We start from the raw sequence: 115,343 nt of genomic DNA, 5'->3' as shown, positions 1-115,343 counted from the left end.
CCTGAGTTGCTGGAGGCGTGCCGTTTCCGGTTCGAATCGCCCTACGTGCATTTGAAAAGCAACTTTGTCGAATTCTCGGAAAGTTGCTTCCCGGCGGGTCAGCCCTTGTTGTTGGGCGTCCAGGCATTGATGGAAAAAATCTTCAGCGAATTCACCTTCGACGCCGAAGCCACTCAAGTGGCGACACCGCTGGTGGAAGTATTGGAGCGTCGGCGCGGGGTTTGCCAGGACTTCGCTCACCTGATGCTCGCGTGTGTGCGCTCCCGTGGGTTGGCGGCGCGTTACATCAGCGGCTACCTGCTGACCCAGCCACCGCCGGGCCAGCCGCGACTGATCGGCGCTGACGCGTCGCATGCCTGGGTTTCGGTGTTTTGTCCGGTGCTGGGGTGGGTGGATTTCGATCCGACCAACAACGTGCAGCCGGCACTGGAACACATCACCCTGGCCTGGGGGCGGGATTTTTCCGATGTTTCGCCATTGCGTGGGGTGATTCTGGGCGGCGGCAGCCATGATCCTGAAGTCCGCGTCACCGTGATGCCACTGGAGTAACAGAAATCAAATGTGGGAGCGGGCTTGCTCGCGAAAGCGATCACACAGTCACATAGATGTCGGATGTGCCGCCGCTTTCGCGAGCAAGCCCGCTCCCACAAGGGAATGTGCAATTCTTGAGAAGGGGTATTTCAGAGGGGACTGTGAGGGTCAGCAAAGTGACTGCTGACCCTGGACACAGATCCGGTGGGCCTGATCAGATCATCGGGCCCTGAGGGTCTCAGGCGTCGGGCGCCTGATCTTTCGGTGCTTCAGTTTCGTCTGTAGCCACTTCGCCTTCTGCATCCGGGTTCAGTGCTGCTGCTTCTTCTTCAGCTGTAGCTTTCTTGCGCTGAAGCTTTTCCTCTTTCTTCTGCTCCTTTGCCAAGTCTCTCTGACGTTTGGCGAAGGAATAATTAGGTTTAGCCATGGGCGATCCTCTGGGGTCGAAGGTGAGGTTGAGCGGCGCATATTCTGCCCTGTATCGGCACCAAGCCGTTAGCTGGGTTTTTGCTCGGCCCATTTTGGCGGGATCGAGGGTTGCCAGGCATCCAGTGCGTCGAGCAGGGTTTGCGGCGATTCGCTCACTTGCAGCATGTCACGGTGTGGTTCGCGAACGAAGCCTTCACCGACGATATGATCAAGAAAACCCGTCAATTTGCTGTAGAAACCGTTCACTTCCAGCAGGCCGAGCGGTTTGCCGTGGTAACCGAGTTGGCCCCAGGTCCAGACTTCGAACAGTTCTTCCAGGGTGCCGAGGCCGCCGGGCAGGGCGATGAATGCGTCGCTGAGCTCGGCCATTCGCGCCTTGCGTGCATGCATGCCGTCGACCACTTCAAGACGGGTCAGGCCGCTGTGGCCGATTTCCTTGTCCTTGAGACTTTGCGGAATGATGCCGATGACTTCACCGCCGGCTGCCAGCGCAGCATCGGCGACGATCCCCATCAGCCCGACGGCGCCCCCGCCATAGACCAGGGTCAGCTTGCGCGCGGCCAATGCCTGCCCGAGGGCGACAGCCGCTTCACGATAAGCCGGGTGGGTGCCGGTGCTGGCACCGCAAAATACACAAACGGACGCTAAAGACATGCCTTACTCCATGGTCAGGATGGCCACAGAGTAAAGGCAGGCAAGCGGCGATCCAAGGGCTAAACTTCGCGTTCAGGTGTTTCAAAGGTGCCGCTGGCGCCACAGGCGTAGGCGGCGAGCAAACTGCACAAAAAGCTGTTGATGGACATGACTGACGCTCCGGGTGAGAGATGACGACCTGATGATAGGGCCGACCTAGACGTCTGGCTGGTAGATTGTTTCGATAGGTGTCATAGCCCGAAAGTTGTATACAATTTTTGATTCAGGTCATAGGAACTTGCGAAGTTTTCAGGCAGTCTTCTGTCCATCAGCACTTCTGTTAACCCTGCCTTGGAGATTCACCATGTTTGCCAAACTTGTTGCGGTATCCCTGCTGACACTGGCCAGCAGTCAATTGATGGCTGCCGAGTGCAAGACCACTGTCGACTCCACCGATCAGATGTCCTTCAACACCAAGGCCATCGAAATCGACAAGAGCTGCAAGACCTTTACCGTAGAGCTGACTCACTCCGGCAGCTTGCCGAAAAACGTCATGGGCCATAACTGGGTGTTGAGTAAAGAGGCTGATGCGCAGCCGATCGCCACTGATGGCCTGTCCGCAGGTATCGACAAGAACTACTTGAAAGAAGGTGATGCGCGCATCATCGCTCACACCAAAGTCATTGGTGCCGGCGAGAAGGACTCGGTGACCTTCGACGTATCGAAACTGGCCGCTGGGGAAAGCTATGCTTTCTTCTGCTCGTTCCCAGGCCATATCTCGATGATGAAAGGCACTGTCACCCTGAAGTAATCGAATTGAGCGCATAAAAAAAGCGTCCGCTTGGGACGCTTTTTTTTGTGCCTGGCTCATCCCTGTAGGAGCTTGGCGTTTAGGGTGTAAACGGCATCACTCGCTTGTGATGAGTCTTCTTGTACGTGTCACAAATGATCTTGAACGCTTCCTCACGTACGGGCTGACCGTGCAGGAACGCATCGATCTCGGCGTACGTCACGCCATGGGACGCTTCATCCGGCTTGCCTGGCGACAAGTCTTCAAGGTCGGCTGTCGGGACTTTTTCCACCAGCGACTCGGGGGCGCCGAATTGGCGGGCGATCGCACGGACCTGGTTTTTCACCAGGCCGCTGAGCGGTGCGAGGTCGCAGGCACCGTCACCGAATTTGGTGAAGAACCCCATCACGGCTTCTGCTGCGTGGTCGGTACCAATGACCAGCCCGTGGGCTGCGCCGGCGATGGTGTATTGAGCGACCATGCGCATCCGCGCCTTGGTGTTGCCGAGCACGAAGTCCACGGAGACGGCGTGTTTGCCTTCAAACGCCGCGACTTCATTGGCCAGGGATTTGACTGCCGGGCCAATGTTCACCGTGTGACGTTCGTCCGGGGCGATGAAATCCACCGAAGCCTGAGCGTCGTGTTCGTCGAACTGAGTCTCGTACGGCAAGCGTACGGCGATGAATTTGTAACTTTTATCGCCGGTCGTCTCGCGTAATTCGCGCATGGCGCGCTGGGCCAGCAGGCCGGCGGTCAGCGAATCGACACCGCCGCTGATGCCCAGCACCAGCGTCTTGAGCCCGGAATTGACCAGGCAATCCTGAATGAAACGAATACGCCGGGCGATTTCCGCATCGAGGGCGGCATGGTCGGCGAACGGTGGTTGAACCTTGAGCTGCTCAGCAATCTCACGCTGTACGGCTTGCATGAATTCACTCCTTGCTAGATAGACTGGATGCGCTGGAAAGGGCGGCAGGTACTTGGAAAACATGTCGCAAGTAGGCGACGAAATTCGGGTCTTTGCAGTGAGTCTTGCCCGGCTCATCGGAAATCTTGGCCACGGGCTGATCGTTGCAGGCGGCCATTTTAAGCACGATGCTCATCGGTTCAACACCCGGAATGTCACACGTCAGGTTAGTCCCGATACCAAAGCTGACATTGATCCGACCACGCAGCGCGCGAAATATTTCCAGCGACTTTTGCAGCGTCAGGCTGTCGGAGAACGTCAGGGTCTTGCTCATCGGGTCGATGCCGAGCTTTTGATAGTGGGCGATCGCCTTTTCTGCCCAGATCACCGGATCCCCAGAGTCATGGCGCAGGCCGTCGAAGAGCTTGGCAAAGAACAGGTCGAAGTCGTTGAGGAAGGCATCCATGGTGATGCAGTCGGTCAGGGCGATCCCCAGCAGACCCCGATACTCGCGCACCCAGCAATCGAGGGCGGCGATCTGGCTGTCGATCAGCCGTGGCCCGAGTTGCTGGTGCGCCATGATCCACTCGTGGGCCATCGTACCCAGCGGCTTCATGTCCAGCTCTCGTGCCAGGTGCACGTTGCTGGTGCCGACGAAACGCCCGGGGAAATCGTGCTTGAGCACGTTCACCACTTCTTCCTGCACACGGAACGAAAAGCGCCGGCGTGTGCCGAAATCGGCGACCTGAAGTTCGGATAATTCGTCACTGCTGGCGTTGGCGGTCAGCCAGTCGAACTTGCGATAAAGCTGCTCGCGCACCTGTTCCATCGCCACTTGCGGGTAGCGATAGCGGTTGCGCACTTCGCTGACGATCGCCAGCAGCGGCACTTCGAACAGGATCACATGCAACCACGGCCCGCGTAGACGGATGAACAACTCGCCGTTTTCAATGCCGGTGTGGACGTAGCGCAGGTTGAAGCGAAACAGCCCGAGAAAGCGCAAAAAATCCGGTTTCATGAAGCTGATTCGCTCCATGAAGCTCAATTGATCGGCGCTCAGGCTCAACTCGGCCAGACGTTCAATCTGGAAGCGGATTTCGGCCAGGTAGGGACGCAAATCCTCACTGTTACGGCAACGGAACTCCCATTCGACGTCTACGTTCGGGTAGTTGTGCAGCACCGCCTGCATCATCGTCAGTTTGTAGAAGTCGGTGTCGAGCAGGTTCTGCACGATGCGATCGCCAAACACGCTCTCGCTCATAACGGGGGTTCTCCACTTGGAATAGGGATAGTGGCGCATATCGGTGATGGGTAATGCCAGCGATTTCTGCGTTGATCCTGTAGGAGCTGTCGAGTGAAACGAGGCTGCGATCTTTTGATTCTGGTTTTAAAGCAAGAATCAAAAGATCGCAGCCTCGTTTCACTCGACAGCTCCTACAGGGGCTTAATCATTGGCTGTAGGACTATCTATCTGCTCCAGCATCCACTTCACAAAGTCCCGAACCTTGGGCACTTCCGCCGAATGCTCCGGATACGCCAGGTAATAGGCATCGGTGCTGGGCATTGCGTGCTGCCAGGGTATGACCAGTTTGCCGTCGGCCAATTCCTCTTCCACCAGAAACCTCGGCAACAGCGCGACGCCGCAGCCGACTTGCGCGGCGCGGATGCACATGTAGAAGGTTTCGAAGCGCGGGCCGTGGTAGCTGTGTTCGGTGTGGTAGCCCTGACTGTCGAACCAGTCGTGCCAGGCCTGGGGCCGGGAGGCGTTTTGCAGCAGGACCAAGTCAGTGAGCTGCGTGGGATCGGTGAACGGTGTATCCGGCATGCTGCCCGGTGCGCAAACCGGCACCAGCTCTTCGCCGAAGAGCTTCAGGCATTCGGTGCCGGGACGTGAGCCCTGGCCGAAATAGAACGCCAGGTCGCTGCGACCTTGCAGCAAGTCGTCGGCTTCCTGTTCGCTGCACAGGTCCAGATGGATCGAGGGATGGCGCAGGCGCCAGCCTTTCAAGCGCGGCACCAGCCAGCGCGCGCCGAAGGTCGGCGGCGTCGAGACGCGCAAGACTTCGGTTTCGCCGCCGTAGGAACGCAGGTAATGGGTCGACATCTCGACCTGGGTGAGGATTTTTCGCACTTCCACCAGGTACAAATCACCGGCGGGCGTCATTTGCAGGCGTCGACGGACCCGGCGGAAGAGCAGGTGTTGCAGCAGCTCTTCAAGTTGCGCCACCTGCTTGCTGACAGCGCTTTGGGTCAGGTTCAGCTCTTCGGCGGCCCGGGTGAAGCTCAAATGCCGGGTGACGGCCTCGAAACACTGGAGGGCAGTGATCGACGGCAGGTAGCGTTTATTCAGCATGGACGGTCCTTTTTCTTGTTTCTTTTACTACCAGCAAATTCAAAGCATGAATAAACGGAATGATATCTCTCTTAAAGGTCGTTTGTTGGGTAACCTCGGGCGAGCTAAAACTACAGGTCTGATCAGTCGTGAAATTACGGCTGCACGTTTTCTGTTTTTTGCTTGAGGAGTGACCCATGGTTGCCGCATTGCTTGATCGTCTTGGTGTGAACCCGGCCCTGTACCAGAACGGCAAAGTGCCGGTGCATTCGCCGATCGATGGCAGCCAGATCGCCGCCGTGAACTGGGAAGGCGCTGCCGAAGTCGAGCAGCACATCAGTCGTGCAGATCATGCGTTCGAATTGTGGCGCAAGGTCCCGGCCCCGCGCCGTGGCGAACTGGTGCGTCAACTGGGCGATATCCTGCGTGAATACAAGGCCGACCTTGGCGAGCTGGTGTCTTGGGAAGCCGGCAAGATCACTCAGGAAGGCCTGGGCGAAGTTCAGGAAATGATCGACATCTGCGACTTCGCGGTCGGTCTGTCCCGTCAGTTGTACGGTTTGACCATCGCCTCCGAGCGTCCGGGCCACCACATGCGCGAAACCTGGCACCCGCTGGGCGTCGTCGGCGTGATCAGCGCCTTCAACTTCCCGGTCGCCGTCTGGGCCTGGAACACCACGCTGGCGCTGGTGTGCGGCAACCCGGTGATCTGGAAACCGTCCGAGAAAACCCCGTTGACCGCGCTGGCCTGCCAGGCACTGTTCGACCGCGTACTGAAGAACTTCAGCGACGCCCCGCCACACTTGAGCCAAGTGATCATCGGCGGTCGCGATGCCGGCGAAGCACTGGTCGATGACCCGCGTGTCGCGCTGATCAGCGCCACCGGCAGCACCCGCATGGGCCGTGAAGTGGCGCCGAAAATCGCCGCACGTTTCGCCCGCAGCATCCTCGAACTGGGCGGCAACAACGCGATGATCCTCGGCCCAAGCGCCGACCTGGACATGGCCGTTCGCGCCATTCTGTTCAGCGCCGTCGGCACCGCCGGTCAACGCTGCACCACGCTGCGTCGCCTGATCGCTCACGAGTCGGTGAAGGAAGAAATCGTCACCCGCCTGAAAGCCGCGTACTCCAAAGTGCGCATCGGCCATCCGCTGGAAGGCAATCTGATCGGCCCGCTGATCGACAAAAACAGTTTTGAAAACATGCAGGACGCGCTGGAGCAGGCCTTGAGCGAAGGCGGCCGGGTGTTCGGCGGCAAACGCCAGCTGGAAGATAAATTCCCGAACGCTTACTACGTCGCGCCGGCCATCGTTGAAATGCCGGAACAGAGCGATGTGGTCTGCCACGAAACGTTCGCACCGATTCTGTACGTGATCGGCTACAAGGATTTCGACGAAGCCCTGCGCCTGAACAACGCCGTACCGCAAGGCCTGTCCTCGTGCATCTTCACCACCGACGTGCGTGAAGCCGAGCAGTTCATGTCGGCGGTCGGCAGCGACTGCGGCATCGCCAACGTCAACATCGGCCCGAGCGGCGCGGAAATCGGTGGCGCGTTTGGTGGCGAGAAAGAAACCGGCGGTGGTCGTGAATCGGGCTCTGATGCATGGCGCGGCTACATGCGCCGCCAGACCAACACCGTGAACTACTCGCTGGAGTTGCCGTTGGCTCAGGGCATTACGTTCGACTAAGTACTGAGTCGAGCGGTGATTCCCTGTTGATCGTTCCCACGCTCTGCGTGGGAATGCAGCCCGGGACGCTCTGCGTCCCAAGAGCGGACGCAGAGCGTCCATTGAGGCATTCCCACGCAGAGCGTGGGAACGATCGGGTTAGTTAGGTTTCTGTTGGAGTCTGGCAATGCCGTTACGCGAAGAGTGTCTGTGGGAAAAACTGACGCCGCAAAGGCCTGACAATGCGGCGCTCAAGGGCGAAGTCAAAGTCGATGTCTGCGTCATCGGCGCCGGTTTCACCGGTCTGTCGGCGGCGGTACATTTGCTGGAGCAAGGCAAGACAGTGTGTGTGCTGGAAGCCCATCGCGCCGGTCATGGCGGTTCGGGACGCAATGTCGGGCTGGTCAACGCCGGCATGTGGATTCCGCCAGACGAGATCGAAGCCGGATTTGGCGAAGCGGTCGGCAGTCAGCTCAACCGCATGCTGGGGGCGGCACCTTCCCTGGTGTTCAGCCTGGTCGACAAATACAACATCGATTGCCAGTTACGCCGTGAAGGCACGCTGCACATGGCGCATAACGCCCGTGGCGAGGCCGATCTGCGCAGTCGTGAACAACAATGGAAACGTCGTGGCGCCCCGGTCGAACTGTTGACCGGGCAAGCGTGTGAGCAAGCGACGGGGACCAAAAAGATTGCTGCGGCGCTGCTTGATCGGCGTGCGGGCACGATCAACCCGATGGCGTATACGACCGGACTGGCCAAAGCGGCCATCGGCCTCGGCGGCCAGCTGTTCGATCATTCTGCGGTCACCCGGCTCGAACGTCAGGGTCAGCGCTGGTCGGTGCAAACTGCTCAGGGTTCGGTGCTCGCCGAGCAAGTGGTCATCGCTTCCAACGCCTACACCGAGGGCGACTGGACCGAACTTCGACGCAACTTCTTCCCTGGTTATTACTACCAAGTGGCCTCGGTCCCGCTGACCGAAGAGGCTGCACAGCAGATTCTGCCCGGCGGCCAGGGTTCCTGGGACACTCGGCAGGTCCTCAGCAGTATCCGTCGCGACAAGGACGGGCGATTGCTGCTGGGTAGCCTGGGCAATGGCAACCAGAAGCCGACCTGGTTCCTCAAGGCCTGGGCCGACCGGGTTCAGCAGCACTACTTTCCGTACCTCAAACCTGTGGAGTGGGAGTGCACGTGGACCGGTTGCATTGCGTTTACCCCTGACCACTTGATGCGTTTGTTCGAACCGGCGCCCGGTTTAGTGGCAGTCACTGGCTATAACGGCCGGGGTGTGACGACGGGGACGGTGGTCGGTAAGGCATTTGCCGACTATCTGTGTAACGGAAATCCTCAGGCGCTGCCGATTCCCTTCGCCCCCATGCAGCCGCTGGCGGGGGTGGGGTTGCGCAGCTGTTTGTACGAGGCCGGGTTCTCGCTGTATCACGCAGGCCAGTGCTTGCGGATCGTTATTTGATTGTTGAAATTTGTTGCTTGAAGCGGCGCTTTTTCGCGCAGCGACTAGCCTGTAAAAGGTGCGGGTTGTAGCAGTACCGCACCAGCAGTGTGCACTTCGGTGACGCTGGTTGTTACAGGCTGGTTGCACGTCGTTTGGCGCCGCGGTTGCAATGATGGCGCGCGTGGGTTGCGCCGTTAAAAATAAAAGGTTTCACCTTCCGCGGTTTAGACGGTTGCACGCCCAATGAAAATGGGATCGAAACAGTCGAAAAAACAATAAAGCAGCGACTTTTCTCAGAATAAAAAACCGATGGCACGGCCCTTGCTCTGAGCATTCAGTGAAGTCGCAGTGCCAACTAAAAAAAAACCTTGGAGCACCACCTCATGTCCCAGACGTTTTACAAGAAAGGCTTTCTGGCCCTCGCAGTGGCAACTGCTTTGGGTGTTTCTGCGTTTGCACAGGCTGATGTGAAAATCGGTGTGGCGGGTCCGATGACAGGTGCCAACGCGGCATTTGGCGAGCAGTACATGAAGGGTGCACAGGCTGCAGCCGACGCAGTGAACGCGGCGGGCGGCGTTAACGGGGAAAAAATCGTACTGGTGAAGGGCGATGACGCCTGCGAACCGAAACAGGCTGTGACGGTCGCCAAGGACCTGACCAACCAGAAAGTTGCCGGCGTGGTCGGTCACTTCTGCTCCTCGTCGACCATCCCGGCCTCCGAGATCTACGACGAAGCGGGCATCATCGCAATCACCCCAGGCTCTACTAACCCACAAGTGACCGAACGCGGCCTGAGCGCCATGTTCCGTATGTGCGGGCGTGACGACCAGCAAGGCATCGTCGCCGGCGACTACATCGTCGACGTGCTCAAGGGCAAGAAAGTTGCCGTACTGCACGACAAGGACACCTACGGCCAAGGCCTGGCAGACGCCACCAAGGCTCAACTGGTCAAGCGCGGCGTAACGCCGGTGCTGTATGAAGGCCTGACCCGTGGCGAGAAAGACTTCAGCGCCGTGGTCACCAAGATCCGTGCGGCCGGTGCCGACGTGGTCTACTTCGGCGGCTTGCACCCGGAAGCCGGTCCACTGGTTAAACAGCTGCGTACCGAAGGCCTCAAGGACGTGAAATTCATGTCCGACGACGGCATCGTGACCGACGAACTGGTCACCACTGCTGGCGGCCCGCAATACGTCGACGGCGTGCTGATGACCTTCGGCGCCGACCCTCGCCTGCTGCCAGACAGCAAGACAGTGGTGGACGATTTCCGCAAAAAAGGCACCGAGCCTGAAGGCTACACCCTGTATGCCTACGCTTCGGTCCAGACCCTCGCTGCAGCTTTCAACGGCGCCAAATCCAACAAGGGTGAAGACGCTGCCAAATGGCTGAAAGCACACCCGGTCAAAACCGTCATGGGCGAGAAGACCTGGGACAGCAAGGGCGACCTGAAAGTCTCCGACTACGTGGTTTACCAGTGGGACAAGGACGGCAAATACCACCAGCTGGAAAAACAGAAGTGATATGAGCTGATGCCCGGCGCCTTGTGCGCCGGGCAATCAAAGAACATGTCCGTGCAGTACCTGTCTTTTCTCGTAGAGCTGCACACAACCGTGTTGCGTCGGCGGCTGAACCCCGGTCCGTAGCAACCCGCTTCTGTGCAGTCTCTCAAATGCGTGAGATTGCGTTATGGATGGTATTTTCCTGCAGCAACTGGTCAACGGCCTGACCCTCGGGTCGGTCTATGGCCTGATCGCCATCGGCTACACAATGGTCTATGGCATCATCGGCATGATCAACTTCGCCCATGGCGAGGTTTACATGATCTCTGCGTACCTCGCGGCGATCAGTCTGGCTCTGCTGGCATACTTCGGTATTGAATCCTTCCCTCTGCTGATGCTCGGCACACTGGTCTTCACCATCGTCGTCACGGCGGTGTATGGCTGGGTCATCGAGCGTGTCGCCTACAAACCGCTGCGTAACTCCACACGACTGGCACCGCTGATCAGCGCCATCGGTATTTCCCTGATTCTGCAAAACTATGCACAGATCGCCCAAGGCGCCCGCCAACAAGGCGTGCCAACATTGTTGACCGGTGCATGGCGAGTTGAAGTCGGGACCGGCTTCGTCCAGCTCACCTACACCAAGATCTTCATCCTGGTCGCTGCGTTCGTCGGTATGGGCCTGCTGACCTATGTCATCAAGTACACCAAGCTCGGCCGCATGTGCCGCGCGACCCAACAAGACCGCAAGATGGCCTCGATCCTGGGGATCAACACCGATCGCGTGATTTCCTACGTGTTCATCATCGGTGCAGCGATGGCGGCCCTGGCCGGCGTACTGATCACCATGAACTACGGCACGTTCGACTTCTACGCAGGCTTCGTCATCGGGATCAAGGCGTTCACCGCGGCAGTACTCGGCGGGATCGGCTCGCTGCCTGGCGCGATGCTCGGCGGGATCATCCTCGGGATTTCCGAGTCGCTGTTCTCGGGCCTGGTGAACTCGGACTACAAAGACGTGTTCAGCTTCTCGCTGCTCGTTCTCGTTCTGGTCTTTCGGCCTCAAGGCCTGCTCGGCCGTCCTCTTGTGTCGAAGGTGTAAGCGATGTCTTCAACCACTAAAAAAACCATTGATATCAAAAGAAGCCTGGTTGACGCGATTCTTGCCGGCCTTGTAGCGCTCATAGTGTTCGGTCCGATTGTCGGCGTGGTCCTCGACGGCTACGGCTTCAACCTGGAACCGAAGCGAGTGGCGTGGATTGTCGCCATCGTCATGGCGGGCCGCTTTGCCCTGAGCCTGTTCCTGCAAACGCCCAAGGGCCTGAGAATCCTTGAAGGCTTTGAAACCACCGGCTCCGGGGTTCATGTACTGCCACCTGATTACAAATCCCGTTTGCGCTGGATCGTGCCGCTGGTGATTTTGATCGCCGTGGTGTTCCCGTTTTTCTCCAACTCCTACTTGCTGGGCGTGGTCATCCTCGGGCTGATCTACGTATTGCTCGGCCTGGGGCTGAACATCGTGGTCGGCCTGGCCGGTCTGCTCGACCTCGGTTACGTGGCGTTCTATGCGATCGGTGCCTACGGTCTGGCGCTCGGTTATCAATACCTGGGGCTGGGTTTCTGGACCGTGCTGCCACTGGCGGCGATCACGGCGGGGCTGGCTGGCTGCATCCTTGGCTTCCCGGTACTGCGACTGCACGGTGACTACCTGGCGATCGTGACCCTGGGCTTCGGTGAAATCATCCGGCTGATCCTCAACAACTGGCTGTCGCTGACTGGCGGTCCGAACGGCATGCCGGCACCGCTGCCGACGTTCTTCGGCCTTGAGTTCGGCAAAAGAGCGAAGGATGGCGGCATACCGTTTCATGAGTTCTTCGGCATCGCCTACAACCCTGACGTGAAGTACTACTTCATCTATACGGTGTTGTTCCTGGTCGTGCTGGCTGTGCTCTACATCAAGCATCGCTTGACCCGCATGCCGGTCGGTCGCGCCTGGGAAGCCTTGCGTGAAGACGAAATCGCCTGCCGCTCCATGGGCCTGAACCACGTGCTGGTCAAGCTCTCGGCGTTCACCATCGGGGCATCGACTGCCGGTTTGGCCGGTGTGTTCTTCGCCACCTATCAAGGCTTCGTCAACCCGACCTCGTTCACCTTCTTCGAATCCGCCCTGATCCTCGCCATCGTGGTACTCGGCGGCATGGGTTCGACCATTGGCGTGGTGATTGCGGCGTTCGTGCTGACCGTCGCCCCGGAACTGCTGCGTGGCTTCGCGGAATATCGCGTGTTGCTGTTCGGCGTGCTGATGGTGTTGATGATGATCTGGCGACCGCGCGGCCTGATTCGGATCAGCCGTACCGGTGTGACCCCGCGTAAAGGAGTAGCGCCATGAGCGAAGTCGTACTCTCGGTCGAGAAGCTGATGATGCACTTCGGCGGCATCAAGGCGTTGAGTGATGTCAGCCTGAAAGTCCACCGCAACTCGATCTTTGCCCTGATCGGCCCCAACGGTGCCGGCAAGACCACGGTGTTCAACTGCCTGACGGGGTTCTACAAGGCCTCCGGCGGCAAGATCGAACTCAATGTGCGTGGCGAACGGACCAACGTCATCCAGTTGCTGGGCGAGTCCTTCAAGCCAATCGATTTCGTCTCGCCGAAATCTTTCGCCACGCGCCTGTTCTACAAAATGTTCGGCGGCACCCACCTGGTCAACCGCGCCGGCTTGGCACGTACTTTCCAGAACATTCGCCTGTTCAAGGAAATGTCGGTGCTGGAAAACCTGTTGGTGGCCCAACACATGTGGGTCAACCGCAACATGCTGTCCGGCATCCTCAACACCAAGGCCTATCGCAAGGCCGAAAGCGATGCGCTGGACCATGCCTTCTACTGGCTGGAAGTGGTCGACCTGGTGGATTGCGCCAACCGCCTGGCCGGTGAACTGTCCTACGGCCAACAGCGCCGTCTGGAGATCGCCCGGGCCATGTGCACCCGGCCGCAGATCATCTGCCTCGACGAACCGGCTGCCGGTCTCAACCCTCAGGAAACCGAAGCGCTGAGCGCGATGATCCGTCTGCTGCGCGACGAGCATGATCTGACCGTGGTGCTGATCGAACACGACATGGGCATGGTAATGAGCATTTCCGACCACATCGTGGTGCTGGACCACGGCATCGTCATTGCCGAGGGCGGACCTGATGCGATCCGTAACGATCCGAAAGTGATTGCGGCCTACCTGGGCGCTGATGAAGAGGAAGTGGTGTTATGAGTCAGCCGATCCTCGAACTCAAGGACCTGGACGTGTTCTACGGGCCGATCCAGGCCCTGAAGAATGTCTCGCTGCACATCAATGAAGGTGAAACTGTCAGCCTGATCGGTTCCAACGGCGCCGGTAAATCGACCCTGCTGATGTCGATCTTCGGTCAGCCCCGGGCGGCTGACGGGCAGATCATCTATCAGGGCGTGGACATCACGCACAAATCCTCCCACTACATCGCGTCCAACGGCATCGCTCAATCGCCTGAAGGCCGGCGCGTGTTCCCCGACATGACCGTCGAGGAAAACCTGTTGATGGGCACCATCCCGATTGGCGACAAGTACGCCAAGGAAGACATGCAACGCATGTTCAAGTTGTTTCCGCGACTCGAAGAGCGGCGCAACCAGCGTGCGATGACCATGTCTGGCGGCGAGCAGCAAATGCTCGCCATCGCCCGTGCGTTGATGAGTCGGCCCAAGCTATTGTTGCTCGACGAACCGAGCCTGGGGTTGGCGCCCATCGTGGTGAAACAGATTTTCGCGACCCTGCGGGAGCTGGCGAGTACCGGCATGACCATCTTCCTGGTCGAGCAGAACGCCAACCATGCACTCAAGCTGTCGGACCGCGCTTACGTGATGGTCAACGGCGAGATCCGCATCACGGGCACCGGCAAGGAGCTGCTGGTGAACGAGGAGGTGCGTAACGCTTATCTCGGCGGGCACTAACCGTAAAACCCCAAAAACGCCCTGACGAACTCGGGGCGTTTTTTTATGCCCGTTTGTAGGAGCTGTCGAGTGAAACGAGGCTGCGATCTTTTGACTTTGCTTTTTAAAAAAACAGATCAAAAGATCGCGGCCTCGTTTCACTCGACAGCTCCTACAGGGGAATTGGAAAAGGGGTAAAGGGAAATTGTGGAAAACAATATTCACAAGCTCTCAAAGCGCGACATAAAGCCGCTGCAAATAGTTGTTTTGTCACGGTTTTGACTTGTCCCCGTTTGCTGTGGAGCTGGCTGTGAATAACGTGGGAGTAGCTGTCTGAGAGCCTTTGAATCCGTGGCTTGCAGCGATGTGGTTGTTTTTTGATCAGGCGTTTTTACTGGAGTCTGACTTGGCTTTGTCAACCTTTTTGTTGGCGGCTTAAAAGGCTTGAAAGGGGAGCATCAAGCCTGTGGATAAGTCTGTGGTTAAACTCTGGAAAGACTCGGCTGAGGGCCGTAGTTACTGGCTTGGCGCCATCGCCGCTTTTACCGCCAATCGTGCAAATTGCCATGGGGCTACACAGCCGACCGTTCAGGGTCAAGCAAAAAAATTTCCAAATTGCCCGCAAAGCCTTGTGGATAGCGGCCTTCAGCTTTTCGACTTGCCCCCGGAAACTGTGGACCGGCCTGTGGATAAGGTGCGCGTACATGGCTACAAGCCCCGGCCGACAAGGCGTAGCCATGGTTGGTTGTTTTTTATACAACAATACGAAGGTTGCCCGTAGAAGCCGGGGCGGGCATGCTGCCAGCTGATTTTCTATTCCAATGGCTGCCGATCAGCCGAAGCAAGGAGAACACGATGTCCAACACCCTGTTTATTACCGGCGCGACCTCCGGTTTTGGTGAAGCCTGTGCCCGTCGTTTTGCCGAGGCGGGTTGGAAGCTGGTGCTGACAGGTCGTCGTGAAGAGCGCCTCAATGCCCTGTGCGCCGAGTTGTCGAAGCAGACCGAAGTGCATGGCCTGGTGCTAGACGTGCGTGATCGCAAGGCTATGGAGGAGGCGATTGCCAACCTGCCGCCATCCTTTGCCAAGCTGCGCGGGCTGATCAACAACGCCGGCCTGGCGCTGGGTGTTGATCCGGCGCCCAAGTGCGACCTCGACGATTGGGACACCATGGTCGACACCAACATCAAAGGCCTGATGTACAGCACTCGTCTGCTGTTGCCGCGCCTGATCGCCCACGGTCGCGGCGCCGGTATCGTCAACCTGGGTTCTATCGCCGGCAACTACCCGTACCCGGGCAGCCACGTGTATGGCGCGAGCAAGGCGTTCGTCAAACAGTTCTCCTTGAACCTGCGCTGCGACTTGCAGGGCACTGGCGTGCGGGTCAGCAACATTGAGCCGGGCCTGTGCGAAAGCGAGTTCTCGCTGGTGCGATTTGCCGGTGACCAGGAGCGTTACAACGCGACCTATGCCGGTGCCGAACCGATCCAGCCGCAGGACATCGCCGAGACCATTTTCTGGGTGCTCAATGCGCCGGCGCACATCAACATCAATAGCCTGGAATTGATGCCGGTAAGCCAGACGTGGGCTGGTTTTTCGATTGAGCGTAATGCCAAGTCTTAAGACCGCGTAACGGCCATCGCGAGCAAGCCCGCTTCAACAGGTTCAGCGCAATCCCTGTGGGAGCGAGCTTGCTCGCGAAGGCGATCGGTCAGTCAACCGAGATAGTCAACCAGCCCTTGATAGCAGGTCGCCAAGTGATAAGGCGTCGTCGACGGCATGTCCTTACGGCTGACTTCACCGTTCTCATCCCGACACTCATGCCAACCGCCCGCATGCAAAAAACGCTGCTGCAACGCCTTTAACTGGCGCAGCACCGAGGCTTCGCTGTTCGGGCGCAAGGTCAGCGCGCGCAGGTATTCAGCCTGAGCCCAGATGCGTTGAGTGGCATCCTTCGCGCAGCCGTCCAGATCAAGCATGGCGGCCACCGCGCCTGTCTGTGGATCTACGCCCAATTGCTCGGTGAGCGCAAATGCACGATCCAGCGACGTGTGCAGTCTGCAACCGCGCAGCAATGGCGAAGACTCCAGCAGGAAATACCATTCGAACTGATGCCCCGGTTCAAACCAGTTATCCACAGCGCCCAGCGGTTTCTCCATCAACACATTCTGTTGTGGGTCAATGAAACGCTTGTGCATGGCTGTGCATAACTCGACGAGCGCACGCTGCACGGCGATGTCTTCACGCACCGACAAGGTCGCGAGGAAGGCTTCAGCCAGGTGCATCAATGGATTTTGCAGAGGGCCGGACGCAAGCGACGACCAGTTACGGTCGAGGCTGGCTTCATACAGGCCGTCGCCTGTCGCGAAGCGCTGGCCGATGACTTCCAGTGCCGCGTTGAGCACCGACTCCACCAGTGGCTCGCGCACCTTGGACCAGTAGTGGGCGCAGGCGAACAGGATGAAAGCGTGGGTGTAGAGGTCTTTGCGCAGATCCAGCGGAGCACCTTGCGGATCGATGCTGTAGAACCAGCCACCGTGTTCGGCGTCATGGAAATGCTGTTGCAAGGAACGGAATAACGCTGCGGCGCGCGCTTCGGCGGCCGGCACCTCGCCGATCAGGCTGGAGAAAAGGTAGAGCTGACGGGCGCAGGCCATGGCCCGATAGCGTTGGGGAGGCAGCGGTTGATGCCCGGCGTCCAGCGCTTCATAGGGCAGCGCCATGTCCGCATTCCAGCCTGGGCCCTGCCAGAGCGGCACGATCACTTCCTGGAAATGCTGTTGCACAGAAGCAAACAGAGCGGTCAATTCAGGCGCGGAGGCGGAGCGGGAAACAGGCGGCATTGGCTGGCGTCGTCACGGCAGGGTTAATTGCGCGACATGTTAGCAGAGTGAACGCATTGATCGTTCCCACGCTCCGCGTGGGAATGCCTCAACGGACGCTCCGCGTTCGGCTCCTGGGACGCAGAGCGTCCCGGGCTGCATTCCCACGCAGAGCGTGGGAACGATCTTTGGGACTTAGCCCGCCAGCAACCAAACCCCGGTCGCCGCCGAAGCCGCGCCCGCCAACCGAACCAGCGGAGCAGCCGCTTGCGGCAACACTCGCACCACCGCGTAACCCGCGGCATGCAATGCCGCCGTCGCTGCCACAAACCCTGCGGCATAGGCCCAAGGGCTCGACATGTCCGGCAGTTCCAGGCCATGGGCCACGCCGTGGAACAGTGCAAACAATGCCGTCGCCGCCACTGCCACACTCAACGGCGGACGCACCGCCAACGCAACCGCCAGGCCCAGCGCCAGCACCGACGCCGCGATCCCGCTTTCCAGCGCTGGCAGGTTCAGCCCTTCAAACCCGAGCAAGCCACCCATCAGCATGGTGCCGACGAATGTGCACGGCAGCGCCCAGCGCGCTGCGCCTTTTTGCTGCGCCGCCCACAGACCGACGGCAACCATTGCCAGCAAGTGATCGAGGCCGCCGATCGGGTGGCTGATGCCCGCGATCAGACCGTTATCACCATGACCCGGGTGGGCGAAGGCGATGGCTGGGGTCAGCAGCAGGGCGATGGCGCCCAGGATACGTTTGAGTGTCATGAATAAGCTTCCTTGTTGATAAGTTTCGATCAGGCGGCGGTCAGCAAACCCTGGCGTTCGATGAACGCAATGATTTCTTCCAGGCCAAGGCCGGTCTTTTGGTTACTGAAAACAAACGGCTTGCCGTTGCGCATGCGCTTGGTGTCGCTGTCCATCATTTCAAGCGAGGCGCCCACCAACGGCGCGAGGTCGACTTTGTTGATAACCAGCAAATCGGATTTGCAGATGCCAGGACCGCCCTTGCGCGGCAGCTTGTCGCCGGCCGAGACGTCGATCACGTAGATGGTCAGGTCCGACAGTTCCGGGCTGAAGGTCGCCGAGAGGTTGTCGCCACCTGACTCGACCAGAATCAGGTCCAGCCCGGGGAAGCGTCGATTCAGTTGATCCACGGCTTCAAGGTTGATCGACGCGTCTTCGCGGATCGCGGTGTGCGGGCAGCCGCCGGTTTCCACGCCGATGATGCGTTCGGGCGCCAGGGCTTCGTTGCGCACCAGGAAATCGGCGTCTTCGCGGGTATAGATGTCGTTGGTGACGACGGCCAGGTTGTAGCGCTCGCGCAGGGCCAGGCACAGCGCCAGAGTCAGCGCTGTTTTGCCGGAGCCAACCGGGCCGCCGATGCCGACACGCAGGGGTTGTGTGTTCATGTGGTTCTCCAAATTAAAAGGCCCTAGGACCGGAACAGACGGCTGTACTGGCGCTCGTGGGCCATGCACGCCAGGGACAGGCCGAAAGCGGCGCTGCCGTAGTGTTCGGGATTGATTCGGGTAGCGTCTTGCTGGGCTTGTTGCAGCAATGGCAGCAATTCACTGGTCAGGCGTTGCGCGGCTTGCTGGCCCAGCGGCAGGGTTTTCATCAACACCGCCAGTTGGTTTTCCAGCCAGCTCCAGAGCCACGCGGCCAGCGCGTCTTGCGGTCTGATCTGCCAGGCGCGAGCTGCCAGCGCCCAGCCGAGGGCCAGGTGAGGCTCGGGACGTTGTTCGAGAAAGGCGCGGGCCGGACCATCGAGTTCCGGCAAACCGTTGAGCAACTGCTGCAGGGAATAGCCCATTTGCCGACTTTCCTGATGCAGTTCACGGGTTTCCCGGCTGGTGCGATGTTCTTCGCAGCGTTGCAGCAACTCGTCCCAGTTCTCTTCTGCGGCGGCGGTGCAATGAGCAAGCAGCAGCGGCGCTTCGAAACGGGCGAGGTTGAGCAGCAGTTGATCGCTGATCCAGCGACGTGCGCTGGCCGCATCATTGACCCGGCCGTTATCCACCGCCATTTCCAGGCCCTGGGAATAGCTGTAGCCGCCAATCGGCAGCTGCGGGCTGGCCAGACGCAGCAGCGCCCAGGCTGGGTTCATGAACGCACGCCGAACTGGTGCAGTTTCGGCGGGTAGTTGAAGTCTTCGTCGCCGTGGCGGGAATGGTGATGGCCGCCGCCATAGGCGCCGTGTTCCGGCTGGAACGGGGCTTCGATGTTCTCGACCTTGGCTTCGAGCTGTTCGAGCATGGCTTTGAGCACGTAATCGTCGAGCAGTCGCAACCAGCCATCGCCGACTTGCAAGGCCACGTGGCGATTGCCCAGGTGATAGGCGGCGCGAGTCAGTTCGAAGGCGTTGGCACAGGTGACGTGCAGCAGTTGTTCGGGGCGGGCGCAGACGCGTACGACACGACCGTCTTCGGCTTGCAGGCATTCACCGTCATACAGCGGTGGCTGACCGCGCTCCAAAAACAACCCGACGTCTTCGCCCTCGGCACTGAAACAGCGCAAACGGCTTTTGCTCCGGGCTTCGAAGTTCAGGTACAACTCGGCGGCCCAGACGGGTTGAGGGTCGATTCTGCGATGAATCACCAGCATCGGAAGGCTTCCAGCAATGGACAATGCTCAGGCTAGAGCAAGGGGCTTGCCAATCAGACGATACGTAGGAAATACCCGTCGGAGCTTAGTGGGTGTTTCAGGATGTTGCAGGATTTTGAGCCAGAATGGTGCAGGGGTTTTTGAGTGGCACCAAATTGATGCCTTGAGGGTTTTTTGTGGGAGCGAGCCTGCTCCCTAAGTTTTACTCGGTGCTGCCGAGACCTTGCCAATGCTTGAGGCCGATGAAGATGAAGCGCAGTTGCTGAGTGATTTTTGCCTGTGGCGTCAGGTGCTCAGGCAAAGCCTCAGCCGGTGGATCTATGATATCCGGCAGGGTCGCAAACACACTTTTAACAATCAGATCTGCCATGACGCTGAGGCCGGCGATGTCCAGGTGCTGTAGTTTTGGCATCAAGGAAAGGTCTGCGGCCAGGTCGGAGCTGATGTCTTCGCGCAAACGTCCAATGGCCTGACGCACCGGCAGTGAGCCGCCATATTGCTCGCGGGCCAGAAACAGGAACTGCGAGCGATTGGCCGAGACCACGTCGAGGAAGATTCGTACCGAAGCGTCGATAATGCCGCCCATGACAAATTCGTTATGGCGCACCAGGCGAATGGTTTCACGGAAGGTCTGGCCGACTTCGCTCACCAGCACCAGGCCCAGTTCGTCCATATCGGCGAAATGCCGGTAGAAACCGGTGGGCACGATCCCGGCGGTTTTCGCCACTTCGCGCAGGCTCAGGCTGCCGAATCCGCGGCCACATTCCATCAGGTGACGGGCAGCGTCCATCAAGGCGTTGCGGGTTTGTTGTTTCTGTTCGGCGCGGGGCAGCATCGCAAAAGTGTTTTCTGGACAAGACAGCGACGCACTCTAGCAAATCGGCTTCGGTGGCGTCGAACGACTATCGGGGGCAACTATCGGAGGATCAGGCGGGGAAATGCAGCTTCTGTAAAAGTCAAAAGCCCAATCCGGTGATTGGGCTTTTTTTCAGGGCCGCCATGGGCTTAGCTCAAGGCGCTGTTGCGTTCGATTACACGGTCACCACCACCTTCGGCGAGGGTTTGGCCTTGTGGGGTGCGATCAGAACCACCTTCAGCAAGGGTTTGACCTTGTGGAGTGCGATCGGAACCGCCTTCAGCGAGGGTTTGGCCTTGTGGAGTGCGATCGGAACCGCCTTCAGCCAGGGTTTGACCTTGTGGAGTGCGCTCTGAACCGTCAGCAGCCAGGGTTTGGCCTTGTGGGGTGCGATCAGAACCGTCTTGAGTGATCAGGCCTTTTTCTTTCAGGCGATCGTTACCGCCTTCGGCCAGGGTTTGACCTTGTGGAGTGCGCTCGGAGCCATCGGCAGCGACGGTTTGGCTGAATACCGAGTAGCTGGTTTTGACTTGTGGGGTAGCTTGGTCAGCGGCTGGCAGGGCAAAAGCGGTGCTGGCTAGCAGTGAGAGTGACAGGCTAAGCAGTAATTGGCGTTTCATGATGGGGTGCTCCTTGGGAGGGCGATAAAGTGGGTACGAGGGCAATGCTACTCTCGATAAGTCGATATAAAAGTTCATAAACGCAATGGTAATAATCAACGGAATTGATTGTTCCACTGAAGCGCTCTAGAACGGGCGTTTCCGGCGACCGTTTTTGCACTGAGGTGGGTATTTTCGACTCACTCGTGCCGCACGAAAGTGCGGGGCGGTAACGCTGGATTCGGGCGCAGTCTCTCCCTGGCCGATTATTTGAGGATTAATCGACTTTTCTGTTAAACCTGCGGGCCGTTTTTCAGTCGTAGATTCCATGGCAGGCCGGTTCCGGCCTAACGTTTCACATACGCGTCGCAGTCAGGGCGCTCAGTCGTATCAGGAGCCCTGTGCAATGACGCGCACTCGTAAAATAGTTGCCTGGACCTTCGCCAGTCTGGTTGTGTTGCTGGCGGTCCTGGTTCTGATCATCGTGTTCTTTGATTGGAACCGCATCAAACCGTCCCTTAATGCCAAAGTCTCTGATGAGTTGCATCGTCCTTTCGCCATCAACGGCAACCTGGCGGTGGTCTGGCGGCGCGAACCCGACGAGGGCGGTTGGCGGTCCTGGGTGCCATGGCCGCATGTGGTGGCCGAAGACCTGAGCCTGGGCAACCCCGACTGGTCGAAGAAGCCGCAGATGGTCACGCTCAAACGCGTCGAACTGCGCATTTCACCCTTGGCACTGCTGGCGCAGCGGGTGGTGATCCCGCGCATTGACCTGACCGAACCCAGTGCGGACCTGCAGCGTCTGGCCGACGGACGTGCCAACTGGACGTTCAAATTCGACCCCAAAGACCCGAACGCCGCACCTTCAAGTTGGGTGGTGGATATCGGTGCTATCGGTTTCGACAAAGGCCACGTCACCCTCGACGACCAAAATCTCAAGACTCAGCTCGACTTGATCATTGATCCGCTGGGCAAACCCATTCCGTTCAGCGATATCGTCGGCGACAAAGCCGCGAAAGCCGCGCTGGAAAAAGGTGCGGCCCCGCAGGACTACGCATTTGCCCTCAAGGTCAAAGGCCAATACCACGACCAGAAACTCGCGGGCGAAGGCAAGATCGGCGGATTGCTGGCGTTGCAAGACGCCGCCAAGCCGTTCCCCCTACAGGCCCAGGTAAAAATTGCCGACACCAGCGTCGAACTGGCCGGCACGCTGACCGATCCGCTGAACCTCGGTGCCCTGGACCTGCGCCTGAAACTGGCCGGCGCCAGCCTGAGCACGCTCTACCCGCTGACCGGCGTAACCCTGCCGGCTACGCCGCCGTACGAGACCGACGGGCATTTGATTGCCAAGCTGCACGACGCGGGCGGCGCAGTGTTCCGTTATGAAGAGTTCAACGGCAAGATCGGCGGCAGCGACATTCATGGCAGCCTGGCCTATGTCGCCAGCCAGCCGCGACCCAAGCTCAGTGGCTCGTTGCTGTCCAATCAACTGCTGTTCGCCGACCTTGCGCCGCTGATCGGCGCCGATTCCAACGCCAAGCAAAAAGCCCGGGGTGGCGAAAGCAAACAGCCGGCGGACAAGGTGTTGCCGGTCGAGGAGTTCAAGACCGAACGCTGGCGCGACATGGACGCCGACGTTGAATTCACCGGCAAACGCATCGTCCACAGCGAAAAGCTGCCGTTCAACGATCTCTACACTCACCTGGTGCTCACTGACGGTGTCCTCAGCCTCGAACCCCTGCGTTTCGGAGTGGCGGGCGGCAACCTCGATGCGCAGATTCGCCTCAATGGCCGCACTGAGCCCCTGGAAGGCCGGGCCAAACTCACCGCGCGCAAGTTCAAGCTCAAGCAGTTGTTCCCCACCTTCGAACCGATGAAAACCAGCTTCGGTGAGCTGAATGGCGATGCCGACATCACCGGTCGTGGCAATTCGGTGGCCAAGCTGCTGGGCAGCGCCAACGGCACTCTGAAGATGCTGATCAACGATGGCGCCATCAGCCGTGAGCTGATGGAGCTGGCGGGGCTCAACGTCGGCAACTACGTGGTGGGCAAGATCTTTGGCGACAAGGAAGTGAAGATCAATTGCGCGGCGTCCGACTTCGACATCAAGTCCGGGTTGGCGACCACGCGGTTGTTCGTGTTCGATACCGAGAACGCGATCATCTATATCGACGGCACGGCGAACATGGCCACAGAGCAACTGGACCTGACCATCACCCCGGAGTCCAAGGGCTGGCGATTGATTTCACTGCGCTCGCCGCTGTATGTGCGGGGCAAGTTCATCAAGCCCGATGCCGGCGTGAAGGCGGTGCCGCTGATGTTGCGCGGGGCGGGGATGGTGGCGCTGGGCGTGATCGCGGCACCGGCGGCCGGGTTGTTGGCGTTGGTGGCGCCCAGTGGTGGAGAGCCGAACCAGTGTGCGCCGTTGCTGGAGCAGATGAAGGCGGGCAAGGCGCCTGTGACGGTTAAGCCTACCAAGTAATTTGCGGCGTCTATGAAGACGCCATCGCGGGCAAGCCCGCTCCCACATTGGTTCTGTAAACACAGTTCAATTGTGGGAGCGGGCTTGCCCGCGATGGCGATCTGACAGGCGCTACAGATCTTTCAGGATGTCGGCCATGTCATCGGCATGCTCTTCTTCCTGGGCCAGGATGTCTTCGAAGATGCGCCGGGTTGTCGGGTCTTTATCGCCAATGTACTGAATGATCTCGCGATAGCTGTCGATGGCGATGCGTTCGGCCACCAGGTCCTCGTACACCATTTCCTTGAGTGAATTACCGGCCACGTATTGAGCGTGGGAGTTTTTCGACAGAAGGTCAGGGTTGAATTCAGGCTCGCCACCCAGTTGCACGATGCGCTCGGCCAGTCGGTCGGCGTGCTCGGCTTCCTGTGTGGCGTGTTCGAGGAACTCGTCGGCGGCAACGTTGGCTTTCAAGCCGCTGGCCATGAAGTAGTGGCGCTTGTAGCGCAACACGCAGACCAGTTCGGTGGCCAGCGATTCATTGAGCAGGCGCAGGACTTCTTCGCGGTCGGCGCTGTAGCTTTCGGTCACCGCACCATTCTCGACGTTCTTGCGGGCACGTTCGCGAAGAGTGGTTACATCAGACAAATGCATGTCGCTCATCTCGTTCTCCTGAGGCTAATCCGGTTTGCGTCACCTTCTGGGGAAGTGATCGCTGCCTAAAGTGTGAGTGACGGGCGCGGCGAAAAGTTTTATGTAATTTGGCAATCGCAAGCCGTGACCGAGACGATCACGCCAGTGCCAGCCCCGACAGCAACGCCTCTTCGCGCAACCACGCAAAAAATGCCCGCACCGGCGGATGCCGTTCACGCCCGGGCACGCACAGCGCACTGTAGCCGGCGCCATCGACCTGGATCTCGCCGCGATAAGGCACCAGCAAACCACTGGCCACGCTTTGCGACACCAGAATATTGCTCGCCAGCACCAGCCCTTGCCCGGCGATCGCCGCTTGCAGGGCGTAATGCTCTTCGTCGTATTCACGGACCGCCGGTTGCCCCGTCAGCCAAGTCTCAGCGGATTGCGCGCACCAGGCCTCCCAACCGTGGGCGTACAGCTTGGAGTTGTGCCAGTGCACGCTGATCAGCGTCGGTGCCCGGCCAGCGGCCAGGGCCACCTGCTCGGGCGAGCCGTAAACGCCGAAGGACTCATCGAACAGGCACAACCCATACAGGTTCGGATAGTCATCCAGGCTGTAACGCACCACCAGATCGACGCTGGCGTCCTGATGCAAATCGATAACCTCGCAATGGGTATCGAGCCGAACGTTGATAGTCGGATGGCGTGCGTAAAACCGTCCCAGTCGTGGCACCAGCCACAGCGCCGCGAAGGCGGCGGTGGTGGAAATCGTCAGGCTCGTGCCGCTGCGTTGCGGACGCAGGGTGTCGACGCTTTGCGCCACTTCCAGCAACGCGCCGTGCAAGCTGCGAAATAGCCGTTCGCCGCCATCGGTTAGGCGCACTTGCCGTGGCAGCCGTTCGAATAGCGGCACGCCGAGCCAGTTCTCCAGCGAACGAATCTGGTGGGACACCGCCGTCGGCGTCACCGAGAGTTCTTCGGCGGCAGCCTTGAAGCTCAGCAGGCGCGAGGCGGATTCGAAGGCGCGCAGGGCGGTCAGCGGCAACGAGGCAAACATGGGAACACTCCACGGATGAAATTAATTCATCCAGACTGATTTCTGCTCATTTGAAGAGGTGCATTCACGAGCTTCAAGCTGCGAATCACACAGCAGTTCGAGTTTAGCCCTCAAGGAGATTCAGATGAGTAAGATTCTTGCTGTTCACGCCAGCCCTCGCGGTGAACGTTCCCACTCCCGGCGTCTGGCCGAGGTTTTTCTGGCTGCCTGGCAGGCACGTAATCCTCAATCGCAGCTGACGCGTCGCGAAGTCGGTCGGGCATTGATTCCACCGGTGAACGAAGCGTTTGTCGCCGCAGCGTTTTACCCCGAGCCCCATGCGCGACCGTTGTCGATGCAAGCCGACCTGGCGTTCAGTGATGAACTGGTCGCTGAGTTGCTGGGCCACGATCTGCTGGTGATCTCCACGCCGATGCACAATTTCAGCGTGCCCAGTGGCCTCAAGGCCTGGATCGATCAGATTGTGCGGCTCGGGTTGACCTTCAATCACACCCTGGACAACGGCGTCGCCCAGTACGAGCCGTTGGTGCAGGGCAAGAAAGCCCTGATCGTCACCAGCCGTGGCGGGTTCGGCTTCGGCCCGGGTGGCGAGCTGGAGGCGATGAACCATGCCGACCCGTTGCTGCGTACGGCATTGGGATTCATCGGCATCAGCGACATCACCGTGGTCGCCGCCGAGGGCGAGGAGTCCGCCGCGCGCACCTTCGAGCTTTCGGCGGCGGAGGCCGAACAGCGTTTGCTCGCGCTGGCCAGGGAGTTCTAGATGGCCTGGCTGTTTTTGCTGATCGCCGCCGGGTTTGAAGTCACCTTCGCCATGGGCATGAAGTACGCGGAAGGCTTCACCCGGCTGTGGCCGTCACTGATCACGGTGGTCGCCGCAGTGGGCGGGATTTACTTCCTGACCCTGGCCATGCGCGAGTTGCCGGTGAGCATCGCCTACCCGATCTGGACCGCCATCGGCTCACTGGGCACGGTGTTTCTGGGCTTTGCGCTGCTGGGCGAAAGCCTCACGGCGCTCAAACTGGTGTCGGTGGGGTTGATCGTGGCGGGCGTGGTGGGGCTGAAGTGAGGCGGGATGTCATAGACTGGTCGTCGAGTTGTCATCTTGGGTGACGATGCTTGGCTGACGTCTTGCATCGCGCCTTGCCTCATCTCTCCGATCACAAGGACGTTCACCCATGTCGCAAGGTTCCGCTACGCGCTACCCGTTGGTGTTGGTCCCGGGGATGCTCGGATTCATCCGCCTGGTGTTCTATCCGTATTGGTACGGGATCATTTCGGCATTGCGCCGGGGCGGAGCGATCGTGTTTGCGGTGCAGGTCTCGCCGCTCAATTCCAGTGAGGTGCGTGGCGAGCAGTTGCTGGCGCGGATCGAGGAGATCCTGCGCGAGACCGGGGCTGAAAAGGTCAACCTGATCGGGCATAGCCAAGGCTCGCTGACGGCGCGTTATGCGGCCGCCAAACGCCCGGATCGCGTGGCCTCCGTGACCTCGGTGGCCGGGCCGAATCATGGCTCCGAGCTTGCCGATTACCTGGAAAAACACTACCCGGAAAACAGCTTCAGGGGGCGTGTGCTCAGCGTCTTGCTGCGCTGGGTCGGTGCGTTGATGAGCCTGCTGGATACCGGATATCGCGGGCCGAAACTGCCTGTGGATATCCCGGCTTCGCATCAGGCGCTGACTAGTAAGGGCGTGGCGCTGTTCAACCAGCGTTATCCACAGGGCCTGCCTGAAACCTGGGGCGGGCAGGGGCCGGAAGAGGTCAATGGCGTGCGCTATTACTCATGGTCGGGGACGTTGCAGCCGGGCAAGACCGATCGCGGCGGTAACCTGTTCGACGGGACAAATCGCAGCTGTCGCTTGTTTGCCAGAACCTTTGTGCGCGAAACCGGGCATTGCGACGGAATGGTCGGGCGCTACAGCTCGCACCTGGGGACGGTGATTGGCGATGAATATCCGCTGGATCACTTCGACATCGTCAATCAGTCGCTGGGACTGGTGGGCAAAGGGGCTGATCCGGTGCGATTGTTTGTCGAGCATGCCGCCCGGCTGAAAGCGGCAGGGGTCTAGATCGCGTTATCGTTCATCGCGAGCAGGCTCGCTCCCGCAGTTGAGTGCATGTCCTGTGGGAGTGAGCCTGCTCGCGATGGCGTCAGGTCAGGCAACGCAAATCTTGCGGCCTAACACGGTGGTCCAACGCTCCGACAGTATCACCCCACCCAGCGTCAACACCCCGCCCACCAAGTGATACAGCGCCAGCTGCTCATGCAGCACCAGCGCTGCAATCAGCGCGGTGATCAACGGCAGCAGATTGAAAAACAGCGTGGTCCGGCTTGGCCCCAGGCGCACCACGGCCTGCATCCACGCCAACGGCGCGATCATCGAGGCCAGCAGGCAGGCGTACAACACCAGCGGAATATTCTGCAGAGTCAGGCCAGTCTTCGGTGAAGCCATAAACAGCGGAAACAGCACCACCACCGCCACCAGCACCTGCATATACAGCAATACCAGCGGCGGCAGGCGCAGCTGCCATTTTTTCAGCAGCGTGCTGTAGATCGCGTAGGCCAGGGTGGCGATCAGCATCATTGCATCGCCCAGGTTTATCCCGTGTTCAAGCAGTACGCCGAGGCTGCCGGACGACACCACCACCAGCACGCCGGCAAACGACAACACTGCACCGGCCAGCGCCCCCGCCGTCAGGCGTTGGCCAAGGCTGACAATCGCCATGGCCAGCGACATCAATGGCATCAGCGACAGGATGATTCCCATGTTGGTGGCCGAGGTCAGGCTCGCGGCGAAGTACGCCAGGCTCTGATAGACCGCCATCCCGAGCACACCGAGGATGAAGATTTTGCCGAGGTTCGGGCGGATCGACGGCCAATGGGCGATCACCGGATTGAGCATGAACGGCGTGAACAGCACCCCGGCCAGCAGCCAGCGATAGAAACCAATCTCGGCGGGGAAGATCGCCCCGGCCGACATTTTGGTGATCACGGTATTACCAGCCCAGATGAAAATGGCCAGCAGCGGATAAGCGTATTGCATCAGAGAAAACCAGAGCGTTAATGAGGGGCAATTATCCCTTGTCTGGATACAAGCCTATACTTCGATCCAGACAACCTGCCCCTGATGACGGACAGCATGAACAGTAAACACATCGACCTGCTGGATTTCAGCGAATTGCCAGCGCCGGTCTACTTTCGCTACGCCGATTTCGATGCGCACCGTTTTGCCTCGGCGCACCGTCATCCGTGGGGCACGCTGGAGTATTCGGCCCACGGCGTGCTGCACATGGAAATCGGCGGCAGCCGTTTCATGTCGCCGCCGCAATACGCGGTGTGGGTGCCGCCACAGACCGAGCACAGTTTCTACAGCAACCAGCCGATCAACTATCGCGCAGTCTGCCTGGATCCGCTGTTGTGTCGCGATCTGCCGCCCCAGGCCTGCACGCTGGCGATCAGCGACATTCTCAAGGCGATCCTCAAGGACTTCGCCGCCCGCGACGTCAAGGTGCCCGAGCACGAGGCGGACAAACGCCTGGCCCAGGTGCTGGTGGATCAGCTGCAACAGGCGCCCATCCACGAGTGCTATTTGCCCTACGCCAGCAGCTCGGGATTACTCGGGATACTGGAAGCCTTGCAGGCCGAGCCGGGCGATAACCGGCCCTTGGCAGACTGGGCGGCGCAAATCCATGTCAGCGAGCGCACCCTGGCGCGGCAATGTGTTCGCGAGCTGGGCATGAGTTTTGGCGAGTGGCGGCAACGTTTGCGTTTTCTGGCGGCGATCGAAGCGCTGGACAGTCAACGCAGCATTCAGGAAATCGCCTTCGACATGGGCTACAGCACCGGCTCGGCGTTCATCGCGATGTTTCAACGTCAGGCCGGCTGCACACCTGAGCAGTATCGACGCAGCCACCTTGAAAGCAGGAAGGTGTAACAGGGGTTGTCTACACTGCTGGATGAGGCCGCACCCCTCGGTGCGGCAACAAGGAGAAAACTCCATGAAGATGTTGCGTGTCCCTTTGTTGATGATCGGTTTACTGCTCTGCGCCCAAGGCTTCGCCGCCACTGAACAACAGAACAAGATGACCACCTGCAACGCCGACGCCACCGCAAAAAGCCTCAAGGGCGATGAACGCAAAGCCTTCATGAGCACCTGCCTCAAAGCCGCGCCGGCCGCCAACGACGCCAAAACCCTTACACCTCAGCAAGAAAAGATGAAAACCTGTAATGCCGATGCCACCACCAAAGCGCTGAAAGGTGATGCGCGCAAGGCGTTCATGAGTGATTGCCTGAAGAAAAAATAAACATTGGCTGGAAGATGTAGGGTGGCCCCGTCGCGAGCAAGCTCGCTCCCACATTGGTGCGGTGAACACAGACCCACTGTGGGAGCGAGCCTGCTCGCGATGGGGCCGGAATGGGCGTTGTAAAAAAACCGCTGGGCTCCCGACCAAGGTCGACCCACACAATCCCTAGTGCTGGCACCGGAACGCTGGCAGACTGCCAATCCTTTTACGCCGTTCGTTTTGAGGCTGTATGCCAACGTTTTCTCAACGTCACGTCTTGCTGCTTATCAGTTGGATCATCATCTTTGGTGGCTTGCTACTGGTGATCCCGCTGCGATTGCTGCCCAGCCTGCTGGCCGGGTTGTTGGTGTTCGAACTGGTCAACATGCTCACCCCGCAACTGCAGCGATTGATCGAAGGTCGGCGCGCACGCTGGCTGGCGGTGGCGTTGCTGGGGACGTTAGTGGTCAGTGTGCTGGCGCTGATCTTTGCCGGTGCCATCAGTTTTCTACTGCACGAGGCGGAAAACCCCGGCGCTTCCCTCGATAAATTCATGCACGTGGTCGACCGTGCACGGGGGCAACTGCCACCGTTCATCGATGCCTATCTTCCGGCCAGTGCCGCCGAATTCCGCGTGGCCATCGGCGAGTGGATGAGCAAGCACCTGAGCGAGTTGCAATTGGTGGGCAAGGACGCAGCGCACATGTTTGTGACGTTGCTGATCGGCATGGTGCTGGGCGCGATCATCGCCTTGCAGCGCGCACCGGACGTGACCAAGCGCAAACCACTGGCTGCCGCGCTGTTCGATCGCCTGCACCTGGTGGTCCAGGCGTTTCGTAATATCGTGTTTGCCCAGATCAAGATTTCCCTGCTCAACACCTTTTTTACCGCGATTTTCCTGGTGGTGGTCTTGCCCCTGTTCGGGATCAAGTTGCCGCTGACCAAAACCCTGATCGTGCTGACCTTCCTGCTTGGCTTGCTGCCGGTCATTGGCAACCTGATGTCAAACACGCTGATCACCATCGTCGGCTTGTCGCTGTCGATCTGGGTCGCCGTGGCGGCATTGGGTTATCTGATTTTTATCCACAAGCTCGAATACTTCCTCAACGCGCGCATCGTCGGCGGGCAGATCAGAGCCAAGTCGTGGGAGTTGCTGCTGGCGATGCTGGTGTTCGAGGCCGCGTTCGGCCTGCCGGGCGTGGTGGCGGGGCCGATTTATTACGCGTATCTGAAGAGCGAATTGAGGCTGATCGGGATGGTTTGATAGAGACCCGATCGTTCCCACGCTCTGCGTGGGAATGCATCCCGTGACGCTCCGCGTCACAGTTTTGACAGCGGACGCAGAGCGTCCATGGCGGCATTCCCACGCAGAGCGTGGGAACGATCTTTACAGGGTTTCTGATCAGTCCATCGTGCCGTAGCGCTTCATGGCCTCAATCGCCAGGCCACTGCCGATACTGCCAAAGATGTTCCCTTCCACATGCTGTGCATTCGGCAACATCGCCGACACGCTGTTGCGCAGCGCCGGAATCCCGCTCGAACCGCCGGTGAAGAACACCGTATCGACCTGATCGACGCGCACATTGGCATCGTTGAGCAGTTGGGTGACGCTGTTGCGCACGCGCTCCAGCAGGTTGTCGATGGCCGATTCGAACAGCGCCCGGCTCAGCTCAACGCTCAATCCCGGCTCGATGCGGTCCAGCGGCACATGGCGGCTGTCGGCGTGGGTCAGCTGGATCTTGGTTTCTTCCACTTCCATGGCCAGCCAGTGACCGGCGCGCTGGTCGATCAGCTTGAACAGGCGGTCGATGCCGCCGGTGTCTTCGATGTCGTAACGCATGCTGCCCAGGGCCAGGGTCGACTTCTGCGAGTACACCGAGTTGATGGTGTGCCAGGTTGCCAGGTTCATGTGGTGGCTGGTGGGCATGTAGGCGCCGCTCTTCATGCGGCTGCCGTAGCCGAACAGCGGCATCAGCCCTTGCAGGCTCAACTGCTTGTCGAAATCAGTCCCGCCGATGTGCACGCCGCCGGTGGCGAGGATGTCGTCGTGGCGGTTGTCGTGCTTGCGGCGCTCTGGCGAGAGACGCACCAGCGAGAAGTCGGACGTACCACCGCCGATGTCGACGATCAGCACCAACTCTTCTTTTTCGATGGTCGACTCGTAGTCGAACGCCGCCGCAATCGGTTCGTACTGGAACGACACATCCTTGAAGCCGATGGCGCGGGCCACGTCCACCAGGGTGTTCTCGGCTTCCTGGTCGGCCATTTCATCGTCATCGACGAAAAACACCGGACGACCCAGCACCACTTCCTCGAACTCGCGACCGGCGGCGGTCTCGGCGCGCTTCTTCAACTGGCCGATAAACAGACCCAGCAGATCCTTGAACGGCATGGCCGTCCCCAGGACGCTGGTGTCGTGCTTGATCAGCTTGGAGCCGAGCAGGCTCTTGAGCGAGCGCATCAGCCGGCCTTCGTAGCCTTCCAGGTACTCGTGCAGCGCCAGCCGTCCGTACACCGGGCGGCGTTCTTCCATATTGAAGAAGACCACCGAGGGCAGGGTGATCTTGTCGTCCTCCAGCGCGATCAGCGTTTCCATGCCGGGGCGCAGCCAGCCGACGGTGGAGTTGGACGTGCCGAAGTCGATACCACAGGCACGGGCTGGAGATGCGTTTTTCATGTCTTTCGAGTTCCGGTTAAAAAACGGCCGCGCAGTGTATGCCAGTGCGGCGAATATTCGAAGGCCGACTATCCGCTAAATCTCGGCTATTAGCGCCTTGAAAGACTATCCTTTGCCCCAAACTTGTCTGCATTGGGCCTGGCAGCCACCGGACGGTCGAAAGAACCCCCGACTGCTGCCGATAAACTTCTGATGCGCTGCCCGGTCACAAACTTGAGATTGTCAAGCTGGCGGCTGGTAATGAGCGCATGCTGACAGCGGTAGCGCGATTTCGATAACGGATGGTGATTCCCTCGATGGACTTCAAAGACTATTACAAGATTCTCGGTGTGGAGCCGACGGCTGACGATAAGGCGATCAAGGCCGCCTATCGCAAGCTCGCGCGCAAATACCACCCGGACGTCAGCAAGGAAAAGGATGCCGAGGCCAAGTTCAAGGACGCCTCGGAGGCTTATGAAGCGCTGAAAAGCGCCGACAAGCGTGCCGAATATGACGACTTGCGCAAATACGGCCAGCACGGCCAACCGTTCCAGGGCCCGCCAGGCTGGCAGGGACGTGGCGGTTTTGGCGGTGGTCAGGACACGGGGGATTTCTCGGACTTCTTCAGTTCGATCTTTGGCAACCGTGGCGGCGGTGGTTTTGGTGGTGCACAGTCGGGCCGAAGCGCCGGGCGTCGAGGGCAAGACGTGGAAATGGAACTACCGATTTTCCTGGAAGAATCCCTCTCGACCGAGTCGAAGAAGGTCACTTTCCAGGTGCCGCAGTACAACGCCGCTGGTCAGCATGTCAGCAATACCAGCAAAAGCCTGAACGTGAAGATCCCGGCCGGCGTGGCCGACGGCGAGCGTATCCGCCTCAAGGGCCAGGGCGCGCCAGGTATCGGTGGCGGGGCTAATGGCGACTTGTTCCTGATCATTCGTTTTGCGCCTCATCCGAAATTCGATGTAGAGGGCGAAAACCTGATTATCACGTTGCCGCTGGCACCGTGGGAATTGGCGTTGGGCGCCGAAGTGGCAGTGCCGACCCTGACGGGCAAGATCAACCTCAAGGTCCCGGCCGGCAGCCAGAATGGTCAGCGCATGCGTGCCAAGGGACACGGTTTGCTGAACAAGGCCGGTCATCGAGGGTATCTGTTCGTGCAGCTCAAGGCCGTCATGCCTAAAACCTCGAACGACGAGGTCAAGGCACTGTGGGAGGAACTGGCGAAAAAAGCCGCTTTCAACCCAAGAGAAAACTTCTGATCCAAGAGACGGAGTAGCCCATCATGAGCAACCCCCTGATCGTTCAACTGGACATGGCAGAATTCTGTGAGGCGGCCGAGCTGTCGGACGTCTACGTGATCGAAATCGTCGAGCACGGCATCCTCGAACCTCAGGGCAAGCAGCCCAAGGATTGGCGTTTCACCGATTATGAACTGGCACTGGCCAAGCGTGCCGCCAAGCTGCGGCGCGATCTGGAACTGGAATGGGAAGGCGTCGCCCTGGCGCTGAACCTGCTTGACGAGGTCCAGCAACTGCGGGCCGAGAACCGCATGCTCAGGCAGCGGCTTGGGCGGTTGGTGGTTGAGTAGATCTTCTGATGTTTTTGCGTTGTCTGTTCGGGCGCTATCGCGAGCAGGCTCGCTCCCACAGTTAACCGGGTTCCTTCAGACGCAATACGGTCGAATGTGGGAGCGAGCCTGCTCGCGAAGAACGATAACGCGGTCTGGCAGTATTAAACGTTGCGGGGTAGCACCACGGTAAACAGCGTGCCATCGGTCTGATTCGAGCTGACGTCGATGGTCCCGCCGTGCGCATCGACCACTTCCTTGACGATAAACAATCCCAGGCCAAGGCTGGTTGTCGGTTGCCCGAGGTCTTCGCTGGCGCTGCGTACCAGTGGATCGAAGAGGGTCGGGATAGCATCGTCGGGAATCGGCACGCCAAAGTTATGCACAGTCAGGCGCACCGAGTCCGGCTCGCCGGTGACGGTGACGGTCACATCACGTTTGTTCAAGCCATGCTGTAGCGCATTGCCGATCAGGTTCTGGAACAGCTGATCAAGTCGCCCGGCATCCCAGACGCCGTGGGTATCGCCGACTACCCTGATTATTGGATCGCATTCCGGGTTACCGGCGCATGCCTCGGCAATCGCCGCATGCGCGGCATCGGCCAGGTCCATGGGCTTGGGCTCGATCGGCAGGCTCTTGCCCAACCGGCTACGGACCAGCTCCAGCAAATCGCTGACCATCACCGCCATGTGCCGCGCGCCACGCTTGATATTGATTGCGCACGTCAGCGCATCACCTTCAAGCGGCGCTTTGCGCAACAGCAACTCGGTGGACATGCTAATGGCCTGCAACGGCGCTCGCAGGTCATGACCGAGTATCGCCAGGAACAGATCCCGCGAGTGATTGACCTGTTCGGCGTACGCCGCGGTGGACTCTGCCAGTGCCTCATCAATCGCTTCGTTGAAACGGATCATGTCCTGCAAGTAAGCCAGGTCAGGCACTTCCAGGCTGCTGACCCACATCCGAATCACACAGGCGCGCAAATGGCGGAATTCACTGGTCATCTGCACCAGGTCGAACCCAACGGTATGGCGCAACTCACCATGACTGGCCCCCGCTTCATCCAGGCTTGGGGTTTTTTCCGGGCCTTCACCCTTGGCCTTCGCCAGTTGTTCGCTGGCGGTTTGCGCGGTGGTCATGTCCCGTGCCGCCGCCAGCAGAATCGCCTTGGCGTGGTCGCGCAAGGCAACGCGGTCCATGCTAATGGCGGCAGGGCTGATCGTTTTAGCGAACTGTTCCCATTCATCAACGATACGGTCTACGTGTTGCCTGATGAATTCGGATAAGCGCATGACCGTTTCCTGGCTGAAAAGTCTTGGCATCTTAGCCCCTTTGCCCACGGGTAAAAACTACCGCTGGCAAGTCGGATCATGCCTGGCCATTCCCTGGGTGGTATTTAGTTATTTTTAAGGTGCTTAAGTTAGGTGTTGTTATTGGTTTTCGGGCCGTTTTCCAGCAGTTATTTAAACTTTTGTTTTTGCCGTCATTGAATAAGCTGGACGCTCTATTGAACGCATAGGGATACATGCGTAATGAACGAATCATCAGAAGGATCTGTGTCGGATATTTCTGCCAGTAATCCGGCAGGCGACAATCGGTATTTGAGTTACCTGGCAACCAACGTTCCAGCGCTTATAAAAAGCCCTACTCTGTCTAAACGTGTAGCGACGGCAACCCAGGCAGTCGATTTCCCTGAGTGGTACGTCAAGGCAAGCGCCATTGACCGTCAATATCTCAAGGAACTCGGCAACGAGCGCTGGCGATTGCAAGGCAATCTGGATGACACGCTGGGTGACCTGAAAAAGGACATCAACGAGTTCGCAGAGCCCTTGCTCGTTCAAGCCCTGCAAGAAAAGCTGAGCCTGGAACTGGATGTGCGGGCCACGACGGTTCGGCTTTACGTGCCAGCCCTGCTGGGGTTTGGCATCGACAACAATGCCAGCCGGCTCAGGGAGTCAACGTTGCTGGAGGCTGCGCTGCATAACTTTGAGGACGCTGAAACCCGTGCCGGCGCCTTTCGCGATGGCTCGGGAATTTTCACCACCGATGCCGAAGGTGAGCTGCAACGTCATTCGTTGACCATCGAAAGTTTTGCGAGCCTTTGTCGGGAGCTGGATCTCGGTGCGCAGTATCAGCGGCACATCACAGGGTTGCTGGCCCCTGCGGCGGCAGGTGCAAAGGCCTCACTTGAGCAACACTTCATCGGGACCGAAAAAGCTGCGTTCAATGAGTCGGCGCTGATCGCATATTTGAAGGGCGATATCACTTCTTATGCGTACGGCAAGTTGCAGCAACTGCGAGACAACCAGACAAACATCACGATGGGCAAGCGCCCGTTACAGTCTCATCGACTGTCCCTTATGGGCGTGAAACTGTCGGGTATCGTGTTGTTCAGTGCCGTGGCAGATCCAACGAAAATCAAAAAGATTTACGACGCCCTGGAGCCGACACACCAACGAATAATGATGGATTGGGCGCGCAAACTGCTCATTCTGCCCGGGCAGGAATTTGACCAGTTCAAGTTTCTCAAAGCCTTTTTTGCCAACGGTCCCAGCGGTGCCGTCGATGAGATGCTGCGCCGCGAAGATATCGATAATCAAAGTCGGCTCGACGGTACCTTGATCGCTTATGTGCCCGACGATCCTGAGCATCCTCTCAAGGAATATAAATCCTTCACCGATTTCATGAAGGAGCTGACGAGCCAGTTGCGCTCCTCGGACTACCAGCAATTTTTCAGCCGCTTCGTACCGCAAAAAGACAAAGGACGGTTTTTCACTCGCGTCAAAGAGCGCTTTAGCACCTTCACCTGGCAACAGCGCGAACCGTTGAGCATGGGGCCGTGGTGGCGAGAGACTGCGGTGGAGAACCCCGATGCCGAGCCGGTCACCAACCTGATTGACGGTTTGCTCTGGCCGGCGCTCGGCCGATGGCGGTGCGATAAGGCCATCGCGGATTCGCGGCACATTGCCGTTCCCACAGGCGATGAAGATGCCAACGCCCGTTGGGCGCGATTGAGCAGCTACGTGAGCATCGGCTGGAACGTATTCAATTTCGGCGCGATGCTGGTGCCGGGCCTGGGGGAGGCCATGCTGGGCGTCATGGTCGGGCAAATGCTGCTTGAAACCATGGAGGGCATCGAAGACTGGAGCAAGGGCGACAAGGACGAAGCGGCGGCATTGTTGACCGGTGTCCTGATCAATGCGGCCCAGCTGGCAATCATGGGAGCAGGGCATGTGTTGCCGACGGGCGCAGCGACCGCGATCAAGCCTTCGGCATTTGTCGACCAGTTGAAGCCGGTCGTACTCGCTGACGGCAAGACCCGTCTCTGGAACCCGGACTTGAACCCGTATGAGCATCAAGTCAGTTTGAGTTCCGACTCGACGCCCAACGAGCGAGGCCTTCACGCGCACGGCGATAAGGAGTTGCTGCCGCGCGACGGCAAATACTTCGCGGTGCAGGACGATCCACTGACCGGCGAACCAAGGATGCAGCATCCGGACCGGCCCGCAGCTTACCAGCCAAAGCTTGACCACGATGGCGCCGGTACCTGGCACACCGAACTCGACCGCCCTGTCGAGTGGACTTCGGCCGAGCTCATGCGTGGGCTGGGGGCGAAGTCAGAAGCGTTCGATGATGCAATGCTTGAACGCATCCGTATCGCCAGTGGTATCGAAGAAGATGTGTTGCGTCGGCTGCATGTCGAAAACGAAGCGCCGCCCGCGTTGCTGGTCGACACCCTCAACCGGTTCAAGGCGTGGGCGGAAACGGGGAAGCTGCCTGAGAACGACCAGTCAAACATTGCCGACGCCAGGACGCTTCAGGACACCTTCACGCAATTGCCCGCCAACATGGCAGAGGAGCTACTGAGCGCCGCTGATCCGGCTGACTTGCGAGTGCTGGCCGAGCAAAAGCGTATTGGCTTGCACCTCAGGCAGCAGGCGCGCGCCGCCTCGCTGGAGGTGCGTCTGTCGCGTGCCTATGAAGGGCTGTTCCTTGATTCTCTGCAGGCGCTGGATACGGAAAAACTGGCACTGCATAGCCTGGAAAGCTTGCCGAACTGGCCGCCGGAGGTGCGCATCGAAATTCGCGAGCATTCTTTCACTGGCCGTCTGCGCGACAGCATTGGCCCGGAAGAAGCGGATGTGCGCAAAGTCCTGGTCAGCACGGAGAACGGTTATGAAGTGCGGGATGCCGAGGACAACCATCTGCACGGCGCCGATGACCTGTTTTCTTCGGTATTGCATGCCCTGCCTGACGCTGAACGCAAAGCACTGGGTTTTGAAATCAATCAAGGCGCGACACTCAAGCACACCGTTCAAAATGCACCATTGGGGCGTGACCAGCTGCGCCCGATGCTGGCGGACAGCCCCCTGCGCAAGCCTGCCTATGATCCCGAGACGATGAAGCTGCTCGGTGGAATGCCTCTTCCTCAAGGCATTCGACGGCTCACCGGACGCCTGACGTTGCAGGAACGCGTCAGGAGCGTGCGGCCGGGCTGGACCGAGGAGCAAGCCCAGGCTTATCTGGACGGTGGCGGCAACGAGGCTGACCCGGAGCTGCGGGCCAGCGCGCTGGAAGCGGAATTCAACCGCCTCAATACCAACTTCCAGCGCTGGCTGAATTCGCCGACCGAAGCGTACAGGTTCAGCCCTGCGGGCGTTGCCGAATGGCAGTCCAGAAACAAGTTGTACAAGGCCATTCGTCAGTGCTGGCAGCAAACCGGGCCCAGGCATGTGGACTCTTACGAGATTCTGCAGGGAACAGTGCTTGACCTCAGCAATATGCCCATGGGGCGGCACTTGGGGACCATGCCCCCTCTGGACGCCGATTTTCAGCACGTGACCAGCCTGAACTTGCTGGGCACTGAGATGACCGACGCACACGTCACCTTTCTTTATCATTTTCCGCGCCTGCGTTCGCTGAATCTCACCCGCAACCGGCTCACGCATTTTCCTTCTTCGGTGGGACATATGGTAGGGCTGACGGAGTTGTACCTCGGCGATAACCGGATTGTGCTGGATGCGCAGGGATCTACGTATTTGAGATGGCTTACCCGACTTCAAAGCCTGGATCTTCAGGGAAACCCGCTGGGTCGTGTGCCGGATATCGGCGGTATGCGCATGCTGCATACGGTGATGCTGGGCGATACCGGCATTGATACCTGGCCGGACGGATTGTTTTCTCAACCCCGATTCCGGCATTTTTACTTGAATCTGCAACGCAATGAACTGACGGTCATCCCTCGGGTGACTCCCGGCTCTGTCGGAGCGGAGCTGGTGGCGCGGACGGTGGTGAGTCGGGACCGGCAGTGGATGTCGGCTGATACTCTGAACACGCTCAGAGAAAACATCAGGTCTGTCGGCCTGGACCCCGATCGCCCGTATCCGCCTCGTGGTGTGCGCGACAGCCTTGATTGGGAGGCAGGCCTGACGCGACGAGATTGGGTCGCCAAACAGGCGATATGGAACAGCTTGGAGGATGAGTTCGGCTCGGTGCATTTTTTCAATAAGATCAGGAAGCTCACTGAGTCCAGCCATTTCCAGAACGACAACGCATTCAGAGTGGACATGACGAGCAAGGTCTGGCGAATGCTCGAAGCGATGTCCAAGGACAGTGAGTTGCGGCGCAACCTTTTTGTCATGGGCAGGGACGAGGCTACCAACTGTGTGGATGCCGGAGCCCAGTTGTTCAATTCAATGGGTGTGGAGGTGCTGATCCACGAAGCTTATGAGCTGAGGAGTCCAAGCCTGGTGGAGGCTGAACTGGTGCAGCTTGCCAGAGGCAAATCCCGTCTGGATGAGTTGAGCCGGATTGCCCACCAAGTGGTTGCCAAACGACTGGCGAAAGGTGAACGATTCAGGGTGGTCAATGCCAATGGCGAAGTTTCGGGGACCATCGATGAGGTCCAGGTACATCTGGGCTACATGACAGACCTGGCAGAGCGACTGGATCTGCCCTGGCAATCCCGTGATCTTCAGTTCCGCACGTACACGGACGTCACGTCTGAGATGATCGAAGATGCCTATCGGCGGGTACTGGATCTGGAGGCCGGCGATTTGCTGCGTGATTCAATCAGTGAACAGCCGTTCTGGACGTCTTACATCCAGGGCTCGAATCGTCGCGCGTTCAAGGTGTTCAGGCGTCGAATCGATGCAACGACGGAGTTTTTCATGGCGCTTGATAAGCGCGCGACCGAACAGGATCTTTCGCTTGAGGCAAAGGCCGGCCTGAAAGAGGAGCTGAGGGTACTCGCCGCAGAGCTGGGCAAACCGGACAGCGAGATTGCCCCGGGGCAAGTCATGACCAATGAGGCCTATGCTGCCGAGTTGAACTTGATCGACACCGAGATGAAAACGCTGCTGAAGACCCTGACCCAACAGGCGATGGATCGGGCGAAACTGCAAAGGGTGGAAATTCCCTTTACGGTCAATTCGAGCAACTGATTGACCTGACAATACAGCCATCCTGGCACGAAGATTGACGCCCTTCGTGCCGGGTTTTTTATGCCTGACTGGAAATCAAAACAGAAAATACCGCTGGGCCATCGGCAACACATCCGCCGGTTCGCACCACAGCAGTACGCCGTCAGCCTTGACCTGATAGGTCTGCGGATCGACGTCGATCTTCGGCAGGTAGTCGTTGTGGATCAGATCGGTTTTCTGCACCTCGCGACAGCCTTTGACCACTGCGATTTTCTTTTTCAGACCCAACGCTTCGGGCAATCCAGCTGCCTGCGCCGCCTGGCTGATAAAGGTCAGGCTGGTGGCGTGCAGCGAGCCGCCGTAGCTGGCGAACATCGGACGGTAATGCACCGGTTGCGGTGTCGGAATCGAGGCGTTGGCGTCGCCCATCAGGCTGGCGGCAATGGCACCACCCTTGAGGATCAGCGTCGGTTTGACCCCGAAGAATGCCGGCCGCCAGAGCACCAGATCAGCCCATTTACCCACTTCGACCGAGCCCACTTCGTGGCTGATGCCGTGGGTGATCGCCGGGTTGATGGTGTACTTGGCGATGTAGCGTTTGGCGCGGAAGTTGTCGTTGCCTTCGCCGTCTTCCGGCAGCGCGCCGCGCTGTTTTTTCATCTTGTCGGCGGTCTGCCAGGTGCGCGTGATGACTTCGCCGACGCGGCCCATGGCCTGGCTGTCGGAGCTGATCATCGAGAACGCGCCGAGGTCGTGGAGGATGTCTTCGGCGGCGATGGTTTCGCGGCGGATGCGGCTTTCAGCGAAGGCCACGTCTTCGGCAATGCTCGGGTCCAGGTGGTGGCAGACCATCAGCATATCGAGGTGTTCGTCGATGGTATTGCGGGTGAACGGCCGGGTCGGATTGGTCGAACTCGGCAACACGTTGGCAAAGCCACAGGCCTTGATGATGTCCGGCGCGTGACCGCCGCCCGCACCTTCGGTGTGGTAGGTGTGAATCGTGCGGCCCTTGAAGGCGGCGAGGGTGGTTTCGACAAAACCGGACTCATTGAGGGTGTCGGTGTGGATGGCGACCTGGACGTCGTATTGGTCGGCCACCGTCAGGCAGTTGTCGATGCTCGCGGGCGTGGTGCCCCAGTCTTCGTGCAACTTCAAGCCGATGGCGCCGGCCTTGACCTGTTCGATCAGGGGTTCCGGCAGACTCGCGTTGCCCTTGCCGGTGAAACCGATGTTCATCGGAAACGCGTCGGCGGCCTGAAGCATGCGCGCCAGGTGCCATGGCCCGGAGGTGCACGTCGTGGCATTGGTGCCGGTGGCCGGGCCGGTGCCGCCGCCGATCATGGTGGTGACGCCGCTCATCAGGGCTTCTTCGATCTGTTGCGGGCAGATGAAGTGGATGTGCGTGTCGATGCCGCCGGCGGTGAGGATCATGCCTTCACCGGCGATCACTTCGGTGCTGGCGCCGATGGCGATGGTCACGTCCGGTTGCACGTCCGGATTACCGGCCTTGCCGATCCCGGCGATGCGGCCGTCCTTGAGGCCGACGTCGGCCTTGACGATGCCCCAGTGGTCGACGATCAGCGCGTTGGTGATCACCGTATCGACGACTTCGGCCGCCAGTAACTGGCTTTGGCCCTGGCCGTCACGGATGACTTTACCACCGCCGAATTTCACTTCTTCGCCATAGGTGGTGAAGTCTTTTTCCACTTCGATCCACAGCTCGGTATCGGCCAGACGGACCTTGTCACCGACGGTGGGACCGAACATGTCGGCGTAGGCCTGACGGGAAATTTTCATTGGGATTCCTTGCACAAATTGATCGTTCCCACGCTCTGCGTGGGAATGCCGCCATGGACGCTCTGCGTCCGCCGTTATGTGACGCGGAGCGTCACGGGATGCATTCCCACGGGGACCGTGGGAACGATCAGTCAGTCGAGATCGCCCATGATCCTGCCGGCAAACCCGAACACCCGGCGATGCCCGGCCAGCTCGACCAACTCGACTTCTCGGCTTTGCCCCGGTTCGAAGCGCACGGCAGTGCCGGCGGGGATGTTCAGGCGCATGCCGCGACTGGCGGCGCGGTCGAAAGTCAGGGCGTCGTTGGTTTCGAAAAAGTGGTAGTGCGAACCGACCTGGATCGGCCGGTCACCGCTGTTGGCCACTTTCAGACTGACCGTGCGCCGGCTCACGTTAAGCTCGATGTCGCCGGGCTGGATCTGGTATTCACCGGGAATCATCAATGGGCTCCTTGGAGGATTTTGTAGTAGAGGGCGGTTGGTTTGTACCGGCCGCTCGGGTCGCAGGCGTAGTCTGGGATTTCACCGGCCTTGGTGTAGCCCAGGGCTTTGTAGAAGTCTTCGGCGGGGGAGCCGGCTTCGGTGTCGAGGTAAAGCATGCCGCGCTTGTGCTGGAGGGCTGCCTGTTCAAGCGCATTCATCAACTGTTGGCCCAGACCCCGGCGACGCGCGTGTTCGCGCACCAGCAGTTTCTGCACTTCGGCACGGTTCAGGCCGTTGGCTTTCTGGCACAGGGTCAGTTGCACGCTGGCCTGGACCTGTTCGTCCTTGACCACCACCCACAACAACACGTTGCCCTTGTTCAGGTTGTCCTGAACCTCATCGAAATAGGCGCGCGCCTGGGCGGCGTCCAGATTGGCCATGAACCCGACGCTGGCGCCATAACCGACGGCGTCGAGCAACAGGTCAATCAATCCCTGACGGTAGTGCGCAAAGCTTTCAACATTGACGCGTCGCAGTTGGGCGGGGTTCATCGGGCGTTACTCCTTGCTGGCAGTCGGCGGCTCCGCGCCAGGATTGAGGGTCAGTTGCATGAAGGTCAGGTCCAGCCAGCGGCCAAATTTGGTGCCCACCTGGGGCATCTGACCGGTGATCGCGAATCCGGCCCGTTCATGCAGACGAATAGAAGCGGCGTTGCCGCTTTCGATGGCGGCCACCATCACGTGCTTGTCGCAGCCTTTGGCGCGCTCGATCAGTACGTCCATCAGTCGCGGACCCAGGCCGTTGCCCCGTTGGTCGCTGCGCACGTAGACCGAATGCTCGACGGTGTGGCGGAAACCGTCGAACGGCCGCCAGTCACCAAATGAAGCGTAGCCCAGCACGCTGTTATCGCCGTCGACGATCACCAGAATCGGATAACCCTGGGATTGGCGCGCACTGAACCAGGCCTGGCGGTTGCCCAGGTCTACGGCCTGTTCGTTCCAGATCGCCGTGGTGTTGAGCACCGCGTCGTTGTAGATGTCGCGGATCGCTGGCAGGTCGGCATGCACGGCATCACGGATGAGGTAGGTCATGGTTCGGCCTCAGGCGATGGGTTGGTGGACGGTGACCAGTTTGGTGCCGTCGGGGAACGTCGCTTCGACCTGGATCTCCGGGATCATTTCCGGGATGCCTTCCATCACTTGATCACGGTTCAGCAGGGTGGTGCCAAAGTGCATCAGCTCGGCCACGGTCCGGCCATCGCGGGCACCTTCGAGCAGCGCGGCGGAAATGTAGGCCATGGCCTCCGGGTAATTGAGTTTCACGCCGCGCGCCAGACGCCGCTCGGCCACGAGGCCAGCGGTGAAGATCAGCAGCTTGTCTTTTTCACGTGGGGTCAGGTCCATCGTTGGAATCCATCTGGGCAGATAAAAAAGTATTCGGATCTGTAAATACAAACCCCCTGTAGGAGTGAGCCTGCTCGCGATGGCGTCGGCACATTCAACCTATAAGTTGCCTGACACACCGTCATCGCGAGCAGGCTCACTCCTACAGGGGATTGCATTTCAGGTGCTCCATATTCTTGGCGGGACGGCTTCTCGGCCTAACAGCGCAGGCCGCAGCAATCGCCACAAATCAATAAGCCAACCCCGTGCCAACAGCGCTTCACTGGCCAGGCACCGGGCAACCACTAGCCCCGGCAGCTGCGTCAGGTCCCCGCGCACTTCATTGGGCAGCGAGCGGCACGTCTCCAGCAACTCGCTATCGACTTCACCCGTCACCAACAGCGTGGCAAAAACCGGTTGCCCGTCCAGGCCAATCGGCGAGTCGAGCAAACCATCATTCCCGACAATGCGCTGGCGTTCGTGCCAGAGCAACTGGCCGTCGCGGCGGATATTCAATTGCGCCTGAAAATGCCCCAGATCGAAGCGCTCACCACTGGCCGGGCGACCCAGCACCACCACGTCCCAGTAGAACAGTCGGGCGTCGCCCTCAAGGTTGATCGAGGTGCTGAGTTCGGCCTGGGCGGCGCTGAAAATGATCGTCTCCTGGGGCAGCCATTCCAGTGTCGCACCGGCCGCGACGTGCAAATCCAGCTGCTGATAAGCGGGCCCTGCAGCGCGATACCACTTGGCGGCTCCGGGGCTGGTGATTTGTGCCCAGGCGTCAGCGCCGACGCTGGCGCTGATGTCCAGTCGATCACCCCCGGCAATCCCGCCCGGCGGGTGAACGATGATGTGCTGGCACACCTCGGGCCCTTCGGCGTACAGGTGCTTTTGCACCCGCAACGGGCCTTGGTGCCGGCGCTGGACCGGGCGCGTGCTCTCGCCGAAGCGGGCATAACCAAGCTCCAGCTCTGCGTGCCAACTCGGGGTAAACAGGGCCGGCTCTGTGGTCAGGGGCAGTAAAGGTAAATTCATGATTTCTAATAATCGTCAGGACGCTACAGACTAGATCGTAACCAGGTCGCGCACACCTTCGGCTTCCATATTTTCACCGCGACCCTGTTGCACGATCTCGCCCCGGGACATCACCAGGTACTGATCGGCCAGTTCGGCGGCGAAGTCGTAAAACTGTTCCACCAGCAAAATCGCCATGTCGCCACGGGCCGCGAGCTTCTTGATCACCGCGCCGATCTCCTTGATCACCGACGGCTGAATGCCTTCAGTGGGCTCGTCGAGGATCAGCAAGCGCGGACGACTGGCCAAGGCTCGACCAATCGCCAGTTGCTGCTGTTGACCGCCGGACAAGTCACCGCCGCGGCGTTGCTTCATTTGCAACAACACCGGGAACAGCTCGTAAATGAATGCCGGGACTTCCTTGGCTTCGCTGCCGGGGAAGCGCGACAGGCCCATCAGCAGGTTTTCTTCCACGGTCAGCCGCCCGAAGATTTCCCGCCCTTGCGGAACGTAAGCGATCCCTGCGTGAACCCGTTGGTGCGGCTTGAACGTGGTGATCGGTTTACCTTCCCAGTTCACCGCGCCTTCTTTGGCCGGCAGCAAACCCATCAGGCATTTGAGCAGCGTGGTCTTGCCCACCCCGTTGCGCCCGAGCAGGCAGGTGACTTCACCGACTTTTACCTCAAACGTCAGGCCGCGCAGGATGTGGCTTCCGCCGTAGTATTGGTGCAGCTTGTCGACGTGCAGCATGTTCAACGTTCTCCCTCAGTGATCGTTCCCACGCTCTGCGTGGGAATGCCGCCATGGACGCTCCGCGTCCGCCGTTATGTGACGCAGAGCGTCACGGGATGCATTCCCACGCAGAGCGTGGGAACGATCAATTCTCAGCGGCCGAGGTAAACCTCAATAACACGCTCATCGGCCTGCACCTGTTCCAGTGACCCTTCGGCCAGCACGCTGCCCTGGTGCAACACGGTGACGTGGTCGGCAATCGAGCCGACGAAGCCCATGTCGTGTTCCACCACCATCAGCGAATGCTTGCCGGCGAGGCTTTTGAACAGCTCGGCGGTGAACTCGGTTTCGGCGTCGGTCATGCCCGCCACCGGTTCATCGAGCAGCAACAGTTGCGGGTCTTGCATGAGCAACATGCCGATTTCCAGAAACTGCTTCTGACCGTGGGACAACAGCCCCGCCGGGCGATTGACCGACGCGCTCAGGCGAATGGTTTCCAGCACCTCAGTGATGCGATCTTTCTGCTCACCGCTCAAACGGGCCCGCAGGCTGGCCCACACCGACTTGTCGGTTTTCTGCGCCAGCTCCAGGTTTTCAAAAACGCTCAACGCTTCGAACACCGTCGGTTTCTGAAACTTGCGACCGATGCCGGCCTGGGCGATTTGCACCTCGCTCATCTGCGTCAGGTCCAGGGTTTCACCGAACCAGGCCTTGCCGTGACTGGGGCGTGTCTTGCCGGTGATCACGTCCATCAGGGTGGTCTTGCCGGCGCCGTTGGGGCCGATGATGCAACGCAACTCGCCGACGCCGATGTACAGATTCAGATTGTTCAGCGCGCGAAAGCCATCGAAGCTCACGCTGATATCTTCCAGGGTCAGGATCGTGCCGTGGCGCGTATCCAGGCCAGGACCGACGCGTTGCCCGAGACCGATGACGTCGCGGCTGCTTCCGGCGTCCCGGTTGGGTTCCAGCGGCGGGAAAAACGCCGGTTCGAGCATGAATTCAGCCGTCGCAGTCACTCTCATTGTTCACCCCTTTTTTTCAGCAGGCCGATCACGCCTTTGGGCAGGTACAACGTCACGATGATGAACAGCGCCCCGAGGAAGAACAGCCAGTACTCCGGGAACGCCACGGTGAACCAGCTCTTCATCCCGTTGACCACACCGGCGCCAAGCAGCGGACCGATCAGCGTGCCGCGGCCGCCCAGTGCGACCCAGACTGCGGCTTCAATCGAGTTGGTCGGCGACATTTCACTCGGGTTGATGATCCCGACTTGCGGCACATACAGCGCGCCGGCCAAGCCGCACAACACCGCGCTCAACACCCAGACAAACAGCTTGAACCCGCGCGGGTCATAGCCGCAGAACATCAGGCGGTTCTCGGCGTCGCGCAGCGCCGTCAACACCCGGCCAAACTTGCTTTGCGCCAGTCGCCAGCCGATGAACAGGCTCGCCACCAGCAACGCCACCGTGGCGAAAAACAACACGGCGCGGGTGCCCGGTTCAGTGATGCCGAAACCGAGGATGGTGCGGAAATTGGTGAAGCCGTTGTTGCCGCCGAAGCCGGTTTCGTTGCGAAAGAACAGGAGCATTCCGGCGAAGGTCAGGGCCTGGGTCATGATCGAGAAATACACTCCCTTGATCCGCGAGCGGAAGGCGAAGAAGCCGAACACCAGTGCCAGCAACCCAGGCGCCAACACCACCAGGCACATCGACCAGAGAAAGCTGCTGGTGCCGGTCCAGTACCACGGCAATTCGGTCCACGACAGGAACGTCATGAACGCCGGCAAGGCATCGCCCGAGGCTTGGCGCATCAAGTACATGCCCATCGCGTAGCCGCCGAGGGCGAAGAACAGGCCGTGACCGAGCGACAACAGGCCGGCGTAACCCCAGACCAGATCCAGTGCCAGGGCGACGATGGCGTAGCAAAGGATTTTGCCCACCAGCGTCAATGTGTAGGCCGAGACGTGAAACACGCTGATGGGCGATAGCAGCGACATCAGCGGCAACGCCAACAGCAAGACAAGGATCACCGCGCCAACGGCAATCGTGACTTTCGGGCCGGCCTTTTGTGTGGCCGTGAGCAACAGGGGCTGGTTCATCAGTCGATCACCCGTCCTTTCAATGCGAAGAGGCCTTGCGGACGCTTCTGGATAAACAGAATGATCAGCGCGAGGATCAGGATCTTGCCCAGCACCGCACCAATCTGCGGCTCAAGGATTTTGTTGGCGATGCCCAGGCCGAAGGCCGCCAGGACGCTGCCGGCCAACTGACCGACGCCGCCGAGCACCACCACCAGGAACGAGTCGATGATGTAGCTCTGGCCGAGGTCCGGGCCGACGTTGCCGATCTGGCTGAGCGCGACGCCACCCAGGCCGGCAATGCCCGAGCCGAGGCCAAAGGCGAGCATGTCCACGCGCCCGGTCGGCACACCGCAACATGCGGCCATGTTGCGGTTCTGAGTGACGGCGCGCACGTTCAGGCCCAGTCGCGTCTTGTTCAGCAACAGCCAGGTCAGCACCACCACAAACAGGGCGAAGGCGATGATCACGATGCGGTTGTAGGGCAGCACAAGGTTGGGCAGCACTTGAATCCCGCCGGAGAGCCAGGCCGGGTTCGCGACCTCGACGTTCTGTGCGCCGAATACCAATCGGACAAGTTGAATCAGCATCAGGCTGATGCCCCAGGTCGCCAACAGGGTTTCCAGCGGACGGCCGTAGAGGTGACGAATCACCGTGCGCTCCAGCGCCATGCCGATGGCGGCGGTGACGAAAAACGCCACCGGCAAGGCGATCAGCGGATAGAACTCGATGGCTTGCGGAGCGAAGCGCTGAAACATCAACTGCACCACATAGGTCGAGTAAGCGCCGAGCATCAGCATCTCGCCGTGGGCCATATTGATCACGCCGAGCAGGCCGAAGGTGATCGCCAGGCCCAATGCCGCGAGCAGCAAAATCGAACCCAATGACATGCCGCTGAACGCCTGTCCGAGCAGCTCGCCGATCAGCAGTTTGCGTTTGACTTGCGCGAGGCTGGTTTCGGCCGCCGTGCGCACACTGGCGTCGGCTTCGACACCCGGTTCGAGCAGGCTTTCGAGGCGGGTGCGGGCCAGCGGGTCACCGGTTTCGCCGAGCAGGCGGACTGCGGCGAGGCGCACGGCCGGGTCGGTATCCACCAGTTGTAGATTGGCCAGGGCCAGGCTCAGGGCGGCGTGAACGCTTTCGTCTTTTTCGCCGGCCAGTTGCCGGTCGAGGAATGTCAGTTGCGCCGGTTTGGCGCTTTTCTGCAATTGCTGCGCGGCGGCCAGACGGGTTTTTGGGTCAGCGGCGAGCAGTTGATGGCTGGCCAGTGCGGTGTCGATCAGACCTCGCAGGCGATTGTTCAGGCGCAGGGTTTTGGCTTGGCCGTCGACGGTCAATTCGCCTTGTTGCAGGGCATTGATCAATTCGATGCGCGCCGGCTCGGGCTGCGCAGCCCAGGCTTCCAGCAGTTTGGCTTGCTGCACGGGATTGGCCGCGACGAAGTCTTCGGCGTCGCTGGCAAAAGCGGCCATCGGTAAAAGCAACGCGACGGCGAGGAATAGACGGTAAAGGACAGTTGGCATGTCATTGGCCTTGCGTATTGATCGTTCCCACGCTCTGCGTGGGAATGCAGCCATGGACGCTCTGCGTCCCAAAAGCGGACGCGGAGCGTCCGGTGAGGCATTCCCACGCAGAGCGTGGGAACGATCAGGCTGTGCGGGGTGGCTTAGTTGCTCTTCACCGCATAATCCGGCTTCTTGTCGTTGCCCGAGATGAACGGGCTCCACGGCTGGGCGCGGATCGGTCCTTCGGTCTGCCAGACCACGTTGAACTGACCGTCGGCCTGGATTTCGCCGATCATCACCGGCTTGTGCAGGTGGTGGTTGGTCTTGTCCATGGTCAGCGTGTAACCCGATGGCGCGGCGAACGTCTGGCCCGCCAGGGCTTCGCGGACTTTGTCGACGTCGGTGGACTTGGCTTTCTCAGCCGCTTGCGCCCACATGTGGATGCCCACGTAGGTGGCTTCCATCGGGTCGTTGGTCACCGCTTTGTCGGCGCCCGGCAGGTTGTGTTTCTTGGCGTAGGCTTTCCAGTCGGCGACGAATTTCTTGTTCGCCGGGTTCTCGACCGACTCAAAGTAGTTCCACGCCGCGAGGTTGCCGACCAGGGGCTTGGTGTCGATGCCGCGCAGTTCTTCTTCGCCGACGGAGAAGGCCACGACCGGAACGTCGGTGGCTTTCAAGCCCTGGTTGGCCAGTTCTTTATAGAACGGCACGTTGGAGTCGCCGTTGACTGTGGAGATGACCGCTGTCTTGCCACCCGCCGAGAATTTTTTGATGTTGGCCACGATGGTTTGATAGTCGCTGTGACCGAACGGGGTGTAGACCTCTTCGATATCCTTGTCCGCTACGCCTTTGGAGTGCAGGAACGAGCGCAAAATCTTGTTGGTGGTGCGCGGGTAGACGTAGTCGGTGCCTAAAAGGAAGTAACGCTTGGCGCTGCCGCCTTCTTCGCTCATCAGGTATTCCACGGCCGGGATCGCTTGCTGGTTCGGCGCAGCGCCGGTGTAGAACACGTTAGGCGACATCTCTTCGCCTTCGTATTGCACCGGGTAGAACAGCAAGCCGTTGAGTTCTTCGAACACCGGCAACACCGATTTGCGCGACACGGACGTCCAGCAGCCGAAGACCACGGCGACCTTGTCCTGAGTCAGCAGCTGACGGCCCTTTTCCGCGAACAACGGCCAGTTCGACGCTGGGTCCACGACCACCGGTTCGAGCATCTTGCCGTTCACGCCGCCCTTGGCGTTGATCTCGTCGATGGTCATCAACGCCATGTCTTTGAGCGAGGTTTCGGAGATCGCCATGGTCCCGGACAACGAATGCAAAATACCGACCTTGATGGTCTCGGCTGCCTGGACAGTCCAGGTCAAGCCCATCGCGGCAATGCTTGCCGAGAGTGTGAATGCCTTGATCAAGCTACGACGCTTCATTGTGCGATCTCCATGAACATTAGAAATTTTTCTTGGTTGGCAGATGCGGACTACTGAAGGGTGTTTTGCAAAGGCTGTGCCTAGTCGGATGCAGGCAAGGAAACGTCGTATTAGAGCGGCTGCGCGCGCATGCAACGCACCAGGAAGGGACGTGCATGAGGCATTGGTGCGGTGGCCTGCGCCAGAACAGGGCGCAGGTACATCAGTCAGCATCAACCCTTGTGGGAGCGAGCCTGCTCGCGATAGCGGAGTGACAGTCACAGTGATGTTGAATGTGCTGCCGCCATCGCGAGCAGGCTCACTCCCACATTTTTTTTGCGGTGTATTCAGGTGGGAACGACGTTATCCACCGCGCGGTTCACGGCCAGCTCCGCGAGCATGATGATCTGCTGGATCGCCAGCGCCTTATGGCGTTGCGGGCCGATCAGGTCAGTGGCGAAATCGCTGGCCATGACACTGGCGGAGGCCAGGGATTCACAGGCATGGACCAGCAGGCTTTCGGTGTCGTTGTCGGGGGCGATCATGAACATGGTGCTGGGGCGGCGGGGTTTTTCTGCGTAGCGGGTCGCGGGATCGAGGTAATAGTCGAGGGCGCGGTTGATGGCTTCGCGGTCTCGGAGCAGGTTGTCGTCGTGAGATGTTTCGGGTTCGGGCGTGGTGGTGGCGATGGGTGGATCTGGAACTATTTTCTTGCACATTTGGGGTTATCTCAATTGGGGCCACCACCTATCGTTCTCACACGATAGAAGGGTGGCAGCTATGTGCGGAGTGAGAAACCGGTAACCCCGAACCCGGCCGGACCGAAGTCCGCCCGCACACAGCCGCCATTGAGCATTGCAGGCAGCGGATAAGCCGGCGGCAATTATGGTGGTACTGATGTTGGATTAACAGGGGCTGCCGGGTTCTCACACCCGATCACTGATGTGCAGTGACAGCCCCAGACTAGACAGCCCACGTCCGACGAACAACCTGAAAAAGTCGTGGGAAACGTCCGGTCTTTTTGCATCCACATAAACACATCTAAACAACCCCAGTATCACAGTCCCCCTGTGGGAGCGGGCTTGCTCGCGAAAGCGGTGTGTCAGTCACATTGATGTTGGCTATGCCGCCGCCTTCGCGAGCAAGCCCGCTCCCACAGTAGATTTGTGGTGAATGCGGAACCTGTGAACGACGATAAACCCTTGTAGGAGTGAGCCTGCTCGCGATAGCGGAATGTCAGGCAAAGTGATGCTGAATGTGCCGCCGCTTTCGCGAGCAAGCCCGCTCCCACAGGACTTGTGGTTTTCTGAGGGATCAGCGGCGGCGCATCAGGCCGATGAAGAACAAGCCGCCGATGGCCGCAGTGGCGACGCCGATGGGTAAATCTTCCGGGGCGATCAGGGTGCGGGCGGCGACGTCGACCCAGACGAGGAAAATGCTGCCCGTCAACACGCACACCGGCAGCAAGCGCCGATGCTCCGCGCCGACCAAACGCCGCGCAATGTGCGGCACCATCAGCCCGACAAACCCGATGGACCCGCTGATCGACACCAGCACGCCGGTCATCAATGAAGCAATCAAGAACACCCGCAACCGTACGGTGCGAGCATTCAAGCCGAGAGTGACGGCGGTTTGTTCACCGGCCATCAAGGCATTCAGCGGTCGGGCCATGCCAAGCAACAACACCAGACCCAGCAAGACGCTGGCGGCGGGTACGGCGAGCAGTTCCCAGCGTGCCAGTCCAAGTCCGCCGAGCATCCAGAACATCACCGCCGAACTCGCCCTGTGATCGCCGAGAAACAACAGCAGGTTGGCGATCGCCATCATCACGAACGATACCGCCACGCCGCACAACAACAGTCGATCACTGTCCAGGCGCCCGTTGCGGTTGGCAATCATCAGCACGATCAACATGCTCAGCAGCGCGCCGATAAATGCCGCGATCGGCAAGGTCAGCAACCCGATGATTTCCCCCACATGCAGCACCACGATTACCGCGCCGAGGGTGGCGCCAGAGGTGACGCCGAGTAGGTGCGGATCAGCCAGCGGATTGCGCGTCACCGCTTGCAGCACCGCGCCAATCAAAGCCAGCCCGGCGCCCACCAGCGCACCGAGCAACATGCGCGGCACGCGGATCAGCCACACGATGTGCTCCTGCCCGGCGGTCCAGTTCACCTCGCCAGCGCCGAACACTTTTTGCAGCAGAATCCGCCACACCACGTCCACCGGCACCCGCGCCGGACCGAACCCCAGCGAGACCACGCACGACACCAGCAACAGCGCGCCAAGGGCTATCAACAACAAGGCGTAGCGACGATTGATCATTCGCCGTGGAATCCCTTGGCCAGGGTTTCAACCGCCAGCACATTGTCGATGCCCGGCGTGGCCTGCACGTAGGGAATCACGATGAAGCGCTGGTTCTTGATGGCGTCCACCGATTGCAGCGCCTTGTTGTTCAGCAGGAATTGCTCCTTCTGCTCGGCAGTGACTTCGCCGTAATCGACGATCACGATCACCTGCGGATTGCGCTCGACCACAGTCTCCCAATTGACCCGGGTCCAGCTCGACTCGACGTCATCCAGAATATTGCGACCGCCCGCGGCATCGATCAGGGCTTGCGGCATGCCGAGGCGGCCGGAGGTCATGGCGCGATCTTCACCGCTGTCATAAAGAAAGACGCGGAGCTTGTCCGCCGGCAGGTCCTTGCGGACCTCGGCGACTTGCGCCTGCATTTGTGCGATCAAGGCGTTGGCGCGGTCTTGCACGTCGAAGATCTTGCCGAGGTTGCGCAGGTCGTTGTAGGTGTCTTCCAGCGTGGCGGCCGGGCGCTTCATCACGAAGGCGCAGGACTCGGTCAACTCATAGACGTTGATGCCCAGCGGCTGCAAGGTCTGTGGCGTGAGGTCGCCGCCCACGCGCATGCCGTAATCCCATCCGGCGAAGAAGAAATCGACGTTGGCATCGAGCAGGGTTTCCACCGACGGGTATTTCGCAGCGAGCTCCGGCAAGCCGTCGAGGATGGTCTGAATCTCGGGCGTCACCGATTTCCAGCCGGTCACACCGCTGTAGCCGGCCATGCTTGGTTTGAGGCCGAGGGCGAGCATCATCTGGGTCATGTTGATGTCGTGACTGAGCGCGTGTTGCGGGGCGTGCTTGAAGGTCACTTCGCGGTTGCAGCTGTGGATCGTCAGCGGGTATTTCGTGGGCTCGGCCAAGGCCTGGGCACTGCCCAGCAACAGGGCGACGCAAAGCAGGGAGCGCAAAGTCATGGTTGGGTTATCCAGGTGATTCGTGGGTAGCCGTGCAAGGGGTGTTCATCGATCAGGGCTTGTACGCCGAAGACGTCGCGCAGCAGCGGGGCGGTCAGCACTTCCTTGGGCGTGCCGCTGACGACGATGCGACCGTGATTGATGACGTAGAGTCGATCACAGAAAGCGGCGGCAAGATTGAGGTCGTGAATGCTGGCCAGGGTGCCGATCTTCAAGCGTTTGACCCGTTGCAACAGTTCGATCTGAAAGCGCGGATCGAGGTGATTGGTGGGTTCGTCGAGGATCAGCAGTTGCGGTTGCTGGGCCAGGGCGCGGGCGAGGATCACCCGTTGCTTTTCACCGCCGGAGAGGGTGGAAAAAGCGTGATCATCGAAGCCTTGGAGGCCGACGGATTCCAGTGCCTGGGTCACCAGTTGGCGGTCTTCGAAGGTGTCGCCGTCGAACAGGCCTTTGTGCGGCGTGCGACCCATCGCGACCACGTCGAAGACGCTCAGGCCGAAGGCGTCGGGAAACTCCTGCAAGACCACGGCGATGCGTTGCGCACACCAGCGTGAGGATTGCTTCCAGACGTTCTGATGATCGAGCAGGACCGCGCCGCTCTCGGGTTTGCTGAAGCGATAAGCGCAACGAAGCAGGCTGGTCTTGCCGCTGCCGTTGGGACCGATCAACCCGACGAACTCCCCGGCGGCCACGTGCAACGAGGCATCACGCAGCTGGAACTGGTGATGACAATGGCCATGACCCAGGGGGGTCCAGGCGAGGTTCGTGAGGTTCAGCGAGGTCATGCGTTTGCTCTGAGATATTGGGTGATGCTGATGGCCCCATCGCGAGCAGGCTCGCTCCCACAGGAACCGCGCAAATCCTGTGGGAGCGAGCCTGCTCGCGATTGGGGATCGTTCCCACGCTCTGCGTGGGAATGCCTCAATGGACGCTCTGCGTCCGGTTTGGGACGCAGAGCGTCCCGGGCTGCATTCCCACGCAGAGCGTGGGAACGATCATGACAGTGAGATAAGCGCGGAAAGTCTACACGCCTCTCTAGTCCGCGCATCTCGCTGGTTTCACGATGAAGATGAGGCCGATTCAATTGGAGGAATTCGCTTTGTAGAGCTTTTCGAGCTGTACATTTTAATGTCGATATATCTGGTACCCCGTCAGGCTTATTCACTAAGGGTCTATAAAACTCATTTTAACTGTCACTTCTGACAGTGTTTGCATTTTTTATCTGTAGTTAGAGTGGAGCTTCCGGGTTGCGGGAATTTTCGGGAGTCATCAAATGAAGAGGGTTATCGGTTTCTTGGGATTGTTCGCATTTTTGGTTTTAGTTCGTGGGGTGTTAGCTGCTGATAATTCGACAGCTGTTTGTGATACAGCCTGGGTGACCAGTCCTGCTTATAAAACTTGCCAGACGCCGCGTGTCGATACCAATGACGTAGAGATACCACGGGCTATGGCGACGGGAACCGGGCGGTGCTACGTAACAATCGGATGCCGCCAAGCTAACGGTCAAACAGTGGGTACAGACCTTCAGTTTGATCCACAAAATAAAAACAGTCTGAACAACTGTGATGGAAAACTTAAGTCCGGCGGCTGCTAGGCGCGCGACAATGCGCGGCTGAAAATTGAGGATCGTTCCCACGCTCTGCGTGGGAATGCCTCAATGGACGCTCTGCGTCCGGTTTGGGACGCAGAGCGTCCCGGGCTGCATTCCCACGCAGAGCGTGGGAACGATCATGAGCGTGAGATAAGCGCGGAAAGTCTACAGGCCTCTCTAATCCGCGCATCTCGCTGGTTTCACGATGAAGATGAGGCCGATTCAGTTTGCCGGGTGAAGCGCGACAACAGCACGCGATCCAGCACCCAGACCACCACTAAAGAGGCACCCACCAGCGGAAATATCACCGCCAATGCAAACATGATCACCATGGCAGTTTTCCATTTTGGCAGGTCGTGGCGCAGCGGTGGAACACCGAATTTCCCCTGTGGCCGACGCTTCCACCAGATCACCACACCGCTGACCGCGCTGAGCAAAATCATCAGGCAGATCAGCAGCACGATGATCTGGTTGAACGCACCGAACATCTTGCCTTCGTGCAACATCACACCGATTTCCGTAGCACGGGCGACAGTGCCGTATTGCTCGTAGCGCACATCGGCGAGGACATTGCCGGTGTACTGATCGACATGCAGCGTGGCGTCGTTGCGCGGGTCGTCGGCGAACACCGCGATGGTGAACACGCCGGTTGCCGTGGTTGGCAAAGTGATGCTGTAGCCCGGCTCGACCTTGCGTTGCTCGGCGATCTTCTGCACGTCCTGCAGGCTGATGGTCGGTGCCGCAGGGCTGGCTGGTGCAGCGCCGTGGGCCATGTGTTCGGCGTGGTCACCGGACATCGGCATCGGCGTGTTTTCCATGGCCCAGGGCACGGTCTGGCGGGTGGCGGTATTGAGGCTGCGGGCCTCGACATCGGACTTGGGCATGTCATTCCACATCGCGTCCGGGAACACGTTCCACACCCCCGCGTATTGCTTGCCCCAGAACCCGGTCCAGGTCATGCCGCTGAGCAGCATCACCAGCAAAAACGCGGCGCCCCAGAACCCGGTGACGGCGTGCAGATCGCGCCACAGTACGCGACCGCGACTGCTCAGGCGCGGCCACAAAATGCCGGCGGCTTGCCCGCGCGGCCACCACAGGAATACGCCGGACACCACCAGCACGACGGCCCAGCCAGCGGCCAGTTCGACCAGTCGATCACCGACCGTGCCGATCATCAATTCACCGTGGATCGCGCGCGCAACGGCTTGCAGGTTTTTCTTCGCATCTTGCTCGCCGAGGATGTCGCCGTGGTACGGATCGACGAACACGTTGAGTTCGCTGCCGTCATTGAGCACGACAAATTGCGCGCTACGCTCGGCGTTGACCGGCGGCAGGTATTGTTTGATCGTGGCCTGTGGATAAGCCTCTTTGACCCGCTTGAGCAGGTCGTCGGCCGAGACGCTGTGATGCCCGGCGGGAACGTTCATCAAGCTGCCGTACATCAGTGGATCGAGTTGCGGCTTGAACAGGTAAATGACACCGGTCAGGGCCAGCATGACCATGAATGGCGCGACGAACAGACCGGCATAGAAATGCCAGCGCCAGGCCAGGTTGTAGAAATTCACTTTGGGCTGTTTCATCGGTTGTGCTCCGCTTGGCGAATCAGTCGTTTGTTAAAAGATCGCAGCCTCGTTTCACTCGACATCTCCTACAGGGGGCGGTGGCGTCGACGGCGATCTTTGACTTTTGTTGTTAGAAACTCATGTCGACCTTGGTCCAGAGCGTTCGCCCCGGTTCCTTGATGGCCTGCGGGTCATTGGCCGGGTAGCCAAAACCGGCATTGCCGGCCAGGTTCAAATGCTCGGCGTATGCCTTGCCGAACAGGTTGTCGACGCCCGTGCTGACCCTCCAGTGCTTGTCGATCCGGTACGCACCGTTGAGCGAGAACACGCCAAACCCCGGGGGTTTGCCGAAGTCCTTGCCCACCACGTTGCCCTTGTTCTGGTCGATCCGGTTTTGCGCTGCGACCACCCGCCACAAGGCCCCGGCGCTCCAGTTGTCCTCGCTGTAGGTCAGGCCGAAACGCGCATCCAGTGGCGGCATTTGCGGCAGCGGGTTGCCGTCGCTGCTGTTCTTGCCCCAGGCATAGGCCAGCGTTGCGTCAGTCTTCCAGTTGGTGGTCAGTTGATAAGCCGCGCCGAGTTCACCGCCCATGATTCGAGCGTTGATGTTCTCGGCTTGCGAGGTGGTGCCCATCGGGGTCGGGGTGTAGTTGAACAGGATGTAATCGCGCACTTGCCCGACGTAGCCCGAGGCCCACGCTTCGAGGTCTTCGGTCTTGTATTGCAGGCCGAAGTCGAGCTGGGTGGTCTTTTCCGGCTTGATCGAATCGAAGGCATTCACCGAACCGGCGGGGCCGGACTGGGGTGAAAACAGCTCCCAGTAATCCGGGAAACGTTGGGTGTGACCGAGGCCTGCGTACAGCGTGGTGGGGCTGTCGGCCAGGTCGTGTTCATAACGCACGAAACCGCTCGGCAGGGTGTCGGCGCGGGTTTCGTCGGCGGTCGGGTTGGGGCGCGTCATCATTCCCGAGCCCGTGGTCTGCCGATAATCCTTGGCCGAGGCGCGGTCCAGGCGTGCGCCGCTGATCAGTCGATCACGCTCGGCGGCGTACCAGGTCAGTTCGCTGAACACGCCGTGGTTATGGAAATCGGCATCCTCGGTGTACGGCAGGTCCTTGTAGACGTCGATGCCCATGGCGCTGCGTTGACGATGCTCACTGGTCTGCGCGTCGATGCCGCTGATCAACTGCACATCGGCCCAGCGCCAGGTGGCTTTGATCCGCGCGCCGAGGGTACGGCGGTCGACGTTGGACGCCATCGGGCCGCTCATCATCCCGGTGCCGGACGGCGTGCGCAGGGTGTAGTTGTCCATCACATGGTCGGCGTAGTTGTAGTAGATCTGCGCTTCGACCTTGTCCAGCACGTCACCGATGTTCGACTTCTCGAAGCGCAATCCGAGGCTCTCGCGCTTGAATTGCGAGCCGTCCATGCCACGACCGGCGTAACGCGCTTCACCGTCGCCCTTGCCGGCGGTCAGTTCCAGCAGGGTGTCGGCGTCGGGCGTCCAGCCGAGCGCGACATCACCGTTCCACTTTTCATAGCGTGACGGCACGGTGTCGTTGTTGCCGTCCCTGTAGTCGTCGGCGTGCGCGGTGTTGCCGATCACCCGCACATAACCGAGCGGCCCGCCGGCAGCGGCGTCCACCAGTTTGTCAAAACGGCCATTGGAACCGGCCAATACGCTGGCGTTCACCCGGGTGCCGAGTTCACCGAATTGTTCCGGTTCCCGGTCGAAGAGGATGGTCCCGGCTGATGCGCCAGGTCCCCAGAGCACGGTTTGCGGTCCCTTGATGACGGTAAGTTTGTCGTAGGTTTGCGGGGAGATGTAGGAGGTGGGCGCGTCCATCCGGCCAGGGCAGGCCCCGAGCAACTGGCCGCCATTGGTGAGGATGTTCAGTCGCGAGCCGAACATGCCGCGCAGCACCGGATCGCCATTGGTGCCGCCATTGCGAACCAGAGCAAAGCCGGGGATGGTTTTCAGGTAGTCGCCACCGTCGCTGGCCGGCACCGGTTGGCGCGGGTCCTTGGGGTTGGTGACGATGGTCAGCGGTGAACTCGGCGCAATGGCGGTGATCACCGTCGGGCTCAGTTCTTCACTGAGGCTCGCGTTTTCATCAGCCTGCACCATTGGTGTCAGCAGGGCACCGCAAAGAACGGCGGTGGCGTGCCTGAAACGAATGCTCGATTCGTTCGGGGCAAAAGAAGCTTGGGCAGGGCTCAAGCGTGTGTCAGCAGAAAACCTGGACATGACAATTTCCATCGAACAGTCGTAAACGACACGGCCGGCAGCCTGAAGCTGTCTTCGAAACCGTGTGCAATCAGAGGTGGGTGTTTACGCGACGATGGGCGGGGCGCGGGTGCGAGCGCCGGGGAAGAAGGTTTGCCGGGCGTGGCCCAGGCGAGGGGACGGGGCGGTGTAGGTGGTGGCTGTCGGTGTATCGAAGGCGACGAAGGACTGGCCGCCGGTCAGCGCCGGGCAATTGAACAGCAGGCTGCAATAGCCACATTTTTCCCAGAGCGCGTGATGCGAGGCGGTGGGAGGGCAGTGCTCGGCGTCGGGTTGCGCGCCATGGTCGGCGTGTTCCATCGCCGACATGTCCATGCTCATGTCCATCGACATGTTCATGGTCATCGAGGACGCGCGTTGATCCATCGGCATCGACTGGGAAATCAGCGGGCCGATAAAGATCATCAACATGGCGAACAGGCTGATCCAGCTGCCGCGCGTCAATCCCGGAGACTGACGACGGTGTGCGGATGGCCTGGCGCTAGACGGGCGCATGGCGTTTTCTGCTCAGTCGATTACTGGGCGTGAGCGTGCATCTGCATCTCTTCGGGCGGCTTTTTCTGCACCGCGACGTCGACTGTCACGTCCCCGGCTTTTTCGAAATGCATCGTCAGCGGGAACCGCTTGCCATCGCTCAGCAGGCTGCGGTCTTTGAGGTTCACCAACATCACGTGATAGGCCATCGGTGCAAACGTGACGGTGCCACCGGCAGGAATGTCGACGCTCGGCACCTGCTGCATTTTCATCAGGTCGTTTTGCATGACGTGCTCGTGCAGCTGGGCTTCACCTGCAATCGGCGAATCGACGCTCAGCAGGCGGTCAGCCGTTTTGCCTTTGTTGTCGATCACGAAGTACGCCGCAACAGTCGGGGCATTGGGTGGCAGTTCTTGCGACCACGGGTGCGCGATCTCCAATTCCCCCGCTTTGTATTCATGGGCATTGGCAAAGCAGGCAGGCAGCAGCAACGCGGCCAGAACGATGAGTTTGTTCAACATGGCAGTTCTCCAGAGCGATTCAAAACGCAGGTCAGTTGCGAGACGAAATCACACCAGAGGGGAAGCGCGGGGGTTGAGACTCGGCCATTGCTGGCGCGGGGTGGGGGTATCGAGCGAGGCGGCGGGCAGGCTTCGATTGGCCTCGAAACGCGTGTAATACAGCTGTGGCGTGTGCCCCGGCAATGCCACCAACGGCGCAGAACCTGAACAACACCAACAATGCTGCATGTTGGAATGATCGTCGCTCTGCGGCGCTTTCTGTTCGATATCCCCCAGGGAAATCGCCACCATTTTGGTGCCGCTGGACGTACAGAAACTGCCCCACAACAACTGCTCGGCGGGTGATTTCGCCGATTGCGCCATGGCACCTGTCATCGGCATGGCGAGCATGTTGAACAGCACTGCGAAGCAGGCGATCCAGGCTATTGCAAGCCGTTGTCGGGACATGGATGACAATCCGTTGGGTGGGAGATCAGGCGCGGCTATTTAGCCTGATCAGGGCCGATAAGTAAAAAAGCGGCGTGCGGTGTGGTGTCGCAGCGCGATCACCGCGTCGTGGCATGCAAGCGCAGGCCCAGTGCTTTCATAACCTTCATGATAGTCGCGAATTCTGGATTGCCAGTGCTTCCCAATGCTTTGTACAAACTTTCACGACCCGGGCCTGCATCGCGGGCAATCTGGCTCATGCCCTTTGCTCTCGCTATGTCATTAAGGGCGGCGCGTATGAGTACTCCGTCGCCAGCATCCTCTTCAAAACAGGCGTCCAGGTAAGCGGCCATTTCTTCGGGTGTTTTAAGAAATTCGGCGGCATCGAAACGGGTGAATTGTTCGGTCATCGTAGTCTCAGAGCCGCTTGTTTTAGAGCTCAGGACCATAAGGGCTGAATTACGATCCGACTAGTCGGTCGTTTTGGATGATGTCGTGGGTGAGGTCCGATAGTGATGTAGGGCGTTGCGCGTTTCCTGTAGCCGCTGGCGAAGGCTGCTACAGGTTATGTGATGGACTTTGCGGTCAGGGCTGCCAGCACATCTGTCACGGAGCCAAACTCCCGATCCACCCCCGGCAACACCGGCCGCTGCAACACAATCACCGGCACCCCCCGTTCCCGCGCCACTTCCAGTTTCGGCTCGGTCGCGGTGCTGCCGCTGTTCTTGCTGATCAGCACATCAATCTGCCGACGTTCAAACAGCTCGCGTTCGTCATCGATCAGAAACGGTCCGCGTGCGCCGATGACTTCGCAGCGTTCGTTGCCGGGGTAAATGTCCAGGGCGCGCAAGGTCCAGAATTGCTCCGGGGGGATTTCGTGCAGGTGCTGCAACGGTTCGCGGCCGAGGGTGAACAGCGGTCGATGGAAGGGTTTCAAGGCTTCGATCAGCTCGGGCCAGTCGCGGACATCTCGCCAGTCATCGCCGACCTGTGGCTGCCAGGCGGGACGTCGTAATGCCCAGCAAGGAATGCCCGACCACTGCGCGGCGGTCGCGGCGTTCTGGCTGATTTGGGCGGCGTAGGGATGGGTGGCGTCCAGCAGCAGATCGATCCCTTGCTCGCGAATGAATTGCGCCAGGCCTTCGGCACCGCCATAACCGCCGACGCGCACCTGGCAGGTCAAGTCCGTTGGCACCCGTCCGACGCCGGCCAGGCTGTAGATGTGCTGCGGCCCCAGGGTTCGGGCGATGGCCAGGGCTTCGGTAACGCCGCCGAGCAACAAGATGCGCTTCATTGAAAAGCTCCCGCATGGCCGACAATCCCGCCCTGGCGATCGATGGCAAAGACTTCAACCTGGACCTGCGCCGGCACCACGCTGCGGGCAAACTCCAGGGCGTGCTGGCACACCGCATCACCGAGGGCGATGCCTGCCGCGCTGGCCATTGCCAAGGCTTGCTGGCTGGTATTGGCCTCGCGAATCCCTTGTTGCAACGTCTCGTCGGCGCCAATTGCGGCGGCCCATTCGGCCAGTTGCGGCAGGTCGATGCTCGAATGTCGGCTGTGCAAATCCATGTGCCCGGCCGCCAATTTGCTGATCTTGCCGAAGCCGCCACACAGGCTGAGTTTATCCACCGGGACTTTGCGCAGGTGCTTGAGGACGGCGCCGACAAAGTCGCCCATTTCGATCAGGGCGATTTCCGGCAAGTCGTAGACCCTGCGCATGGTGTCTTCGCTGGCGTTGCCGGTGCACGCGGCGATGTGCAGGTAACCGTTGGTCTTGGCTACGTCGATGCCTTGATGGATCGAGGCGATGTAGGCCGCGCAGGAAAACGGCCGGACAATGCCGCTGGTGCCAAGGATCGACAGCCCGCCGAGAATCCCCAGGCGCGGGTTCATGGTCTTCAGGGCCAGCGCTTCGCCGTCTTCAACATTGACGGTGACCTCGAAACCGCCGGTGTAGCCGAGTTCTGCAGCCAGCGACGTCAGGTGATCGGTCATCATCTTGCGCGGCACCGGGTTGATCGCCGGCTCGCCGACGCCCAGCACCAGACCCGGTCGGGTGACAGTGCCAACGCCACGCCCGGCTTTGAATTGAATGCCGGGCTCGGGGATCAGTCGCACCTGGGAATACAACAGCGCGCCGTGGGTCACGTCGGGGTCATCGCCCGCGTCCTTGATCGTCCCGGCTTCGGCACCGTTATCGATCAGGCGACAGAACTCCAGGCGCATCTGCACCTGCTTGCCCTTGGGCAAGATGATCTCTACAGCGTCAGCGCTCACCCCGGCCAATAACAAGCGGGCCGCCGCCAGGCTGGTCGCCGTGGCGCAGCTGCCGGTGGTCAGGCCACTGCGCAGAGGGGCAGGTTGTTCGGCGGTTTCGTCACGCATCGAAAGGCTTCGTCACATCCAGCAGGGTAATCGGCAGCGCCTGACGCCACGTGTCGAAGTCCCCCAGCGGCTGGGCCTGGGCGACGTGGATGCGAGTCAGTTCGCCGCCATGGCGTTCACGCCAGGCCATCAGGGTCACTTCGCTTTGCAGCGTGACCGCGTTGGCGATCAGCCGGCCACCGGGTTTGAGTTGCGCCCAACAGGTGTCGAGCACGCCCTCGCGGGTGACGCCGCCGCCGATGAAGATCGCATCCGGACGTTCGAGCCCTGCCAGCGCCAACGGCGCACTGCCGCGGATCAGTTGCAGGCCGGGGACGCCAAGGGCGTCGCGGTTGTGCTCGATCAAAAATTGCCGACCTTCATCGGCTTCGATGGCCAGTGCCCGGCAGGTCGGGTGCGCGCGCATCCATTCGATGCCGATCGAGCCACTGCCGGCGCCGACATCCCACAGCAGTTCGCCGGGTACTGGTGCGAGGCGTGCCAGGGTGATGGCGCGCACATCGCGCTTGGTCAATTGGCCGTCGTGCCGGAAAGCCGAGTCGGGCAGTCCGGCCAGTCGGGACAGGCGCGGCGTCTCTGGATCGGCGATGCACTCGATGGCGATCAGGTTCAGATCGGCGACTGATGGATCGTTCCAGTCATTGGCGACGCCATCGATACGTCGTTCGTCAGCACCGCCCAGATGTTCCAGCACGCTGAGACGGCTCGGGCCAAAACCGCGCTCCCGCAGCAGCGCCGCGACAGTGGCCGGGCTCTGCGCGTCATTGCTCAGCACCAGCAAACGTATGCCGCTGAACAACTGTGCATTGAGCGCGGCGACCGGGCGAGCCACCACCGAAAGCGTCACCACGTCCTGCAATGGCCAGCCCAGTCGCGCCGCCGCCAGCGAGCAGGAGGACGGTGCGGGCAGGATCTGCATTTCGTCGCTGGGCAGTTGCCGGGCGAGGCTGGCGCCGACACCGAAGAACATCGGATCGCCGCTGGCCAAGACACAGACCGGTTCCCCGCGCAGCGCCAGGACAGGGTCAAGGGAGAATGGGCTGGGCCACAACTGCCGCTCACCGCGAATGCACACCGGCAGCAAATCCAGCTGCCTTTGGCCGCCAATGATCCGCGAAGCACGCAGCAGGGCATGCCGGGCGTTTCTGCCCAGGCCCTTGAAGCCGTCTTCACCGATTCCCACTACTGTCAGCCACGGTGACATCTGCCGTCCTCAAAAAAAGTCCTCAAACGGACTGTTCCGACGGGCAGGCTTTTCATGCCGTCGAACAAAGCAGGCATAATACCGCGCCTTCGCCCGCGAAGCGCCTTTCCCACACAGCCGGTCGCGCCCTTGAACGAACGTCCGATGTCCACCGCCTTACGCCCCTCGGCCTGCCCGGGGTTGCTGCGTATCGTCCAGGCATTGGATGGCGGCATTTGCCGGATCAAATTGAATGGCGGCTCGATCAGTGCGGCGCAGGCCGACGCGGTGGCAGAGGCCGCCGAGCGCTTTGCCGGCGGCGTGATCGAGGCAACCAACCGCGCCAACCTGCAGATTCGCGGGATCGGCAGCGAACACACTGCCTTGATCGACAGCCTGATGGCCGCCGGCCTGGGCCCAAGCAGCGCCGCCGGCGACGATGTGCGCAATCTGATGCTCAGCCCGAGCGCCGGCATCGATCAGCAGATGCTCTTCGACACGCGTCCGCTGGCCGGGCAGATCCTTGCCACGCTGCAAAGCCATGCACGTTTCCACGACCTCAGCGCCAAATTCGCCGTGCAGCTCGATGGCGGCGAAGGTCTGGCGATGCTCGAACATCCCCATGATCTGTGGTTGTCCGCCACCGAGCGTGACGGCGAGCGGGTCTTCGCCTTCGGCTTGGCGGGATGTCCGGTGGACCTGCCAGCGGGCGCGGTGTCGCTGGAGCAGGGGCACGCGTTGGTGGTCGCGGTGCTGGAGTTGTTTCTGGAGTGCGCGCGCCCCGAGCAGACCCGGATGCGGCACTTGCTCAGCGAATGCTCGCTCGACCTGTTTCTCGCCCGCCTGGCCGAGCGCGTGCCGTTGAAGTCCATCGATAGCTGGCAGCGCACAGTCAGCCCAGATGTCTTGCATATCGGCGCGCATCCGCAGCGTGATGCCGGGCATGTCTATATCGGCGCGGTGCCGCCGTTGGGCCGCCTCAATCCCGAGATGCTCAGGGGCGCAGCGCAACTGGCGCGAGAACGCGGCGATGGCAGTCTGCGTTTCACGCCTTGGCAAAGTCTGTTGTTGCCCGGTGTCGCAGTCGACGAGGCGGCTCAAGTTATCCACAGCCTCGAACAGCTCGGCCTGCGCTGCTCGGCAGATGATGCCCTCGCGCACCTCATTGCCTGCACCGGCTCGACCGGCTGCGGCAAAGGCCTGGCCGACACCAAGGGCGATGCCCGGCGGTTGGCGGCGTTGCTGCAAAGCCACGGCAGGACCCTGGACGTGCATGTGTCCGGTTGCCAACGTTCCTGCGCGGCGGCGCACATTGCGCCGATGACGTTGCTGGCGGTTTCTCCCGGTCACTACGACCTCTATTTTCGCGATGCAGCGCAGCCGGGATTCGGCGCGCTGCACGCACGCAACCTTACTATTGAAGCGGTCGCGGCCTTGCTCGACGCCCGCTCACGGAGCCCCCTTGATGCTTGATTACATCCGCGACGGTCAGGAGATCTATCGCAACTCCTTCGCGATCATTCGTGCCGAGGCCAACCTTGCGCGTATTCCAGCAGACCTGGAAAAACTCGCGGTGCGGGTGATCCACGCGTGCGGCATGGTCGATGCCATCGATGGACTGCAATTTTCCGAGGGCGCGGGCAAGGCCGGGCGCGATGCGCTGGCCGCTGGCGCGCCGATTCTGTGTGATGCCCGGATGGTCTCCGAAGGCGTGACCCGCACGCGCTTACCCGCGAACAATCAAGTCATCTGCACCCTGCGCGACGACAGTGTCCCGCAGTTGGCCCTTGAGCTGGGCAACACCCGCTCCGCCGCCGCACTGGAACTGTGGCGTCCGCACCTGGAAGGCAGTGTGGTGGTGATCGGCAACGCGCCGACCGCGCTGTTTTATCTGTTGGAAATGCTCGACGCGGGCGCACCGAAACCGGCGCTGATTCTTGGCTTCCCGGTGGGCTTCGTCGGCGCCGCCGAATCGAAAGCAGCGCTGGCGGCGGACAGTCGCGGCGTGCCGTTTGTCATCATGCAGGGCCGGCTGGGTGGCAGCGCCATGGCCGCGGCTGCCGTCAATGCCCTCGCCACGGAGATCGAATGATGCAGCAGCCTGGACGCTTGATCGGCCTGGGCGTCGGCCCCGGTGACCCGGAACTGATTACCGTCAAAGCCCTGCGCCTGTTGCGCGAATCGCCGGTGGTGGCGTATTTCGTCGCCAAGGGCAAAAAGGGCAACGCCTTCGGCATCATCGAAGCGCATTTGCAGGACGCGCAAACACTGCTGCCACTGGTGTACCCTGTGACCACCGAGGCGTTGCCGGCGCCGCTGTCGTACGAGCAAGTGATCAGCGATTTTTACGATGCGGCCGGCGAAGAACTCGCCGCGCACCTGGACGCTGGCCGGGACGTGGCGGTGATCTGCGAAGGCGATCCGTTCTTCTATGGCTCCTACATGTACCTGCACGATCGTCTGGCCGAGCGTTACGAAGCCGAAGTGGTGCCGGGTGTCTGCTCGATGCTAGGTGGCGCTTCCGTTCTGGGCGCGCCGCTGGTGTATCGCAATCAGAGCCTGTCGGTGCTGTCCGGCGTGCTGCCCCATGACGATCTCAAGCGTCGTCTGGCCGATGCCGATGCGGCGGTGATCATGAAGCTGGGGCGCAACTTTCCCAAGGTCCGCCAGGTGCTCGAAGAACTCGGCCTGGCGCAGCGTGCGCTGTACGTCGAGCGCGCGACCATGGCCAATCAGAAAATCGTGCCGCTGGATCAGGTCGAGCCGATGTCCTCGCCGTACTTCTCGTTGATCATCGTTCCCGGCGAAAGGTGGCAAGGCTGATGTCCCGTCCAGTTCCGGCCATTGTCATTCTGGGCAATGGCAGCCTTGCCACTGCGCGCAAGATTCAGCAGGTGTATCCCGGCGCATTGATCCATGGCCTGGCCGGGCGGGTTGAAGGCGCCGACCGCGTCTATCACGAGTTTGGCGCGACATTGCGTGAGTTCTATCAACAGGACATCCCGGTCATTGCCTTGTGCGCGGCCGGCATCGTCATCCGCACACTGGCTCCGTTGCTGCTGGAAAAAGGCGCCGAGCCAGCGGTTCTGGCCGTGGCCGAAGACGGCAGCGCTGTCGTGCCGCTGTTGGGCGGGCTGGGTGGGGTGAACGTCATGGCGCGAGAAATCGCCGCCGCGCTCGACGTCTCTGCGGCCATCACCACCAGTGGCGAATTGCGCTTTGGCACATGCCTGCTCAATCCACCGAGCGGTTATACGTTGGGTGATCTGGAACTGGGCAAACGCTTTGTCTCGGACCTGCTGGCAGGTCAACACGTGCGCATCGAAGGTGCTGCGCCCTGGCTGGCTCAAGCGCAGTTGCCGGAAGATCCCGAGGCACCGTTGTCGATCCACATCGGCAGTGCCGAGCGCGCCCCAGCGGCCAATGAGTTGATGATCTACCCGCGCAGCGTGCTGGTGGCTGTGAGTGGCGAAATAACCCAGGTGCCGAGTGCCATTCGCGCGGCGTTGCGGCAGGCGAACATCGCTGTGCAATCGTTGGCGTGCCTGCTGGCCAGCGATCAGCAGATGGCCAACCCGGCGCTGCGTGAAGCAGCGCTTGAGTTGGGTGTGCCGCTGCGTTTTGCCTCGGTGGGTGGCGACGTCAGCGAACTGGCCCGCCACGCGCTGCCGGACGCCGCCATCGTTTTCCAAGGCAACGGCCTGGCGATTGCGCTGGCGAGCCAGCCGCTGGACCTGGCGCAGATCGGTCGTGCACGCGGACGTCTTGCGGTGATCGGCCTGGGCCCGGGTGCCGCCGAGCTGATGGTGCCGGCGGTCAAGGCCGAACTGGCACGCGCCAACGATGTGCTCGGGTACGAAACCTACGTGCGCATGGCCGGTCCGTTTCGTGATGATCAGGTGCTGCATTGCACCGACAATCGCGAGGAAATGCAGCGCGCTCGCCATGCTTTCGAACTGGCCGCTCAAGGGCGCTCGGTGGTGGTCGTATCGTCGGGTGATCCCGGCGTGTTTGCCATGGCCGCTGCCGTGCTTGAAGCGTTACACGAATCGAGTGAGCCGAGCTGGCATAGCGTTGACCTGGAAATCCTTCCGGGCGTCTCTGCGTCGCTGGCGACGGCGGCCCAGGCCGGTGCGCCGCTGGGGCATGACTTCTGCGTCATGTCGCTGTCGGACAACCTCAAGCCATGGGCGATCATCGAAAAACGTCTGGACCTGGCGTCTCAGGCCGATCTGGCGCTGGCGTTCTATAACCCGATATCCCGTTCCCGCCCATGGCAACTGGGGCGTGCGCTGGAGATTGTCGCGCAGCACCGTACCGCTGAAACGCCGGTGGTATTGGGTCGGGACATCGGCCGTCCGGGGCAGACCCTGCGTGTTATCACGTTGGGGCAGTTGACCCCGGATCAGGTGGACATGCGCACCATGGTGCTGATCGGTTCTTCCACAACCTGCACTTTCCCTCGTGTCGAGGGCGGTCAGTGGGTGTATACGCCACGCTGGTACGGCGACAAGCCAGCCGGTTAAGCCATCGCGGCCAGCCCGGCTGGCCGCAGCTCCCTCGTTTCCGTGCGTAGGATTTGTCACCGCGCCTCCCTGGAAACTCGCTCGCAAACCCGTCGTACATCGCCATAACGCGCCTGGAAAATGCCCTCGTCCACCCAGGACTCTTCGTTACTCCGACCGTCACGTTGTGAAACAACCGACACAGCCCATGTTGTTTGCGGTCGTGCGCGTATCGTTAATAAACATGTCAGGCAAAGATCAAAAGTTACACTTATATATTGGGATAAGTGTAATTAATTAATGGGTTTTGAGTTGGTTGAAGTTGTTGTGGTCGTCGTTTAGTGTTTTTAGAAGGCGGTGATTGCACTGCTGTGCAAGTTGCAGTGGTAAGTGCAGTTGCGGGCTTGCTCGATTAAGCATTGTTTAATCAGCTCTTTTTCTAATTTTTCCAATCATTAACGATGGGGCGCGCTCCGATTACATATCGAGGCATTGCACTGCGCCACCCACTGTTTTTTATCCAGCGTTCTCAACGATGACAGGATGTGATGCGTTATGAATATCGATAACCGGGTGGCGGACGGGGTCAAGGGATTTGCCGCTTTGTTTCAACTCGCTGAACTTGAAACGGCGCTCGAAGATTTCAAAGGAACGGCCGAATACGAGGCGATCGTGCGGTATTACCTTGCGTGTACCCGTGACTTGGCCCCCGAGCGGCAACGTGAACCCGTGGCATTGCTCAAGGAAGCCCTGGCGTCCTTGCAGACACCGCAAGGTCGCCGTCGGCGCGCCTCTGAGCTGGAACGCCCGCCTCAGCCCAAAGGGACGCAGGCGCCGGACCTGATGGAGATTCATGACAGGGTCGAAGCCTTTCAGGAGCGCTTGAACAGCCACGTCTCGCTCCTTCAATCGATGCCCGTCGAAGTGCCGAAGATCCTGCATTTTGTCTGGCTGGGGGGCGGTCTGGGGGCTATTCAGCGCGACTACATCAATGTCTGGAAGCAGGTGTTGGCGCACCGGGGTTATACCTTGAAACTCTGGTATGACAGTGACGAGCTGCTCGCCCACGAAACCAACCGGATCATTATCCAGGCAGCGAAAGCGCACGCCATGACCCAAGGAGGAGACACGCTCGATAACCCCGGAGAACTGGAGCGACTCTACGAAGAGCGGGCGATCGTGCTCAAGACGCAGATGTTTGAGCATATCAACGAGGTGGTAAAAAAAGGCGGCAGCGCCGACGACGCGAGAGTTGATCTTCTCGTGAGTGCTTATGCTCAGGATGAAGTTGCGCTCAAGGCGCTGCGCGATAAAAACCTGCGCAGCGTCGCCCTCGAGGGGCTGGAACGACGGGATGTAAAAACAGAACAGTCTTCGTTTCAAGTGAACGATATTTATCAGCGTGAAATCCGACTACGGGGAAACCTGGCAGCGGCCTCTGATGTGGTGCGGGTCGAAGTGTTATTTGCCGAAGGCGGTATTTATTCCGATGTCGATAATCTACCGCCACTGGTCGACTCGGTTGGCGAGGTGGATATCAGACACTTGCGTCCCAACGCGCGATTGGGCGTTTTGCAGTTGCTGCTCAATAACAACCCGCAGTGGATGCCGGGCCGTGAGGGAAACAAGTACGCGAGTTATCTGGAGAGTATTCCTCTGGAGCATCGCGAGTCCCTGGAGCGCTTTGCCAGGAACACACCTGCGTTGACCGATGTTTTTCTTCTGCCACAAGACCAACGTGTACGACTCGATGGTTTGCGCGCTGTCATCGACTCCAGCAGCCTCAACAATGCATGTTTGATGGCGCACGCGAAGTCGCAAATGCTGGGTGCCGTGCTCAAGCGCTTCAGGATCAACTACGACTTTCTCGACGCAGTGACGCAGCGGGCCGTCCAGGACGGCGTCCCTTTGTCCGATGTTCAGGCGCTGAGCAAAATAGCGAAGGAAGTTGCGCAGCAAACCTTCGGCCCCTTTGACAGGTTGCCCGATCTTGAAGGAGTGGATGTCGAATACTTGATGAGGGGCGTCGTCGGCTATTTTGGTGATGGCCTGCTGCCGGGCAGTGACGGCACCATCTATCTCACTGGACCTGCAGCGGTACGCCGCGCAATGGCTGATGCCTTGCAGGTGCCTTACACCGCCGGACTTGTTGAACAATGGAACGCCGAGGCGATACTCGCCGATAGCGTCAACCGCTTTACCGAAGAGGAGCTGGACCACTCCTGGAAAGAGGCCGAGGGCAATGCTCACGAATGGCTCGCCGAGGAAAAAAAACGCTGGAACGCAGGGGCGTTCAAGGCGCGCTACGCCGGTGATCTGACGCAGTTGCTTGACTATCAAAGTATTGATTTCGAGGAAGGCTGGCCGGTTATCGAAGGTCGCCATGTGCTGATCACCGATGTGTTGCAGCGCCTGGCCGATCATCTCGGCAAGCCGTTCCTCGAGGCCATGCGTCAACGCCATAGCGGCAGCGTGACATTCGATCGATGGGTATCCCTGAGCTTCGAGGACCGGCAAATGATCATCGCGCAGCAGGCCAGTGTTCGGCCGCCTGCTTCGCTCCCCGACCCCGACACGCGAGATCTGGCGGTGGGTGAATTGCTCAACCGGATCGCCAGGGAATCGCTGCCCATAGGCCAGGTGAATCCGTTGCAACGCCTGATGCTGGGGGCATTGTCGGGGGCCACGATGCTGGATAACCGAAGCTTCGACGCCGTCAGTGCAAAGCTGGAAAACCTTGCCAATACGGTGGCGGAGCTGGGGCCCTCCCTCGCTTATTCGGCGATAGAACATGCAGTGTTCAATGTGCACAGCCCCGCTTTCGAGGCCGGGTTGAGCAGTGGTTCCGAACATTCGCCGAGCTTCGTTGAAACAGCTACGCAGCTCCGGCAGCAAACGCTTGCGCAGGACCTGACGCTGTATCAATGGGGCCAGTCTGTCGCCCGGATTCAGCAAGTGGCGAAGCTTGAATACCGGACCCGGATTGTCGAACGTGCTGAGGAAGTGCTGGGCAGTTTTGACGAGGGCTATTTCAAACTGGTGCCGCAGGATTTGTTGCTCGAAGGAACCGGCGACCGCGTGGCTGGCCGTTGCCTGCCCCTGGCCTTGAGCATGGCCGGTGCAATCACCAAGGGCGGTCAGGCGGGCAACACCTTGCGCGAGCGGTTTTATCTGGGCGTCATCGCCGCCAGGGACAGTGATTCCAAATCCTTCTTGAGCATGCTCGAGGAGCTTAGCGGCATTCAGCTCAGCGAGATCGGCATGGCATTGCCTCGCGCCGATCTGGCGGCTGTCGTGGCACGACTGGAGGCTCAACCCTCGACCTGCACCTTGCTGCTCAACACTGACAGCCATGCCATGTTGGTCGCCAAAACAGTCAATGGCGGGCAGAGCACCTGGCATTTTTTCGATCCGAATTTTGGCGTCTTCGAATTCGATCGAGCGGAATCGTTCAGCAAGGCGCTGACCGCGTTTTTCATCCAGCACGAAATGGCCAGGAACTACGCTGCGTCCTTCGTCGGGGGTCATCCGCAGTTTGACCTGATCGCACTCGACGGCCACGCACTGAACCGGCAGCTGTTCCACTCCGGCCTCCCGCTTTCCAGTCTGTTTGAACCCGGGCCGCTGCCGGAGCAGATGGCGCCCCCGCTACGGCAACGGTTGGCCAGCGGTCGTGGCCAGTCCCTGGTGAACAACGCCGCGCTGGGGCGTTCGTTGCTGGAGCTTGATGCGCAGGGGTGGGGAGAGCAGATTGCGCAGGCGACCCGCCAGTTACAGGCGCAGCATCAACTGTCAGCGGATACCGTGCCGTTGTTTGAAACGCTGCACGTCACGCCGACCGGCGAGTACACGTTGAGTCTGGTCAATCCCAAAGCCGAACAAGCCATTACGGTTGTCAGCACCGGCGATCATCGATTCATCGGGATCAAGCAATACCTGTCCCGGGTGTTCGAAACCCTGGGCGGCCGCCAGCGCGTCAACGAGGTTGATCCCACGGAGGCCGGCAGCGTCCACACCCTCAACGCCGGTTTTTCCGTTCAAGCCTTGATGAACGCGTTGCGTCATCACGAAGGGGCCGCCAGTGAAGAGAACAATGCCCTGACCACGGCCATTCGCCTGCATGCCTATGTGAACCATGCCCAGTTGCTCCATGGCAACGTGGTGGATGTGCTGGGCGTTATCCAACTGGTCCGGCAGGCGCTGAACGACGAGAAGATTATTGCTCGAACCAGTGCTCCGTTAGTGCGCGGGGCGCTGGGGCATATCGGCAATGAAGGGGTGGGAACCGTGCTGGGGCTGGTGAATGTCGGGTTCGATATCTATCAGTTGAACCACGCGGCCAATGACATCCAAAAGGCGCAGTTTGGCACTCAGTTGGCCTTCGATTCCGCCAGCGCGGCACTGGCTGCCGCGGGCATTGGCGCCGGTCTGGTCGGGGCCGGTACGGCTGCGGCAGTGTTGGGCGGCGTGAGTGTCATTCTGGGCGGTCTGGCCGTGGGCGTTGCCGCGCTGGCTGAAGGGTTCGCAGCTATCGCAGAAGAAGCCAAGCAGGTCGGGCTATTCTTTGACCGCCTCGAAAAGGCTTACCGACAGGGCGGCTATCACCTGGACGAGGCCTCCAATACCTGGATCGCTCATCCACTGCCGGGATTCGCCGAACTGGACCTGCGCGCATCGACCGTGCGCTTCGACAGCCCGAGATTATTCCCGTTGCATGACCACCTGGGTGTCCCGGATTTCGATGTCGACTATAAGCGCGCCATCGATATCCGTCAGGGGCTTGGACTGCCTGCCACGGCTGCGTTCAAGCCACTGGCCGGCCAGGCGATCGTGCTGCCCTGCACGCCAAAAACCTGGTACGGCTACGATTACACGTTGTTGCCTTTTGTCACGACCCGTCATGACGCCGGGTTCGATACGGCGCGTCGCCTGGAGCAGAAAGACAGCGACGGTCGATTGCAGTTTCTGTTCTCGTTCTATTCGTTTCCCGGCGAATACGTGATCAGTCGGCTGAACCCTGTCTACAAACCCACCGTGTTCAACGTCCGCCTCGACCGCCTCGAGCGCTCGTTGGTGGTGCCCGTGCTGCCCAAGGAGTGGCACGGCCTGATTACCTACCGTATCGAGGGTGCCGGCGCCCAGTGCTCCGTCCTGCTCAATCCCGGTGTCAGCCTGGAGCTCGATGCGCCGGGTAATGGCGTCATGCGCTGGGTGATTGAAGCCCGCTGGCTGGACGAAGAGGCTCTCCATATAACACGTGCCGACCAATTCTCAGCCGGCACGGTCGAGGTCAAACTGACGGGGACCGCCCGGCGCGAGGTGCTGTTCAAACTGGCGGGCAACAAAGTCATGCGACTGGACCAGAACACCCTGCAATTGGTGTTGATCGAGGAAGAAGCCGACGTCACGCTTGATGAGCAGGCATTACTCGATCACTTCAAGACGCTGGCTCAAGCGCACAGGCTGGCGATGCCTTACACCCCGGTCCACGGGTTTGTCGTTCCCTTCGAAAAGCCCGACGAGCCCAGAACCGTCGTGGCCTTTTACGATGCGGCTCAGGATCGTTTTCTGTACATCCGTAACCACGACGTGTTGCTGGCCGACGAGGTCATGCTGGGCACCGTCGTTCAGGGTTGCGCCTACTTTTATCATCCCCAGGGGTATGAAATCTGGCAGGTCGACGCGACCACCGGCACGCTCATCCAGCGCTATCGCCTGTGGGTGACCAATGCCGAAACACAAATCACCGGCGTTACTCTCCTGGCCAGCGGTGCCATTCAGATCGTCCAGAAGGTGTCGCGCGAGGACGGTTCTCATGATGAACTCGTCTTCCTCGTTCACGAGCAGAGAGCGTTGCTGTGCTCCATCACCCGCAACCTCGAGCCTGCGTTAGCGACATTGTTGGCGGGGGATACGCTGGCTGACTGGACGCCGATCCTGGGCGACTTTGTGCCGCCCAAGGCCAGTCAGACGGTTGACTGGCAGTTTGCGGCTTTGATCTCTGTCTGCTGGCTGATTGAGGCCGATGTGCGGGATCTGGTGTGGGTTCGCGACAGGGATCGCATGATCATTCGCGCACCTGCCCGTGGGCATCGTGCACGAGGGTGGCCGGATTCGATCAAGACGCTGGACGACCTGGTGCTGATTACCCCTGCCGGCGCTGATGCCGACGTGATGGTCATCTTCGATAAGACCCAGCGCACTCTGGTGCGCCAGCAATGGTCAGTGGCAGGCGATCGCGGGCAATGGGTCAACATGCACATCACGCCGACAGGGTTGAAGGAGGTGATTGCCCTTGATTCGGGTTATGTCGCCCTCACCGATACCGGGCTGTTTTTCAATCTGAACGAACAGGGGCATCTGCAGTTCGGCGGGCTCGCCGACGCCTGGTTCCGGGATCGGCCGCAGTGGTGGTCGGCACTGCCCGGCATTGCGACGCAGTACCCGGTCTCAAGCTTTGCCTTGCTGGGTTTGGCCAGGACCCCAGGCGACGCGAAGTTGTGCGCCTGGTACGTGGGCGATCGGCTCCTGCTCTCGAGCCTTGGCCATGGAAAACCGGTGCGCTTGCTCAATGTCACCCCGGATGGGCAGGCCGTCTGGTTGTTTGATCTTTCAACGGGAGGCGTGTATCGGCAGGACTTCATCGACGTCGTGGTTCTGGAAAAGGCGTTCGCCGAGGGATCACAACAGGTGTCCGCGATGGCAGTGCCGGCACCGCAGCAGGAGTGGGATTCGTGGCGCTTTGCCGAGGTGACGGTCGACGGTACGGGCCTGCGGGCAACAACGCCTGAAGGCATCCAGCTGGCTTTGGATTATCGGGAGCCGGCGTTGATTACCGGCGTCGATGGTCATTGGGTTGCCAGCCATGACGGTGACTTGAGCGAGGCCTTGCTGGCGCTGGCGAACGAACATCGATGCGCCCCTTTTCTAACCGTCGCCGCGCCCGACAGCCACCAATGGTTCGTGGTTAAAACCGGGCGATTGATCCGCGTCCCGAATGCCGACATAAAGTTCGCCTACGAGCTGATCGGCACACAGAAGCAAACCAGCGTGCTGCTGTATGAACGACCAGAAGGGCGCCTGAGCAGCTATCCGCAAAAGGGCCATGCCGGGCCACTCGACTATGTCCAGCGAACGGGCGAAGTGCAGGTGATCGACGCTCCGGCGAGGAGTCAGGACCTGCTGGCGTTGCTCGCCGATGATGTCAGCATCCTGGTCCTCAGGATGGGACAAGGCGCTGTCACGAGCCGACTCACCCAGGCGATCTGGTTGAAGCTTGAATCGGTGATTGTCGATTGCCGCTATGCACTGGGCCAGCGGCCTTTGATTGCAGGCAAGCTGATCTGGGATATCAAGGTCGCCGATCAGTTATGGGCGAGCCTGGTGGATGAGCACTTGGTGATTGTCGATGCGGACAGCGGGCACAGTTTGATATTCCGCGGCGTGCATGGCGGTGATGTGAGCGGGCGTGGGGATGTGTTTCTCTCGATGGAAGGGGATGTGTCGTGCGCGGTGTCGACCTTGGTCGCCACACTGGTGGCGCAAAAGGGACACCCGCAAAGTATCGGGTTTAAACAACTCTTGTCGTTGAGCCGTGCGCCGTCGGTGCCGGAGCTTCCAGCGATGGCTTGACGGTACGAAGGTAGGACCCTTTCCGCCACTATGCGAAAACGCCCCTTTTGGGGCGTTTTTGTTTATGGAGAACAGCGGCGCGTTCCGGCCGTTTATGGCTGCCTCCTCCTCAAAGCAAATCGTTTCATGATCTTGTCGCGTAGTTTAGTCGCCATGAATGCCCTTTTTGTGTCGAGCACATTTCTATTCAATTTAAGAAACGCACTCTGCTGCACGAGCTTTGCTGATTGATTGTCCCAAGGCCAAAACAAAAAGCGGCTTTGTGCTGTATTGGCAACCAGCTCAAGATTAAAGATGGCCATGTGAAGATTCCCGCTTGAGTCGTAGCGAGACGGAGCCACCTGGAAACGCTGCCCTTTAAGACTTTCCTCGTCCAGTGACAGGACGGCGGGCTGATCGGAGACCAGCGCATCCAGGGTGTCGATCATGGCATTACCCTGCCTGGGGTTCATGGTTTGCGCGCGTTGCACCAGAAAATCGGCAATGCTCCCGGAAACAGTAACGCGGGTGCGTGTCGTGATGGCCCCGTCATGGAGCGACCAGCCCAGAAACATCAGTGTGCGCACATATTCATCCAGCCAGCTTTGTGAGTTGCCAAAGCGATTGTGAGCGAGGTCAGCCGAACTTGTTGAAAGACGAGTGCAGTCAGTTAAATCGTCATAGTCTTGCAAGGATAGTTCGTCGATACAGGAAATAAGATTGTGGTGTGTCACCACGCCAGAAGGTGTTTCGTTACGCATAAGTCACTCTTGATTAACATGAATAATTTGAAGTGTGCGAGCAGTATGTCGCTGATGCAGATTACAGCCGGCTAAGTGGGCGCGGGCGCGAATGTGCTGTGATTATGTTTCTTGGTTTTAGTTTGTTGTGGGTGCGGTGGGTGCGAAGTTGTTGTTGTACATATACGGAATTTAAATTCGGTTTGTTGATGTGTGGGCAGTGCGTTAGATTTCAGAAGTGCCCCGAGGGCCTATATAAATCTACGAAAGGAATAATGAATATGGACGTTATGGAAAGTGCTGTTAGTGTCGAAAATAGCATCGCTTTGGTAAAGGCTCGCATTGATAAGCGCCGGTTATTGCAGCCAGCGATTGGTCGGGTAAAACGGCAGGCGGTAGCCGCCGTCATGAGTAACCCCACCAAAGAACTGGATGCGGTGGTATTGGCCGATACTCTGGTGGGTTATGGGGCAAACATCTCCCTTGAAAACATGGCGATTATTGAAAACCTGATCAAGTTTGCGAAGCTGGAGGCGAGCTACGAAGTTCCAAGTGATAATCCCAAAGACTGGTATCTCGCTTTCCTGAAATGCATGGATGAAGCAGGTTGTTTAGTCGCCGACTCTGGTTACACCTCCTATCAGAAGAGTGCGCATCAGTTAACAATGGATAACATCGTTACCGATATCGTCAAAGCGGGTGTTGATGCGGCGAAAGCGGCGCTGCCCGGCGCTGCAGTTCTCGGTGCGATTGCCGACAGCGCGTTAGGTGCTCTTAAGAAAGAACCTGAAGCCATCAAGTTGTTCAACAGTGAAGTGATCAAGAAGAAGGGGGTCCGGCTCGCCGTCATGCCCTGTGATCAACTGGCGAACGGTATCATTCTCACTTCGTTGACTTCGATTGATTGCATCGATGACAGCAACAAAAAAGAGCCTCTCTTTTTTGACTGGAAAGCGTCGAATGTGGATATTTTTCGTGGCAACGCTTACATGACCTTTAACCCACTTCGTTACGCGGCACTAAAGGATGATCTGGAAGAGTACCTTGGGCAGTATTACAAGGCGGCACTGAGCAAACGGTTTCAACGACGCAAGAACGCAATCAGCTAAAAAAAAGGGCCAATGGCGTCATGCCATCGGCCCTTTTTTATCACGCGCAGAAGTCAGGGAACCAGATAGCCCTTGACCCCGGTAAAGATGATTTGCGCCGCGAGCGCACAGACAAACAAACCCATCAACCGGCTGACGATCTGCAAGCCCTGGTCGCCGAGAATCCGCTCGATCCGGTTCGACAGGTAAAGCACCACGCCAACCGTAAAACTGGCCAAGGCAATACTGAGAATCGCCGTGAGCTTGTCGTCCCAATGCGGCTGGCTGACTCCCATTACCAGCAAGGCGCCGATGGTGCCGGGGCCGACCGTCAGGGGAATGGTCAGCGGGACGATCGTCACATCCTGCTGGACATTGTCGGTCTGTACCGCTGACTTGCCTTGGGCCATGCCCAATGCCGAGATGAACAACACGCTGCCGGCACCGATGCGGAACGCGTCGACGGTAATGCCGAAGACGCTGAAAATCACGCGCCCGAACAGGTACAGCAGGATGCTGGACACCAGGGTGGCAATCGCCACTTTCCAGGCCAGGCGCCGTTGTTCCTTGCGCGAATAGCCGCGGGTCAGACTGATGAAGCAGGACAACACGAAGAACGGGCTATAGAGCACCAGCATCTTCAGGTAAACGCTGAATAACACATGGAGCATGGTGCAGGCTCACAGTCTGGGAAAGTCGAGGGGGAGTCTATCAGGCGTTACGAGGTCTGTCGGCTCAGGAGGTTTGAGCCGTCGCCCGGTTTTGCTGATCCCGTTCCGCTACCCAGTGCTCAATCAAGTCGCGCAGCTGCGACAGCTCGACCGGTTTTGCCATGTGCCCGTCCATGCCGGCCTGGCGTGCGCGCTCCTTGTGTTCGGCGAGAATGTGCGCGGTCAATGCCACCACCGGTGTACGAATCCGCTGATTGCCGACTTCCCAGGCACGTAACTGCTGAGTCGCCGAGAACCCGTCAAGGATGGGCATTTCACAGTCCATCAACACCAGGTCATAGCGTTGGGCTTTCATCGCCTGCAAGGCTTCTTCACCATTGCTGGCGGTGTCCGGTTGCAGATTGAGCTTGCCGAGCATGCCGCGAATCACTTTGGTCGAGATGCTGTTGTCTTCCGCCACCAGGATGCGGAAATCGCTTGGGACCTTGACCGGAAGCATCGGGCCTGTTGGCAATTGCTGCGACATGGCCTGGCCTTTGTTGCGCTGGTTCAGCTCGTCCGCCAGGGTGGTCTTGAGGGTGTAGCCGGCCACCGGTTTGGCCAGGATACGTTTGATCCCGGAGTTGCGCGCGATGATCTTGCTTGGTGCGTTGCTGATGCCGGTGAGCATGATCAGCAGAATATCGTGGTTCAGGCTCGGGTCTTCCTTGATCTTGGCCGCCAGTTGCATGCCGGTCATGCCGGGCATGTTCTGGTCGAGCAGAACCACATCGAAGTAGTCGCGCAAGTGCGCTTTGGTGCGCAGTAATGCCAATGCCTCTTTACCCGACGGAACGGCACTGACGTTCAGGCCCCAGGCGCTGCACTGCTGCACCAGCACCTTGCGGCAGGTGTCGTTGTCGTCGACCACCAGCACGCGTGCACCTTGCAGCGGGCCATCGAGGTCCGAGGTCGGATGTTCGAGTCGATCAGGGTCCAGTGGCAGGGTCAGCCACAAGGTGCTGCCCTGGTTGGCGCCGCTCTTGATACCGAATTCACCCTGCATCAGGCGAATCAACTGGCGGGCAATCACCAGCCCCAGATTACCGCCCAGGCTGGTCGCCGAGAGGAAGTGCTTGCTGTGCAGCTCGGCGTGCATCAGGGCATCACGCTCTTCGGGTTCCATCGGCACGCCGCTGTCCTGCACGGCGATGCGCAAGCGCGGTTTGGCGCTGCGGTCATCGAGGGCGACGACGATCAGGATCTCGCCTTCGTCGGTTTTCTTGAGGGCGTTTTCCAGCAGGCTCAGCAAGGTCTGGCGCAGGCGCGTCGGGTCACCGCTGATGACGCGTGGCACTTGCGGCTGGATGAAGCTGATCAGCTCGACGTTTTGCTGTTCGGCCTTGGCGCGGAAGATGCTCAGGCAGTCTTCGATCAGGGCATTGAGGTCGAACTGCACATCGTCCAGTTCGATCTGCCCGGACTCGAGCTTGGAGATGTCGAGAATCTCGTTGATCAGTGTCAGCAGTTCGTTGCCGGCACTGTGGATGGTTTGCACATAGTCACGCTGTTTGACCGACAGGGGCGTACCCAGCAGCAACTCGGTCATGCCCAGCACGCCATTCATCGGGGTGCGGATCTCATGGCTGATCTTGGCGAGGAATTCGGCCTTGGCGTTGATCTCGGCATTGCTGGCTGCCAGGTCTCGACTGACGCTGAAGCGATCCTCAGTGATGCTGCGCTGTCGTTCACTCAGGGCAATGCTCATCAGCAGGCCACTGACGCAGATGAACGCGAGCAGCGTGATGATCAGGCCTTGCGGGGCAACTTGGGTTAGCCCCAGCAGGGCCGGCAATATGATCAGCGTGCCGATGTTGAACACCACCATCGCCGCAACGAACAGGCGAGCCGGGCGATAGCCTTTTTGCCAGTGATGGGCGCCGACGAACAACATGCTCAGGCCGGCCAGCGCCACCAGGGCGTAGGTCATGATATTGAGCGGCAGCGTGTTGACGAACAACAGCAACAAGCCGCAGACCACGATGAACAGGATGTCCCCCAGCAAAAGCTTGTTCAGCGGGTGCGGGCCGAGTGGGGCGAAGAAACGATAGGCGAACATCAGGCCGCAGGGCGCCGTCAGCAGCAAGGCAAGATAAGCGCCCGGCGTCTGCACGGCATGCCAGTCTGGTAGCCAGGGTCCGGCCAGGTTCAGCAGCAACAGCAGGCTGAGCATCAACAGCGCTTCGCATCCGGCGAGCCACAAACTACTGCGCGATCGCGTGTACGCATAGCGCACGAGGTTGTGCAGGATCAGCATCCCGATGCAACCGAACAGCAGGCCGTAAATCAGCGTCTGCTTCTGGTTGGCGGCGGTCATGATCGCCGATTGCAGGGTAATGAAAGGCCGCAACTGGTGTTCGGACACGAGCCGCAGGTAGACATCGAGGGGCTTGTCGCTTTGTGGCAGCGGCAACATGAAGTCGCTGCTGGGCAGGGGACGGTCAGTCTGGGGCTGCGAGGTGCCGGTGTTCAATTGATCGATCAGCGTGTCGCCGTCGAGCACATACAGGTTGAGGTGCGACAGGTCCGGCGCAAACACTCGCAGCAATTGCTCGTGTTTGCCGGGCGCCAGCCTGAAGCGCAGCCACAACGCCCCTCCGGGCTCGGCCGCAGTCAGGCGGTCCAGTTCGGTAGGGCTGAATTGATTGGTGTAGCGAGCGGAACGGATGTCGCTCAGCTGCAGGTCGCCCTGTTCATCAAGCAATACTGCCCAGCCACTGCCTTGCGCGGCCGACGCCGGGAGCATGCAGAGCAAGGTCAGCAATGTGACAGTGAAACCTATGGCAATCCTGAGCCAGCGCACGGCGAAATCCCTTCGTAGGTTGATGCCAGATTAGTACTATGCGCGGCGCCCGAATAGTCCGGCAAGGGCCTGAGGCCCTTGCCCGGCTGAATGGATCGCTTATTCCTGATTTTCGCCACGCTCGCGGGCAATGGCACGGTAGCCAATGTCCTTGCGATAGAAACAGCCTTCCCAATCAATCCTGGCCGCCAGCTTGTAAGCCTGCTGCTGGGCAGCATCGACGCTGGCGCCCATGGCGGTAGCGCAGAGCACCCGACCACCGGCCGTCACCACTTGACCGTCCTTGAGCGCAGTGCCGGCGTGGAAGACTTTGCCTTCCAGACCAGCGGCGGCTTCCAGACCGTTGATGGCGACGCCTTTAGCGTAGTCGCCCGGGTAACCGCCAGCTGCCAGCACAATCCCGACGCTCGGACGTGGATCCCATTGCGCTTCGACCTTGTCCAGGGCTTGCGCCAGGGCGGCTTCGACCAACAACACCAGGCTCGACTGCAAGCGCAGCATCACCGGTTGGGTCTCAGGATCACCGAAACGGCAGTTGAACTCGATAACTTTTGGGTTACCAGCCTTGTCGATCATCAAGCCCGCGTACAGGAAGCCAGTGTAGACGTTGCCTTCCTCGGCCATGCCGCGCACTGTCGGCCAGATCACCAGGTCCATGACCCGCTGATGAACTTCGGCAGTAACCACCGGGGCAGGGGAGTAAGCACCCATGCCGCCAGTGTTGGGGCCGGTGTCGCCGTCGCCGACGCGCTTGTGGTCCTGGCTCGTGGCCATCGGCAGTACATTCTTGCCGTCGACCATGACGATGAAGCTGGCTTCTTCGCCATCCAGAAACTCTTCGATCACAACGCGCGAACCGGCTTCGCCAAAGGCGTTGCCCGCGAGCATGTCGCGTACGGCGTCTTCGGCTTCGGCCAGGGTCATGGCAACGATGACGCCTTTACCGGCAGCCAGGCCGTCGGCCTTGATCACGATCGGTGCGCCTTTTTCACGCAGATAAGCCAGTGCCGGCTCGATCTCGGTGAAGTTCTGGTAGTCGGCGGTCGGGATCTTGTGGCGTGCGAGGAAATCCTTGGTGAAGGCTTTCGAGCCTTCCAGCTGAGCGGCGCCAGCGGTCGGACCGAAGCAATCCAGGCCACGGGAGCGGAACAGATCGACCACGCCTGCGACCAGTGGCACTTCCGGGCCGACGATGGTCAGGGAAACGTTTTTCTCGGCAAAGTCAGCCAGTTGCTCAAGGGCCAGCACGTCGATGGCGACGTTCTCGCACTTGGCTTCAGTGGCCGTACCGGCGTTGCCCGGGGCGACGAACACTTTCTGCACGCGCGGATCCTGAGCCACTTTCCAGGCCAGGGCGTGTTCACGGCCACCGCTGCCAATGATCAAAACATTCATTTCAAAAACCTCGGATGACGCTAATTCTGTTTTAGAACCTAAAGCGCTTACGCTGTAGGAGGTCGCAATGAAGCTGGTAGATGCAAGGCGGAGGCTACCTTGATGAGCGGAGTTGCCTTTTGGCAATGAGCATCATCAAGGTAGCCTCCAACGCAGCAGATGCCGGCTTCAGTGCGGCCGTTGTCTGATTAGTGACGGAAGTGGCGCATGCCGGTGAAAACCATGGCGATGCCAGCTTCGTCGGCAGCAGCAATCACCTCAGCATCACGCATCGAGCCGCCTGGCTGGATCACTGCGGTAATGCCAACCTTGGCCGCGTTGTCCAGACCGTCGCGAAACGGGAAGAACGCATCCGATGCCATCACCGATCCTGCCACTTGCAAGCCGGCGTGTTCAGCCTTGATCGCCGCGATACGGGCCGAGTTCACGCGGCTCATCTGGCCGGCGCCGACACCGATGGTCTGACGGTTCTTGGCGTAGACGATGGCGTTGGACTTGACGTACTTGGCCACTTTCCAGGCGAAGATCAGGTCGTGGATCTCTTGCTCGGTCGGTGCGCGCTTGGTCACGACTTTCAGGTCGTCGGCGCTGATCATGCCGATGTCGCGGCTCTGTACCAGCAGACCACCGTTGACACGTTTGTAGTCCCAAGCAGGGGCGCGGTCAGCCGACCATTCGCCGCAGGCCAGCAGACGCACGTTGGCTTTGGCGGCCACGATGGCGCGGGCTTCTTCGCTGACGGATGGCGCGATGATCACTTCGACGAACTGACGCTCGACGATGGCCTTGGCCGTTTCAGCATCCAGCTCGCGGTTGAACGCGATAATGCCGCCGAACGCCGATTCGGTGTCAGTGGCATAAGCCAGTTCGTAGGCCTGACGGATGCCGCCTTCGGCGTCCGGGCTTACGGCCACGCCGCACGGGTTGGCGTGCTTGACGATCACGCAGGCCGGCTTGACGAAGCTCTTGACGCATTCCAGCGCGGCGTCGGTGTCGGCCACGTTGTTGTACGACAGCTCTTTGCCTTGCAGTTGGGTCGCGGTGGCGATGCCGACTTCAGCAGGCTTGGCTTCCACGTAGAACGCCGCGCTCTGGTGCGGGTTCTCGCCGTAGCGCATTTCCTGAGCCTTGACGAACTGGCTGTTGAAGGTGCGCGGGAACTCGCTGCGACCTTCAGTGCTGAGGGTTTCAGCGGCCTGGTTCACGGTGCCCATGTAGTTGGCGATCATGCCGTCGTAAGCGGCGGTGTGTTCAAAGGCCTTGAGCATCAGGTCGAAACGCTGAGCGTAGGTCAGGCCGCCGGCCTTGAGGTTGTCGAGGACGCTGGCGTAGTCGCTGGCGTTGACCACGATGGCCACGTCTTTATGGTTTTTTGCTGCCGAACGGACCATGGTCGGGCCGCCGATATCGATGTTTTCGATGGCGGTCGGCAGGTCGCAACCTGGCTTGTTGATGGTGGCTTCGAACGGGTACAGGTTGACCGCCACCAGATCGATCGGCTTGATGCCGTGTTCGTTCATGATGGCGTCGTCGATACCGCGACGACCGAGGATCCCGCCGTGGATTTTCGGGTGCAGGGTCTTGACCCGACCGTCCATCATTTCTGCGAAACCGGTGTAATCGGCGACTTCCACTGCGGCAACACCGTTGTCGCGCAGCAGCTTGAACGTTCCACCGGTGGAGAGGATCTCGACGCCCAGGGCTTCAAGCTCCTTGGCGAATTCAAGGATCCCGGTCTTGTCGGAAACGCTGATCAAGGCGCGGCGGATCGGCAGGCGGGTAGTCTGGTCGGTCATTTCAATTTCCATCAAAAGCAAAGGAGTCAGCAAAAAAGGCGACCGTTTTTACGCGGGCGCCTTTCTGGTTTGATTGAATGCTTACAGCAAATCGTACTGCTTGAGTTTCTTGCGCAGCGTGCCCCGGTTGAGTCCGAGCAGCTCGCTGGCCTTGGTCTGGTTGCCCTTGACGTAGTTCATCACGCACTCGAGCAGGGGAGCCTCGACTTCGGAGAGCACCAGGTTGTACACATCCGTGACGGCAGCGCCCTCAAGGTGGGCGAAATAATTGTGCAGCGCTTTCTCGACACTCCCGCGAAGGGTCTGACCTTCTTCGCTCGGCGTGTTGAGGTGCTGTTTCAAATTCACGTTGTCGCTCACGGGTGTTGTTCCACTCACTAAAGTCTCGGTCATCATCGTCATGCGGCCACCCCTTCTCCGTCCCCTGTCAGGCTCTTATAACGTTCGGCGAAGAAGCCCTGAACGTTGGCGCATTGTGCTTCCGTATCTTCCAAACGATTGAAGTGGGCGCGAAACTCCCTGGCGCCCGGCAAGGTTGCGAGATACCAGCCCACATGCTTTCGAGCGATACGGACACCCATGACGTCTCCATAGAAGACGTGCAGTGCAGCCAGATGCTCTAGCAGAATGCGTTCCACCTCGATCAGTTCCAGTGCCGGGAGTTTCTCGCCGGTGCGCAGGAAATGATCGATCTCACGAAAAATCCATGGCCGCCCCTGGGCTGCCCGGCCTACCAGCAGGCCATCGGCACCGGTCGCATCGAGTACGTACCGGGCCTTCTCGGGTGAATCGATATCACCGTTGGCGAAGACCGGAATCGACACTGCCTGCTTGATCGCGGCAATGGTGTCGTACTCGGCTTCACCGGTGTACAGGTCGGCACGGGTGCGGCCATGGACCGCCAACGCCGTGATGCCTGCCTGCTCGGCGATCTTCGCCACCGTCAAACCATTCTTGTTGTCCCGGTCCCAGCCGGTGCGGATCTTCAAGGTGACCGGCACATCGACCGCAGCCACTACGGCGTGCAGGATCTCGGTGACCAACGCTTCATCCTTCAACAGTGCGGAACCGGCGGCCTTGTTGCAGACCTTCTTCGCCGGACAGCCCATGTTGATGTCAATAATCTGTGCGCCCAGTTCGACATTCGCTCGGGCCGCATCCGCAAGCATCTGTGCATCGCCACCGGCGATCTGTACCGAGCGAGGCTCGGGATCACCTTCGTGAATCATGCGCATCCGCGATTTGCGGGTGTTCCACAAACTCATGTCGCTGGTGACCATTTCAGAGACTACAAGTCCTGCGCCCAGTCGCTTGCACAGCTGACGAAAGGGCTGGTCTGTGACGCCCGCCATTGGTGCGAGAATCAAGCCGTTGTGCAATGTATATGGACCGATGCGTACCGCCGACATAGGACTTCCCTGTTGTGGGGCCGGATCATGAGAGTTCGAAAAAGGGTTGGCATGATACCCGCTCTCGATGACTGGATAAAGGCTGAATTGAACAAAATCTGAACAGTAATTCTGTTATCGCCAGCGGTTTGGTATGAGCGGTCAAAGTCAGAAATATGCCGTCAAGCCTGTAACGGTGAACCGTTTCACTCGGGCGAATGGAAGCTCAGGCTGTAGTTCACCGCTTTGGAGCCTGGATCGAGGATATCCAGTGCGATGTGGATCGGCGTCTGCGGTGGCATCTCCGCCATTCCTTCAAGATCGCCGTTGAGGTACTCGCCGGGCTTGAAGCGGCGGCTGGCGATCAGGTGGCCGTTGAGGTCGGCGAAACGCAGTTCCAGCAACGGGAACGGCTGGGAGAAGGGCGCGCGGTTGTAGATGATCGCATCGACCACCAGCGCACCATTGAACTCGGGGTGGCTGCGCACGACGAGGTTGCTGCTTTTGATTTTTGCGATGTCGACCTTGGATGGCACCGTGCAGCCGATTTGCGGACACAGTTGCTGGAACCACGGACGGTACTGGTCCTGGCGTGCCAATTCATCGAAATGGTAAGCGACGTATTGGCCCGCCAGCGCGACTGCGCCGAGCAACACCAGCAGGGACCAGAACAGCCGTCGGCCCCAGGGGGAGCGGCGTTTTTGCCAATCCAGTTGCAGCGGATCGTCGCTGAGGTCTTGCAACGCCTCGGCACGTTCGGTCGATTCACTGCGCTCGTGTCGCTTGCGCAGGGGGACGATCGGGGGCAGGTCGTCCTCAGGTGCATCGGTTGCCGACAGGCGATCATGGTGCAAGGGCATGTCGAGCGGGTCATTCAGGCGCAGTTGCGGCACCTGGGGTTCGTCGTCCAGATCAACCGGTTCCAGCGAGAACGAAGGTTCAGTGCGCGCGTGCTTGCCCGGTTCGGTCCGCGCTTCCTTTTGGTCGTCTTCGACCGCCTGGGCGCGATCGGCGGCCGATTCGCTGAAGAGACTGTCGGACCACGGAGCGTCGTGTTCGGGGTTATCGCGGCGAGCGCTCAGGCTGTCTTCGCGGTGCCGGCCGAATTCGGTGGTCGGCTGGATTTCCCGCTGTTCGAGCCGGGCAAGTTCTTCGTCCAGGTCCAGGCTGTCCAGATCCAGCTCGGCGGCAGACCATTGCTTTTGGCTGATGGCGCGCTGTGCCGGCGGTTCGACGATGGTCGGGGCGACCGGTTTGACCGCTTCCTTGCCGGCCCGCTGGTCAAGCAGCTGCTTGGCGGCGTTGAACACCTGCAGGCACGAGCCGCAACGAACCACTCCACGGGCCACGCTCAATTGAGCGTGGCTCACGCGGAAGCTGGTCTGGCAATGCGGGCACTGAGTGACGAAGCTATCGGTCATGCGGCGATCCGGTTTAGGCAGGCGCTCATTCTAGCGCCGACGGCCAGTGATGCGCACCCAGCCATCGCGATTGGCGATCGGGTCCAGATCGAAGTCCTGGGCGTAGGCTTTGGCGACGTCTTCACCTTGCTCGGCGAGGATGCCCGACAGTGCCAGGCGGCCGCCAGGCTTGACCAGGCTGGACAGCTGCGGCGCCAGGGCAACCAACGGGCCAGCCAGGATGTTGGCGACCAGCACGTCAGCCTGAACCTGGGGCAGATCTTCCGGCAGATACAGCGGGAAAAGCGCTTCGGCGATATTGTTGCGCCCGGCGTTGTCACGGGAAGCTTCCAGTGCCTGGACGTCGATGTCGGTGCCCACGGCTTGCTTGGCGCCCAGCAACAGGGCGGCAATCGCCAGGATCCCAGAGCCGCAGCCGAAGTCGAGCACGTTGCAGTCCTTGAGGTCCTGACCGTCGAGCCATTCCAGGCACAGGGCGGTGGTCGGGTGGGTGCCGGTGCCAAATGCCAGGCCCGGATCCAGCAGCAGGTTCACGGCGTCCGGTTCCGGGGCGGCGTGCCAGCTTGGCACGATCCACAGGCGCTGGCCGAAACGCATCGGCTGGAAACCGTCCATCCAGCTGCGTTCCCAGTCCTGGTCTTCGATGACTTCGCTGTGGTGCTCGGGCAGCGGGCTACCGGTCAGCAATTCAAGATGGGCCAGCACGGAGGCGGCTTCGGTGCCGCCTTCGAACAGTGCCAGCAGGTGCGTGTGCGACCACAGCGGCGTAGTGTTGAGTTCCGGTTCGAAGATCGGTTGATCTTCGGCATCCATGAAGGTCACCGACACGGCGCCCACTTCAAGGAACGCGTCTTCGTAGGTTTCGGCTTGTTCTGGGCTGATGGCGAGACGGACTTGCAGCCAAGGCATGGCGGGCACCTTTGAAAAATATAGATTGCAGCCTAGCGGGCTGCGAGAAGCGCGCAAGTTTACGCGAGCGCGGGGCATTTGTGGGAGTCGCCTGTGCTCACTGCACAGTTCCTGATGAGCGCCATACCCTGTGGGAGCGAGCTTGCTCGCGATGAGGGCCTCACATCCGGTATATATGTCGCCTGACACGCCGTCATCGCGAGCAAGCTCGCTCCCACAGGGGCGGTGTGATGCTCGGATGAAATACCCAGAAACAACAAAGCCGCCCGGAGGCGGCTTTGTAGATAGGGTCGAAGCTTAGTGCTTCTCGCCTGCCAGCTTGTGCTCGAGGTAGTGAATGTTCACACCCCCTTTGCAGAAGCCTTCATCACGGACCAGGTCGCGGTGCAGCGGGATGTTGGTCTTGATCCCGTCGACAACGATTTCGTCCAAAGCATTGCGCATGCGCGCCATGGCTTCTTCACGGGTTGCGCCGTAGGTGATCAGCTTGCCGATCAACGAATCGTAGTTCGGCGGAACGGCATAACCGCTGTACAGGTGCGAATCGACGCGAACGCCGTTGCCGCCTGGAGCGTGGAAATGCTTGACCGTGCCTGGGCTTGGCATGAAGGTTTTCGGGTCTTCGGCGTTGATCCGGCATTCCAGCGCGTGACCACGGATGACCACGTCTTCCTGGGTGTACGACAACTTGTTGCCAGCGGCGATGCTGAGCATCTCCTTGACGATGTCGATGCCAGTGACCATTTCCGAAACCGGGTGCTCTACCTGGACACGAGTGTTCATCTCGATGAAGTAGAAGTGGCCGTTTTCGTAAAGGAACTCGAAGGTGCCGGCGCCACGGTAGCCGATGTCGATGCACGCCTTGACGCAGCGAGCGAGGACTTCAGCACGGGCTTTCTCGTCGATGCCCGGTGCCGGCGCTTCTTCGAGAACCTTCTGGTGACGACGTTGCAGCGAGCAATCGCGGTCGCCCAGATGGATGGCATGGCCCTGGCCATCGGAAAGCACCTGGACTTCCACGTGACGTGGGTTGGTCAGGAATTTTTCCAGATAGACCATCGGGTTGCCGAACGCTGCGCCCGCTTCGGAGCGGGTCAGTTTCGCCGAGGAGATCAGGTCTTCTTCTTTATGCACAACGCGCATGCCGCGACCACCGCCGCCGCCAGCGGCCTTGATGATCACCGGGTAACCGACTTCGCGACCGATGCGCAGAGCGGTTTCTTCGTCTTCAGGCAGTGGGCCGTCGGAACCCGGAACGGTTGGAACACCCGCAGCGATCATGGCGTGCTTGGCCGATACCTTGTCGCCCATCAGGCGAATGGTGTCGGCTTTGGGGCCAATGAAAGCAAAGCCGGAGTTCTCGACCTGTTCAGCGAAATCAGCGTTTTCCGCAAGGAAACCGTAGCCTGGGTGGATGGCGGTAGCGCCGGTCACTTCAGCGGCGGCGATGATTGCCGGGATGTGCAGGTAAGAGTGCGCGGCAGAGGCCGGACCGATGCAGACGGATTCGTCTGCCAGGCCCAGGTGCATCAGCTCTTTGTCGGCCTTGGAGTAAACGGCGACAGTCTTGATGCCCATCTCTTTGCAGGCACGCAGGATCCGCAGGGCAATCTCACCGCGGTTGGCGATCAGAACTTTTTCCAACTTCGCAGTCATCAAAGTTTCTCCGCGGTTCAAACGATGGTGAACAGCGGTTGGTCGTACTCAACCGGCTGGCCGTCTTCGACGAGGATGGATTCGATCACACCGCTGGTTTCAGCTTCGATGTGGTTCATCATCTTCATGGCTTCGACGATGCACAGGGTGTCGCCTTTCTTCACGGTCTGGCCGACTTCAACGAAGGACGGCGAGGATGGCGAAGACTTGCGATAGAACGTACCGACCATCGGCGAACGGGCAACGGCGCCGTTCAGCGCGGGGGCGGCCGGAGCAGCAGGAGCGGCAGCGGCAACCGGGGCAGCAGCGACAGGCGCTGGAGCCGGAGCGTGCATTGGAGCAGGTGCGTAATACTGCTGAGCCGGAGTCTTGCTATGACGGCTGATACGTACGGACTCTTCGCCTTCCTTGATCTCGAGCTCGTCGATGCCGGACTCTTCCAGCAGTTCGATCAGTTTCTTAACTTTACGGATATCCATGAATCATCAACTCCCAAGGGTCGGTCAGGGGCGTAACGCTTGTTGTTCAAGCTGTTGCCGGTCTTTCAAGCTGTTCTAGGGCGGCCTCCAGGGCCAGTCGATAACCGCTGGCGCCAAGGCCGCAGATCACTCCCACCGCTACGTCGGAGAAGTAAGAGTGATGGCGGAAAGGTTCGCGTTTGTGCACGTTAGACAAATGCACTTCGATGAATGGGATGCTCACCGCCAGCAGCGCGTCACGTAATGCGACACTTGTGTGCGTAAAAGCTGCTGGATTGATCAGAATGAAATCCACACCTTCGCTGCGAGCGGCGTGGATGCGGTCGATCAATTCATATTCGGCGTTGCTTTGCAGGTGCAGTAAATGGTGACCGGCTTCACGAGCGCGGCGTTCCAGGTCCTGGTTGATCTGCGCCAGTGTCGTAGCGCCGTAGGTGCCCGGTTCACGGGTGCCGAGCAAGTTCAGGTTGGGGCCGTGCAAAACCAATAAGGTCGCCATCTGCTGATCCTTGTTATCTGTGTGCAATTGTCAGAACCCGGCGACTATGCCGCAAAGCCTTTGTGACTGTCCAGTTCTATGCAATAGCCAGCACGATGGCCGATGTTTGCGCGAAATATGTGACCGAGTGATTAAATCCGGTCATTTGCTTTGGCGACGCGTTCAGCGAAGTCCTTCGCGCCGATCTCGCCAATCACCCGCACATCAGTGCGTTCGATGCCGTCCTTGCCGAAAAACATCAGCGCCGGAGGACCGAACAGTTTGTAGCGATCGAGCAGGGTGCGTTGCTCGGCGTTGCTGGCGGTGATGTCGAAGCGGATCAGTCGATAGCCCTTGAGGCGTTCGACGACATTGGCGTCGTTGAGCACTTCGTGTTCGATGACTTTGCAGCTGATGCACCAGTCGGCGTACCAGTCGAGCAGCAGCGGGGTGGCTGTGGATCGGGCGTCGGCGAGAACGCGATCAAGCTCGGCCGGGGTCGTGACGGTTTGCCAGGCGCCGCTGTCTTGCGGTTGCTGGTTGCCGGCAATCATGTGCGGCTGGCCGATCGGATTGAACGGGTCCGTCTGACCACTGAATGCGCCGTACCAACAGGCCAGCGCGTAAAACAGCAGGAACATCCCCAGTAATTGTCCCAGGCGTTTTCGCGGCGGTTTGTAGACGAACTCCAGCGCGCCCATGAACAACCCGACGCCCCCGGCCAGCAAGCCGATCAGCAACAAGGTGATCTGTCCCGGCAATACGCGACTGAGCAGCCCGATCGCCAGACCCAGCAGCAACACGCCGATCGCATTTTTCACCTGGATCAACCATGGGCCGCTTTTAGGTAGCCAGGCCGCGCCACCGGTGGCCACAAGCAGCAGGGGTGCGCCCATGCCAAGGCCGAGCATAAACAATTTCAAACCGCCGCCCAGAGCATCACCGCTGGCGCTGATATACAGCAGCGCACCGGCCAGCGGCGCCGACACGCAAGGGGAGACCAGCAGGCTCGACACCACGCCCAACACCGCCGCGCCCCATAACGAGCCGCCTTCTGTGCGGCCGGCGATACGATCCAGCCGACTGCTGATGGCGTGCGGCAACTTGAGTTCGAACACGCCGAACATCGCCAGGGCAAACACAGCAAAAAACATCGCGAACGGCACCAGCACCCAGGCCGATTGCAGGCGCGCCTGAAGGTTGAGTTGCGCGCCGAACATTCCCATCAACGCACCCAGCAAGGCGAAGCAGGCGGCCATTGGCAGCACGTAAGCCAGGGACAGGTTGAAGCCGCGCAAGCCACCGACCTGGCCGCGAAGCACGACGCCGGAAAGGATCGGCAGCATGGGCAGCACGCACGGTGTGAAGGTCAGCCCCAAGCCTGCGAGAAAGAACAGTGCGAGTTCACGCCAGCTCCAGATGTGCGCGGCCGTCGGGGCACCGATACCATCAATGCTGAGGCGCTCGGTTTCGGGTGGATAGCACAGGCCTTTATCGGCGCAGCCCTGATAGGTCACCGCCAGGGTGAAGGCCCGTTGATCGGTGCGCGGCAACTCTACGTCGAGAATTCCGTGGTAGACCTCGACATCGCCGAAGTACTCATCGTGTTTCTGCTCGCCCTTGGGCAATTGTGCGGCGCCGAGGCCGACATCGGCCGGGTCGGCGCGAAATTGAAAGCGATGGCGATAGAGGTAGTAACCCTCTGTCGCGACGAAACGCAGCTTGATCGATTGCGGTGTGCTGTCTACCAGGCTCAGCTGAAACGCCTCGCGCACCGGCAGGAAGTCGGCACTGTTGTTGATCGAACCCAGGGTGGTACTGGGCCGACTCTCCAGCAACCCGGCGGCGGAGGCCGGCAGGGCGATCATTAAAAACAGCAGGCAGAGCAAACGGCGCATGACAATCTCGCGTATCGGAGGTGCGGGAATGATAGCGGAGTCGTCTCGGGTCCGTATGTATGTAGGAGCTGTCGAGTGAAACGAGGCTGCGATCTTTTGATTTTGATCGTTCCCACGCTCTGCGTGGGAATGCAGCCCGGGACGCTCCGCGTCCCAACAGCGGACGCAGAGCGTCCATTGAGGCATTCCCACGCAGAGCGTGGGAACGATCATGCGGGCTTGTCCGCGATGGCGGTTTATCAGACGCGGAAGGCTTGGACGGCGGTGTGAAGTCGTCCACCCAACACCAACAGATTTTCCCCTTGCACGCGGCCCTCGCCGATGCGCAGCAAGTTATCCCCACCCAATTGGTGAATCCGCTCACTGTGATCGCGGATCTCACTGACGGCGCCGCTCTGCTGGGCGGTGACATCGGCGATGCGCACGGCGGTGTCGGAAATGGTCTGGATCGCGCCAACGATTTTATCCAGTGCGCCGTCGGCCGCCTGGGCCTGATTGGCCGTGGCTTCGGCGTGTTCGACCTGGGCGCGCATGCCCTCTACCGATTGCCGTGCGGCGGTTTGCAGGCCAGCGATCAAGGTCTGGATCTCGGCCGTGGCGCCCGCGGTACGTTGTGCCAGTGAGCGAACTTCTTCCGCGACAACGGCAAATCCTCGACCCATTTCTCCGGCGCGAGCGGCTTCGATGGCGGCGTTCAGGGCCAGCAGGTTGGTCTGGTCGGCAATCGAGCGAATCACCGTGAGGACGCCGCCGATGGTCGCCGACTCTTCGGCCAGATGTTCGATCATCTGTGCGTTGCCCTGCACTTCGCCCACCAGCGCATGCAGCCCCGTGAGGCTCAGGCCGATGACTTTTTGTCCATGCTCGACCGCCAGCCCGGCGTGACGGCTGGCGTCAGCCGCCTGGCTGGCATCACCGGCGACCTGTTGAATCGTCGCCTCCAGTTCACCGAGGGAATCACGGATCAGCGCCGTGTCGCCCGCTTGATGCTCGGCGCCACTGTGCAGGTCATTGCTCAACTCGGCCAGTGTGCGGCTGCTGCCGGCGACCTGTTCGGCATTCAGTCGGATGGTCCCCACCAGGTCCACCAGATAGGCGCGCAAGCGATTGAGCGACGCTTCAATGTCCTGCAGTTCGCGGTTGGTCTTGCCCAGTTGAATGTCTTGGCTGAAGTCGCCTTCGGCCCAGGTCGAGAGCGCCGGCGCCAGGTTGGTCAGCGTCCTGGCCAGTTTGCGTTGCAAGGTGTCGATCAGCAGGGCGATCAGCAAAATCAGACCAATCATCACGCCCTGCATCAGCCGCACTTCACCCTGGATCTGCCCGTGCTGAGCACGGACCACCGGTTCCAGCCCGGCAATGGCCTGTTGTACGGCGGCGATCTTCAGGTGCGTCGCGTTGCTGAGGTCGGCGCGTTTTTGAATCTGGTCGCGCGTGCGCGAGAGTTCGGCGGGGTAGCGCGTCAGCAGGCTATTGAGTTCCCGTTTCAGGCCAACGCCTGCGTCTTCGGCTACGGTTTTTTCGGTGTTCTCCAGGCCCATCATCGCCGAGAAATCGTCACTGCCTGATTCGCTGCTGCTGGCGACACCCAGCAGCGGCAACGCGCCAAGCAGCTCGGCCTGCGTACGGATGCTGGCGACTTCGCGCTCGACATCGGCGGCCAATTCGCTGCGGCCGCTGCTGACCAGTTTGTCCCGGGCCAGAGACAGTTTGCCCAGGTGCTGAGAGGCGGCGAGCAAGGGCGCCAGATAAGTCGCGTTTGCACTGGCGTACTGGCTGAGTTGTTCGAGACTGGCACCAAGTTCCCGTTCCGCTTGCAACAGCAAGGCCTGCGGATCGCCCGCCAGTTTGCCGGCGGCCAGCAGGTCGGTTTTGCTGAAATCTTCCAGGTTCGACAGGCTAGGGCGCAGGGATTCAGCCAGTGCCGGCGGCAACTCACCGAGTTCCTTTTGCAGGCTGTCGATGGCCTGGCTGGCGCTGCTCAAACGCAGGGCATCACCGCTGGCGAGGTAATCCTCGATATTGCGCGCCACTTCATTCTGGAATTGCTGGGACAGGCCCAGATAGCGCTCCATCAGCAGATAGGGGCGTTCCAAAGCTTTTTGCGACCACCAGAGCGTCACGCCAAGGGCCACGCACACGGCGACTAAAAGGAGGGTATTGAGATTGGTCAGCAGCTTCAGGCGCATCGCGGGTCTACCAACGGCAGAATGGTAAGCGCCTGAAGTTATTGCGTTTCTGTTACAGGGTTATGACTGAATGGGTCCAATCCGATGAAAAAGTGGCACTTTGCTTTGACGTTCGCGCGGCTTGCACGCGGTTACGTCCGCCGTCCTTGGCGCGGTACAGCGCCTCGTCGGCCTGGCTGGCCATCATCAGGCTGTCGGAGTGTTCACAAAGCTCCACCACCCCGGCGCTGAAGGTGCACCACAAATCCTGCGGCTGGGCGGGATAGTGAATCTCGGCAAAGCGCTGACGGATTTCATCGAGCACCCTGTGCGCCGATTCGAGATCGGTGTCCGGCATGACGATGGCGAATTCTTCACCGCCGTAACGGCCGATGAAATCGGTCTTGCGCAAGCGCTGCTTCAAGAACAGCGCCAGGCTCTTGATCACCCGGTCGCCCATGGGGTGGCCATGGCTGTCGTTGACGCGTTTGAAGTGGTCGATGTCGAGCATCGCAAAACTCAGCGGCTTGTTCTCGCGGCGGGCGCGGAAGCTGCAGTCTTCGAGCAATTGCAGAATATGCGTGTGGTTATACAAACCGGTCAGGCTGTCGCGGACCATCCGCGCCTTCAGATTGCGCGCCCGGGCCGCGCGGTTGCGCACGGTGGTGATCAGGTGCCGCGGTTTGATCGGCTTGGTCAGGAAGTCGTCGCCACCTTCGCTCATGGCGTCGAGCTGCTTGTCCAGATCATCTTCGGCCGACAGGTAAATGATCGGCACGCTGACGTAACGGTCGTTGTGGCGGATCACCTTGGCCAGTTCCGTTCCCGTGCAGGTCGGCATGTACATGTCGAGGATGATCAGGTCCGGCTGAAAGTCTGCCAGCTCGGCCATCGCCTGAATCGGATCGATCAAGGTGCGGGTGACGATGCCGGCGCTGTTAAGCAGACGTTCGGTGTGCAACGCCTGGGCGCGGGAGTCGTCGATGATCAGCACTTTATAAGGTTCGTACTGGGCGACGCAGGTCAGGACTTCGATTTTCTCCAGCAGGCTCGAGGCTTCGAGGGTGCCGGTAAGGAATTCCTGGCCGCCGGCGCGCACGGCGGCGAGGCGGGTCGGGGTGTCGGTTTCGTGCAGGCTGAAGAACAGCAGGGGCAAAGGTTCGTCCAGGCCGACTTGGGCTTCGGCCGCCAGTTTCAGGCCGATGCCGGCGCCGCTGAAATCCACGTCCATGACGATCGCCGCAGGCAAGCGCTCAATCATCGAGGAGCGAAATGCCGACACGCTGTCCAGGGACTGCGCGCTGAGTCCGAAAAATTCAAGTTGCTTGGCCAGGCGCTCGGCGCGGTCGTGATCTTGCAGCATCACGTAGATCGGCTTGCGCAGCGGCGGCAGGAAAGTCTGTTCGAGGTGATCGCCGTGACGCAGGCCGGTGCGTGACAGGCGTTGCATCAAGCGATTGAGGTCGGTGATCAGTCCGCTGCTCAGGCGTCCGCGATTGGCGTCGACCGCCTCCAGCGACTGGCCGATGTGGCGCGCCAGTTGAGAGTGTTCCGGTTGTTCGAAACGCTCGGCGAACCGCAGCAGGCGCAGGTTGGCCTCGCTCAGTTCGGACAAATCGGTAGTGGACCACTCGCTGCGTTGCAGGCGCTGCCATATCTCAAGAATTTGACGTGCCTGATGAATTACCCGCTGGGCAAAGTGGTGCTTGAGGCGCTCACGGCTGGGGTCTTCTGGCTCGGTCATATCCTGACTACTAGTTAGGGTGCATGCTGAGATCGACTGGTGGCTCTATGCTAGCACCTCTTTTGAATCCCATGAGTGTTGTGTGTCAATAATCTGCAAAGCGACATCATTCAGTTTCTGACCGACTGGTCGCATAGGCTCAACGCTGTGCTTCATTTATAGTGGCGCCAGGATCGCCTCGTTGGGTGGCTCGCTGTTTCGCGCAGGATTAATGCGCGGCAAACGAGGCACGATGGCGTAGGGTTGTGGTCGAACCGATGAACTCAAGTGATTGAAAGGATATCGCCATGCTGGACTGGAAGAATCGCGCGGGCAGCGCGCCTGAACGTGCCGCTGAACCGAAATCGGCCACCCGCAGCTACATCGGCGGCCTGTTGTTCAGCCGGGCGCTGGCCACGCTGATCGGCCTTTACCTGCTGGTGACGATTGGGCTGGGTTGGTATTGGAGCGAGGAGCCTGCGCTGTTTCCGGTTCAACAAAATGCCCAGGCGGCTGCCGAGAAAGAAGGCAAGCAGATGGTCATCGGGTACACCACGGTGGAAACCCTCAAGACCGTCGCCGGTACGTTGCTGAACAAGCCGGGCGGCTATATTTCCAACGACCGTTTCCCACCGGGCCTGTGGATGGATAACACGCCAAGCTGGGAATATGGCGTGCTGGTCCAGGTCCGCGACCTGAGTCGGGCAATGCGTAAAGACTTCGCCCGTTCCCAGTCGCAGTCCACCGAAGACGCCGACCTGGCCAAGGCCGAGCCGCGTTTCAACTTCGACAACAAGAGCTGGGTGCTGCCTTCCAGTGAGTCCGAATACCAGGAAGGCATCAATTCCCTGAGCCGTTATCAGGCACGCCTGTCCGATCCGAATCAGAAAAGCGCGTTGTTCTATGCCCGCGCCGACAACCTGAACAACTGGCTGGGCGATGTCGGCACCCGTTTGGGTTCGCTGTCGCAACGTCTGTCGGCCAGCGTCGGCCGGGTCAAGCTCAACACCGCACTGAAAACCGAAGTCCTGGCCCCGGGCCAGGTGCCGCAGGTCGATGAAGAAATCGTCGAGACCCCGTGGATGCAGATCGACAACGTGTTCTACGAAGCACGCGGTCAGGCCTGGGCGCTGTCGCACTTGCTGCGCGCCATCGAAGTCGACTTCGCCGATGTACTGGCCAAGAAGAACGCCACGGTCAGCGTGCGCCAGATCATTCGTGAGCTGGAGGCTTCGCAAGAACCGGTCTGGAGCCCGATGATCCTCAACGGCAGCGGTTTCGGGGTGCTGGCCAACCACTCGCTGGTCATGGCCAATTACATTTCCCGGGCCAACGCTGCAGTGATCGACTTGCGTCAATTGCTCAATCAGGGCTGAGTCATGGTCGATAACGCCAAAGAGGCCGCCCACCGCGCGGCCTCGGATGCCGAACAGATCGCCTGGGTCGACGAGCACGATAACCTGCTTGGCGCCCTGGTCCGTTCCGATCTGCGCGAGCGCGGGCTGATCGGGCGCGGCACCTACATCATGCTGTTCAACTCGGCCGGTGAACTCTGCGTTCACCGCCGCACCCTGAGCAAAGCCATTTACCCGGGTTACTGGGACGTGGCGGCAGGGGGCATGGTGCTTGCCAGCGAAACCTATGCCGAGTCGGCAGCGCGTGAACTTGAAGAAGAACTGGGCGTGAGCGGCGTGGAATTGAGTGCCCATGATCACTTCTTCTTTGAAGACACCGGCAATCGACTGTGGTGTTCGGCGTTTTCGGCGGTGTGGGATGGCCCGTTGATCCTGCAACCGGAAGAGGTGCTTGAAGCGCGCTTCATCCCCATTGATCAGGTCATGCTGGAAATCCAGCAAAAGCCTTATTGCCCGGACTCCCTGGCCGCGTTGATGCGCTATCTGCGGGCTCAAGGGAAAGACGTCGCAAAAGAGCTATAAATTGGCGCCGATTGGCTCTTAGCAAGTCGGCTTTTTGCCGTTACACTGCGCGACCTTTTCAAGCTGAACCGGCAGTGCCCGGCTCAGTAGCGCTGCCCCTGCCTGAGTGGGGCTTCGCGGTCGATAACCTTGCCCAAGGTTGCGATCAGTCTTTGTCCTCCCAAGAGGATTGCCGGTGGCCAAAAAAGCCGCATCCTTCGCCGCCCTTGGTGGCCTGGTATTTTCCACCGACGCAGGTCGTCATTGCCCGGATTGCAGTAAGCCGGTAGACGCCTGTATCTGCAAACAGACCGTTATCCCGGCCGGCGACGGCATTGCTCGCGTGCGTCGCGAAAGCAAGGGCCGTGGCGGCAAGACGGTGACCACCATCACCGGCGTGCCGTTGGCCGAAGACGCGCTCAAGGACCTGGCGACCACGTTGAAGAAACGTTGCGGGACCGGCGGGGCGTTGAAAGACGGGATCATTGAAATCCAGGGCGATCATGTCGAGCTACTCTTGGCCGAACTGATCAAGCTGGGTTTCAAGGCGAAGAAGTCCGGCGGCTAGCAGCCTCTGTGAAAACCACCCTCGGCTTGATCCAGCCCTGATCCGTTCGGGCCTGGCGTCGCCTACATGGTTTTCACAGAGCCTGTTCTGACCGGTTTCTAAACTCACTGCGGTCAGCGAGGTCTATCCCCTCGTTGACGAACCGTCATTTTCATTCTTTAGAATGCGCCGGCCTGATCCCAGGCGACGCTCTATGACTTCTTTATAGGGGACTTCAATGTCCGTACGACGCACACGCAAAGACGATGGCAGCCAATGGACAGTTGCGGACAGCCGCAGTGTTTACGGGATTCGCCATTGGGGGGCCGGGTATTTCGCGATCAATGACGCCGGTCGCGTCGAAGTTCGTCCGAACGGTCCGACCAGTTCGCCTATCGACCTCTTCGAGCAAGTCGACCAGCTGCGCAAAAGCGGCCTGTCCTTGCCGTTGCTGGTGCGCTTCCCCGACATCCTGCAAGACCGCGTTCGTCAGCTGACTGGCGCGTTCGATGCCAACATCGAGCGTCTGGAATACCAGAGCAAGTACACCGCGCTGTACCCGATCAAGGTGAACCAGCAAGAAGCGGTGATCGAAAACATCATCGCCACCCAGAACGTGTCCATTGGCCTGGAAGCCGGCTCCAAGCCTGAACTGTTGGCCGTGCTGGCCCTGGCGCCGAAGGGCGGCACCATCGTCTGCAACGGTTACAAGGACCGCGAGTTCATCCGTCTGGCACTGATGGGCCAGAAGCTGGGCCACAACGTGTTCATCGTGATCGAGAAAGAATCCGAAGTCGCGCTGGTGATCGAAGAAGCGGCCTCGCTCAAGGTCAAGCCACAGGTTGGCCTGCGCGTGCGTCTGTCGTCCCTGGCATCGTCCAAATGGGCGGACACCGGTGGCGAGAAGTCCAAGTTCGGTCTGTCGGCGGCGCAACTGCTGTCGGTAGTCGAGCGTTTCCGCGCGGCGGGTCTGGATCAGGGCATCCGCCTGCTGCACTTCCACATGGGTTCGCAGATCGCCAACCTGGCGGACTACCAGCACGGCTTCAAGGAAGCGATTCGTTACTACGGCGAACTGCGCAACCTCGGCCTGCCGGTTGACCATATCGACGTCGGTGGCGGTCTGGGTGTCGACTACGACGGTACTCACTCGCGCAACGCCAGTTCGATCAACTACGACATGGACGATTACGCCGGTGTCGTGGTCGGGATGCTCAAGGAGTTCTGCGACGCGCAGAGCCTGCCGCACCCGAACATCTTCTCTGAAAGCGGCCGCTCGCTGACCGCTCACCACGCCATGCTGGTGGTGCAAGTGACCGACGTCGAGAAGCACAACGATGACGTGCCGCAGATCGACAACAAGGAAGAGCTGCCGGAGACCGTGCAATGGCTGGTTGACCTGCTGGGTCCGACCGACATCGAAATGGTCACCGAAACCTACTGGCGCGCCACGCACTACATGAGCGACATCGCGACCCAGTACGCCGATGGCAAGCTGACCCTGGCTGAAAAAGCCCTGGCCGAGCAATGCTACTTCGCCGTGTGCCGTCGCCTGCACAACTCGTTGAAGGCGCGTCAGCGTTCGCACCGTCAGGTGCTCGATGAACTCAACGACAAGCTGGCCGACAAGTACATCTGCAACTTCTCGGTATTCCAGAGCCTGCCGGACACCTGGGCCATCGGCCAGGTCTTGCCGATCCTGCCGCTGCACCGTCTCGACGAAGAGCCGCTGCGCCGCGCCGTGCTGCAAGATTTGACCTGCGACTCCGACGGCAAGATCAAGCAATACGTCGACGAGCAGAGCATCGAAACCAGCCTGCCGGTACACGGTTTGAACGAAGGCGAAGACTACCTGCTGGGTATCTTCCTGGTCGGCGCTTACCAGGAAATCCTTGGTGACATGCACAACCTGTTCGGTGACACCGACTCGGTGAACATCTACCAGAACGCCGACGGCAGCGTGTACCACGCCGGTATCGAAACCCACGACACCATCGAAGACATGCTGCGTTACGTGCACTTGTCGCCGGAAGAGCTGATGACTCACTACCGCGACAAGTGCGCCAGTGCCCGCATCACCGCGGCCGAGCGCACCCAGTTCCTCGACGCTTTGCGTCTGGGGCTGACCCGTTCGTCTTACCTGTCTTCCTGAGGTAAGGCTCGCTCTCATCGGGTTGTCTGAAAATGTTCCGTGCGCGACGGAAATTTCAGATGACCCGGTGCGAAGCTTCCCTGTTTTCTACCGAAATGACTTACATCATGGGTTATCCAAGCGATGTGGTCTTCTTTTCGCGTAGGTAATTTCCTAATTTGTACTTCGGCTCTCTACTCGGTCAACTCTCTCGGAGAGAATCCCCGGCCGCCCCTCCTGTAGAGAATCGCCGATGTTCGATCCAGTCAACGAGCCGTCCTGTCGTCTCGATGTAGAGGGTCTGTCCGACCCTGTCGAGGTCTTGGCCTTTACCGGTAGTGAAGCGATCAGCGAACCTTTCGTGTTCGAGGTGGATCTGCTGATCGATGATCCGACACTGGACCTGGCAAGCCTGCTGTACCGCCCGGCTTTCTTGCACTTCGGACCGCCAGGAAACGGAATCCACGGCCATTTGCTTGAACTCGTCCAGCCTGGTCAAGGCGTCGGTTCGAGGCTTTGCCGCGTGCGCATCGGGCCGAAACTGGCCTGTCTGGGGCTGCGCGTCAGCCAACGAATCTTCAGCAATCGCTCGGTGCCAGACATTCTTCGTCAGATGCTCAAGGAGCATGGCATTACCGGCAAAGGTTGCCGTTTTGATGTGAGTGGCGACTACACGCCGCAAGACTTCTGCACGCAGTACCGGGAATCGGACCTGCAGTTTCTCCAGCGTCTTTGCGCCCAGGAGGGGCTTCATTACTGGTTCGCGCATCGCGCAGGTGGACACTGCCTGGTTTTCGGTGATGATCCGGGACAATTTAGTCGCGGTGAAACCGTCGTTTTCAATGGCGACGGCGAACGACCGGGTGTGCTCCCGTTCACGCTGCGGGGGCGCGATCATCGGTTGGAGGGTGATACCCAGCAGCCAACACTGCGCAGCGGTCAGTGGATGTCGCTGTCCGGTCATCCGATCATGGAATGCAATCGTCGCTGGCTGCTGACCTGCGTCGAGCATCAGGCTTCGGAATCGGGGTATCGAAACCGGATTCATGCGCTGGCGGGGGAGCGTTCGATCCTGGTGACTCATGCACTCGGCAAGCCGAGGATGCACGGTCTTCAGCGGGCGTGGGTGGTAGCGATCGATGAACCGCAACCGGATTCGTCCCGGCCGGTTGCCGTGCAGTTTGACTGGGTTTACCAGGGGGAAGGTGCGGCGCCGAGTCATTGCTGGCTGCCGATTGCGCCGCAGTTGGCCGACACAGAGGACCTGCCATTGCGCGAAGGGGTGCAGGTGCTGGTGAGTTTTATCGAAGGCGATCCGGACCAACCGTTGATCACCGCATTTCTTCCTGGACCTGTACCGATCAAGGCATCCAGCGTGCCACCCGCTGCGGCGCCCGATGCGAGCCTGGCGCTCAGCGGTTTGCTGGGACAGTTGCAATCCAGCGAGCCGCTGGCGCTTCTGTGTCTGTTGCCCGCAGGCGGCAGTTTTATTCATTGCACCCAGCCTTTTTGCACCTGCCGACTGGCGACACAGTCTGGCCAGAGCGGTGCGGCATGATCACCGTCCAGGCACCTGACTCGACGGCGCAATGGTTATTGCTCGATGTCCCGGGCGAACCACGGGTCGGGGCGGCGCTGCGCCAGCAGTTTGCTCAGGCTCGACAGTTCCTGTTGTTCGATGGCACCGAGTTCCAGCCATTGCGCGAATACGGGCCAGTGTTGGTCGACCTTGAGCAATGCCCGCTGCTCGCCGGACTGTGTCACCGCGAGCCTCACGTCTGGAGCGGATTGTTGCTGACCAGCGAGGCATCGCCGTCACAGTTGCTCGACCATTTGCGACGCATGCTGACGGTTTCTTTCGGCCTGCATCACCGTGCCTTGTTGAGCTATTACAACCCGCACACCGCCAGTTACTTTTTCGATGCCTGCGATGCCCAGGAACTGAGTCGCTGGCTCGGCCCGATCAGCCAGTTGCGCTGGTTTGGCGGCACCTGGGCCGACCGCGCAATCGGCAGTCAGGGCTGGCAGCAATTGTTCAATCCCGGGCTTGCCGTCAGTGCGCTGGCCATCGAAGAAAACCTGACGCCGCGCCAGCAGGACACCTTGCAAACCTGCATGCTGGAGCAGCACGTCTGGCATTGGAGCCGATCCACCGGGACCGACTACAACCGCCTGTGGTCCGACGCGCAGGAAGGACTGGCGCTGGGCTTCAGTGAGCGTGCGGTACTGGATGGCTGGTTATGGCTGCGTTTGCAGTATCCCGACACTTTGCCCGTGCAGCCATTGCCGGGAAGCACTCAGCAGGAACGGCTCGATAACCTGCGTAACCTGTGGCAGGACGATTCCTCTGGGCAGCCAGGCCCATGAGCCTGGCGCTGGAGGTGCCACGCCGGCCCGATTCAGTGAACGTTGCCGGCGAACCAGCCGTCGTTGCGGCGCAGGTACCAGGCAAACGCGCCGAGGGTCAGGCTGCGCAGCAACATGAACAGCAAGAACGTTATCCACAGCCCATGATTACCAAAACGGTGGAGCGCCCAGGCAAAGGGCAGCAGCAATAGCACCGTCAGCAGCATGCCGTTGCGCATTTCCCGGGCGCGAGTGGCGCCAATGAACAGGCCATCGAGCAGGTAACTCCAGACGGCAATCAACGGCAGCACGGCGAGGTAGGGCAGGTAGATGAATGCTGTTTCGCGCACGCTCTGGATGTCGGTCTGCATCTCGATGAACAGATGCCCGGCCAGCGCAAACAGCGCCGCAAACCCCAGGCTCGCCAGCAATGACCAGCCGCAAGCGACCACCAATGAGCGACGCAGCGCCTCTCGATCACGCGCACCGATGGCATGTCCGCACAGCGCCTCCACGGCATGGGCCAAACCATCCAGCGCGTGGGCGGTCAGCAGCAAACCGTTGAGCAGCAGCGCGTTGGCCGCGACGGTGGCATCACCCAGCCGCGCGCCTTGCACGGTGATCAGGAAAAACACCGATTGCAGCGCCAGGCTACGGATGAAGATGTCTCGGTTGACCGCCAGCAGCGGACGCCAGCTCTTCCACAGCGCCAGCGCGGCCCAGGCGATATGACCGGGATAGGCGCGCAGGGCGTGGCGCGTCATGTACAGGCCTATCAAGGCGCCGGTCCATTCGGCGATGACCGAGGCCCTGGCCGCACCGACCACGCCCCATTCCAGTCCGAGGACGAACCACAGGTTCAGCGCGATGTTCACCAGGTTGGTGCTCAGCAAAATCGCCAGCGGTGCCCGGGCGTTCTGGGTGCCGAGAAACCAGCCGACCAGCGCATAACTGGCCAGCGCCGCCGGCAGGCCGAACAATCGGGTGTGGAAGAATTCGCGGGTCAGTTGATCCAGTTCCGCCGAGGGTTGCATGAAGTGCAAAGCAACGCCGCTCAACGGCACACCCAGTGCCCCGAGGAGAATCGACAGGCCCATCGCCAGCAACAAGCCCTGCAACAGGATCTGCCGCAACGCTGCGCCATCTCCTCGACCGGCTGCCTGGGCGGCAAAACCGGTGGAGCCCATGCGCAGAAAGCCCATGGCCCAGGCGAGAAAGGTATACAGGCTGGCCCCGACCGCGACGGCCCCCAACTGATGGGCGTGGGGCAGGTGGCCGATGACCGTGCTGTCGACCAGTGCCACTAGCGGTACGGAAATGTTCGAAAGGATCATGGGCGCAGCGAGCGCCCAGACCCGGCGATGGGTAGGGCGGTCGCGCCAGTCGGCAATCAGGTTGGACATGCAGGCTCCTTGGGGAGCCAGCATTGTAGCGACAGTTTGTGATGATCGTTCCCATGCTCTGCGTGGGAATGACTCCTGTGACGCTCTGCGTCACGACGTTTTGGACGCGGAGCGTCCCGGGCTGCATTCCCACGCAGAGCGTGGGAACGATCAGTCAGGTTGTCAGTGGATGATCCAGCTCAGCAACCAGAGCCCCAGCAGCAACCAGATGATCCCCATGATGATCGAGGCGTTCATGAACGCCCGAATCGCTGACCACAACAGCATCAACCCCAGAATCAACGCGATGATCGTGATAATCGACGTTTCCATGCCCAAGGCACGGGACAAGCCTTCGACAAAATTGCTGCCGGCATGGCTCAGCAGGTTGAACAAGCCACTGAGGCCATCAACGATAAAGCGGATGACCGAACCGAGTGCCTGACCGAGCCATTCGAAAAAACTTTCTACCTGCATGTCGTGAACGTCCTGATGTAAGGGGTTGAGGCTTGGGCCATTGATCGCGATGGCGAGTTCCCTGCAAGCATAGAGGGTTGCATAGACCCTGTGGGAGCGGGCTTGCTCGCGAAGGCGGTTTGTCAGCCAGCACTGATGTCGATTTCAGTCCGTTTTCGCGAGCAAGCCCGCTCCCACAGGAAAAGCACCCTTGCCATCCCCGGCCATCCCCCCGAAGCTATACGCCTTCAGGAGAGCCCGATGAACCTTGTTGAACTGACCGAACGCCTGCACGCCATCCGTGACCGCAATGACTGGCGGCAATTTCATAGCCCGAAAAACCTGGCCATGGCCGCGAGCGTGGAAATGTCCGAGCTGGTGGAGATCTTCCAGTGGCTGACCGAAGACCAGTCGCGCCAGTTGCCGGCCGACAAACTCGCCCACGCCGGGCAGGAAGTCGGCGACATAGTGCTCTATTTGCTGCTGCTGTGCAGCGAATTGGGGCTGGACATGGATGAAGTGGTGCGCAGCAAGCTCGCGGACAGTGAAAGGAGGTTCGGCTCATGAGCGACCGTCATTTCGATCAGTTGGCGACCCGCTTCGCGGAAAAGATCTACGGGGGCGCCAAAGGCGCGATCCGCCTGGCCGTGCTTCAGGCCGACCTGGCTGAAACCTTGCCGGAGCGGCCGTTACGCGTCCTGGATATCGGCGCGGGCCTGGGGCACATGTCGCTGTGGCTGGCCCAGCGCGGGCATGATGTCACGCTTGCCGAGCCCGCCGAACCGATGCTCGAAGGCGCCCGCCAGCGCTTCGCCGAGGCCGGGCAGAGCGCCACGTTCATTCAGGCGCCGTGGCAGGAACTGCTGGGTCAGCTCACCGAACCTTATGACCTGGTGCTGTGCCATGCCGTGCTGGAATGGCTGGCCGAACCGCACGCGATCCTGCCGGTGCTGCATCAGTTGACGAAGCCGGATGGTTGGCTGTCATTGGCCTTCTACAACCGCGATGCGCTGATCTATCGCAACCTGCTCAAGGGTCACTTCCGCAAAATGCGCAAGAACGACATGGCCGGCGAGAAGCAAAGCCTGACGCCGCAGCAGCCTCTTGATCCGCGTGAACTGGCGGAGCAACTTGAGGGTCTGTGGCGGGTCGAAACTCAGAGCGGAGTGCGGGTTTTTCACGATTACATGCCGGTGGAATTCCAGGCCCGCGCCGAACTGGTGGACCTGCTCGAAATGGAGCTGGCTCACCGACGTCACCCAAGCTTTGCCGGGCTTGGGCGTTATTTGCACTGGATCTGTCGGCCGGTCTGATCGGAGCTCGAAATGAAAACTCGTGCAGGGTTACTGATGATCTGTCTCGGGTTGTCGGCGTGTCAGGGCAGCAACCCTTATGTGGCGTCGTCCAATCCGTTGCCGCCGGCACCGCCTCAAGCGGCCAGCACCTTCGACCGCAGCGCCTACCCGGCACCGCCGCGTGACTACGGTCGTTACCGCAGCTGGGCCTGGCTCAACGGGCAACTGCCGCCGGGTAGCGTCTGGGCGGACTCGGCCGAGGTCGCAGAAGCGGTCAGCAATGCCCTCGACCAGCGCGGCTTGCGGCCGTTGCACGATACCAGCCGCCCGGCTGACCTGTTTGTCAGCGCCGATCTGCACCTGGAGACCCGCTTGCGGCAGGTGCAGGATGACTATGGCTACGGCGGCGGTTACTACGGCGGCGGTTACAACCATTACGGCAGCGGCTATGGCATGTACAACACGGTGCCGATCGTGCGCACTTATCAGGAACAGGTCGTGGTCGTGCGGGTGGATTTGTTCGACGCAAGCACCGGTCAACCGGTGTGGAGTTCAAGTGCTGAAACCGGCAATCGGGGCAGTCAAAGCGAGCGGGCGGACGCGATCCGGGAGGCTGTAGAAAAGGCGATGTCGGCGTATCCTCCTAGTTAGCTTCTGTGGTTTGGAAGCCTTTGAAAGGTTCATGTCTTCAACCCGGAGAACCATCATGATCCGCCGTTTTACCTTACTGGCTTTGGCCGTGCTGCTCAGCGCTTGCGCCGCCAACCAGGTCAACAGTGACTTCGATGCCAGCCGCGACTTCGCCGCTTATCGCAGCTGGAGCTGGAAAGAACCCGCCTTGCAATATCGCCCTGATGACCCACGGATCAAGAGCGACCTGACCGAACAGCGTATCCGCGAATCGGTGGCCGACCAATTGGATCAGCGCGGCCTGCGCCCGGCCGCTCCTGGCAGCAAGGGTAATCTGGATGTCCAGACCTACCTGATCATCGAAGAGCGCCAGCAGCAGGTGACCACCAACTATGGCGGCGGTTGGGGTAATCCCTGGAATGGTTATTGGGGCGCACCGATGTACAACGAAACCCGTAACATCAGTTACAAGGTGGCGACCATCCAGATCGATCTGCTCGATGGCAAGGACGGCAAACTGGTGTGGCGTGGCAGTGATGAGCAACTGCTCAGCCGTACAACCAACCCTTCCGATCGCAGCAATGCGATACATGAAACCGTAGGACGCATCCTCGCCAACTATCCACCGCACTAAACACCGCCCCCCAAACACCATGCCCCCCGTGTGGGAGCGAGCCTGCTCGCGATGACGTCGGTCCACTCGACATTAATGTCAACTGACTCACCGCTATCGCGAGCAGGCTCGCTCCCACATTAGTTTTTGCATGTGAAGTGGCGTCTTGCCAGCAGTCTTGTCGAGCCTTGTCTACACTGCTTCTGACCCAAGGAGGTAGCCCTCGGTTGTGCACCGGCAAAGGAGTGCGCGATGTCTTCCCGACTGCAGTTCTACGGCGCGACCCGACAACGCGGGGCTATCGGCATGATGGCGGCGCTGACGCTGGGCATGGCCCTGGTGTTTGTGCTGCTGGTGGTCGACAGCGGTCGGTTGTACCTGGAAAAGCGCGACCTGCAGCGCGTGGCGGACATGGCCGCACTTGAAGCGTCGACGCGAGGCGGCGATTGCGCCGCCGGGGCCACGGCCACGGTGTATGCCAACGCCAGTGCCAACCGCAATGGCTTCACCTTTCCCGGCCCCAACCGCAACCTGCAGGTGGCCTGCGGTGTCTTGACCCTGGACGCCAATAACCTTCGAGTCTTTGCCGGCGACCCAAGCAAAAGCGAAGCCATTCGGGTGATCGCCAGCCATGTGGTCCCGCAGAGTTTCGCCGGCGGCATCGGCGCACTGTTCGGTGGCGCGCCGCGCGGGGCGACAGTCAACCTGTCCGCCACGGCGGTCGCTGCCTTACCGCCACCCCTGGCTTCGCTGACCATTCGCAGTACAGCGCTGAGCGTCGATACCAGCAAGTCGGTCATGCTCAATGCGTTATTCGGTGGATTGCTCGGCGGCAACCTGAACATCAATGCCGTCGGCTGGAACGGGCTGGTGAACACCAACATCAGCCTGCTCGGCTACCTCGACCGGCTGAAAGTCGACCTCAACCTCAGTGCCGCCGGGTATGACCAGGTGCTGGGCAATACGATTGCCGTCAGCCAGTTGATGCAGACCGCCGTCAACGTGCTGGACCCCAGCGGCACACTCGGCGCGACGGCCACCATCGGCAGTCTTCAAGCGCTGAAAGTCGCGGCCGGTACAACAAGCGTTGTTCTGGGCAACATGCTGCACATTGAAACCGGCAGCAACGTGACGGCACTGGCCACCAACCTGAAAGTATTCGACCTGATCGAAGCGGTCGTGCAACTGGCCAACAAGAAAAACGGCCTGGTGGCGACCCTGCCGATCAACCTCTCGGGGCTGGCGCAAATCACCGCTCGGGTACAAGTCCTGGAGCCGCCCCAACTCTCCGCCATCGGCAATCCGAAAAACGCCGCGTTCGCGCCTTTGGGGCCCAATCGGATCTATGTGAAAACGGCTCAGGTGCGCACACTGCTGTCGGTCAACCTGCCCATTCTGAGTGCCATCCAACCGTTGCTCGCGGCGGCGGCTGATCTTGCCGGCCCCCTGACCAATACCTTGAATGCCTTGCTTCATCTAAATCTGGTTGGTGTCATCGATTCATTGACCTGCGCGCTGGGGGCTGATTGTCAGACACCGTCAATCGTGCCGCTTTCCAATGTCGTGGGCCTCGACGTTGCAGTGGACGTGGCGAGCGCCAACAGTTACGTCACCGCGTACAGTTGCCTTAGCCCGACCAGCAAGACATTGACCACCAATACCAGCACGTCCTTGGTGAATCTGAAAGTCGGCAAGATTGACCCGAACACGACGTTCGGCAGCAACACCGCGCCGCCAGCCGTGGTGGTGCAGCCGTTGAAGGTGATCGATATCGGGGTGAAAACCTGTCGCCGGTTCCTGATCTTTCCCGTCAGTTGCGACCCACGGATTCCGGGCGTCGGCGGCGGGATCGATATCATGGTCGACACCACCGTGGCGCAGAACGCCAATATCCCTCACGTCTATTCCGCACCACCGGCAACCAGCCTGCCGGAGATCAACCAGCCACCGTTTTACTATTCCTTTTCCACCAGCAATATCGTCAGCAGCCTTTCCGACACGCTGACCAATATCAAGGTCAACATGTATGGCCCGACGGGCAGTCTGGTGAGTGGTCTGGGGACGATTCTCAGCGCCGTCACCAGCGTCCTGGTCGACACTATCAACGGTGTGCTCAGCCCATTGCTCGATACCTTGATCAATACACTGCTGGTCAGTCTGGGCATCGACCTGAACAAGGTCGATGTCGGCGCCAACCTCAGCTGTCAATCCGGGCGTGCGTCACTGGTGATCTGATCGTCGTCGGCGATCGGCAACTCAATGCAGAACCGGGCGCCCTCGACGGTGTTGTTCACGCTCAGATGACCGCCCATGTTTTCGACGATTCCGTAACTCACCGACAGGCCCAACCCGGTGCCGATGCCCGCCGGTTTGGTGGTGAAGAACGGTTCGAAAATCCTGTCCAGCAGCCGCGGATCGATACCGCCGCCGTTGTCCTCGACCCACAATCGCACCGATTGCTTGTCCCGTTCGGCGTACAGCGAAATCCACGGTTTGAGCTCACGATCGGTCTCGCGTTTGCTCAGCAATGCGTCCCTGGCGTTGACCATCAGGTTGATCAGTACCTGTTCCAGTTGATCGATATGGCCGCGCACCTGCACCTCAAAATCGGTCTGACTGATCCGCAGTTCGACGCCTTTGCCACGCATCCCTTCGGCCAGCAGTGACAGGGTGCCCTGGATCGCCTCGGCCGGATTGAACGGTTGCTGCTCGATCTCCGAGCGGCGGCCGAACACTCGCATGTGATCCACCACTCGCGCGGCACGCTGGACCTGCGCGTCGATGCGGTTGAGCTTGTCGGTCAGATAATCGAGCTGTACCTCACCGCTGTTCAGGCGTTTGAGCACATTGACGATGGCCATGCGCATCACGTTCAACGGTTGATTGATTTCATGGGCCAGCCCGGTGGCCATTTCGCCGAGGGTGGCCATCTTCGCGCTTTGCGTGAGTTGTTGCTGGGAGCGCCGGACTTCGGTGTTGTCGCGGCCCACGGCCTGGATCTCGAGCAGGCGCCCCTGCTCATCGAACACCCCGCGATCCGACCAGACCCACCACGCATGTTCCCGTCCCGGCAATTGCAGATTGATTTCCGCGGTGCTGACCGGTACGTCCGGGCTCAGTCGGTTGAGCCGCTGGAGGAACGCGACGCGTTGTTCGTCTGACATCCAGCTGCCCAGATTCACCCCTGGCAGTTGCTCGGGCGAGCACTCCAGATACGTCGCCAGTGGCCGGTTACCAAAGATCAGGGTCAGGTCGGGGCGATACCGACAGATCATCGCCGGAGAATCCTCCACCAGTATTCGATAGCGCTCTTCGCTCTGTTTGACTTGCTCGGTGGCGAGGGTCGCTTCAGTGACGTCCAGCCACAAACCAACGGCTTCCACCGGCAGGCCGAGGTCGTTGCGCAGCAGCTTGGCTTCGTCGAGCAGCCAGTGGTAATCGCCACGGCCATCGCGCATGCGATAGCGACAGCGCACCGAGCCTTCACGCAACAACAGTCGGGTGCGTTCAAAATAGCGGTCGCGGTCCTCGGGATGAACCCTTTCTGTCAGTGCGCCGGCAGTGCAATCGGCAAGTTCCAGGCCTAGCAACGGCTGCAGGCTGGCGCTGAAGAATGTCGGCAGCAACGCTCCTTCCACGTAACGCTGCACGTAGATCACGGCCGGCGAACTGGCGATCAGATTGTCCAGTCGGGCATGGGCCGTCGAGGCGTTCTGTTCCTGGGTCTTGATGTCGCTGATGTCGAGCATGAAGCCCACCAGTCGGCGGTTTATTCCGCCACCCAGGACCTGGCCTTGCAAGCGATACCATCTCGGTGTTTGTGTCGCGTCAGGGCAATGCAAGCGCACACACAGGAGCAATGGAACGGCATCGTCCTGCCAGTCTTGCAGACGGCTGCGAAGTTCTTCGCGGTCGGCAGGGTGCACGCGATCAAGCCATGCGCTCAGCGGCACCCGGGTAGCGGGCAAGCTCAGCGTGTCGGCGAGCGATGGCGCCAATTGCACTTCGGCGCTGGTGCTGAAAACCTCGAGCCATCCGGTGCCGAGCAACGCTTGCAACGAGTCCAGCCGTTCCAGTTGCAGGTGATGCCGATGCTCGCGCAACCGTTCCAGCAAGGGGCTGGCGAGGGCGGCGGTGAGCAGCAACCAGTCGCTGTCGTTCAGATCGGGGGCGCAGCGCTGCGGCGCATAACAACCACACAGCAACCAGGCGACCACGCCGTGTGCATCGTAGTAAGGCACCGCCAGTCCTTCGGCAGGACCAAAGATATCGTGCAGGCGAGGGTGCTCGCCGAGCGCCAGGTGATGCACAGCGGTGCCGCTCAAACTGTCGAGCCCGGTGCCCAGGCGTTGGTTGTTTTTCCAGAGCTGCGGGGCGTCGCAGGCGGCGTAATGCTGATGAATTTGCCAGCCCTGTGCCTGCTCATCGAGCAACGCCACGGCAATGCAGGGAATATGAAAGCGTTGAGCCAGACTCTGCAGTTGGTCCACCAATACGTCAGTCAGCCGCGTCAGGCTGCACAGGCGCAGTTGCTCGCTGATTTTGGCCGCGAGCAAATGACTGTGTTCGCGACTGCGCGATTGTCGACGCTCAAGCAACAAGTCGCCGATGTCCAGCAGTTGCAACAGCCAGCCGTTCGCCAATGGCTGGACCCAGCCGCGCAAATGCAGCGGATGTCCGCTGAGGCTATAAAAATCCAGGTCCAGCATCTGCCCCTGCCAGTCCGACGGTATGCCTTCGACGGCGAGGCTGCTGTGGGGCATGAGGTAATCGAGCAAAAGCGATGGCTGCGCGGCGGGTACTTGCTGGGCCAGGGCATGGCGCAGCGGACCGGTCAGGTGCAGCACCCGACCTTCGGCGTCCAGATGTAATTGCAGGCCGACAGTTGGCACGCTCAGGGTGTCTGGCGGAGCCATTGGCGGTAGCGGTTGGCGGTTAAGCAGACGCCCGAAGAGTTTGTCACCGGAACTCAAAATTGCAGGCTCGAACTGGCGGTGAGGTTGGCCGGCAGGTTGGGCACCGGGCCGATTCCCGGTAGCACCAGAAACGGGATCACCCGGTTCAATTTGCTGGTGGGGTAGTTGATGGTGACCTTCAAGACTCCGCCCACATAAGTGGCACTGGCATCGGTGGCGACATTGAAGTTCAGCGCGGTGGGAATCCACGCCAGCTGCCGGCTCAACTCCGTGGTGGCAACGGTCTGCACGGCGGTGGCGTAGCCAGGTGTGCTCGGGTCCAGCGCTACGCTGCGACGCACCGCTTCGGCGGTCGACTGATTGAACGATTGCATCAGTAACAGCGGCAGGCTGTAACTCACAATCCCATAGAACACGGCGAAAAAGATTACGAACACCAAGGCAAATTCAATCGCCACGGCGCCTTTTTGCTTGCGGGGGAGGCCTGTTTTCATTAGCGCGTCTACCCTGACTGTCACTGCGTAATATCAGCATAGAATCATTCAGCCATAACGGATGTTTTTTACCGAATGCAGAGCTTTGTACTACTGACCTGGCTGGCGTTATGCGCCGCTCAGGATGCTCGAGAAAAACACATTGCCAATGGCCTGACCCTCGGGGGCGGCTTACTGGCGCTCGTCTATTTGCTCTGGACTGATACCACTTGGCTGGGCGCCGAGGCGGCGCAGGGTGGCTGGGCTTTTTTGCTGGCGCTAGCCTTCACCTTGCCTGGTTATGCGATGCGACGCCTGGGGGGCGGCGATGTGAAATTAATGACAGCCTTGGGTTTGGCGACAGACGGTAGGCTGCTGCTGGGCGTGTTCATCGGCGCCGGATTGGCCAGCGTCCTTTGGCTGCTGCTCGCGCCAAAAGTCTGGCTTCATATGAGTCAAAGGGTTAGGGATCTTCTTAGATATTTAGGGCCGCAATCGTCAAAAAAGCCGCCGTTTGCTCCGTTTGTGCTGGTCGGATTTTTGTTCGCGCTCGCCTGGATGCACTAGTCGCCAGGCTCGGGTACTTCCATGTACATAGTTGGGAAGTGCGTCTACTTTCAAATCAGTTGTTGTACAGCCTTTGGTGCAAGTACAGGAACGGTCAGCCTTGACCCCGCAAGGAGTTGCTCGTGAACAAGTTTACATCGGCTGTAAAAATCCTCGTGGTGGACGATCAACCTCTGGTTGTTGAAGAGCTTTGCGAGTTTCTTCAAGGGAGTGGTTATCGCTGTGTCCCTTGCGAGTCAGGCAGACAAGCCATCGAGCGGTTTCAGGATGATCTGGAGATTGGTCTGGTGCTCTGTGATTTGCATATGCCTGACAAGAACGGGATTGAGTTGGTTCAGGCGTTGCAGGTGTTGGCTGGTAAGCATCGTGCGTTCGAAGCGATCATGCTTACGGGGCGTGCGGATAAGCAGGATGTGATCAAGGCTTTGCGCGCCGGGTTTGCTGATTATTACCAGAAGCCGATTGATCTGGATGAGTTGCTCGAAGGTGTTCAGCGTCAGGAGGTGGTGTTGCAGGAGCGGCAGAAGAGTGTGCAGCTGGGGCATTTGGATCAGAAGCTGCAGTATCTGTCGGAGTCGATCGATGATCTGTATCAGGATCTGGATAGGGTTCGCCAGGGTCCGCAGTCGTCGGATTTTTCTGATGGCGATGGTGTGGATCGGGTGCGGCTTCCGGCGGTTTTTCATCAGTTGTCGCCACGGCAATTGGAGGTGGCGCAGTTGGTGGGGAAGGGGCAGACCAATTATCAGATTGCCTGTGAGTTGGGGATTACCGAGAACACGGTGAAGTTGTATGTGTCGCAGGTTTTGCGGTTGACGCATATGCATAATCGGACGCAGTTGGCTTTGGCGCTTTCGCCCGGTGGGTCTGGGGTTCTTCGGCGTATTGCTCACTGAGGTTTTTTGGTTTTTTGGTTTTTGGCGGGGGGTATATCCGTTGTTGCGGTAACGGCGGCTGGCGGTTTCGCCCTTATGTATGGACTCGCCCACACTGACTACCTGCTTTTCAAACACTGCTACCCGGTTGCATTTATGTATAAGGCCTGTCCGAGGAAGCTGTCTTGAGCTTCTGGCCAACATTGGTTGAGCTCGCGGTATGCCGATTAC

General features: G+C 60.0%; 98 protein-coding genes and 1 pseudogene (1 of these 99 running past the window's edge). 39 read left to right on the top strand and 60 right to left on the bottom strand.

The window, feature by feature from the left end; translation table 11 throughout:
* A protein-coding gene (locus HNR03_RS21270; protein WP_259155600.1) for a transglutaminase family protein crosses the window boundary here: on the top strand, positions 1-549 show its 3' portion. It extends 342 nt beyond the left edge of the window; only the last 549 of its 891 coding nucleotides appear in the window; its start codon lies beyond the left edge, outside the window; the stop codon is at positions 547-549.
* A 220-nt stretch (positions 550-769) separates the two neighbouring features.
* Here the strand turns inward: HNR03_RS21270 and HNR03_RS21265 are convergent, their stop codons facing one another.
* Positions 770-958 (bottom strand): hypothetical protein, encoded by a 189-nt coding sequence (locus HNR03_RS21265; RefSeq protein ID WP_007947526.1) that lies wholly within the window; start codon positions 956-958, stop codon positions 770-772.
* Between the two features lie 68 nt (positions 959-1,026).
* Positions 1,027-1,614: a TIGR00730 family Rossman fold protein gene (locus HNR03_RS21260; RefSeq protein ID WP_259155598.1), complete on the bottom strand. Its 588-nt coding sequence runs from the start codon at positions 1,612-1,614 to the stop codon at positions 1,027-1,029.
* A gap of 343 nt (positions 1,615-1,957) precedes the next feature.
* On the opposite strand from HNR03_RS21260, the gene azu reads away from it, so the two are divergent.
* Entirely contained in the window at positions 1,958-2,404 is a 447-nt protein-coding gene (gene azu / locus HNR03_RS21255) for an azurin (RefSeq protein WP_259155597.1), read from the top strand.
* Positions 2,405-2,483: 79 nt separating this feature from the next.
* Here the strand turns inward: azu and nadE are convergent, their stop codons facing one another.
* The 3 genes from nadE to HNR03_RS21240 form a co-directional block, all read right to left on the bottom strand.
* Entirely contained in the window at positions 2,484-3,311 is an 828-nt protein-coding gene (gene nadE / locus HNR03_RS21250; protein ID WP_259155596.1) for an ammonia-dependent NAD(+) synthetase, read from the bottom strand.
* 4 nt (positions 3,312-3,315) lie between these two features.
* Positions 3,316-4,551: a nicotinate phosphoribosyltransferase gene (pncB, locus tag HNR03_RS21245; protein ID WP_259155594.1), complete on the bottom strand. Its 1,236-nt coding sequence runs from the start codon at positions 4,549-4,551 to the stop codon at positions 3,316-3,318.
* Between the two features lie 183 nt (positions 4,552-4,734).
* A complete protein-coding gene (locus HNR03_RS21240; protein WP_090176209.1) occupies positions 4,735-5,643 on the bottom strand; it encodes a LysR family transcriptional regulator in 909 nt (302 codons plus the stop codon).
* Positions 5,644-5,819: 176 nt separating this feature from the next.
* On the opposite strand from HNR03_RS21240, the gene HNR03_RS21235 reads away from it, so the two are divergent.
* The 8 genes from HNR03_RS21235 to HNR03_RS21200 all read left to right on the top strand — a co-directional run bounded on the left by HNR03_RS21235 (position 5,820) and on the right by HNR03_RS21200 (position 15,814).
* Positions 5,820-7,310 (top strand): aldehyde dehydrogenase family protein, encoded by a 1,491-nt coding sequence (locus tag HNR03_RS21235; protein ID WP_208670312.1) that lies wholly within the window; start codon positions 5,820-5,822, stop codon positions 7,308-7,310.
* Between the two features lie 166 nt (positions 7,311-7,476).
* Entirely contained in the window at positions 7,477-8,760 is a 1,284-nt protein-coding gene (locus HNR03_RS21230) for an FAD-binding oxidoreductase (protein ID WP_259155593.1), read from the top strand.
* 365 nt (positions 8,761-9,125) lie between these two features.
* Complete coding sequence (locus HNR03_RS21225; RefSeq protein ID WP_208670311.1) at positions 9,126-10,259, top strand: branched-chain amino acid ABC transporter substrate-binding protein; 1,134 nt, start codon at positions 9,126-9,128, stop codon at positions 10,257-10,259.
* A 166-nt stretch (positions 10,260-10,425) separates the two neighbouring features.
* A complete protein-coding gene (locus tag HNR03_RS21220; RefSeq protein ID WP_027921961.1) occupies positions 10,426-11,340 on the top strand; it encodes an ABC transporter permease subunit in 915 nt (304 codons plus the stop codon).
* 3 nt (positions 11,341-11,343) lie between these two features.
* Complete coding sequence (livM, locus tag HNR03_RS21215) at positions 11,344-12,627, top strand: high-affinity branched-chain amino acid ABC transporter permease LivM (RefSeq protein WP_222589552.1); 1,284 nt, start codon at positions 11,344-11,346, stop codon at positions 12,625-12,627.
* Positions 12,624-13,499 (top strand): ABC transporter ATP-binding protein, encoded by an 876-nt coding sequence (locus HNR03_RS21210; RefSeq protein ID WP_222589553.1) that lies wholly within the window; start codon positions 12,624-12,626, stop codon positions 13,497-13,499. The genes livM and HNR03_RS21210 overlap by 4 nt, the downstream gene beginning before the upstream one ends.
* Positions 13,496-14,212 carry an ABC transporter ATP-binding protein gene (locus HNR03_RS21205; protein ID WP_222589554.1) on the top strand — a complete coding sequence of 239 codons (717 nt, stop codon included), beginning with the start codon at positions 13,496-13,498 and terminating at the stop codon, positions 14,210-14,212. Before HNR03_RS21210 ends, HNR03_RS21205 begins: the two co-directional genes overlap by 4 nt.
* 834 nt (positions 14,213-15,046) lie before the next feature.
* A complete protein-coding gene (locus HNR03_RS21200) occupies positions 15,047-15,814 on the top strand; it encodes an SDR family oxidoreductase (RefSeq protein ID WP_222589555.1) in 768 nt (255 codons plus the stop codon).
* 92 nt (positions 15,815-15,906) lie between these two features.
* Here HNR03_RS21200 and HNR03_RS21195 read toward each other — a convergent pair whose 3' ends face one another.
* The 7 genes from HNR03_RS21195 to HNR03_RS21165 all read right to left on the bottom strand — a co-directional run bounded on the left by HNR03_RS21195 (position 15,907) and on the right by HNR03_RS21165 (position 21,096).
* Complete coding sequence (locus tag HNR03_RS21195; RefSeq protein WP_259155592.1) at positions 15,907-17,034, bottom strand: AGE family epimerase/isomerase; 1,128 nt, start codon at positions 17,032-17,034, stop codon at positions 15,907-15,909.
* A 174-nt stretch (positions 17,035-17,208) separates the two neighbouring features.
* Complete coding sequence (locus HNR03_RS21190) at positions 17,209-17,781, bottom strand: HupE/UreJ family protein (RefSeq protein ID WP_222589557.1); 573 nt, start codon at positions 17,779-17,781, stop codon at positions 17,209-17,211.
* Between the two features lie 29 nt (positions 17,782-17,810).
* Entirely contained in the window at positions 17,811-18,425 is a 615-nt protein-coding gene (gene ureG, locus HNR03_RS21185) for an urease accessory protein UreG (RefSeq protein ID WP_007947546.1), read from the bottom strand.
* A gap of 23 nt (positions 18,426-18,448) precedes the next feature.
* Complete coding sequence (locus HNR03_RS21180) at positions 18,449-19,123, bottom strand: urease accessory protein UreF (RefSeq protein WP_259155590.1); 675 nt, start codon at positions 19,121-19,123, stop codon at positions 18,449-18,451.
* Complete coding sequence (ureE, locus tag HNR03_RS21175; protein WP_259155589.1) at positions 19,120-19,620, bottom strand: urease accessory protein UreE; 501 nt, start codon at positions 19,618-19,620, stop codon at positions 19,120-19,122. The genes HNR03_RS21180 and ureE overlap by 4 nt, the downstream gene beginning before the upstream one ends.
* Positions 19,621-19,822: 202 nt before the next feature.
* Positions 19,823-20,455 carry a TetR family transcriptional regulator gene (locus HNR03_RS21170; protein WP_010464134.1) on the bottom strand — a complete coding sequence of 211 codons (633 nt, stop codon included), beginning with the start codon at positions 20,453-20,455 and terminating at the stop codon, positions 19,823-19,825.
* Positions 20,456-20,625: 170 nt separating this feature from the next.
* On the bottom strand, positions 20,626-21,096 hold the full coding sequence (locus tag HNR03_RS21165) for a hypothetical protein (RefSeq protein WP_222589560.1): 471 nt from the start codon (positions 21,094-21,096) through the stop codon (positions 20,626-20,628).
* A 385-nt stretch (positions 21,097-21,481) separates the two neighbouring features.
* Between HNR03_RS21165 and HNR03_RS21160 the strand changes: the two genes are divergently transcribed.
* Positions 21,482-23,557, top strand: coding sequence for an AsmA family protein (locus HNR03_RS21160; protein WP_259155588.1), 2,076 nt, complete (start codon positions 21,482-21,484; stop codon positions 23,555-23,557).
* Positions 23,558-23,668: 111 nt separating this feature from the next.
* Here the strand turns inward: HNR03_RS21160 and HNR03_RS21155 are convergent, their stop codons facing one another.
* Together HNR03_RS21155 and HNR03_RS21150 are read right to left on the bottom strand one after the other, a co-directional pair.
* The gene (locus HNR03_RS21155; RefSeq protein ID WP_222589562.1) at positions 23,669-24,199 is read right to left on the bottom strand and encodes a bacterioferritin; all 531 of its coding nucleotides are present in this window, start codon (positions 24,197-24,199) and stop codon (positions 23,669-23,671) included.
* 127 nt (positions 24,200-24,326) lie between these two features.
* A complete protein-coding gene (locus HNR03_RS21150; RefSeq protein ID WP_259155587.1) occupies positions 24,327-25,229 on the bottom strand; it encodes a LysR substrate-binding domain-containing protein in 903 nt (300 codons plus the stop codon).
* Positions 25,230-25,353: 124 nt separating this feature from the next.
* On the opposite strand from HNR03_RS21150, the gene HNR03_RS21145 reads away from it, so the two are divergent.
* The 3 genes from HNR03_RS21145 (at position 25,354) to HNR03_RS21135 (ending at position 27,298) form a co-directional block, all read left to right on the top strand.
* A complete protein-coding gene (locus HNR03_RS21145; RefSeq protein WP_259155586.1) occupies positions 25,354-25,992 on the top strand; it encodes an FMN-dependent NADH-azoreductase in 639 nt (212 codons plus the stop codon).
* Positions 25,993-26,298 carry a multidrug efflux SMR transporter gene (locus HNR03_RS21140; RefSeq protein WP_109627739.1) on the top strand — a complete coding sequence of 102 codons (306 nt, stop codon included), beginning with the start codon at positions 25,993-25,995 and terminating at the stop codon, positions 26,296-26,298.
* Positions 26,299-26,407: 109 nt separating this feature from the next.
* Positions 26,408-27,298 (top strand): triacylglycerol lipase, encoded by an 891-nt coding sequence (locus tag HNR03_RS21135; RefSeq protein WP_222589566.1) that lies wholly within the window; start codon positions 26,408-26,410, stop codon positions 27,296-27,298.
* 87 nt (positions 27,299-27,385) lie between these two features.
* On the opposite strand, the gene HNR03_RS21130 is transcribed toward HNR03_RS21135, so the two are convergent.
* Positions 27,386-28,273, bottom strand: coding sequence for a DMT family transporter (locus HNR03_RS21130; protein WP_259155585.1), 888 nt, complete (start codon positions 28,271-28,273; stop codon positions 27,386-27,388).
* 96 nt (positions 28,274-28,369) lie between these two features.
* Here HNR03_RS21130 and HNR03_RS21125 point away from each other — a divergent pair, with 96 nt between their 5' ends.
* The 3 genes from HNR03_RS21125 to HNR03_RS21115 all read left to right on the top strand — a co-directional run bounded on the left by HNR03_RS21125 (position 28,370) and on the right by HNR03_RS21115 (position 30,777).
* Positions 28,370-29,164 (top strand): helix-turn-helix transcriptional regulator, encoded by a 795-nt coding sequence (locus HNR03_RS21125; RefSeq protein ID WP_222589568.1) that lies wholly within the window; start codon positions 28,370-28,372, stop codon positions 29,162-29,164.
* Positions 29,165-29,228: 64 nt separating this feature from the next.
* Positions 29,229-29,534, top strand: coding sequence for a PsiF family protein (locus HNR03_RS21120; RefSeq protein ID WP_222589569.1), 306 nt, complete (start codon positions 29,229-29,231; stop codon positions 29,532-29,534).
* A 229-nt stretch (positions 29,535-29,763) separates the two neighbouring features.
* Complete coding sequence (locus HNR03_RS21115; RefSeq protein ID WP_259155583.1) at positions 29,764-30,777, top strand: AI-2E family transporter; 1,014 nt, start codon at positions 29,764-29,766, stop codon at positions 30,775-30,777.
* A 138-nt stretch (positions 30,778-30,915) separates the two neighbouring features.
* Here the strand turns inward: HNR03_RS21115 and HNR03_RS21110 are convergent, their stop codons facing one another.
* Entirely contained in the window at positions 30,916-32,190 is a 1,275-nt protein-coding gene (locus HNR03_RS21110; RefSeq protein ID WP_259155582.1) for an Hsp70 family protein, read from the bottom strand.
* Between the two features lie 296 nt (positions 32,191-32,486).
* On the opposite strand from HNR03_RS21110, the gene HNR03_RS21105 reads away from it, so the two are divergent.
* Together HNR03_RS21105 and HNR03_RS21100 are read left to right on the top strand one after the other, a co-directional pair.
* Positions 32,487-33,431 (top strand): DnaJ C-terminal domain-containing protein, encoded by a 945-nt coding sequence (locus HNR03_RS21105; RefSeq protein WP_222589571.1) that lies wholly within the window; start codon positions 32,487-32,489, stop codon positions 33,429-33,431.
* A 23-nt stretch (positions 33,432-33,454) separates the two neighbouring features.
* Positions 33,455-33,760: a chaperone modulator CbpM gene (locus HNR03_RS21100; protein ID WP_090176153.1), complete on the top strand. Its 306-nt coding sequence runs from the start codon at positions 33,455-33,457 to the stop codon at positions 33,758-33,760.
* 143 nt (positions 33,761-33,903) lie between these two features.
* On the opposite strand, the gene HNR03_RS21095 is transcribed toward HNR03_RS21100, so the two are convergent.
* On the bottom strand, positions 33,904-35,031 hold the full coding sequence (locus tag HNR03_RS21095) for a sensor histidine kinase KdpD (protein ID WP_259155581.1): 1,128 nt from the start codon (positions 35,029-35,031) through the stop codon (positions 33,904-33,906).
* Between the two features lie 240 nt (positions 35,032-35,271).
* On the opposite strand from HNR03_RS21095, the gene HNR03_RS21090 reads away from it, so the two are divergent.
* Positions 35,272-40,182 carry a dermonecrotic toxin domain-containing protein gene (locus tag HNR03_RS21090; protein WP_259155580.1) on the top strand — a complete coding sequence of 1,637 codons (4,911 nt, stop codon included), beginning with the start codon at positions 35,272-35,274 and terminating at the stop codon, positions 40,180-40,182.
* 75 nt (positions 40,183-40,257) lie between these two features.
* On the opposite strand, the gene ureC is transcribed toward HNR03_RS21090, so the two are convergent.
* The 24 genes from ureC to cbiE all read right to left on the bottom strand — a co-directional run bounded on the left by ureC (position 40,258) and on the right by cbiE (position 64,221).
* Entirely contained in the window at positions 40,258-41,958 is a 1,701-nt protein-coding gene (ureC, locus tag HNR03_RS21085; protein WP_222589574.1) for an urease subunit alpha, read from the bottom strand.
* A 131-nt stretch (positions 41,959-42,089) separates the two neighbouring features.
* Complete coding sequence (locus HNR03_RS21080; RefSeq protein WP_259155579.1) at positions 42,090-42,398, bottom strand: urease subunit beta; 309 nt, start codon at positions 42,396-42,398, stop codon at positions 42,090-42,092.
* Entirely contained in the window at positions 42,398-42,931 is a 534-nt protein-coding gene (locus tag HNR03_RS21075; RefSeq protein ID WP_259155578.1) for a GNAT family N-acetyltransferase, read from the bottom strand. Before HNR03_RS21075 ends, HNR03_RS21080 begins: the two co-directional genes overlap by 1 nt.
* A gap of 6 nt (positions 42,932-42,937) precedes the next feature.
* Complete coding sequence (locus HNR03_RS21070) at positions 42,938-43,471, bottom strand: GNAT family N-acetyltransferase (RefSeq protein ID WP_208670280.1); 534 nt, start codon at positions 43,469-43,471, stop codon at positions 42,938-42,940.
* 9 nt (positions 43,472-43,480) lie between these two features.
* The gene (gene ureA, locus HNR03_RS21065; RefSeq protein WP_090176138.1) at positions 43,481-43,783 is read right to left on the bottom strand and encodes an urease subunit gamma; all 303 of its coding nucleotides are present in this window, start codon (positions 43,781-43,783) and stop codon (positions 43,481-43,483) included.
* 159 nt (positions 43,784-43,942) lie between these two features.
* A complete protein-coding gene (locus HNR03_RS21060) occupies positions 43,943-44,797 on the bottom strand; it encodes an urease accessory protein UreD (RefSeq protein ID WP_259155576.1) in 855 nt (284 codons plus the stop codon).
* Between the two features lie 30 nt (positions 44,798-44,827).
* Positions 44,828-45,526: an urea ABC transporter ATP-binding subunit UrtE gene (gene urtE / locus HNR03_RS21055; protein WP_259155575.1), complete on the bottom strand. Its 699-nt coding sequence runs from the start codon at positions 45,524-45,526 to the stop codon at positions 44,828-44,830.
* 134 nt (positions 45,527-45,660) lie between these two features.
* Positions 45,661-46,533, bottom strand: coding sequence for an urea ABC transporter ATP-binding protein UrtD (urtD, locus tag HNR03_RS21050; RefSeq protein WP_222589579.1), 873 nt, complete (start codon positions 46,531-46,533; stop codon positions 45,661-45,663).
* Positions 46,530-47,609 carry an urea ABC transporter permease subunit UrtC gene (gene urtC / locus HNR03_RS21045; RefSeq protein WP_259155574.1) on the bottom strand — a complete coding sequence of 360 codons (1,080 nt, stop codon included), beginning with the start codon at positions 47,607-47,609 and terminating at the stop codon, positions 46,530-46,532. Before urtC ends, urtD begins: the two co-directional genes overlap by 4 nt.
* The gene (urtB, locus tag HNR03_RS21040) at positions 47,609-49,111 is read right to left on the bottom strand and encodes an urea ABC transporter permease subunit UrtB (RefSeq protein ID WP_259155573.1); all 1,503 of its coding nucleotides are present in this window, start codon (positions 49,109-49,111) and stop codon (positions 47,609-47,611) included. Before urtB ends, urtC begins: the two co-directional genes overlap by 1 nt.
* A 143-nt stretch (positions 49,112-49,254) precedes the next feature.
* On the bottom strand, positions 49,255-50,520 hold the full coding sequence (urtA, locus tag HNR03_RS21035) for an urea ABC transporter substrate-binding protein (RefSeq protein WP_259155572.1): 1,266 nt from the start codon (positions 50,518-50,520) through the stop codon (positions 49,255-49,257).
* A gap of 326 nt (positions 50,521-50,846) precedes the next feature.
* Positions 50,847-51,218, bottom strand: a complete 372-nt coding sequence (locus tag HNR03_RS21030) for a DUF6124 family protein (RefSeq protein WP_259155571.1) — start codon at positions 51,216-51,218, stop codon at positions 50,847-50,849.
* A 595-nt stretch (positions 51,219-51,813) separates the two neighbouring features.
* On the bottom strand, positions 51,814-52,824 hold the full coding sequence (locus tag HNR03_RS21025) for an iron ABC transporter permease (RefSeq protein WP_259155570.1): 1,011 nt from the start codon (positions 52,822-52,824) through the stop codon (positions 51,814-51,816).
* On the bottom strand, positions 52,821-53,768 hold the full coding sequence (locus HNR03_RS21020; protein ID WP_259155569.1) for an ABC transporter substrate-binding protein: 948 nt from the start codon (positions 53,766-53,768) through the stop codon (positions 52,821-52,823). Before HNR03_RS21020 ends, HNR03_RS21025 begins: the two co-directional genes overlap by 4 nt.
* On the bottom strand, positions 53,765-54,553 hold the full coding sequence (locus HNR03_RS21015; protein WP_259155568.1) for an ABC transporter ATP-binding protein: 789 nt from the start codon (positions 54,551-54,553) through the stop codon (positions 53,765-53,767). The genes HNR03_RS21020 and HNR03_RS21015 overlap by 4 nt, the downstream gene beginning before the upstream one ends.
* 1,006 nt (positions 54,554-55,559) lie before the next feature.
* Positions 55,560-56,939 (bottom strand): PepSY domain-containing protein, encoded by a 1,380-nt coding sequence (locus HNR03_RS21010; protein WP_259155567.1) that lies wholly within the window; start codon positions 56,937-56,939, stop codon positions 55,560-55,562.
* Between the two features lie 112 nt (positions 56,940-57,051).
* Positions 57,052-59,169, bottom strand: a complete 2,118-nt coding sequence (locus HNR03_RS21005) for a TonB-dependent copper receptor (protein WP_259155566.1) — start codon at positions 59,167-59,169, stop codon at positions 57,052-57,054.
* A gap of 84 nt (positions 59,170-59,253) precedes the next feature.
* Complete coding sequence (locus HNR03_RS21000) at positions 59,254-59,703, bottom strand: DUF2946 domain-containing protein (protein WP_222589589.1); 450 nt, start codon at positions 59,701-59,703, stop codon at positions 59,254-59,256.
* A gap of 20 nt (positions 59,704-59,723) precedes the next feature.
* Complete coding sequence (locus tag HNR03_RS20995; protein ID WP_222589590.1) at positions 59,724-60,203, bottom strand: copper chaperone PCu(A)C; 480 nt, start codon at positions 60,201-60,203, stop codon at positions 59,724-59,726.
* A 48-nt stretch (positions 60,204-60,251) separates the two neighbouring features.
* On the bottom strand, positions 60,252-60,650 hold the full coding sequence (locus HNR03_RS20990) for a DUF2946 domain-containing protein (protein WP_259155564.1): 399 nt from the start codon (positions 60,648-60,650) through the stop codon (positions 60,252-60,254).
* Between the two features lie 98 nt (positions 60,651-60,748).
* Positions 60,749-61,039: an addiction module antidote protein gene (locus HNR03_RS20985; protein WP_259155563.1), complete on the bottom strand. Its 291-nt coding sequence runs from the start codon at positions 61,037-61,039 to the stop codon at positions 60,749-60,751.
* Between the two features lie 155 nt (positions 61,040-61,194).
* Positions 61,195-61,923 (bottom strand): cobalt-precorrin-6A reductase, encoded by a 729-nt coding sequence (locus tag HNR03_RS20980; RefSeq protein WP_259155562.1) that lies wholly within the window; start codon positions 61,921-61,923, stop codon positions 61,195-61,197.
* Positions 61,920-63,017, bottom strand: coding sequence for a cobalt-precorrin-5B (C(1))-methyltransferase (locus HNR03_RS20975; protein ID WP_259155561.1), 1,098 nt, complete (start codon positions 63,015-63,017; stop codon positions 61,920-61,922). Before HNR03_RS20975 ends, HNR03_RS20980 begins: the two co-directional genes overlap by 4 nt.
* Positions 63,010-64,221 (bottom strand): precorrin-6y C5,15-methyltransferase (decarboxylating) subunit CbiE, encoded by a 1,212-nt coding sequence (gene cbiE, locus HNR03_RS20970; RefSeq protein WP_259155560.1) that lies wholly within the window; start codon positions 64,219-64,221, stop codon positions 63,010-63,012. The genes HNR03_RS20975 and cbiE overlap by 8 nt, the downstream gene beginning before the upstream one ends.
* Positions 64,222-64,365: 144 nt before the next feature.
* Here cbiE and cobG point away from each other — a divergent pair, with 144 nt between their 5' ends.
* The 5 genes from cobG (at position 64,366) to HNR03_RS20945 (ending at position 76,337) form a co-directional block, all read left to right on the top strand.
* Positions 64,366-65,673, top strand: a complete 1,308-nt coding sequence (gene cobG / locus HNR03_RS20965) for a precorrin-3B synthase (RefSeq protein ID WP_310504611.1) — start codon at positions 64,366-64,368, stop codon at positions 65,671-65,673.
* On the top strand, positions 65,666-66,292 hold the full coding sequence (locus tag HNR03_RS20960) for a precorrin-8X methylmutase (RefSeq protein WP_208670235.1): 627 nt from the start codon (positions 65,666-65,668) through the stop codon (positions 66,290-66,292). The genes cobG and HNR03_RS20960 overlap by 8 nt, the downstream gene beginning before the upstream one ends.
* Entirely contained in the window at positions 66,292-67,023 is a 732-nt protein-coding gene (locus tag HNR03_RS20955) for a precorrin-2 C(20)-methyltransferase (RefSeq protein ID WP_033063954.1), read from the top strand. Before HNR03_RS20960 ends, HNR03_RS20955 begins: the two co-directional genes overlap by 1 nt.
* Positions 67,023-68,726, top strand: coding sequence for a precorrin-3B C(17)-methyltransferase (cobJ, locus tag HNR03_RS20950; RefSeq protein WP_259155558.1), 1,704 nt, complete (start codon positions 67,023-67,025; stop codon positions 68,724-68,726). The genes HNR03_RS20955 and cobJ overlap by 1 nt, the downstream gene beginning before the upstream one ends.
* Positions 68,727-69,260: 534 nt before the next feature.
* Positions 69,261-76,337 (top strand): TcdA/TcdB pore-forming domain-containing protein, encoded by a 7,077-nt coding sequence (locus HNR03_RS20945; RefSeq protein ID WP_259155557.1) that lies wholly within the window; start codon positions 69,261-69,263, stop codon positions 76,335-76,337.
* 92 nt (positions 76,338-76,429) lie between these two features.
* On the opposite strand, the gene HNR03_RS20940 is transcribed toward HNR03_RS20945, so the two are convergent.
* Positions 76,430-77,077 carry a hypothetical protein gene (locus HNR03_RS20940; RefSeq protein ID WP_259155556.1) on the bottom strand — a complete coding sequence of 216 codons (648 nt, stop codon included), beginning with the start codon at positions 77,075-77,077 and terminating at the stop codon, positions 76,430-76,432.
* Between the two features lie 260 nt (positions 77,078-77,337).
* On the opposite strand from HNR03_RS20940, the gene HNR03_RS20935 reads away from it, so the two are divergent.
* Positions 77,338-78,165 (top strand): hypothetical protein, encoded by an 828-nt coding sequence (locus HNR03_RS20935; protein WP_259155555.1) that lies wholly within the window; start codon positions 77,338-77,340, stop codon positions 78,163-78,165.
* Positions 78,166-78,218: 53 nt separating this feature from the next.
* On the opposite strand, the gene HNR03_RS20930 is transcribed toward HNR03_RS20935, so the two are convergent.
* The 14 genes and pseudogenes from HNR03_RS20930 to gcbA all read right to left on the bottom strand — a co-directional run bounded on the left by HNR03_RS20930 (position 78,219) and on the right by gcbA (position 96,986).
* A complete protein-coding gene (locus tag HNR03_RS20930) occupies positions 78,219-78,815 on the bottom strand; it encodes a MarC family protein (protein ID WP_222589598.1) in 597 nt (198 codons plus the stop codon).
* Positions 78,816-78,879: 64 nt separating this feature from the next.
* A complete protein-coding gene (locus tag HNR03_RS20925) occupies positions 78,880-81,657 on the bottom strand; it encodes a hybrid sensor histidine kinase/response regulator (RefSeq protein WP_259155554.1) in 2,778 nt (925 codons plus the stop codon).
* A gap of 99 nt (positions 81,658-81,756) precedes the next feature.
* Positions 81,757-83,052 carry a phosphoribosylamine--glycine ligase gene (purD, locus tag HNR03_RS20920; RefSeq protein WP_259155553.1) on the bottom strand — a complete coding sequence of 432 codons (1,296 nt, stop codon included), beginning with the start codon at positions 83,050-83,052 and terminating at the stop codon, positions 81,757-81,759.
* Positions 83,053-83,240: 188 nt separating this feature from the next.
* Positions 83,241-84,848, bottom strand: coding sequence for a bifunctional phosphoribosylaminoimidazolecarboxamide formyltransferase/IMP cyclohydrolase (gene purH / locus HNR03_RS20915; protein WP_259155551.1), 1,608 nt, complete (start codon positions 84,846-84,848; stop codon positions 83,241-83,243).
* 81 nt (positions 84,849-84,929) lie between these two features.
* Positions 84,930-85,250 (bottom strand): DNA-binding transcriptional regulator Fis, encoded by a 321-nt coding sequence (gene fis / locus HNR03_RS20910; protein ID WP_007907419.1) that lies wholly within the window; start codon positions 85,248-85,250, stop codon positions 84,930-84,932.
* On the bottom strand, positions 85,247-86,257 hold the full coding sequence (dusB, locus tag HNR03_RS20905) for a tRNA dihydrouridine synthase DusB (protein WP_208670221.1): 1,011 nt from the start codon (positions 86,255-86,257) through the stop codon (positions 85,247-85,249). The genes fis and dusB overlap by 4 nt, the downstream gene beginning before the upstream one ends.
* 185 nt (positions 86,258-86,442) lie before the next feature.
* Positions 86,443-87,657 (bottom strand): DUF3426 domain-containing protein, encoded by a 1,215-nt coding sequence (locus HNR03_RS20900; RefSeq protein ID WP_222589601.1) that lies wholly within the window; start codon positions 87,655-87,657, stop codon positions 86,443-86,445.
* 30 nt (positions 87,658-87,687) lie between these two features.
* The gene (gene prmA / locus HNR03_RS20895) at positions 87,688-88,566 is read right to left on the bottom strand and encodes a 50S ribosomal protein L11 methyltransferase (RefSeq protein WP_222589602.1); all 879 of its coding nucleotides are present in this window, start codon (positions 88,564-88,566) and stop codon (positions 87,688-87,690) included.
* 297 nt (positions 88,567-88,863) lie between these two features.
* Positions 88,864-90,222, bottom strand: coding sequence for an acetyl-CoA carboxylase biotin carboxylase subunit (gene accC / locus HNR03_RS20890; protein WP_090176051.1), 1,359 nt, complete (start codon positions 90,220-90,222; stop codon positions 88,864-88,866).
* A gap of 17 nt (positions 90,223-90,239) precedes the next feature.
* On the bottom strand, positions 90,240-90,701 hold the full coding sequence (gene accB / locus HNR03_RS20885; protein ID WP_090176048.1) for an acetyl-CoA carboxylase biotin carboxyl carrier protein: 462 nt from the start codon (positions 90,699-90,701) through the stop codon (positions 90,240-90,242).
* Between the two features lie 46 nt (positions 90,702-90,747).
* Positions 90,748-91,200 (bottom strand): type II 3-dehydroquinate dehydratase, encoded by a 453-nt coding sequence (gene aroQ, locus HNR03_RS20880; RefSeq protein ID WP_020797556.1) that lies wholly within the window; start codon positions 91,198-91,200, stop codon positions 90,748-90,750.
* Between the two features lie 131 nt (positions 91,201-91,331).
* Positions 91,332-93,077 (bottom strand): protein-disulfide reductase DsbD, encoded by a 1,746-nt coding sequence (locus tag HNR03_RS20875; RefSeq protein WP_259155546.1) that lies wholly within the window; start codon positions 93,075-93,077, stop codon positions 91,332-91,334.
* Positions 93,078-93,316: 239 nt separating this feature from the next.
* Positions 93,317-93,823 (bottom strand): annotated as a pseudogene (locus tag HNR03_RS31970) (methyl-accepting chemotaxis protein); the annotation flags it as partial.
* A 1,492-nt stretch (positions 93,824-95,315) separates the two neighbouring features.
* Complete coding sequence (gene gcbA / locus HNR03_RS20865; protein ID WP_222589605.1) at positions 95,316-96,986, bottom strand: diguanylate cyclase GcbA; 1,671 nt, start codon at positions 96,984-96,986, stop codon at positions 95,316-95,318.
* A gap of 287 nt (positions 96,987-97,273) precedes the next feature.
* Here gcbA and HNR03_RS20860 point away from each other — a divergent pair, with 287 nt between their 5' ends.
* The 6 genes from HNR03_RS20860 to HNR03_RS20835 all read left to right on the top strand — a co-directional run bounded on the left by HNR03_RS20860 (position 97,274) and on the right by HNR03_RS20835 (position 103,926).
* Entirely contained in the window at positions 97,274-98,341 is a 1,068-nt protein-coding gene (locus HNR03_RS20860; RefSeq protein ID WP_222589606.1) for a DUF2333 family protein, read from the top strand.
* A gap of 3 nt (positions 98,342-98,344) precedes the next feature.
* Positions 98,345-98,902, top strand: a complete 558-nt coding sequence (locus HNR03_RS20855) for an NUDIX hydrolase (protein ID WP_259155543.1) — start codon at positions 98,345-98,347, stop codon at positions 98,900-98,902.
* A gap of 175 nt (positions 98,903-99,077) precedes the next feature.
* Positions 99,078-99,449, top strand: a complete 372-nt coding sequence (locus tag HNR03_RS20850) for a translation initiation factor Sui1 (protein WP_090176030.1) — start codon at positions 99,078-99,080, stop codon at positions 99,447-99,449.
* A 217-nt stretch (positions 99,450-99,666) separates the two neighbouring features.
* On the top strand, positions 99,667-101,580 hold the full coding sequence (gene speA / locus HNR03_RS20845; RefSeq protein ID WP_259155542.1) for an arginine decarboxylase: 1,914 nt from the start codon (positions 99,667-99,669) through the stop codon (positions 101,578-101,580).
* Between the two features lie 232 nt (positions 101,581-101,812).
* Positions 101,813-103,117: a type VI secretion system Vgr family protein gene (locus HNR03_RS20840; protein WP_259155541.1), complete on the top strand. Its 1,305-nt coding sequence runs from the start codon at positions 101,813-101,815 to the stop codon at positions 103,115-103,117.
* Positions 103,114-103,926: a DUF4123 domain-containing protein gene (locus tag HNR03_RS20835; RefSeq protein WP_259155539.1), complete on the top strand. Its 813-nt coding sequence runs from the start codon at positions 103,114-103,116 to the stop codon at positions 103,924-103,926. The genes HNR03_RS20840 and HNR03_RS20835 overlap by 4 nt, the downstream gene beginning before the upstream one ends.
* 32 nt (positions 103,927-103,958) lie before the next feature.
* On the opposite strand, the gene HNR03_RS20830 is transcribed toward HNR03_RS20835, so the two are convergent.
* Together HNR03_RS20830 and HNR03_RS20825 are read right to left on the bottom strand one after the other, a co-directional pair.
* Positions 103,959-105,308, bottom strand: a complete 1,350-nt coding sequence (locus HNR03_RS20830) for an MATE family efflux transporter (protein ID WP_259155538.1) — start codon at positions 105,306-105,308, stop codon at positions 103,959-103,961.
* Positions 105,309-105,470: 162 nt separating this feature from the next.
* Positions 105,471-105,764, bottom strand: coding sequence for a hypothetical protein (locus HNR03_RS20825; RefSeq protein WP_222589612.1), 294 nt, complete (start codon positions 105,762-105,764; stop codon positions 105,471-105,473).
* Between the two features lie 240 nt (positions 105,765-106,004).
* Here HNR03_RS20825 and HNR03_RS20820 point away from each other — a divergent pair, with 240 nt between their 5' ends.
* From HNR03_RS20820 to HNR03_RS20800, 5 genes are all read left to right on the top strand, one after another.
* Positions 106,005-106,310 carry a MazG-like family protein gene (locus HNR03_RS20820; protein ID WP_259155535.1) on the top strand — a complete coding sequence of 102 codons (306 nt, stop codon included), beginning with the start codon at positions 106,005-106,007 and terminating at the stop codon, positions 106,308-106,310.
* The gene (locus HNR03_RS20815; RefSeq protein ID WP_090176010.1) at positions 106,307-107,056 is read left to right on the top strand and encodes a methyltransferase domain-containing protein; all 750 of its coding nucleotides are present in this window, start codon (positions 106,307-106,309) and stop codon (positions 107,054-107,056) included. Before HNR03_RS20820 ends, HNR03_RS20815 begins: the two co-directional genes overlap by 4 nt.
* A gap of 12 nt (positions 107,057-107,068) precedes the next feature.
* Positions 107,069-107,689 (top strand): DUF4136 domain-containing protein, encoded by a 621-nt coding sequence (locus HNR03_RS20810; protein ID WP_259155534.1) that lies wholly within the window; start codon positions 107,069-107,071, stop codon positions 107,687-107,689.
* Positions 107,690-107,744: 55 nt separating this feature from the next.
* Positions 107,745-108,302, top strand: a complete 558-nt coding sequence (locus HNR03_RS20805; RefSeq protein WP_259155533.1) for a DUF4136 domain-containing protein — start codon at positions 107,745-107,747, stop codon at positions 108,300-108,302.
* A gap of 231 nt (positions 108,303-108,533) precedes the next feature.
* Positions 108,534-110,516, top strand: coding sequence for a TadG family pilus assembly protein (locus HNR03_RS20800; protein ID WP_259155532.1), 1,983 nt, complete (start codon positions 108,534-108,536; stop codon positions 110,514-110,516).
* On the opposite strand, the gene HNR03_RS20795 is transcribed toward HNR03_RS20800, so the two are convergent.
* On the bottom strand, positions 110,486-113,254 hold the full coding sequence (locus tag HNR03_RS20795) for an ATP-binding protein (RefSeq protein ID WP_259155531.1): 2,769 nt from the start codon (positions 113,252-113,254) through the stop codon (positions 110,486-110,488). The genes HNR03_RS20800 and HNR03_RS20795 overlap by 31 nt on opposite strands.
* Positions 113,251-113,691, bottom strand: coding sequence for a TadE/TadG family type IV pilus assembly protein (locus HNR03_RS20790; protein WP_259155530.1), 441 nt, complete (start codon positions 113,689-113,691; stop codon positions 113,251-113,253). The genes HNR03_RS20795 and HNR03_RS20790 overlap by 4 nt, the downstream gene beginning before the upstream one ends.
* Positions 113,692-113,766: 75 nt before the next feature.
* Between HNR03_RS20790 and HNR03_RS20785 the strand changes: the two genes are divergently transcribed.
* Complete coding sequence (locus HNR03_RS20785) at positions 113,767-114,237, top strand: prepilin peptidase (RefSeq protein ID WP_222589618.1); 471 nt, start codon at positions 113,767-113,769, stop codon at positions 114,235-114,237.
* A 122-nt stretch (positions 114,238-114,359) separates the two neighbouring features.
* Entirely contained in the window at positions 114,360-115,133 is a 774-nt protein-coding gene (locus HNR03_RS20780) for a response regulator transcription factor (protein WP_222589619.1), read from the top strand.
* The last annotated feature ends 210 nt before the right edge of the window (positions 115,134-115,343 follow it).

The organism is Pseudomonas sp. JAI111 (assembly GCF_024809425.1).
GTDB lineage: Bacteria > Pseudomonadota > Gammaproteobacteria > Pseudomonadales > Pseudomonadaceae > Aquipseudomonas.
This window is presented reverse-complemented; position numbering and strand designations above follow the sequence as displayed.

Coding starts and splice junctions, on each gene's coding strand:
- HNR03_RS21265 (WP_007947526.1), bottom strand. CDS start 958: ATGGCTAAACCTAATTATTCCTTCGCCAAACGTCAGAGAGACTTGGCA.
- HNR03_RS21260 (WP_259155598.1), bottom strand. CDS start 1,614: ATGTCTTTAGCGTCCGTTTGTGTATTTTGCGGTGCCAGCACCGGCACC.
- azu (WP_259155597.1), top strand. CDS start 1,958: ATGTTTGCCAAACTTGTTGCGGTATCCCTGCTGACACTGGCCAGCAGT.
- nadE (WP_259155596.1), bottom strand. CDS start 3,311: ATGCAAGCCGTACAGCGTGAGATTGCTGAGCAGCTCAAGGTTCAACCA.
- pncB (WP_259155594.1), bottom strand. CDS start 4,551: ATGAGCGAGAGCGTGTTTGGCGATCGCATCGTGCAGAACCTGCTCGAC.
- HNR03_RS21240 (WP_090176209.1), bottom strand. CDS start 5,643: ATGCTGAATAAACGCTACCTGCCGTCGATCACTGCCCTCCAGTGTTTC.
- HNR03_RS21235 (WP_208670312.1), top strand. CDS start 5,820: ATGGTTGCCGCATTGCTTGATCGTCTTGGTGTGAACCCGGCCCTGTAC.
- HNR03_RS21230 (WP_259155593.1), top strand. CDS start 7,477: ATGCCGTTACGCGAAGAGTGTCTGTGGGAAAAACTGACGCCGCAAAGG.
- HNR03_RS21225 (WP_208670311.1), top strand. CDS start 9,126: ATGTCCCAGACGTTTTACAAGAAAGGCTTTCTGGCCCTCGCAGTGGCA.
- HNR03_RS21220 (WP_027921961.1), top strand. CDS start 10,426: ATGGATGGTATTTTCCTGCAGCAACTGGTCAACGGCCTGACCCTCGGG.
- livM (WP_222589552.1), top strand. CDS start 11,344: ATGTCTTCAACCACTAAAAAAACCATTGATATCAAAAGAAGCCTGGTT.
- HNR03_RS21210 (WP_222589553.1), top strand. CDS start 12,624: ATGAGCGAAGTCGTACTCTCGGTCGAGAAGCTGATGATGCACTTCGGC.
- HNR03_RS21205 (WP_222589554.1), top strand. CDS start 13,496: ATGAGTCAGCCGATCCTCGAACTCAAGGACCTGGACGTGTTCTACGGG.
- HNR03_RS21200 (WP_222589555.1), top strand. CDS start 15,047: ATGTCCAACACCCTGTTTATTACCGGCGCGACCTCCGGTTTTGGTGAA.
- HNR03_RS21195 (WP_259155592.1), bottom strand. CDS start 17,034: ATGCCGCCTGTTTCCCGCTCCGCCTCCGCGCCTGAATTGACCGCTCTG.
- HNR03_RS21190 (WP_222589557.1), bottom strand. CDS start 17,781: ATGACACTCAAACGTATCCTGGGCGCCATCGCCCTGCTGCTGACCCCA.
- ureG (WP_007947546.1), bottom strand. CDS start 18,425: ATGAACACACAACCCCTGCGTGTCGGCATCGGCGGCCCGGTTGGCTCC.
- HNR03_RS21180 (WP_259155590.1), bottom strand. CDS start 19,123: ATGAACCCAGCCTGGGCGCTGCTGCGTCTGGCCAGCCCGCAGCTGCCG.
- ureE (WP_259155589.1), bottom strand. CDS start 19,620: ATGCTGGTGATTCATCGCAGAATCGACCCTCAACCCGTCTGGGCCGCC.
- HNR03_RS21170 (WP_010464134.1), bottom strand. CDS start 20,455: ATGCTGCCCCGCGCCGAACAGAAACAACAAACCCGCAACGCCTTGATG.
- HNR03_RS21165 (WP_222589560.1), bottom strand. CDS start 21,096: ATGAAACGCCAATTACTGCTTAGCCTGTCACTCTCACTGCTAGCCAGC.
- HNR03_RS21160 (WP_259155588.1), top strand. CDS start 21,482: ATGACGCGCACTCGTAAAATAGTTGCCTGGACCTTCGCCAGTCTGGTT.
- HNR03_RS21155 (WP_222589562.1), bottom strand. CDS start 24,199: ATGAGCGACATGCATTTGTCTGATGTAACCACTCTTCGCGAACGTGCC.
- HNR03_RS21150 (WP_259155587.1), bottom strand. CDS start 25,229: ATGTTTGCCTCGTTGCCGCTGACCGCCCTGCGCGCCTTCGAATCCGCC.
- HNR03_RS21145 (WP_259155586.1), top strand. CDS start 25,354: ATGAGTAAGATTCTTGCTGTTCACGCCAGCCCTCGCGGTGAACGTTCC.
- HNR03_RS21140 (WP_109627739.1), top strand. CDS start 25,993: ATGGCCTGGCTGTTTTTGCTGATCGCCGCCGGGTTTGAAGTCACCTTC.
- HNR03_RS21135 (WP_222589566.1), top strand. CDS start 26,408: ATGTCGCAAGGTTCCGCTACGCGCTACCCGTTGGTGTTGGTCCCGGGG.
- HNR03_RS21130 (WP_259155585.1), bottom strand. CDS start 28,273: ATGCAATACGCTTATCCGCTGCTGGCCATTTTCATCTGGGCTGGTAAT.
- HNR03_RS21125 (WP_222589568.1), top strand. CDS start 28,370: ATGAACAGTAAACACATCGACCTGCTGGATTTCAGCGAATTGCCAGCG.
- HNR03_RS21120 (WP_222589569.1), top strand. CDS start 29,229: ATGAAGATGTTGCGTGTCCCTTTGTTGATGATCGGTTTACTGCTCTGC.
- HNR03_RS21115 (WP_259155583.1), top strand. CDS start 29,764: ATGCCAACGTTTTCTCAACGTCACGTCTTGCTGCTTATCAGTTGGATC.
- HNR03_RS21110 (WP_259155582.1), bottom strand. CDS start 32,190: ATGAAAAACGCATCTCCAGCCCGTGCCTGTGGTATCGACTTCGGCACG.
- HNR03_RS21105 (WP_222589571.1), top strand. CDS start 32,487: ATGGACTTCAAAGACTATTACAAGATTCTCGGTGTGGAGCCGACGGCT.
- HNR03_RS21100 (WP_090176153.1), top strand. CDS start 33,455: ATGAGCAACCCCCTGATCGTTCAACTGGACATGGCAGAATTCTGTGAG.
- HNR03_RS21095 (WP_259155581.1), bottom strand. CDS start 35,031: ATGCGCTTATCCGAATTCATCAGGCAACACGTAGACCGTATCGTTGAT.
- HNR03_RS21090 (WP_259155580.1), top strand. CDS start 35,272: ATGAACGAATCATCAGAAGGATCTGTGTCGGATATTTCTGCCAGTAAT.
- ureC (WP_222589574.1), bottom strand. CDS start 41,958: ATGAAAATTTCCCGTCAGGCCTACGCCGACATGTTCGGTCCCACCGTC.
- HNR03_RS21080 (WP_259155579.1), bottom strand. CDS start 42,398: ATGATTCCCGGTGAATACCAGATCCAGCCCGGCGACATCGAGCTTAAC.
- HNR03_RS21075 (WP_259155578.1), bottom strand. CDS start 42,931: ATGAACCCCGCCCAACTGCGACGCGTCAATGTTGAAAGCTTTGCGCAC.
- HNR03_RS21070 (WP_208670280.1), bottom strand. CDS start 43,471: ATGACCTACCTCATCCGTGATGCCGTGCATGCCGACCTGCCAGCGATC.
- ureA (WP_090176138.1), bottom strand. CDS start 43,783: ATGGACCTGACCCCACGTGAAAAAGACAAGCTGCTGATCTTCACCGCT.
- HNR03_RS21060 (WP_259155576.1), bottom strand. CDS start 44,797: ATGAATTTACCTTTACTGCCCCTGACCACAGAGCCGGCCCTGTTTACC.
- urtE (WP_259155575.1), bottom strand. CDS start 45,526: ATGCTGCACGTCGACAAGCTGCACCAATACTACGGCGGAAGCCACATC.
- urtD (WP_222589579.1), bottom strand. CDS start 46,533: ATGAGAGTGACTGCGACGGCTGAATTCATGCTCGAACCGGCGTTTTTC.
- urtC (WP_259155574.1), bottom strand. CDS start 47,609: ATGAACCAGCCCCTGTTGCTCACGGCCACACAAAAGGCCGGCCCGAAA.
- urtB (WP_259155573.1), bottom strand. CDS start 49,111: ATGCCAACTGTCCTTTACCGTCTATTCCTCGCCGTCGCGTTGCTTTTA.
- urtA (WP_259155572.1), bottom strand. CDS start 50,520: ATGAAGCGTCGTAGCTTGATCAAGGCATTCACACTCTCGGCAAGCATT.
- HNR03_RS21030 (WP_259155571.1), bottom strand. CDS start 51,218: ATGTGCAAGAAAATAGTTCCAGATCCACCCATCGCCACCACCACGCCC.
- HNR03_RS21025 (WP_259155570.1), bottom strand. CDS start 52,824: ATGATCAATCGTCGCTACGCCTTGTTGTTGATAGCCCTTGGCGCGCTG.
- HNR03_RS21020 (WP_259155569.1), bottom strand. CDS start 53,768: ATGACTTTGCGCTCCCTGCTTTGCGTCGCCCTGTTGCTGGGCAGTGCC.
- HNR03_RS21015 (WP_259155568.1), bottom strand. CDS start 54,553: ATGACCTCGCTGAACCTCACGAACCTCGCCTGGACCCCCCTGGGTCAT.
- HNR03_RS21010 (WP_259155567.1), bottom strand. CDS start 56,939: ATGAAACAGCCCAAAGTGAATTTCTACAACCTGGCCTGGCGCTGGCAT.
- HNR03_RS21005 (WP_259155566.1), bottom strand. CDS start 59,169: ATGTCCAGGTTTTCTGCTGACACACGCTTGAGCCCTGCCCAAGCTTCT.
- HNR03_RS21000 (WP_222589589.1), bottom strand. CDS start 59,703: ATGCGCCCGTCTAGCGCCAGGCCATCCGCACACCGTCGTCAGTCTCCG.
- HNR03_RS20995 (WP_222589590.1), bottom strand. CDS start 60,203: ATGTTGAACAAACTCATCGTTCTGGCCGCGTTGCTGCTGCCTGCCTGC.
- HNR03_RS20990 (WP_259155564.1), bottom strand. CDS start 60,650: ATGTCCCGACAACGGCTTGCAATAGCCTGGATCGCCTGCTTCGCAGTG.
- HNR03_RS20985 (WP_259155563.1), bottom strand. CDS start 61,039: ATGACCGAACAATTCACCCGTTTCGATGCCGCCGAATTTCTTAAAACA.
- HNR03_RS20980 (WP_259155562.1), bottom strand. CDS start 61,923: ATGAAGCGCATCTTGTTGCTCGGCGGCGTTACCGAAGCCCTGGCCATC.
- HNR03_RS20975 (WP_259155561.1), bottom strand. CDS start 63,017: ATGCGTGACGAAACCGCCGAACAACCTGCCCCTCTGCGCAGTGGCCTG.
- cbiE (WP_259155560.1), bottom strand. CDS start 64,221: ATGTCACCGTGGCTGACAGTAGTGGGAATCGGTGAAGACGGCTTCAAG.
- cobG (WP_310504611.1), top strand. CDS start 64,366: ATGTCCACCGCCTTACGCCCCTCGGCCTGCCCGGGGTTGCTGCGTATC.
- HNR03_RS20960 (WP_208670235.1), top strand. CDS start 65,666: ATGCTTGATTACATCCGCGACGGTCAGGAGATCTATCGCAACTCCTTC.
- HNR03_RS20955 (WP_033063954.1), top strand. CDS start 66,292: ATGCAGCAGCCTGGACGCTTGATCGGCCTGGGCGTCGGCCCCGGTGAC.
- cobJ (WP_259155558.1), top strand. CDS start 67,023: ATGTCCCGTCCAGTTCCGGCCATTGTCATTCTGGGCAATGGCAGCCTT.
- HNR03_RS20945 (WP_259155557.1), top strand. CDS start 69,261: ATGAATATCGATAACCGGGTGGCGGACGGGGTCAAGGGATTTGCCGCT.
- HNR03_RS20940 (WP_259155556.1), bottom strand. CDS start 77,077: ATGCGTAACGAAACACCTTCTGGCGTGGTGACACACCACAATCTTATT.
- HNR03_RS20935 (WP_259155555.1), top strand. CDS start 77,338: ATGGACGTTATGGAAAGTGCTGTTAGTGTCGAAAATAGCATCGCTTTG.
- HNR03_RS20930 (WP_222589598.1), bottom strand. CDS start 78,815: ATGCTCCATGTGTTATTCAGCGTTTACCTGAAGATGCTGGTGCTCTAT.
- purD (WP_259155553.1), bottom strand. CDS start 83,052: ATGAATGTTTTGATCATTGGCAGCGGTGGCCGTGAACACGCCCTGGCC.
- purH (WP_259155551.1), bottom strand. CDS start 84,848: ATGACCGACCAGACTACCCGCCTGCCGATCCGCCGCGCCTTGATCAGC.
- fis (WP_007907419.1), bottom strand. CDS start 85,250: ATGACGATGATGACCGAGACTTTAGTGAGTGGAACAACACCCGTGAGC.
- dusB (WP_208670221.1), bottom strand. CDS start 86,257: ATGTCGGCGGTACGCATCGGTCCATATACATTGCACAACGGCTTGATT.
- HNR03_RS20900 (WP_222589601.1), bottom strand. CDS start 87,657: ATGACCGATAGCTTCGTCACTCAGTGCCCGCATTGCCAGACCAGCTTC.
- prmA (WP_222589602.1), bottom strand. CDS start 88,566: ATGCCTTGGCTGCAAGTCCGTCTCGCCATCAGCCCAGAACAAGCCGAA.
- accC (WP_090176051.1), bottom strand. CDS start 90,222: ATGACTGCGAAGTTGGAAAAAGTTCTGATCGCCAACCGCGGTGAGATT.
- accB (WP_090176048.1), bottom strand. CDS start 90,701: ATGGATATCCGTAAAGTTAAGAAACTGATCGAACTGCTGGAAGAGTCC.
- aroQ (WP_020797556.1), bottom strand. CDS start 91,200: ATGGCGACCTTATTGGTTTTGCACGGCCCCAACCTGAACTTGCTCGGC.
- HNR03_RS20875 (WP_259155546.1), bottom strand. CDS start 93,077: ATGCGCCGTTTGCTCTGCCTGCTGTTTTTAATGATCGCCCTGCCGGCC.
- gcbA (WP_222589605.1), bottom strand. CDS start 96,986: ATGACCGAGCCAGAAGACCCCAGCCGTGAGCGCCTCAAGCACCACTTT.
- HNR03_RS20860 (WP_222589606.1), top strand. CDS start 97,274: ATGCTGGACTGGAAGAATCGCGCGGGCAGCGCGCCTGAACGTGCCGCT.
- HNR03_RS20855 (WP_259155543.1), top strand. CDS start 98,345: ATGGTCGATAACGCCAAAGAGGCCGCCCACCGCGCGGCCTCGGATGCC.
- speA (WP_259155542.1), top strand. CDS start 99,667: ATGTCCGTACGACGCACACGCAAAGACGATGGCAGCCAATGGACAGTT.
- HNR03_RS20840 (WP_259155541.1), top strand. CDS start 101,813: ATGTTCGATCCAGTCAACGAGCCGTCCTGTCGTCTCGATGTAGAGGGT.
- HNR03_RS20835 (WP_259155539.1), top strand. CDS start 103,114: ATGATCACCGTCCAGGCACCTGACTCGACGGCGCAATGGTTATTGCTC.
- HNR03_RS20830 (WP_259155538.1), bottom strand. CDS start 105,308: ATGTCCAACCTGATTGCCGACTGGCGCGACCGCCCTACCCATCGCCGG.
- HNR03_RS20825 (WP_222589612.1), bottom strand. CDS start 105,764: ATGCAGGTAGAAAGTTTTTTCGAATGGCTCGGTCAGGCACTCGGTTCG.
- HNR03_RS20820 (WP_259155535.1), top strand. CDS start 106,005: ATGAACCTTGTTGAACTGACCGAACGCCTGCACGCCATCCGTGACCGC.
- HNR03_RS20815 (WP_090176010.1), top strand. CDS start 106,307: ATGAGCGACCGTCATTTCGATCAGTTGGCGACCCGCTTCGCGGAAAAG.
- HNR03_RS20810 (WP_259155534.1), top strand. CDS start 107,069: ATGAAAACTCGTGCAGGGTTACTGATGATCTGTCTCGGGTTGTCGGCG.
- HNR03_RS20805 (WP_259155533.1), top strand. CDS start 107,745: ATGATCCGCCGTTTTACCTTACTGGCTTTGGCCGTGCTGCTCAGCGCT.
- HNR03_RS20800 (WP_259155532.1), top strand. CDS start 108,534: ATGTCTTCCCGACTGCAGTTCTACGGCGCGACCCGACAACGCGGGGCT.
- HNR03_RS20790 (WP_259155530.1), bottom strand. CDS start 113,691: ATGAAAACAGGCCTCCCCCGCAAGCAAAAAGGCGCCGTGGCGATTGAA.
- HNR03_RS20785 (WP_222589618.1), top strand. CDS start 113,767: ATGCAGAGCTTTGTACTACTGACCTGGCTGGCGTTATGCGCCGCTCAG.